Genomic DNA, 109,422 nt, shown 5'->3' with positions numbered 1-109,422 from the left:
CCTTCCGGGAACGTCTCAGCGATTTTGAGGCCGTCAGCACCGGCAGTTTCAGTCGCGCAAGTGGGTAAATCAAGGACAGGTCGCAGGACCCCTGTAGGCCGGGTCAGGCGCAGCCGCCACCCGACAACATCCCAGGTATCGAGTCTGATATCTTGTCCGGCGGCGCTGCGCTTGCCGGGCGTGGGTTATATGGGCTCAGGAGAGGATCCTGTAGGCCGGATAAGCGTAGCGCCATCCGGCATAAGACGGGTATGGCGCCTGAGGTGTCCTCCCCGGCAGCGCTGTGCTTGCCGGGCCTGAGAGAGAGATTCTGCGGAGCGTTACGCTACAAATGTACCCGCGGCTCTCAAACAAAAAGGCCGGTTAGCATCGCTAACCGGCCTTTTTTATCGGCGTCTGCGCGTCACGTTAGTCGTGACGCGGATACTCCGGCGTGTTGATCCAGGCGTGGTCATCTTCCCAGGTGAACAGCCATTTCCGGTCCGGCCCGGCCATGACGTTCAGATAGTAGCTGTCGTAACCGGCAATCGCCGCCACCGGATGGTAACCGCGCGGCACCATCACCACGTCGTGGTTATAGGGCGCCATGCAGGCGTCCAGGCTGCGGTCGTCGGTGTAGACCCGCTGGAAGGCAAAGCCCTGCGGCGGATCGAAGCGGTGATAGTAGGTCTCTTCCAGCTGCGTTTCTTTGCCCGGCTGGGCGGTATCGTGCTTATGCGACGGCCACGAGCTGGTGGCCCCTTCGTCGGTGTAGACTTCCACCACCAGCAGGCAATCCGCCTCGGCGCTGTCCGGCAGAATATTATGCACCCGACGCTGGTTGCGCCCTTTCCCACGATGCTCGACGCCGACGTCTTCCGGCCGAATAAGGCGTGCCGGGAAGCTGCCTTTGCCCGGCGCGCTACACACCGCCAGCTCCAGATCGGAATCGGCGGTCACCTCGACCCGATCCTGCGGCGGCACGTACACCGACCACGGCGGGGTGCGTTCAAACGGCGACATCCGTTTACCGAGATTCGGGAAATCGGCCTGCTGCGTTTTCACCGACGCCAGGCCGGCGACCAGCACCAGGCACAGCTCGCGGTCGCCGCTCTCCAGCGTCACGGTCTGCCCTTTTTTCAACATCCAGACATCAAAGCCGATATAGCGCCAACCGGCGCTTTGCGGCGTAATATGCTGGATCTGTCCCTCTTTTCGCGATTTAGCCAGTAACGACATGGCGCTCTCCTTCGCCGATTAACCTAACGTCGGCATGCTGAATTCAGATACGGTCTGCTGCCCTGCCGGCCAGCGTACGGTGGCGGTCTTCATGCGCGTGTAGAAGCGCACGCCGTCCGGCCCGTGAACGTTCAGCGCCCCGAACACTGAGCGCTTCCAGCCGCCGAAGCTGTGGAACGCCATCGGCACCGGGACCGGCACGTTCACCCCGACCATCCCCGCCTGCACGTCGTGGACGAATTCACGCGCGGTGTGGCCGTTGCTGGTGAAGACGGCGCTGCCGTTGCCAAACTCGTGGCTGTTGACCAGTTCGAGGGCGCTGTCATAGTCCGCCGCGCGCACAATCCCCAGCACCGGGCCAAAGATCTCTTCGCGCCAGATGGTCATCTCCGGGGTGACGTGATCGAACAGGGTGCCGCCGACATAATAGCCCGCGTCGTAACCCGGCACGCGCAGTTTGCGGCCATCGACCACCAGTTTTGCCCCTTCGCTTTCGCCTTTATCAATATAGCCGAGGACTTTTTTCTGGTGAGTATCAGAAACCACCGGCCCCATCTCGTTCTCTTCCTGGCCGCGCATACAGCCCGGGCCCACTTTCAGCGCCTCCACCAACGGCTTCAGGCGGGCGATCAGTTTGTCGGCGGTTTCATCTCCCACCGCGACCACCACCGGCAGCGCCATGCAGCGCTCGCCTGCGGAACCGAAGGCGCCGCCCATAATGGCGTTAACGGTGGCGTCGAGATCGGCATCCGGCATCACAATCGCGTGGTTTTTGGCGGCGCCAAAGGCCTGCACGCGCTTGCCGTGGGCGCTGGCGGTCTTATAGATATACTCCGCCACGCCGGAGGAGCCAACGAAGCTCACTGCCGCAATGCGCGGGTCAGTGTACAGCTGCTCGGCATCTTCATTGCTGCAGTGCACGACGTTAAACACGCCGTCCGGCAGACCGGCCTCTTTCAGCAGCTCTGCCAGACGCACGGCGGCCGTCGGCGCCAGCGCCGGCGGCTTGAGGACGAAGCTGTTGCCGCAGGCCAGCGCCAGCGGGAACATCCACATCGGCACCATCGCCGGGAAGTTGAACGGGGTGATCCCGGCCACCACGCCCAGCGGCTGCATCAGCGAATAGCTGTCGACGCCGGTGCCGACGTCAGAAGAGTATTCACCTTTAATCAGGTGCGGGATCCCGCAGGCGAATTCGACCACTTCCATGCCGCGGGTCAGCTCGCCCAGCGCATCCGACCACACTTTGCCGTGCTCGCTGACGATGATCCCCGCCAGCTCTTCCACGTGCTGCTCCAGCAGCATTTTGAAGTTAAACAGCACGCGGGCGCGGCGCAGCGGCGTGGTACGGGACCAGCTGTCAAACGCATCGCGAGCAACCTGAATCGCCTCAGAGACTTCCTGCGCGGTCGATACCGTGACTTCGCGCACCGCTTTTCCCGTCGCCGGATCGTACACCGGCATCGTTTCGTTGCTGCTGCTGATAACGGTTTTCCCGCCAATAAAGTTTCCTGTGATCGTCATGTTCTCGCCTCATAGTGAAGAGGGCCAGCGCACACCGGCCCGTCGCTGATTCTGCTGTGCTATAACCGTAGTAAAATGAAATTTATATTTCAACATTGTTGTGAAATGAAATTTCATTTTGGTGATAACAGTCGCATTTTGCGCTCACGCATCGCTTACACGCTTCCCCCATCGAGCCGCGCCGCCTCGTGATGCCAGGCTCCCCGTCCCGGTCGCTCCCGCCGCGGCGGCCGGGAATATTTTGCGAGGCAGCTCAAACAATCATCATTTTCATTCTTGCTTATTTTGGAATAAACGTTTTGACTGTTAGCCAATTGAACGAACCTAACCCTCTTCCGTCAGGAGTGTCCTATGGCCATCGCAATGCAACGTTTTTGTATTAACCGCAAAATCGCGCCAGCGCTCAGCATTGAAGCGTTTTTCCGTCTGGTGAACCGTCTGGGCCTGAATAAAGTCGAGCTGCGCAACGATTTACCCAGCGGGAAGGTGACCGACGATTTAAGCCATCAGCAGGTGCGCGAGCTGGCGGCGCGTTATCACATCGAGATCCTGACGATTAATGCGGTCTATCCCTTTAACCGCCGTAGCGAAGAGGTGCGGCAGCTGACCGAGTCGCTGCTGAAAGAGGCTCAGGCCATCGGCGCCAAATCGCTGGTGCTCTGCCCGCTCAACGACGGCAGCGAGATACCGGCCAGCGACACCCTGGGCGCCCTGCGCGATCTGGCCCCGCTGTTCGCCTTCTACGGCATCCACGGCCTGGTGGAGCCGCTGGGCTTCCCGCAAAGCTCGCTGCGATCGGCGCACCAGGCGCAGACGCTGATCCATGACGCGCGCGTGCCGTTTAAGCTGCTGATCGACACCTTCCATCACCATCTCTACCCGCAGGCGGCGGACGAGTTCAGCCAGGTGGAAGTGGCGGACATCGGGCTGGTCCACCTTTCCGGAGTGGACGATACCCGTCCGCGCGAGCAGCTCACCGATGCCGAGCGCATCATGCTGACGCCGCAGGATCGTCTCGGCACCTGCGAGCAGGTTAAGGCCCTGGAAGCCCGCGGCTATCAGGGGATATACGCTTTTGAACCCTTCGCTCCCGAGCTGGCGCAGTGGAGCGAAGCGGATATTGAGCGCGAAATTGAGCAGAGCATCTCGCTTATCCAACGCCACTGCGCCTGAGGCCTCTCGCGACAGCGTGCGCGGCGCGTGACGATTTCCCCAACGCCGGACGACGAGGTTGCCTATAATCGTCGCAGGATAAATGGAGGAATCGATCATGAGCTCACCCCTGTTGATTGCGCGCACGCTGGATAACGCGCTCTATTTGCTGCCCGCCATGGCCAACCGCCATGGGCTGATCACCGGTGCGACCGGCACCGGTAAAACCGTCACCCTGCAAAAGCTGGCTGAGTCGTTTTCGGAGATTGGCGTGCCGGTATTTATGGCGGACGTCAAGGGCGACCTGACCGGCATTGCCGCCGCGGGGCAGAGCTCAGAGAAACTGCAGGCGCGGCTGGAGAAGATCGGCGTCAGCGACTGGGAGCCGCACGCCAACCCGGTGGTGCTCTGGGATATCTTTGGCGAAAAGGGCCACCCGGTGCGGGCGACGGTCTCCGATCTTGGCCCCCTGCTGCTGGCGCGCCTGCTCAATCTCAATGAGGTGCAGAGCGGCGTGCTGAACATTATTTTCCGCATCGCGGACGACCGCGGCCTGCTGCTGCTCGACTTCAAAGACCTCCGCGCCATCACCCAGTTTATCGGCGACAACGCCAAATCTTTCCAGAATCAGTACGGCAATATCAGCAGCGCCTCGGTAGGCGCCATCCAGCGCGGGCTGTTGACCCTGGAGCAACAGGGCGCCGGGCACTTCTTCGGCGAGCCGATGCTGGATATTGCCGACTGGATGCGCGTCGATGCCAGTGGCAAAGGGGTGATCAATATCCTCAGCGCTGAAAAGCTCTACCAGATGCCGAAGCTCTACGCCGCCAGCCTGCTGTGGATGCTCTCCGAGCTGTACGAGCGCCTACCGGAGGCGGGCGATCTCGACAAGCCCAAACTGGTGTTCTTCTTCGATGAGGCGCATCTGCTGTTCAACGATGCGCCGCAGGTGCTGCTGGATAAAATCGAACAGGTGATCCGTCTTATCCGCTCCAAGGGCGTCGGCGTCTATTTTGTCTCGCAGAACCCGGCGGATATTCCCGACGCTGTGCTCGGCCAGTTGGGCAACCGTGTGCAGCACGCGCTGCGCGCCTTTACGCCGAAGGATCAGAAAGCGGTGAAAACCGCCGCCCAGACCATGCGCGCCAACCCGGCCTTCAGTACCGAACAGGCGATCCAGGAGCTGGGCACCGGCGAGGCGCTGATCTCCTTCCTCGATGAGAAAGGCAGTCCGTCGGTGGTCGAGCGGGCGATGGTTATCGCCCCCTGCTCGCGGATGGGGCCGGTCAGCGATGACGAGCGCAATGGCCTGCTGAATCACTCGCCGCTGTACGGCAAGTATGAAGAGGAGGTGGACCGCGAGTCGGCCTTCGAGATGCTGCAGCAAGGGGTGCAGGTCACTACCGAGCAGCAGTCGGCTCCGCCGGCGAAGGGTCAGCAGAGCGGAGAAGACGACGGGCTGCTCGGCGGCCTGAAAGATATCCTGTTCGGCAGCACCGGCCCGCGCGGCGGCAAACGCGACGGTATCGTGCAGACCGCGGCGAAAAGCGCAGTTCGCCAGGTCACCAATCAGATCGTCCGCGGCATGCTGGGCAGCCTGCTGGGCGGACGCAAGCGCTAAAAAAAAGCCCCCTCATCAATGAGGGGGCTTAGGTTTCAGGCTTACCCGCTAGGCCTTACGCATCATCAGCCAGAGGCTTATCAGGAAGAAGCTGGCGCTTGGCAACAGCGCGCCGATGATCGGCGGTATGCCGTACACCAGGGTCAGCGGGCCGAAAATCTGATCCAGCACGTAGAAGATAAAGCCGAAGCTAATCCCCGTCACTACCCGGACGCCCATCGGCACGCTACGCAGCGGGCCAAAGATAAACGACAGCGCCATCAGCATCATCACCGCCACCGACAGCGGCTGGAAGATTTTGCTCCACATATTGAGCTGGTAGCGTCCCGGATCCTGACCGCTGGATTTCAGGTATTTCACATAGTTGTGCAGCCCGCTGATCGACAGCGCATCCGGATCCAGGGCCACCACGCCGAGCTTGTCCGGCGTCAGGTTGGTTTTCCAGGTACCGCTCACCATCTGCGACCCGGTCACCTGCTTCGGATCGGTCAGATCGGATTCATCCACCTGCGACAGGCGCCACACTTTATTCTCGCTATCGAATTTTGCCGAGGCGGCATAGCGCACCGACTGTAAACGACGCTCCGGGTTGAAAGCATAAATGCTGACGCCCCCCAGCTCATCGTTACCTTTCACCCGTTCGATATAGACAAAGTTATGGCCATCTTTCGCCCACAGCCCCTGCTGGGTGGAAAGTAGCGAACCGCCGTACATCTGCTGGGCGCGGTAGTTGCGCGCCATCTGTTCGCCCTGCGGCGCCACCCACTCGCCGATCGCCATGGTCAGCAGCACCAGCGGGATAGCGGTTTTCATCACCGCCAGCGCCACCTGCAGCCGGGTGAAACCGGACGCCTGCATCACCACCAGCTCGCTGCGCTGGGCCAGCATCCCCAGCCCCAGCAGCGCGCCAAGCAGCGCCGCCATTGGGAAGAAGATCTGGATGTCTTTCGGCACGCTGAGGATGGTATAGAGGCCGGCGCCCAGCGCGTCGTAACTGCCCTGCCCGGACTTTTTCAGCTGATCGACAAACTTGATAATGCCGGAGAGCGACACCAGCATGAACAGCGTCATCATGATGGTGTTGAAAATCGTCTTACCGATATAACGGTCAAGTACGCCAAACGCCTGCATCAGGCCGCTCCTTTATTAAAACGGGCGCGGAAGCGGCGCATCGGCACCGTGTCCCACAGGTTTAACAGCACCGCCAGCGCAAAATAGAGCAGGTTGATCGCCCACATCCAGATAGCCGGGTCCATTTTGCCTTTGCCGCCGTTCGACTTAATCGAGGTCTGCAGCAGGAAGAACACCAGGTAGAGCAGCATCGCCGGCAGCATCGACAGCACGCGGCCCTGGCGCGGGTTCACCACGCTGAGAGGCACCACCATCAGCGCCATAATGAAGACCGTCGCCACCAGCGTGAAGCGCCAGTGCAGTTCGGCACGCGCGCGGTCGGTGTGGGTCTGCCACAGAGTGCGCATATCCATCTGTTCGGTGTCGTCCGGATCGGAGGTCACCGCCTGGTGGCCGATAATGGCCTGATAGTTATTGAAATCGGTAATGCGGAAATCGCGCAGCATCGCGGTGCCTTCAAAGCGGGTGCCCTTGTTGAGGGTCACCACCTGCGAACCGTCTTTCTGCTGCGACAGCTCGCCGGAATCCGCCACCACCACGGAAGGTCGCGCGTTGCCTTTCGGACGCAGCTGGGCAAGGAAGACGTCATGGAAGCGGTTGCCGTTGACGCTCTCGATAAACATCACCGCGTTACCATCGCTGGCCTGCTGGAACTGGCCCTGGGCCAGAGCGGCCATGCCGGGGTTGGCTTTGGCTTCCGCCAGCACTTCATCCTGATGGCGCGACGACCACGGCCCCGCCCACATCACGTTGACCGCCGCCACCGCGCCGGTGAACAGCGCGAGGATCATCGCCGCCTTGATCAGCACGGCTTTACTCAGGCCGCAGGCGTGCATCACCGTAATTTCGCTTTCGGTGTACAGCTTGCCGAGGGTCATCAGCAGGCCAAGGAACAGACTTAACGGCAGGATAAGCTGCGCCATCTCCGGGATGCCGAGCCCCAACAGCGAGAGCACCAGATTGGTTGGGATATCGCCATCCACCGCAGCGCCGAGGATCCTGACTAATTTCTGACAAAAGAAAATCAGTAACAGGATGAATAGGATCGCCAACTGGCTTTTCAGCGTCTCACGAACCAGATATCTTATGATTATCACTATAAATACGCCCGTAAAAACCCGTTTTAGTGCAGGAAAATTGCTTGTTTCATGGCTTAAACGTCATTTATTCTCTTTGGTCGTCGAAAACGTCGCTAAGATTAAATGACTCATCGGTTCTGCATGTCAGGATCTTTTCTGACGAACCCAGGCCTTAATAACGTTAAGATTAACACGAAGTCACCGCAACAGCGGATATGAGTTACGAAAGCTTGCAATTATATACTCAATGGATTTCGAGTTGTAAGAAGGCAGCAGGGCTGTGGCCCCTGGCGCGCACAATGTGCCACGTCAGGGTAAGCAGGCGCAGCCGGCGCATCTGCAACTTGAAAGGCGACGAGTATAGCCGTAGCCACCACTGTTGTCTTTAAGATTCAGGAGCATAGTGCATGGAGTTCAGTGTAAAAAGCGGTAGCCCGGAGAAGCAGCGGAGCGCCTGTATCGTGGTCGGCGTCTTTGAACCACGTCGCCTCTCCCCCATCGCCGAACAACTCGATAAAATCAGCGACGGCTACATCAGCGCCCTGCTGCGTCGCGGCGAGCTGGAAGGCAAACCTGGCCAGACGTTATTGCTGCACCATGTGCCAAACATTCTGTCTGAGCGCATTCTGCTGATTGGCTGCGGCAAAGAGCGCGAACTGGATGAGCGTCAGTACAAGCAGGTCATCCAGAAAACCATCAATACCCTGAATGATACCGGTTCAATGGAGGCGGTCTGCTTCCTGACCGAGCTGCACGTCAAGGGCCGTAACAACTACTGGAAAGTTCGCCAGGCCGTTGAAACCGCCAAAGAGACGCTGTACAGCTTCGACCAGCTGAAGACCAACAAAAGCGAGCCGCGTCGCCCGCTGCGTAAAATGGTCTTTAACGTGCCGACCCGTCGCGAGCTGACCAGCGGCGAACGCGCCATTCAGCACGGGCTGGCGATCGCCGCCGGCATCAAAGCGGCGAAAGATCTCGGCAACATGCCGCCGAACATCTGTAACGCCGCCTATCTGGCCTCCCAGGCACGCCAGCTGGCCGATACCTATAGCAAAAACGTTATCACCCGCGTGATCGGCGAACAGCAGATGCGCGAGCTGGGAATGAACGCCTACCTCGCCGTCGGCAACGGTTCGCAGAACGAGTCGCTGATGTCGGTCATCGAGTATAAAGGCAACCCGTCGGAAGACGCGCGCCCTATCGTGCTGGTCGGTAAAGGCCTGACCTTCGACTCCGGCGGCATCTCCATCAAGCCGGCTGAAGGCATGGACGAGATGAAGTACGACATGTGCGGCGCCGCGGCGGTGTACGGGGTGATGCGGATGGTTGCTGAGCTGCAGCTGCCGCTGAACGTGATCGGCGTGCTGGCGGGCTGTGAAAACATGCCTGGCGGTCGCGCGTATCGCCCGGGCGATGTTCTGACCACCATGTCCGGCCAGACGGTGGAAGTGCTGAACACCGACGCCGAAGGCCGTCTGGTGCTGTGCGATGTGCTGACCTACGTTGAGCGCTTCGAGCCGGAAGCGGTTATCGATGTGGCGACGCTTACCGGCGCCTGCGTGATTGCCCTCGGCCATCACATCACCGGCCTGATGTCGAACCATAACCCGCTGGCCCATGAGCTGATCGGCGCCTCTGAACTGGCGGGCGACCGCGCATGGCGTCTGCCGCTGGCCGATGAGTTCCAGGACCAGCTGGAATCCAACTTTGCCGATATGGCGAATATCGGCGGCCGTCCTGGCGGCGCGATCACCGCCGGCTGCTTCCTGTCGCGCTTCACCCGCAAGTACAACTGGGCGCACCTCGACATCGCCGGCACCGCCTGGCGTTCCGGCAAAGCCAAAGGCGCCACCGGTCGTCCGGTCGCTCTGCTGTCGCAGTTCCTGCTCAATCGCGCGGGTTTTAACGGCGAAGAGTGATGTGACATGCCGGGTGGCGGCGATGCCTTACCCGGCCTACAAACGGCAGCACACTGTAGGCCCGGTAAGCGTAGCGCCACCGGGCAACATGCTTTAATTCAGCACAAGAAGCCCCATATATGAAGAATGCAACGTTCTACCTTCTGGACAACGAAGACACCGTCGACGGCCTGAGCGCCGTCGAGCAGCTGGTGTGTGACATTGCCGCAGAACGTTGGCGCAACGGCAAGCGCGTCCTGATCGCCTGTGAAGATGAGCAGCAGGCGATTCGTCTCGATGAGGCGCTGTGGTCGCGGCCGCCGGAGAGCTTTGTGCCGCACAATCTGGCGGGCGAAGGCCCGCGAGGCGGCGCGCCGGTGGAGATTGCCTGGCCGCAAAAGCGCAACAGCAGCCCGCGGGATATTCTGATCAGCCTGCGGCTTAACTTTGCAGATTTTGCCACCGCTTTCACAGAAGTGATAGACTTTGTCCCTTACGAAGAAAATCTGAAACAACTGGCGCGCGAACGCTATAAGGCGTACCGCATGGCTGGTTTCAACCTGAACACGGCAACCTGGAAATAATGGAAAAGACATACAACCCACAAGATATCGAACAGCCGCTTTACGAGCACTGGGAAAAGCAGGGCTATTTCAAACCGAATGGTGATGAAAGCCAGGAGAGCTTCTGCATCATGATCCCGCCGCCGAACGTCACCGGCAGTTTGCATATGGGTCATGCCTTCCAGCAAACCATCATGGATACCATGATTCGCTACCAGCGCATGCAGGGCAAAAACACCCTGTGGCAGGCGGGGACCGACCACGCGGGTATCGCTACCCAGATGGTGGTTGAGCGTAAGATTGCCGCTGAAGAAGGGAAAACCCGCCACGACTACGGCCGCGACGCCTTCATCGACAAAATCTGGCAGTGGAAAGCGGAATCCGGCGGCACCATTACCCGTCAGATGCGCCGTCTCGGCAACTCCGTGGATTGGGAGCGCGAGCGCTTCACCATGGACGAGGGGCTTTCCAATGCCGTGAAAGAAGTCTTTGTTCGCCTGTACAAAGAAGATCTGATCTACCGCGGTAAACGCCTGGTTAACTGGGACCCGAAACTGCGCACCGCCATTTCCGACCTCGAAGTGGAAAACCGCGAATCGAAAGGTTCGATGTGGCACATCCGCTACCCGCTGGCCGATGGCGCGAAAACCGCTGACGGTAAAGACTACCTGGTGGTCGCCACTACCCGTCCGGAAACCCTGCTGGGCGATACCGGCGTGGCCGTTAACCCGGAAGATCCGCGCTACAAAGATCTGATTGGCAAATTCGTGGTGCTGCCGCTGGTAAACCGCCGCATCCCGATCGTGGGCGACGAACACGCCGACATGGAGAAAGGCACCGGCTGCGTGAAGATCACCCCGGCGCACGACTTTAACGACTACGAAGTGGGTCGTCGTCACCAGCTGCCGATGATCAACATCCTGACCTTTGACGGCGACATCCGCGAAAGCGCGGAAGTGTACGACACCAAAGGCAATGAATCTGACGTCTACTCCAGCGAGATCCCGGCGGAGTTCCAGAAACTGGAACGCTTCGCGGCGCGTAAAGCCGTCGTTGCGGCGGTTGACGCCCTCGGCCTGCTGGAAGAGATCAAACCGCACGACCTGACCGTCCCTTACGGCGACCGCGGCGGCGTGGTTATCGAACCGATGCTGACCGACCAGTGGTACGTGCGCGCGGACGTGCTGGCCAAGCCGGCGGTGGAAGCCGTTGAAAACGGCGACATCCAGTTCGTGCCGAAGCAGTACGAAAACATGTACTTCTCCTGGATGCGCGATATTCAGGACTGGTGTATCTCCCGTCAGCTGTGGTGGGGTCACCGCATTCCGGCATGGTATGACAACGACGGCAACGTCTACGTGGGCCGTAGCGAAGACGAAGTGCGTCAGGAAAACAACCTGAGCGCCGACGTTGCGCTGCGTCAGGACGAAGACGTTCTCGATACCTGGTTCTCCTCCGCGCTGTGGACCTTCTCCACCCTCGGCTGGCCGGAAAACACCGACGCCCTGCGTCAGTTCCACCCAACCAGCGTGATGGTGTCCGGCTTCGACATCATCTTCTTCTGGATCGCCCGCATGATCATGATGACCATGCACTTCATCAAAGATGAAAACGGTAAACCGCAGGTTCCGTTTAAGACCGTCTACATGACCGGTCTGATCCGCGATGACGAAGGCCAGAAGATGTCCAAATCCAAGGGTAACGTTATCGACCCGCTGGATATGGTTGACGGCATCACCCTGCCGGAGCTGCTGGAGAAACGTACCGGCAACATGATGCAGCCGCAGCTGGCCGAGAAAATCCGTAAGCGCACCGAGAAACAGTTCCCGAACGGCATCGAGCCGCACGGCACCGACGCCCTGCGCTTTACCCTGGCGGCGCTGGCCTCTACCGGCCGCGACATCAACTGGGATATGAAGCGTCTGGAAGGTTACCGTAACTTCTGTAACAAGCTGTGGAACGCCAGCCGCTTTGTGCTGATGAACACTGAAGATCAGGATTGCGGCTTCAACGGCGGCGAGATGGTGCTCTCCCTGGCCGACCGCTGGATCCTTGCGGAATTCAACCACACCGTCAAAGCGTATCGCGAAGCGCTGGATAACTTCCGCTTCGATATCGCCGCCGGCATCCTGTATGAGTTCACCTGGAACCAGTTCTGCGACTGGTACCTGGAACTGACCAAGCCGGTCATGAACGGCGGCAGCGAAGCGGAGCTGCGCGGCACTCGCCATACGCTGGTGACTGTGCTGGAAGGTCTGCTGCGCCTGGCGCATCCGATCATTCCGTTCATCACCGAGACCATCTGGCAGCGCGTGAAGGTCATCTGCGGGATCACCGCCGACACCATCATGCTGCAGCCGTTCCCGCAGTACGATGCCTCTCAGGTGGACGACGCGGCGCTGGCCGACACCGAATGGCTGAAGCAGGCGATCGTCGCCGTGCGTAACATCCGTGCGGAAATGAACATCGCTCCGGGCAAACCGCTGGAACTGCTGCTGCGCGGCTGCAGCAAAGAGGCCGAGCGTCGCGTGAACGACAACCGCAGCTTCCTGCTGAATCTGGCGCGTCTGGAAAGCATTACCGTGCTGCCTGCCGAGGATAAAGGTCCGGTCTCGGTGACCAAGATCGTCGACGGCGCCGAGCTGCTGATCCCGATGGCGGGCCTCATCAACAAAGAAGATGAGCTGGCGCGTCTGGCGAAAGAAGTGGCGAAAATCGAAGGCGAGATTGGCCGCATCGAAAGCAAGCTGGCCAACGAAGGCTTTGTCGCCCGCGCGCCGGAAGCGGTGATCGCCAAAGAGCGCGAGAAGCTGGAAGGCTACGCGGAAGCGAAAGCGAAGCTGATTGAACAGCAGGCGGTGATCGCCGCGCTGTAACCCTCCCGCCCCTTGCCACCCGGCAAGGGGCGTTTTTATGAAACATCCTCGCTTGCGCTCTCCCCTGCCGCGATGTTATTAACATCATCATTCGTCTTTTTTGGGTAATGAGTCATTGTATGAATACGAGCGTCCCCGCGGCGACGTTGCTGCGTCGCATTACGGCGGCAGACAATCCCGCCATCGCCAGGGTCATCCGTCAGGTCTCCGCTGAATACGGCCTGACCGCCGATAAAGGCTATACGGTCGCCGACCCGAATCTCGATGAGCTGTATGAGCTGTACAGCCAGCCGGGCTCCGCCTACTGGGTGGTGGAGAAAGAGGGAGAAGTGGTTGGCGGCGGCGGCGTCGCGCCGCTCGCCTGCAGCGAGCCGGATATCTGCGAGCTGCAGAAAATGTATTTTATGACCAGCGCCCGCGGCCAGGGGCTGGCGAAGAAGCTGGCGCTGTTGGCGCTGGACTACGCCCGCGAGCAGGGCTTTAAACGCTGCTATCTGGAAACCACCGCCTTCCTGACGGAGGCGATCGGCTTATATGAGCATCTTGGCTTCGAACATATTGACGGTCCGCTGGGCTGCACCGGCCACGTGGACTGCGAAGTGCGGATGTTGAAAACGCTGTAGCGCCTCGATATCGCAGGCGTCCCCGGTAGCGCTACGCTTACCGGGGCTACAGTTCGGTAGCCCGGCTAAGCGCAGCGCTACCGGGGTATGTCCCGGATGGCACTGCTGGCACCTTACCCGTGCTTGCGGTGCCGTTTTTTTGTCGGGTGGCGGCTAACGCCTTACCCGACCTACGGCCCGTACCATTGCGAGCTGAAACTCTCAACGCTATCTCTCTCCCCATGACTACTGAAACTGCCGGTGTTAGTGGCTACCGGGGCTACAGGGGCCGAATAGCGTGGGCTACGCCGCCGCCGGCACGCCGCTGTGAAAGCGGAACTCGGCCTCCGGACGGAGGATCAGCGCCGCTTCCGCCTCGCCGAGCTGGCGTACCCGCTCGCTGATATCTTCTCCGGCAATCTTCTGCGCCAGATCCAGGTAGTCCTGATAGTGACGCGCTTCCGAGCGCAGCAGCGACAGATAGAACTTCTGCAGATCGTCGTCCAGCCACGGCGCCAGCGCCGCAAAGCGCTCGCAGGAGCGGGCCTCGATATAGGCGCCGCAGATGAGCTTATCGATCAGCATCACCGGCTCATGTGAGCGTACCTCCCGTCGCATGCCGCGGGCATAGTTGCTGGCGGTGATTTTGACATAGGGGATATCGCGCGCCAGCATCATCTCCCGCACTTGCCAGAAGTGATGCAGCTCCTCTTTAATCAGCAAAATCATGCTGTCCAGCAGCTGACGGCCCCATGGGTCGTCGGTCTGCGGCATGGCGCTTTTGTTGATCCGCTTATGCAGAGCGACAAAATCCGGCTCCGGCCCCCGGCGGTAGGTGAAGTCTTCATACGGCTTCAGGCAGTCCAGAAGCTCATCGGCGTCGGCTTTATCCGCGACGTAGCGACGCACCAGCAGCATGGCGTTCTGCGCCGCTTTCAGTTCGCACACCATATGGTCGGTCAGCAGCAGCGGCAGGTTTTCCGGCTTGCGGGCTTCGTCAATCCACGCCTGCGGCGTCGGGCAGTGCAGGAAGTTGATAATCGGGGAGAGTATCTGCGGGTAATCCATGGAAGTTCCTTGCTATACGGCGGCTGGCGCCGCCGTATCCATCTACAACATCTGCGACTTAGTGACGAACGCCATCGTCGTCTTCATCGACAAAATCTTCGTCATCATCGCCGTCTTCTTCGCCGTTGGGGTCCTCATAGTAGGTGCCCCAACCGTCATACTCGACGTCAAATTTTTCTGCCAGCGTCATCAGCTGTTCCACCTGGGCATCGATCAGTTCTGCGTTCAGGGCGCATTCGCTCAGAATATCGCAGCAGATGACCACTTCACCCTCTTCCACTTCCAGCTCTTCGGGCTCGGTTACTTCGTAGCCCAGCTTAAAGGCTTCCACCGCCACTTTCTCCAGGGTTTCGAAATCGTCTGCAGAGAGGTGATGCTCAATCGTGTACAGTGCGTCCGGATCGCTGCCATCCTCCAGCAGCTCTTCGATAATCAGACGCGTCTCTTCACGCTGTTCTTCCAGGTGTTCCGGGTTTGCCATGGCTCGTTCCTCATAATGTGCGGCAGTTATCCCTATTGTCACATACCGCCGTCATTGCCTCCACTTCTCAGTGAAAGATTTCGATCACAGACTTGCAAATGAATATTCATACATATAAATTGAATTTTAATTCAATTAGTGGCCTATGCCAGGTGAGGGAACCATGTCTGCGTTTTACCAGAAGCATTTTTTAAAGTTACTCGATTTTACGCCTGCAGAAATCACCGCCCTGCTCGAGCTGGCGGCAAAGCTGAAAGCCGATAAGAAAAACGGTATCGAAGTCCAGAAACTGGCAGGGAAAAACATCGCGCTCATCTTCGAAAAAGACTCAACCCGTACACGATGCTCTTTCGAAGTTGCCGCATACGATCAGGGCGCCCGCGTGACCTACCTGGGGCCCAGCGGCAGCCAGATTGGCCATAAAGAGTCGATCAAGGACACCGCCCGTGTGCTCGGACGGATGTACGACGGCATTCAGTATCGCGGCCACGGCCAGGAAGTGGTGGAGACCCTGGCGCAATATGCCGGCGTGCCGGTATGGAACGGCCTCACCAACGAGTACCACCCTACCCAGCTGCTGGCGGACCTGCTGACCATGAAAGAGCACCTGCCGGGCAAAGCCTTTAACCAGATGACGCTGGTCTACGCCGGCGACGCGCGCAACAACATGGGCAATTCGATGCTGGAAGCCGCCGCGTTGACCGGTCTGGATCTGCGCCTGGTGGCGCCATCGGCCTGCTGGCCGGAGGCCGCGCTGGTGGAAACCTGTACCGCGTTGGCGAAACAGCAGGGCGGCAACATCACCCTGACGGAAGATATCGCCGCGGGGGTGAAAGGCGCCGATTTTATCTATACCGACGTCTGGGTCTCAATGGGCGAGGCGAAGGAAAAATGGGCCGAACGTATCGCCCTGCTGCGCGACTATCAGGTTAACAGCGCGATGCTGGCGCTGACCGGCAATCCGCAGGTCAAGTTCCTCCACTGCCTGCCGGCGTTCCATGACGACCAGACCACTCTGGGCAAACAGATGGCGGCCGATTACGGCCTGCACGGCGGCATGGAAGTGACTGACGAGGTGTTTGAGTCGGCGGCAAGCGTGGTCTTTGACCAGGCGGAAAACCGGATGCACACCATCAAAGCGGTGATGGTGGCGACGCTGAGCAAATAGTCCTTCGCTCGCCGTCAAATCCCGGATCGCTCGGCGCGTATCCGGGATACCGCCCGTCAGGGCGCTGCGTTACGCCATCAGCATCTTCACCACCGCTTTGCGCACCTTCGCCGGCGCGCCCACGGCGCACAGCGGTTTATGCACTTCCCCGGGATAAAACACCACAAAGTCCCCTTCGTTAAGGATCACCGTTTGCTCCTGCGTCCCCTCCGCCAGGAAAGCGATGTCTTTCTCCGCCAGCCAGTCGGTCTGCGGCTCTCCTGCCGGCAAGGTGCTGAAGGTCATCCCCTCGCTGCCGCGGAGCACAATCTGGATATCGAGATAGCGGGTATGATATTCCGCACGGCGTGCGGCCTGCGGCTCGGTGGTGTCTTCGGAAATCAGATAAAACAGGTTGTCGCCGTCGATATCGTGTTTACCCAGCGGCGTCGCCTCGCTGACATGGGCGATAACGTGTTCGATAGCCTCGCGCAGCGCGGCCGGCAGCCACGGCTGCAGATGGTGGATATTGCCAATAATCATCGCTTACCTCAAATATAAAACAACATTTCATTTTTGCGTTTTATACCCCCATCGCCGCTGCCATACCAGTACAGTTTCATGGTTCTTTGCGCTGGCGCACTTTTCTGCAGGCAAACGATTACCTGATTGTGAATGAATCGCTTGATCGTCATAACGGTCTGCGTATAATGCCAGTCGTTTTGCCGGGAGGAAGCATGGCCAATTGCGTACGACATTCTGTCTTAGCGCGTCTCAATGCAGACGCTGGCCTGCCGTTTTTCTTTCCGTTGCTCATTGGATTCCCGAAGCCCCTTATTTAAGGGGCTTTTTTTTGCCCAGGCGTCAGGAGATAAGCATGGCTAACCCGCTATATCAAAAACATATCATTTCCATAAACGATCTCAGCCGCGAAGACCTCGAACTGGTGCTGGCGACGGCGGCAAAGCTGAAAGCCAATCCACAACCCGAGCTGCTGAAGCATAAGGTTATCGCCAGCTGTTTCTTTGAAGCCTCGACCCGCACCCGCCTCTCTTTTGAAACCTCGATGCACCGCCTGGGGGCCAGCGTGGTCGGCTTTTCCGACAGCGCCAACACTTCGCTGGGCAAAAAAGGGGAAACGCTGGCGGATACCATCTCCGTCATCAGCACCTACGTTGATGCCATCGTGATGCGTCATCCGCAGGAGGGCGCGGCCCGTCTGGCGACCGAATTCTCCGGCGGCGTGCCGGTACTGAACGCCGGCGACGGCGCTAACCAGCACCCGACCCAAACCCTGCTCGACCTGTTCACCATTCAGGAGACCCAGGGCCGCCTCGAAAACCTCAACGTGGCGATGGTCGGCGATCTGAAGTATGGCCGTACCGTCCACTCCCTGACCCAGGCGCTGGCCAAGTTCAGCGGCAACCGCTTCTACTTCATCGCCCCGGACGCGCTGGCCATGCCGCAATACATCCTCGATATGCTGGATGAAAAAGGTATCGCCTGGAGCCTGCATAGCGCCATCGACGACGTAATGGCGGAAGTGGATATTCTGTACATGACCCGCGTGCAGAAAGAACGTCTGGATCCGTCGGAATATGCCAACGTCAAAGCGCAGTTCGTCCTGCGCGCCGCCGACCTTGAAGGGGCGCGCGCTAACATGAAGGTGCTGCACCCGCTGCCGCGCATTGACGAAATCACCACCGATGTCGATAAAACGCCGCACGCCTGGTACTTCCAGCAGGCCGGTAACGGCATCTTCGCCCGCCAGGCGTTACTGGCACTGGTACTGAATAGCGAGCTGGCTCTGTAAGGGGGAAATGAGAGATGACACACGACAATAAACTGCAGGTAGAAGCGATCAAACGCGGCACCGTGATCGACCACATCCCGGCGCAGGTCGGCTTTAAGCTGCTCACCCTGTTCAAACTGACCGAAACCGACCAGCGCATCACCATCGGCCTGAACCTGCCCTCCGGCGAGATGGGCCGCAAAGACTTGATTAAAATCGAGAACACCTTCCTGACCGACGAGCAGGTTAACCAGCTGTCGTTATACGCCCCGCAGGCGACGGTAAACCGCATTGATGATTACGAAGTGGTGGGCAAATCCCGCCCAAGCCTGCCGGATCGTATCGACAGCGTGCTGGTCTGCCCGAACAGCAACTGTATCAGCCACGCCGAACCGGTTTCTTCCAGTTTTGCAGTGAAAAAGCGCGCTGATGACATCGCACTCAAATGTAAATACTGCGAAAAAGAGTTTTCTCATTATGTGGTGCTGGCCAACTAAATGCGGTTGGTATTGGTGGTAGGCCTCCCTATAATGGCTACCACCCTACGCTTCGTCCTTCAGGCGGCGTCTGCGCCGGCGATACAGCGCTTATCGCCTGGCGGCAACCTGAATGATTTTGCGTAACATTACTCAGTTCATCTGGAGATAACATGAGCAAAACTATTGCGACGGAAAATGCACCAGCAGCGATTGGCCCATACGTTCAGGGCGTTGACCTCGGCAGCATGATCATCACCTCTGGCCAAATCCCGGTCGACCCGAAAACCGGCAGCGTTCCGGAAGACGTGTCCGCACAGGCGCGCCAGTCGCTGAACAACGTGAAAGCGATCGTTGAAGCCGCTGGCCTCACCGTCGGCGATATCGTCAAGACCACCGTTTTCGTCAAAGACCTCAACGATTTCGCTACCGTTAACGCCACTTACGAAGCGTTCTTCACCGAGCACAACGCCACCTTCCCGGCGCGCTCCTGCGTTGAAGTGGCGCGTCTGCCGAAAGATGTGAAGATCGAGATCGAAGCCATCGCCGTGCGTCGCTGATCGCTAACCTCGGCATGAAAAAAGGCAGCCCGCAGGCTGCCTTTTTTACGTGGGTCATCCGTAAACCTTCCCCTCATTGCCAGCCGTAGCGGCGGCTGTAGAAGCCTTTGACGGTTTGGGTCAGCACCATATAGCCCGCCAGGATCGCCACCAGCCACGGGAAGTAGCTCAGCGGCAGAGCCTGCAGCTGCAGATAGCCCGCCAGCGGCGAGAACGGCAGCGCGATCCCCACCGCCATCACCACCAGGGTCATGGCGAACAGCGGCCAGGCGGCGCGGCTCTGGACGAACGGAATGCGCCGGGTGCGGATCATGTGCACAATCAGCGTTTGCGACAGCAGCCCCTCGATAAACCAGCCGGACTGGAACAGGGTCTGCATCTCCACGGTATTGGCGTGGAACACCCACCACATCAGGCCGAAGGTGAGGATATCGAAAATCGAGCTGATCGGGCCGAAGAAGACCATAAAGCGCCCGAGATCGGCCGGGTTCCAGCGCTGCGGTTTGCGGATCTGTTCATCATCGACGTTATCGAACGGGATCGCCACCTGGGAGACATCGTACAGCAGGTTTTGAATCAACAGGTGCAGCGGCAGCATCGGCAGAAACGGCAGGAAGGCGCTGGCCACCAGCACGCTGAAGACGTTGCCGAAGTTGGAGCTGGCGGTCATTTTGATGTACTTAAGCATGTTGGCGAAGGTGCGGCGTCCTTCGATCACCCCCTCCTCCAGTACCATCAGGCTCTTCTCCAGCAGAATGATATCCGCCGCCTCGCGGGCAATATCCACCGCGCCGTCGACCGAGATGCCGATGTCCGCCGCGCGCAGCGCCGGGGCGTCGTTGATGCCGTCGCCCATAAAGCCCACCACGTGGCCTTCGCGTTTCAGCAGCGTCACGATACGCTCCTTATGCAGCGGCGCCAGGCGGGCGAAGAGCGTGGTGCGTTTCGCCAGCGCCGCCAGCTCGTCGTCGCTCATCGCTTCAATCTGGCTGCCAATCACCACTTCGCCGGCATCCAGCCCCACTTCATGGCACACCTTGGCCGCCACCAGCTCGCTGTCGCCGGTGAGGATCTTCACCGTGATGCCGCTGGCTTTTAACGCTTTCAGCGCCGGAGCGGTGGTCTCTTTCGGCGGATCGAGGAAAGCGATGTAGCCTTCCAGGATCAGGTCCGACTCATCGGCGCGCTGGTAGTCGCCTTCGCGGGCCGGCAGATATTTGGTCGCCACCGCCACCACCCGCAGCCCCTGCCGGTTGAGGGTGTCGGTCACCCGGCGAATGCGGCGCAGCATGGTGTCGTCAAGCGGCACGATATCGCCGTTGTAGCGCACCTGGGTTGAGACGTTGAGGATCTCCTGCAGCGCCCCTTTGCAGATCAGCTGATGCGCGTCGTCCTGCTCTTTGACCACCACCGACATGCGGCGGCGTTCGAAGTCGAAGGGGATCTCATCTACCTTCTGCCAGCGCGCCGCCAGCCCGCGGGCGGCTTCCAGCTCAACGCCCTCCAGCACCGCGGTGTCGAGCAGGTTTTTCAGGCCGGTCTGGTAGTGGCTGTTGAGCCAGGCGGCATGCAGTACCCGCTCGCTGACCTTGCCGGAGACGTCGGTATGGTTCTCCAGCACGATTTTATCCTGGGTCAGGGTGCCGGTTTTATCGGTGCAGAGGATGTCCATCGCGCCAAAATTCTGAATGGCGTCGAGGTGCTTCACGATAACCTTTTGCTTCGACAGCTTCACCGCCCCGCGCGCCAGCGTCGAGGTGACGATCATCGGCAGCATCTCCGGCGTCAGGCCAACCGCCACCGACAGCGCGAACAGCGCCGCCTCCCACCAGTCGCCTTTGGTGTAGCCATTGATCAGCAGCACCACCGGGGCCATCACCAGCATAAAGCGGATCAGCAACATGCTCACCCGACTGATGCCTTTCTGGAAGGCGTTCGGCTCGCTCTCCTGCTCGCTGACGCGGCCGGCCAGTTGACCAAACCAGGTGTGGCCGCCGGTGGCGAAAACGATGGCCTGCGCCGAGCCGCTCACCACGTTGGTGCCCATAAAGCACAGGGTGTCGCACTCCAGCGGGTTCTGCTGCAGCGGATCGCGGCTGCGGGCCACTTTCTCCACCGGCAGCGATTCGCCGGTCAGCGAGGCCTGGGCGACGAACAGATCCCGCGCCTGCAGGATACGCAGGTCGGCCGGGATCATGTCTCCCGCCGATAGCCTGATGATGTCGCCCGGCACCAGCTGGTCGATAGGCAGTTCCAGCCAGCGGCTCTCCCCCTGCTCGTTGACCACCCGCAGCACGGTGGCGGTATTGCTCACCATCGCCTTCAGCGCATCCGCCGCTTTGGTCGAGCGCGCCTCCTGGATGAAGTTGAGCAGCGTCGAGATCCCCACCATCAGGGCGATAACCCCGGCGGCGAACAGATCCTCGGTGGAATAGGAGACGATGCCGAGCACCGTCAACAGCAGATTGAACGGGTTGCGGTAGCAGGTCCACAGATGCACCCACCACGGCGAGGGCTTCTGCGCCGGGATCTGGTTGTCACCGTGTTTGAGGATTTTCGCCGCCACTTCGCCTTCATTGAGCCCTTCAGGGTGGCTGTCAAAGGCGCGCCAGATCTCCTGGTCGTCCATCGCCGCCACGTCCAGGCACTGTTTGCCCAGCGACTCAGGAATGGGGCCGCTCGCCAGATGGCGGGCGTCCGGCAGCGGATCGCGCTGGACTAAACGGCGTGGCAGATGGCGGCTAAGCTGTGCGAACAGCTGCCGGGTATAATTTTTCAGCATAAACAGTCCCTCCGCGCTCGCCAAAGCGAACGCAGCGTTGCCGACGGGCGTAGCAAAATCTACCTGTCAGGCATGTTATTTTTATGGCAGGGACATCAAGGACGTCACTGCTTTACGCTTTCCGGTAAAGCAGTGTTAAACAGGCTTACCGGAAAGAAAGGTTGCTCCATCGAGGATGAGGAGTGGGATCGGGGTCCATAACTATCTCCGGTAAGTGAATATAAACGGCGCGGATTATAGCGCCCTCGTTAAGGATTGTGTGGCAATAATGGCGATGATAAACCCGCGCAACTAAACCGAACGTAAACCAGACTTTGCTCATTGCGGTTTGGTTGAGTAGCATTATGCTCACTTCTACCCCCTGACGAGAATTCCGCATGCAGAACCGGCTGACCATCAAAGATATCGCGCGCTTAAGCGGCGTAGGGAAATCAACGGTATCCCGCGTCCTCAACAACGAGAGCGGGGTCAGCGAACGGACCCGCGAGCGCGTCGAAGCGGTGATGCAGCAGCACGGTTTCTCGCCCTCCCGCTCCGCCCGCGCCATGCGCGGCCAGAGCGATAAAGTGGTGGCGATTATCGTCACCCGTCTCGATTCGCTGTCGGAAAACCTCGCCGTGCAGACCATGCTGCCCGCCTTTTATGAGCAGGGTTACGACCCGATTATGATGGAGAGTCAGTTCTCCCCGGGGCTGGTGGAGGAGCATCTCGGCATGCTCGCCCGGCGTAATATTGACGGCGTGGTACTGTTCGGTTTTACCGGCATCGACGAGGCGATGCTCGCCCCCTGGCGCGACACCCTGGTGCTGATGGCCCGCGACGCCCCCGGCTTCGCCTCGGTGTGCTATGACGACGAGGGGGCCATCACGCTGCTGATGCAGCGGCTCTACGAACGCGGACATCGCCACATCAGCTTCCTTGGCGTACCGCACAGCGACGTCACCACCGGCGAACGCCGCCATCTCGCCTACCTCGCCTTCTGTAAAAAGCATCGTCTGACGCCCACCGCCGCCCTGCCGGGGCTGGGCATGAAGCAGGGGTATGACACCGTCGCCAGCGTGTTGACGGCCGAGACCAGCGCCCTGGTCTGCGCCACCGATACCCTCGCCCTCGGCGCCAGTAAGTACCTCCAGCAGCAGGGCCGCGATGCGCTGCAGCTCGCCAGCGTCGGCAGCACGCCGCTGATGAAGTTTCTCCACCCGGAAATATTGACCGTCGATCCGGGCTATGCCGAGTCCGGACGCCGGGCCGCCCGGCAGTTGATCGAGCAGATCGCCGGCAGCGTCGATCCCCGCCAGATCGTAATTCCCGCCGCCCTGAATTAATCTCGTTCGGGCGATTTATGTGATCGTCGCCGGGTTTCGGGAACGTTCCCATTTTGCAAATCAAGCGGAACGGTTAGGATGCCCTCAAGGTAAAAACGGCATCTCTCCCCCTCTGTTTTTGAGGCTTCATCATGAGCAAAGTAAACCAGCAGGACATCGATAAACTGATCGAACTGGTGGGCGGGCGCGGCAATATCGCCACCGTCAGCCACTGTATTACCCGTTTGCGCTTTGTGCTGAACGACCCGGCCATCGCCAGACCAAAAGAGATTGAGCAGCTGCGCATGGTGAAGGGATGCTTCACTAACGCCGGCCAGTTCCAGGTGGTCATCGGCACCGAGGTGGGCGATTACTACAAAGCCCTGCTGGCGACCACCGGCCAGACCTCCGCCGATAAAGAGCAGGTCAAACAGGCCGCGCGGCAAAATATGAAGTGGCATGAACAGCTGATCTCGCACTTCGCCGAGATCTTCTTCCCACTGTTGCCGGCGCTGATCAGCGGCGGTCTGATCCTCGGTTTCCGCAACGTCATCGGCGACTTACCCATGAGCAACGGCCAGACGCTGGCCCAGATGCACCCGTCGCTGAAAACCATCTATGACTTCCTGTGGCTGATTGGCGAGGCGATCTTCTTCTATCTGCCGGTGGGGATCTGCTGGTCGGCGGTGAAGAAGATGGGCGGTACGCCGATCCTCGGGATCGTCCTTGGCGTGACCCTGGTGTCCCCGCAGCTGATGAATGCCTATCTCCTCGGCCAGCAGGTGCCGGAGGCGTGGAACTTCGGCCTGTTTACCATTGCTAAAGTCGGCTACCAGGCGCAGGTGATCCCGGCCCTGCTGGCAGGCCTGACCTTAGGCTTTATCGAGACGCGCCTCAAGCGCATTGTGCCGGACTACCTCTACCTGGTCATTGTCCCGGTCTGCTCGCTGATCCTGGCGGTATTCCTCGCGCACGCCATTATCGGTCCGTTCGGCCGCCTGATCGGCGACGGCGTGGCCTTCGCGGTGCGCCATCTGTTAACCGGCAGCTTCGCGCCGATCGGCGCCGCGCTGTTTGGCTTCCTCTACGCGCCGCTGGTGATAACCGGCGTCCACCAGACCACCCTCGCCATCGATATGCAGATGATCCAGAGCATGGGCGGTACCCCGGTGTGGCCGCTGATTGCGCTGTCCAACATTGCCCAGGCGTCGGCGGTGGTCGGCATCATCATCGCCAGCCGCAAGCAGAATGAACGTGAAATATCGGTGCCGGCGGCGATCTCCGCCTATCTCGGGGTCACCGAGCCGGCAATGTACGGTATCAACCTGAAGTACCGCTTCCCGATGCTGTGCGCAATGATCGGCTCCGGCCTCGCCGGCCTGCTGTGCGGCCTGAACGGCGTGCTGGCGAACGGCATCGGCGTCGGCGGCCTGCCGGGGATCCTCTCCATCCAGCCTACCTACTGGCAGGTGTACGCCATGGCGATGGCCATCGCGGTGGTGGTGCCGATTATCCTCACCACCGTGGTGTATCAGCGCAAGTACCGTCAGGGCACCTTGCAGATTGTCTAACTTCTTCTTTCGGGGCGCCTTTGGCGCCCCTCGTTGCAGCAGGAAAGTACTATGAATCAACTCCCCCACTGGTGGCAAAACGGCGTTATTTATCAAATCTATCCGAAGAGTTTTCAGGATACCACCGGCAGCGGTACCGGCGACCTGCGCGGCGTCACCTCCCGCCTCGACTATCTGCAAAAGCTTGGGGTAGACGCCATCTGGCTGACGCCGTTCTACGTCTCTCCGCAGGTGGATAACGGCTACGACGTGGCGAACTACACCGCCATCGATCCCTCCTACGGCACGATGGCCGACTTTGACGCCCTGGTGGCGGAGGCGAAGGCCCGCGGGATCCGCATCGTGCTGGATATGGTGCTGAACCATACCTCGACCGAACACGAATGGTTCCGTCAGTCGCTGAATAAGGAAAGCCCCTACCGTCAGTTCTATATCTGGCGCGATGGCGAACCGGACGCCCTGCCGAACAACTGGCGCTCCAAGTTTGGCGGCAACGCCTGGCAGTGGCACGCCGACAGCGGGCAGTATTATCTGCACCTGTTCGCCATTGAGCAGGCGGATCTCAACTGGGAGAATCCGGCGGTGCGCGCCGAGCTGAAAAAGGTCTGCGAATTCTGGGCTGACCGCGGCGTCGACGGTCTGCGCCTCGACGTGGTCAACCTGATCTCAAAAGACCAGACCTTTCCCTGCGATCTGGACGGGGATGGCCGCCGCTTCTATACCGACGGCCCGCGGGTGCATGAGTTCCTGCAGGAGATGAGCCGCGATGTCTTCACCCCGCGTCATCTGATGACCGTCGGCGAGATGTCTTCCACCTCGCTGGAACACTGCCAGCAGTACGCCGCGCTGGACGGCCGCGAGCTGTCGATGACCTTTAACTTCCACCATTTAAAAGTCGATTATCCCGGCGGAGAGAAGTGGACCCTCGCCCGCCCGGACTATGTGGCGCTGAAGGCGCTGTTCCGCCACTGGCAGCAGGGGATGCACAACCGGGCATGGAACGCGCTGTTCTGGTGTAACCACGATCAGCCGCGCATCGTCTCGCGCTTTGGCGACGAAGGCGCGTACCGGGTGCCGGCGGCGAAGATGCTGGCGATGGTGCTGCACGGCATGCAGGGCACGCCCTATATTTACCAGGGCGAAGAGATCGGCATGACCAATCCGCACTTCAACAGCATCAGCGATTACCGTGACGTCGAAAGCCACAACATGTTTATCGAACGTGCGGCGCAGGGGCAAAGCCCGGACGAACTGCTGGCGATCCTTGCCAGCAAGTCGCGCGACAACAGCCGCACGCCGATGCCGTGGCACGCCGGCGAGAACGGTGGCTTCAGCGACGGTGAGCCGTGGATCGGCCTTGGCGATAACTACCGGGAGATCAACGTCGAGGCGGCGCTGGCGGACCCCGATTCGGTGTTTTATGCCTATCAGCAGCTGATTACGCTGCGTAAAACCCTGCCGCTGCTGACCTGGGGCGATTATCAGGATCTCCTGCCTGACCATCCGTCGCTGTGGTGTTATCGCCGTCAGTGGCAGGGACAAACGCTGGTGGTCGCCGCCAACCTGAGCCGCGACCTGCAGACCTGGCAGCCAGAGGAGGCACCAGGCGACTGGAAGATGATTATCAGCAACTATGCCGAGACCACGCCCCGCCCGACCGGGCTGACGCTGCGGCCGTTCGAAGCGGTATGGTGGCTGCAGGCGTAAGGTATCCCCTGCCCTCCCGAGATGAGGATGTCATGCCTGGCGCCGGTGGCGAACGCCAGGCATTTTTGCTTATTTTCCAGCCAGATAAATTTACATTTATCGCCAGCGCCCATCATCCGTACTCTCACCTTTTTACCTTGTTCTGGGTCAATAAAATCGCAAACATCTTTGATGCAAATCACTACATATAGAACTTAAAATGCGTCCCGGCCCTACATGTTGTATTAATCGTCTATTATGTCACCATATCTTATCGATGTCTGGCGGTGATGAGATGTGGATAAAACGGGCCGGATCTGAAGGCAAACAGCACGAGCCGTAGCGCGCAGCGCCTTCGGGATAACCTCCGCCTCTGTGGATAACCTGTTCTATATATGGAGTGATCATGACACCGCATGTGATGAAACGTGATGGCTGTAAAGTGCCGTTCAAGTCAGAGCGCATTCAGGAAGCAATTCTGCGTGCAGCTAAAGCAGCGGGAGTCGATGACGCAGAATATTGCGCCACCGTCGCAGAAGTCGTTAGCCAACAAATGCAGGGCCGCGCCCAGGTCGACATCAATGAGATCCAGACCGCGGTGGAAAACCAGCTGATGTCCGGCCCCTATAAGCAGCTGGCGCGCGCCTATATTGAGTATCGCCATGACCGCGATAGCCAGCGTGAGAAGCGCGGCCGCCTCAATCAGGAGATCCGCGGTCTCGTCGAGCAGACCAACTCCGCGCTGCTCAACGAAAACGCCAACAAGGACAGTAAAGTCATCCCGACCCAGCGCGACCTGCTGGCCGGTATCGTCGCCAAGCACTACGCCCGGCAGCACCTGCTGCCTCACGATGTGGTGATGGCCCACGAACGCGGCATGATCCACTATCATGACCTCGATTACTCGCCCTTCTTCCCGATGTTTAACTGCATGCTGATCGACCTGAAAGGCATGCTGACCCAGGGCTTTAAGATGGGCAACGCGGAGATCGAGCCGCCGAAGTCTATCTCTACCGCCACCGCGGTGACAGCGCAGATCATCGCCCAGGTCGCCAGCCATATTTACGGCGGCACCACCATTAACCGCATCGATGAAGTGCTGGCGCCGTTCGTCAGCGAAAGCTTTAACAAGCATCGCAAAATCGCCGAAGAGTGGCAGATCCCGGATGCCGAAGGCTATGCCCGCGCCCGTACCGAAAAAGAGTGCTACGACGCCTTCCAGTCGCTGGAGTATGAGGTTAACACGCTGCATACCGCCAACGGCCAGACGCCGTTCGTCACCTTCGGGTTCGGCCTCGGCACCAGCTGGGAATCGCGGTTGATCCAGCAGTCGATTCTGCGTAACCGCATTGCCGGCCTCGGTAAAAACCGTAAGACCGCGGTGTTCCCGAAACTGGTGTTCGCGATCCGTGACGGCCTGAACCATAAGTTCGGCGATCCGAACTACGACATCAAACAGCTGGCGCTGGAGTGCGCCAGCAAGCGCATGTACCCGGATATCCTCAACTACGACCAGGTGGTGAAAGTTACCGGGTCGTTTAAAACGCCGATGGGCTGCCGCAGCTTCCTCGGGGTGTGGGAAAACGAGAACGGCGAGCAGGTGCACGATGGGCGCAATAACCTCGGCGTTATCAGCCTCAACCTGCCGCGCATCGCCCTGGAAGCGAAAGGCGACGAAGCCGCTTTCTGGGCGCTGCTGGACGAGCGCCTGCAGCTGGCGCGCAAAGCGCTGATGACCCGTATTGCCCGCCTGGAAGGGGTAAAAGCGCGCGTGGCGCCGATCCTCTATATGGAAGGGGCCTGCGGCGTGCGACTGAAAGCCAACGACGACGTCTCCGAGATTTTCAAAAACGGCCGGGCGTCGATTTCGCTGGGCTATATCGGTATCCATGAAACTATCAATGCGCTGTACGGCAACCAGCATATGTACGACAGCGAGGCGCTGCGCGAGAAGGGTGTGGCCATCGTCCAGCGCCTGCGCGACGCCGTCGATTTGTGGAAGGAAGAGACCGGCTACGGCTTTAGCCTGTACAGCACGCCGAGCGAAAACCTGTGCGATCGCTTCTGCCGTCTCGATACCGCCGAGTTTGGCGTGGTGGAAGGGGTAACCGACAAAGGTTACTACACCAACAGCTTCCACCTCGACGTGGAGAAGAAGGTCAACCCGTACGATAAGATCGATTTTGAAGCGCCGTATCCGCCGCTGGCCAACGGGGGCTTCATTTGCTACGGCGAATACCCGAACATCCAGCACAACCTGAAGGCGCTGGAGGACGTGTGGGATTACAGCTATCAGCATGTGCCGTATTACGGAACCAATACGCCGATCGATGAGTGCTACGAATGTGGTTTCACCGGCGAGTTCGAGTGCACCAGCAAGGGTTTTACCTGCCCGAAATGCGGTAACCACGACGCCTCCCGCGTTTCCGTTACCCGCCGGGTGTGCGGCTACCTCGGTAGCCCGGACGCGCGTCCGTTCAACGCCGGCAAGCAGGAAGAAGTGAAGCGCCGCGTGAAGCACCTGGGCAATGGGCAGATCGGTTAAAGAACAATGCGCTTTTCCCGGATAGCGGCGCGCAGCGCCTTATCCGGGCTACCACTGCCTGGTGAGTCGTAGCCCGGCCGAGCGCAGCGACGCCGGGAAATGGCCGCACTCCTCCGTTTTCGCAAAGCAAATAACGTCAGAGCAAGGCGGCAAACGAAGGGATCCCAGACAGCCAGGTGGGTTTCCTCAAATCAGTTGGCGTTGTAGCAAGGCGGCAAACGAGTAAGTCCCGGGGAGCTTACTGGAGTAAGTGACCCGGGCGAGCGAGCGCAGCCAACGCCGCTGCAGCGGCAAATGAGAAGAGGAAACAATGAATTATCATCAATACTACCCCGTCGACATCGTCAACGGCCCCGGCACTCGCTGCACCCTGTTTGTCTCCGGCTGCGTCCATGAGTGCCCGGGCTGCTACAACAAAAGCACCTGGAGGGTGAATTCCGGCATGCCCTTCACGACCGAGATGGCCGACCGCATCATTGCCGACCTCAACGATACCCGCATCAAGCGCCAGGGGATTTCACTCTCCGGCGGCGATCCGCTGCATCCGCAAAACATCGCGGAGATCTTAAAGCTGGTTCAGCGCGTGCGCGCCGAATGCCCCGGCAAAGATATCTGGGTCTGGACCGGCTATAAGCTGGAAGAGCTGAATGAGGCGCAGATGCAGGTGGTGAACCTGATCAACGTGCTGGTCGACGGTAAGTTTGTGCAGGATTTAAAAGACCCGGCGCTGATCTGGCGCGGCAGCAGCAACCAGGTCGTGCATCATTTGCGATAGCGTTTAGAGCCGTTTATTCGCCTGATGATAAACGGCCGCTTTCTCTCTTTTGCCAATGGCAATAACGTAAACCACCACCACCCTATCTCGTACTTGATACACCAGCCGATAACCTGACGCCTTAAGCTTGATTTTGTAGCAATCCGGCAAATCGCTCAGCCTGGCCGACTCAATTCGCGGATTCTGCACAATCTGCTGGAGCTTATTTTTGAACTGTTTTTTGACCGTCTCGCCAAGCTGCCATTCGCGCCAGGCTCGTGGGTCAAACTCCAGTTCATAGGTCATCCAGACTCACCTTAACCCCCGGCCGTGGGTTTTCCAGCCGCTCGCGAACGGTGCGTAACAACGCCGCTTCGCCATCGCTGATGGTCATACTTTTCACCGGCATGCGGCCATTTTCCGCAATGTATTGAAACAGCAGGCGTACCGCCTCCGTTGGCGTCATATCGAGTTTCTCCAGCACGGCATAAGCCTCTTTTTTGAGTTTATCATCCAGCCGAACGTTGAGCGTGGCCATTATGCCTCCAGAAAGGGATATTTTGTAATGCATTATAGCATTACATTTGAATTACACTCGAATCTGGAAAACGCCTCTCAAAACCGGCTGACGCACTCCATCGCCACCGTTTTAAACTCATCGAAGCTGCGGGTCGCGGCGAGGCGGCTCATGGCGCGCTCGCGCAGGAAAGTCACGAAAATATCGTAGATCGCCATCGCCTCTTCATACTCGCGCTTGCTGATGGCGAGCAGGAAGATGATATGGGCGGTTTCATCACCCCAGGCGATGCCCTGCGGGGCAATGACGGTATAGACCACCGTCTTTTTCGCCAGTAGCCCCAGGGAGTGCGGCAGCGCAATGCCATCGCCGAGCATGGTGCTGACGATCGCTTCACGCTCCACCACCGAAGCATGAAACTCGGCGTCAACAAAGCCTTCCTCCAGCAGCTGCTGGCACAGCTCGGCGAACAGCGTTTGCTGATCCATCGGCGTATCGACCACCCGGAAGTGGGCGGCATCGAAGTACTTATTCAGCATCCATGGACGGGTACGGTCCACCAGCACCAGCTTGCCGATCTGATCCAGTTGATAGTCAGTGGGGAACGGCGCGATGGTCACTACCGGCTTGTCTTTTTCGCTGATCCGCACCGTGGAGATAACAAAATCCGCCTCGATCGCGTCCCGCTGTTCGTACTCGCGCTGGGAAATAGTGGCGGCGATCTCCAGCTGCGGATATTTGCGCTGCAGGATCGCCTCAATCATCCGCACCATCGCATTGCTGGTATCGCACACCAGCAGCACCTGCGGCTGACGCTGGTAGCCGATGTTGTAGTGGCGCTCCAGCCCGACGCCGATATGCAGCACCAGAAAGCCGATTTCGTTTTCGCTGATGGTGTATGGAGTATATTTGCCCCAGCTGGAGACCGCGGCGAGGGTCATATCCCAGGCCATCGGGTAGTGCTGTTTGATGTTATCCAGCAGCGGATTGGGGATCATGATCTGGTAGCGTACGCGGGTGATCATGGTCTTTATGTGGGTCAGCAGATCGGCGTGCAGCTGGGCATCGTCCAGCAGATTGTAGTTATACTGGCTGTTGATGTAGCGCAGGATGTAGTTGACCAGCGCTTCGTCATCGTCGGCGCTGATGGTTTCCGGGTCCACGTCCTGTACCTGACGGGCGGCGATATGCACGCACAGCCACTCTTCTTCCGCGGGCGATAAAGGTTTACCGGCCAGCCGCTGCAGTTCGCCCGCCAGATCGCGCGCGGCATCACGGACGTTCTGCGCCACATCTTCAGCACTGAAATCCGCCAGCGGGTAGCCTTCGCTGACGCGACGCACCACCACCGCCCCGTACAGGCAGATAAAGCGCTCGCCGACGTCGGTGAGGCGAATATGGTGCCGGGTGAGCGTCTCCTGCAGCACGGGCTCCAGCAGCGCTGGCACCTCCGCGGCAAAGGCCTCGGCGCCGATCGGCGGCGCGATACCGCCCTGCTGGGCCAGCTCCCACAGCAGGTCGGTGAGGCAGGCGCGAACCGATACCTCGCTGCCAAACAGCTTCATACCGTGGCGCGGGCGGGTTTCAAGGGTGAGCTGATAGCGCTGGAAGCGCTCGCGCACCTCGACCATATCGTTCTGCAGCGTGGCGCGGCTGACGAACCACTCATCCGCCAGGTCTTCCAGCTTGATGGAGAACGCCGATGTCAGAAAACGCACCAGCAGAAACGTGATGCGATCCTGGGCGGTACGCGGGACATGCTGCGCCTTCGGCGACGTCTCCTCCAGTGTCTGAAAGCTCGCCGGGTTATCAATTTTCAGCTGATAACCACTGCCGCGGTTAAGGATAAACTGCGCGCCATACTGCGCCAGTAGCGCATTCAGGGCGGTAATATCGGCGCGCACGGTACGGGTGGAAACCGACAGGCGTTGCGCCAGCTCATCCTGCGGCAGCGTTTCATTCCGCAGCAGGGTGAAGAGTTGCGCTAAGCGTTGGTTGGGAAATCGCATGTCAGTTCCTTGTGGTTACGGCTCAGGGTTGGGCGGATATCACCATCTGCGATGGGCTGCCGACCGGCGTGTAGTCTGAGACAAAGGTCAATTTGCCATCCTTCGGCGCCACGCTGAAGCGGGTAATATTATCGCTACGCTGGTTCATGACGTACAGCCACTGCCCCTGAGTATCCAGGGTCAGCGTGCGGGGGTAATCTCCGCGCGTCCAGATATCCTCCTGGTGGCTCAGGCGGCCATCGGCCTGCACCGTAAAGTGGGCGATGCTGTTATGCAGACGGTTGGCGACGTATAGCTGTTTGCCGTCGTTGCTCAGCGCCAGACCGGCGGCAAAGCTGGTGCCCTTATACTCTTTCGGCAGCGCGGAGACGGTTTTGCCTTCGCGCAGCAGACCGCTTTGCTGCTCCAGATGATAGAAGGTCAGCGTCGACGCTTCTTCGTTAATCAGCCACAGGCCGTCGCCCTTTGGCGTAAAGACGAAGTGGCGCGGGCCGGCGCCCGGCGACGAAGCGGCGATAAATGGCGGATCGTTCGGCGTCAGCTTGCCGCTGGCGCTATCCAGCCGGTACTGATAGATCCGATCCAGCCCCAGATCGGTAGAGTAAACGTATTTTCCGCTGGGATCGGCGGCGATCATATGGGCGTGCGGGCCATTGTGATCGCTGATGGCGAAACTGCCCTCGACGGCCGCCGCCGGGCGTTCGGCCCCTGCCGGGCCTTCATCCTGATGCCTGTCCACCGCCTCACCCAGGCTACCATCTTCTTTGACCGGTAGCACGGCGATGCTGCCGCTGACGTAGTTGGCCACCAGCAGCTGTTTACCGTTTGGCGTCAGGGAGAGATAAACCGGCCCGGCGCCGCCGGAGGCGACCTGATTGAGTGCGGTCAGCTCACCGTTCTTCTCAATGCGCCACGCCTGCACCACGCCTTTCTCCACCTCGCTGGCGGCATATAGCGTTTTGCCATCGCGCGAGACGGTCAGCTGCGCGACATTCGCCAGCGAGCTCACCAGCGCCTTGTCCCGCAGCGCGCCGGTGTGGCCATCAACGGTAAAGCGGTACAGACCTTCGCCATTGGGATTATAGGTGCCAATCCAGGCGTAGTGGGTTTGCGCGGCGGCGCCGGCGGCAAGCAAAGACAGTGAAGCAACAAGCAGGTGACGAGCGGTTGGCATGGTAACTCCTTGATGGTTCGGTGGGATCAGTTGCCCCTCATCCTTTGATGGGTGAGGGGCAAGGGCACTACTTCACTAACTGTTTGGTCATCTCCAGCAGCTGGCGAACATCGGCCGGGCGGGTGTTGCCGCTGGCCTTATCGATAATCGAGCTGTAGATATGCGGGATGATTTTGCTTACCCCGGCATCAAGGGCGATTTTCAGGATCTCGCTGTAGTTTTCCAGATCGATACCGCCGGTCGGCTCCAGCCAGAAATCGTGCGCGGCGCAGGCTTTGGCCACTGCTTCGAACTCGTCGCGGTGCTTCAGGCCGCCCATCGGGAAGTATTTGATGGAGCTGCCGCCCATATCTTTTAACAGCGCGATGGCGGTTTCCAGCGGCACAATCCCATCCGCCGCGCCGCTGCTCAGCGGGCCGGTGGAGATCTTCACCATCCCCGGGGTGCCGGTGGGCGAAACCAGGCCGTTGACCACCGTCTCGTTCTGCCCGAGCAGCGCGCGGCTGGTGGCCACGCCGGTGAAGACCTGGTTGACGTGCTGCGGCTGCACCTGGCGAGAAATCTCGCTCACCATCGCCGACTGATTCGGATCCCCCGCGCCCAGCCCGACGGAGAGGGCGTTATCAATCAGCTTCGCGTAGTCGCGCATATCGGCCACCGCGCTGGCGACGTCCGGGTAATTTTTGGAGAGCACGCCGACCAGGACATGACCTTCCGCCGCGTCGTAGATTTCCCGAGCGTTGTCTTTGCTGCCCGCCAGGACGTTCAGGCACACGCGGTCACGGTAAAAGTTTGGGGTCAGTTTCATGCTTGTTTCTCCTTGTGCAGAACTTCCGCGATGCGACGGGCGACCACCGCCAGCTGCTGTGCGTTAACGCTGCGGACATCGGCTTCGATAATGCCTTCATTCGCTTTATAGCCGCGGAAGTAGATGGCGTATTCGCCTTGCTTCAGCGCGTTAACCAGATCGCCGGTCTTCACGCCGGTCACCGCTTCGTCGAATTTGATTTCGGCGCGGGCGATATCGCGGCCGGCGCTGTCCCATACCACACGGGCAGTGACGCCGTTGAGGGTGTTGAGCTGTTCGATAAACGGCGTCATCTTCGTCACCATCTCCTCACCGCTCTCTTTGCTCGCCGTCAGGTAGTGTTCAATGGCGCAGGTCAGGCCGAGGATCCCCTCTTTACCCACTTTCATCGCCCGGCCAATGCCCATCGACTGGCGTTTAACCCACTCAACGTACTGCGTTTTGCCGATCACCAGCCCGCTGGTCGGCCCTTCAATCGCTTTCGCGCCGCTGTAGATAACCAGGTCGGCGCCCATGCGGTAGTAGCCCTGCAGATCTTCCTCCGCCGCCGCGTCGACGATCAGCGGTAAATGATGCTGACGCGCTACTTCCGCGGCCTGCGCGACGTTGAGCATGCTTTTCTGCACGCAGTGGTGGGATTTGATGTAGAGGATCGCCGCGGTGCGCGGGGTGATCGCCGCCGCCAGCTGTTCGGCAGAGCATTCGTTGGCGTAGCCCGCTTCCACCAGCTTACCGCCGCCCAGCGCCACCATGGTGCCGACCGGCGCGCCGAAGTTGACGTTGTGGCCCTTCGGCAGGACGATTTCGTTATTCTCTATCGGCGTAACGTGCAGGTTCTCCAGCAGCCAGTCGCTGTCTTTCACCAGCACCGCCGCCACCGACTGGGCAATCCCTGCCGACGCGCAGGAGACCACGGTCGCCCCTTCCACGTCCAGCAGCCTGGCGATGTACTCGCCGGTCTTATTCACCAGGTCTTTCATTTCAAAGTACTGGTTCATACCGGCCATCGCGGCTTCCACCACTTCCGGGCGCGGCGTGGAGACGCCCAGCGCCGTCATCCGGCCGGAAGTGTTAATTACTTGTTTTAAACGGTATTTTTCAAAAATCGAAGGCATGTTCCGCGCTCCCTTGTTCGGTCAGATAGCCTTTGCCCGCGCGGATCGCGGCCAGCGGCACCAGAATGTTGTCTGCCTGGAGGCTCTCTTTTTCGGCATCCACCAGCAGCGTTGGCTGGCGCTCCAGGCGAAATAGCGTTAGATCGGCGTCGAAACCCACTTCCAGACGCCCTTTACGCGACAGGCGCAGCCCCTCGGCGGCGCTGACGGTCACGCAGTCAATCACCTGCGGCAGGGTCATGCCGATAGCGAGGAATTTCGACATCACCAGCGCCAGCGAACGTACCGGGCCGTCGATGCGGTTGCGGCAGTAAATATCCGAGCTGATGGTGTGCGGCAGAATGCCCAGCGCAATCGCCCGGCGCGCCACTTCAAAGCTGAAGCTGGCGGTACCGTGGCCGACGTCAAGGCGCACGCCGCGGTGCAGGGCGCGGGTAATCGAACTGCGCAGTTCGCCGGCAGGATTCAGAATGCGGTTCGGCTTGCCGTTATAGCAGTGGGTAATGATGTCGCCGCGACTCAACAGCTCGGCAATTTCATCGAGGTTCGGCGGATTATTGCCGATGTGTACCATCAGCGGCAGATCGCCGTTTTCCTGCTGCATAGTCTTGGCGCGCGCCAGCGGCGTAATGCCGTTTTCCCCCACCACGCTGCTGCTCATCCGCGCCTTCAGGCCGACGATAAAGTCGGGATGGCGCTGCACCGCCTGCTTCACCGCCTCGGCGTCGATATTGGCCAAATTGGCCAGTTCGTTCTGGGCAATCAGCCCGACGCGGGAGATATTGAGCAGGGCATAGACTTCCGTCACCGCTTTGCGGGTTAACTGGTAGAAGTCGTCCACATCGTCGGCGCCGGTGCTGCCAGCATCAATCACGGTGGTGACGCCGGTGGCGATGCCAACGCTGTCCGGCTCATCGTGATATATCGGCGAATTTGGGTAGCAGTGAACGTGGGAGTCAATCCAGCCGGCGCTGACGTAGCTGTTGCCCTGCAGATCGATGGTTTTACGGGAGGGCGCGCTAATCTCGCCCAGCGCCGCGATTTTCCCGTCCTGAATGGCGATATCAGTCAGGGTATCGTCGACGAGGCGCGCGCGGCGCAGGAGTAAATCAAACATAGCTATCTCCTGATGAAAGAGTGAATCTGTTGCCGGATGGCGGCGTACCGCCTTATCCGGCCTACACATCGCGCTGACCTGTAGGCCCGATAAGCGCAGCGCCATCGAGCGATTAGCTAATCGCCACCGGGAAGATCGAGCCGAGGATCATCGCGCCGAGGATGGCGCCGCCGGTGATCGGTTTCTGCCAGATGTAGAACAGCAGTGCGCCAACCAGCGAGCCGATCCCGATAGGAATCGAGGCGGTCATTGCGCTGAGGATAATCAACGGCCCCAGGAAGCGGCCGGAGGCGTTACCTGCGCCCATCATCACGTCGGCGCCGTAGGTGGAGTCGCTCTGGTTGATGGTGAACTTACGCGCCAGAATGATGAAGTAGCCCACCGCCAGGCCGAGGATCAGGCCGGTTGCCAGCGAGGCGGCGAAGTTCGCCACCGGGAAGACAAAGCCCGCGCCGAGCAGCAGCGCCGGGACGCCAAGACCGATCCCGGTCTGAATAGCGCCGCCGATATCGAGGATCCCCACCAGCGACCCTTCGATGATGCGGGCGAACAGGAAGCTGGCGCCAAACGCCGCCACCGCGCCGTAAACGCCGGTATCAATCCCCGACTTCAGCATCGCCACGAAGGCGACTTCGTTAAAGGCGCCGATGCCGTACAGGTAATACATGTGGGTCCCGGCGAAGACGCCGGAGGAGAGCAGGCCAACGAAGATCGGGAACGACCAGTCGGCATACCAAAAACCTTTATTCTGTTCCATTATCAGGCTCCCGTTATTTGCCGCTGAGTGAGTTGTGGATCATGTCCAGCCAGTTCGGCACGGTCAGATGGAAGGATTCGATCATCTTCATGTCGAAGCCGCGGAAGAAGCCGCTGAGGACGAACAGGGCGACAATGGCCACCATCATCACTTTGGTGACCCGGTTCCAGCCGCTCTCTTCAACGCCTTTGCCGATCAGAATACCCAGCACCAGCCCCGGTACGGCGTTGCCCATAATCAGCTGCGCTGCGCCGCCGAAGATGGTCGCCCAGAAGCCTGATTTTTTACCGGCGTCGATCGCCGCCAGCCAGAAGATCACCGGCATCACGGTGTTCACCAGCAGGTTTGCCGCCGGTACCAGTACCTTAACCGCGGTCACCTGCAGCGCTTCCGGTACGGACGAGGCGGTAAGGTTGAGGAAGGCGACGACAATCATGCCGATGATGCCGCAGGAGATGGCCATTTTTTTCGGATCGTGCAGCGTTTCGCCGACGTTACGATTTTTCAGCATCAGCGCCGCCGCGCCCCAGTTGGGGATAATGCGGTGGTCAACATCCTGGGTGAAGGAGCCTGCTGCAACGGAAGAGGCCCAGGCGTTAAAGAAGAAACCGAGGCCAAAGGAGAAGTGGGAAGCCGGATCGCCCTCACAGGAGTTCAGCTCGCCCAGGGTTCGAAACGCCCCCATCCCCTGGGTGGTAGGGGCATGAAACATGCGTGCCGCTCCGGCGCCCACGCCGACGCCGACCAGGCCGCCGATGATAAGCGATTTTATTAAAATTATCAGGAACATAGTCAGACCCTTTGCTAACAATCAGGTTTGCGTGACGAAATCCACTTTATCGAGATCGATGGCGGTCACGTTGACGGTGACGTCCAGCTCCACGCTGTAGGTCCGTCGTTCACGGCGCAAAAAGAAAAACAGGAAGGCCTCTTTTCGTACCGCTTCGCGCGCATGAACAACCGTCACGTCCTGTGGCTCAATACGCAGCAGAATGTGCGATGAGGTTTTCATCACCGCAGCCTGCACATGGTTCAGGGCATCGGCGAAGGCCCGTGATTTGCTTTCGCCTTTGCCGGCAACCCTCACCGTGGTGGTGAATTGCTCTTTCATACTTATGCGCCGTATTTCTTTTTCCAGGCTTCTACCAGGCGCTCACCCAGCTCTTCTTTATCCATAAAGCCGAAGCCCAGCACGTTGCAGCCTTCGTTGATGGCGGTGACGCCCTCTTCAACAGAACGCATGCCGTATTTCGCTTTGTAGCCGTATTTGGTCTGGGCGGTGATGGCGCCGGCGCCGCCGCTGCCGCAGAAGGAGATGCCGAAGGTGGCGTTTTCCGCTTTCATCATGTCGCCAAGCTTCATGTCGGCAGCAACGCCAGGGACGACCACTGCGCGTGCGCCGGCTTTCTCTGCGCCTGCGGCGACCTTTTGGCCTTTACCCAGACGGTCGCCAATAACTACGGTGATTTGTTCCATGTTTTGCTCCTTACAGGTTTTCTTTTGCGACTTCGAAGTGGACGGAGAGCAGCCAGGCCTCTTCATCGGGCAGGTTGCCGAACTGCGCGACCACTTCGCGGGCCAACGTCATTGAATCTGGTGAAATCTCTTCGAACAGGCTGGCATCCACTTCCGGCAGCGGTTCGCCGCTGATTGACCGGTGGGCCATCGCCCGCACGTGGGAAGTCAGCATTTGCTCCTGAACGTCGTTAGGGACGATGCCGTGACGGCTTAACAGGGCAAAAACCTGCTGCAGCATCTTGTCAGCCAGGCGTTCGGTCTGCGCTGCCTGCTCCCCTACGTCGTGTATTACCGCTCCGTTATTCACTTCTGATACCCCGCTGATGTCTCTGGGAATCAAAGTAGCGCCGGGAGATGGGAGTTTGTAGCGAGTTGTTTTCCACTTCGAAGTGGAAAGGGAGACGGCAGGCGTGATCGACACCACATATTCACTGGAAAAATGAAAAAACAGCAATTATGGCGTGAGACGTATCACAACAATGCGCGCGAATGAGCCGCCCGCGGCTGCGGAAAGGCCGGAAAAAGAAAAGGGAAAAATGTGATACAGGTAGGTTTTCAGGCAGGAGACATCGGCTGATGCCTCCCGAAAAGAACAGTTAGCGGTACTTCTTATGGTAGGTGTTGCGGGTGGTTTTAAACTCCTCCGCGGCGGCCTGCGCCTCTTTCACCTTGCCTTCATTCGCCAGCTTCAGCGCGCCGTCGATCTGGCCGATCAGAATATCCAGACCGTGACGGTAATCTTTCATCTCAGCGCTGTCGGCCGCTTTGCCTTCCAGCTTCGGCGGGGTCTCTTTCTGGGCATCAACCGCGGCGGTACGCATCTTATTCAGCGCCGCTTTCAGCTCGCCGGCGTCGGAGGTTTTCTGTACCACTTGCAGGTTTTCTGCCAGAGTGTCCATGTCTTCGCCCAGGTCGGCGAAGGCCGACGCTGAACCGAGCGCAAAAGCAGAGACAGCCAGCATCGCTAACAGTTTTTTACGCATTGCTCACTTCCTTTTTATTATTTAAGCAAACAGGTGTTATTGTCCGGCGATTTTCATCTCCGGCAGCAGCACAGAACCACACTGAATGTTGCTGCGCGTTTCAATATCATCGCCAATGGTCACGATATTACGCCACATTTCTTTCAGATTTCCTGCAATGGTGATCTCACTGACAGGATATTGAATTTCGCCATTTTCTACCCAGAAGCCGGATGCGCCGCGTGAGTAGTCTCCGGTGACGCCACTGACACCCTGCCCCATCAGTTCGGTAACCACAAGACCGGTGCCCATCTCTTTAAGCATCTTTGCAAAACTCAGGCCGCGGCCGTTAATGCGCCAGTTATGGATGCCCCCGGCGTGGCCGGTGCTTTTCATCCCCAGCTTGCGGGCGGAGTAGTTGGTCAGCAGCCACTGGGTCAGTACGCCATCTTTGACGATATCGCGACGCTCGGTGCGCACGCCTTCGCTGTCGAAAGGCGTGGAGGCCAGCCCTTTCAGCAGGTGCGGATGCTCTTCAATGGTCAGCCACTCCGGCAAAATTTGTTTGCCCAGCGAATCGAGCAGGAAGGTGGATTTGCGGTATACCGAACCACCGGCAATCGCTCCGACCAGGTGGCCAAACAGCCCGGTCGCCACTTCGTTGGCGAAAATCACCGGCGCCTTCATGGTCGACAGCTTACGCGGCGCCAGGCGCGACAGGGTGCGGCGGGCGCACTCTTCCCCGACCCATTCCGGGGATTGCAGATCCTCGATTGCCCGGCCAATGGTGTAGGCGTAGTCGCGTTCCATATCGCCGTCATCTTCCGCAATGACGCAGCTGGAGAGCGAATGGCGAGTCGAGCAGTAGCTTTGCAGCATGCCATGGCTGTTGCCGAACACTTTGATGCCATAGTGGCTGTTAAAGCTGCCGCCTTCGGTGTTGGTGATGCGTTTATCGGCCTTCAGCGCCGCTTGCTCCGCGCGGGCGGCCAGTTCAATGGCGTCGTCCGGGGAGACCTCCGCCGGGTGGAACAGGTCCAGATCCGGAGCGTCAAAGGCCAGCAGCTCTTTATCGGCCACACCGGCAAACGGGTCCGGGGAGGTATAGCGTGCGATATCCAACGCCGCCTGCACGGTACGGGCGATGGCGTCCGGGCTGAGATCGGTGGAAGAGGCGCTGCCCTTGCGGTTCTGGTGGTAAACCGTGATGCCTAACGCCCCATCGCTATTGAATTCTACATTCTCCACTTCGCCATAGCGGGTGCTGACGCCGATGCCTGTCGTTTTGCTGACGGAGACTTCTGCGCCATCGGATTTACCTGCCGCCAGTTCCAGCGCCGTGGTCACGGCCTCTTCCAGCGTCTTACGTTGCTGGGCAACTTGAGAGATCACTTTCATTGCTAATGCCATAATGTAAGAAGGAGTTAACTGAAGTCTAACAGAGAACCGTTTTTCAGTGCGCGCCTTAACTGGTAACATTAGCCTCTTTTTTTAAGGAGCCTGAGATGACAAAGCAGCCCGAAGACTGGCTCGACGACGTTCCCGGTGATGATATCGAGGATGAAGACGATGAAATTATCTGGGTCAGTAAGAGTGAAATTAAGCGCGACGCGGAAGAACTGAAGCGTCTTGGCGCTGAACTCGTTGACCTGGGGAAAAACGCGCTGGATAAAATTCCGCTGGATACTGACCTGCGCGACGCCATCGAACTCGCCCAGCGAATCAAAAAAGAGGGTCGCCGCCGCCAGCTGCAGCTTATCGGTAAGATGCTGCGCAATCGCGATGTCGATCCGATTCGTCAGGCGCTGGATAAGCTAAAAAACCGCCACAACCAGCAGGTTGCGCTGTTCCACAAGCTGGAGCAGATTCGTGACCGACTGATTGACGACGGGGATGACGCCGTAGCTGAAGTGCTGAACCTGTGGCCAGATGCTGACCGTCAGCAGCTGCGTTCCCTGATCCGCAATGCGAAGAAAGAGAAAGAAGGCAACAAACCGCCGAAATCCGCGCGCCTGATCTTCCAGTATCTGCGCGAACTGGCGGAAAACGAAGGCTAATTCCCGCCGCTTTTGCCGCACAAGTCACCCGGATGGCGGCGCGCTGCGCCTTATCCGGGCTACTCCGCTGTTTCCGGCGTTGTGCCGGATGGCGGCTACGCCTTATCCGGCCTACGAAAGGCTGCTTAACCTGATTTATCAAACGCTTGCTCAACACCGTAGGCCCGCGCAAGCGCAGCGCCGCCGGGCAAACTGTATCCGGCGCCGTTTCCGGCGTTGTACCGGATGGCGGCTACGCCTTATCCGGCCTACCTTCCCCATCTTCAACGCCAACATCGCGCCAGCAGGGGGTTCCCGCTGCATCTCCTGAGTCCCCCTAATCCGCGCAACGATACTTTTGTTTATTGCTTCACCACGGCTGAATCGTTAAAGCTAAAAGCAATGTAGATCACATCTTGTAGTGATAATTAATCATGCCTTAGCACAATAATACGACACTTATCGCATTTAACATCTTCAAAACGGCCACTTTCTCACCAGGTGAGGCGCTTCACATTTTAATCACCCCCATGCCGGTAGATTTCACACGTCAATGACACAATCGATTCAGCAAAAAGGGAATAAAAATGAAAAAGACATTGGTTCTGACGGCTATCGCTCTGCTGGTTTCTGGCTCCGCCGCGGCAAAAACATGGGTGCTGACGAGTGCTGAAGAGGGCATGGATAAAGGAAACTGGCAGATCAGCAGCGATCAGCTGAAGGTGAAAGACCATACGTTCAGCATTGAGCAGAAAGTCCTGCACGGCGGCAAGCAGGAAGGCAGCAAAATCCTCACCATTCGCAGTAAAGACGGCCTGACTATCACCCTCAGCCCGACGCGGGGCATGAACTTGCTGCGAGTGGAAGGCTTCGGCAGCCGGATGGGCTGGGATTCGCCGGTCAAAGAGGTTGTTAACCCGGCGTTTATCAACCTGGAGAGCCGCAACGGACTCGGCTGGCTGGAAGGGTTCAACGAGATGATGGTCCGCTGCGGCTATGAGTGGACCGGCCATCCGGTCACCGCGGACGGGCAAATTTATACCCTGCACGGCAAAGCCGGCAACACGCCGGCCTCCCTGGTGGAGGTTGAGGTGGCCGACAGCGCGCCGTATGAAATTCGCGTCCGCGGGCTGGTGAAAGAGAGCACCTTCAAAAAAGCCGATCTGCAGACCATGACCGAGCTGCGCTATATCCCGGGCAGCAACAGCTTCAGCCTGCACGATGTCTTAACCAATCACGCCGACTATCCGCATGATTACCAGATCATCTACCACAGCAACTTCGGCACCCCGATCCTGGAAGAAGGCGCGCGTTTCCTCGCCCCGATGTCCAGCATCAGCCCGTTCAATGATTACGCCAAGAGCGGATTAAAAACCTGGCAAACCTATCAGGGGCCGACCAAAGACTTTGACGAGATGGTGTTTAATATTCAGCCGCTGGCCGATGAAAATCACCAGACGCTGGCCGCCGTGGTCAACAAAGCGGGCGATAAAGGAGCCTCCATTCAGTTCGACACCCGCCAGCTGCCGGTCCTGACACTGTGGAAAAACACCGACACCGTCAAACAGGGCTATGTCACCGGTATCGAGCCGGGGACCAGCTACGCCTATCCGGTGACCATTGAACGCGAGCAAAAACGCGTGAAGCAGCTGCAGCCGGGCGCCAGCGCGCAGTTTGATCTGACCTACACCCTGCTGCACGACAGCGCTCAGGTGGCCGCCGTTGAGCAGAAAATCGCGCAGATTCAGGGCGACAATAAAGTCGCGGAGAACGAGACGCCGATCGCCAAAGAGTAAGGTTGTAACCAGTCAATTCCCGGAGCGGGGCGACGCCCCGTTCCGGGCTACTCCCGCCCCATCACCTCGTGCCCGAGATCCCGGGCAAACTGCTGGTACTGTCGCTCATCGATTGGCTGCGGGTAGCTCAGCACCAGCAGCTCATGATCCACGATGCCCTGATGATAGGTGGGATGACGATGCGCCCAGGGGTTAGCGTGAAATCCCATCGACTGATAAAAGCGCAGTCGTTTATGGGCGATCTCGCTGGTGAGCGGATCGATTTCCAGAATAGTCAGCGGGGCGCGCGTCAGGATCTGCGCCAGCAGCTGTTTACCATAGCCACGGGAGCGCAGCGTATCGTCGATCGCCAGATGTTCGACATAACCGTAGCCGGCAAACAGCCAGCAGCCGCTGAGGCCGATAAATACGTTCTCATCGAACCACGCCTCCAGCGCGTAGTGCGGGTGGCTCAGCGCCTGAAGTTTGGCCTCGCTTTCGCGCTGCTCGTGCCACGGAAAGGCGCGTGCGTAGAGCGCGTCCAGCATGGCGAAATGGGGCGAGTCGGTAGTTAGTACGCTTTCGCAGGTCAGCATCACACCCTCCCTGTTGGTAAAAACAAAACTGCCCTCACGCGGAGGGCAGTGACCGGAGGCGCTCGGGCTTACTCTGCCGCGGCCGCTTTTTGCGCCAGCTTATCCAGCAGCTTTTGATGAATGCCGCCGAAGCCGCCGTTGCTCATCACCAGGATATGGTCGCCAGGATGGGCGGTTTTGACCACCATCTCCGCCAGGGTATCGACGTCGGCGCTCCAGTGGGCCGGCTGGACGCAGGCTTCCGCCACTTCCGCTACCTGCCATGGAATATGCTGCGGCTGCAGGAGGAACACTTCATCGGCGCGGCCAAGGGACGGCGCCAGATCGTCCTTGCAGACGCCCATTTTCATGGTATTAGAGCGCGGCTCCAGCACGGCGAGAATGCGCGCGGTGCCGCCCACTTTGCCGCGCAGCGCCTGCAGCGTGGCGAGGATCGCCGTCGGATGATGAGCGAAATCGTCATACACGGTGACGCCGTTGGCTTCGCCGCGCAGCTCCAGACGACGGCGGGCGTTGATAAAGCTGCCCAGCGCGTTCGCGGCATCCGCCGGCAGTACCCCGACGTGACGCGCCGCGGCAATGGCCATCAGGCCGTTATGCATATTATGTTCGCCGACCAGCGCCCACTTCACCTCGCCGACCTTTTCACCGTCGAACAGCACTTCCCACTGCGAGGCGTCGGCGTTCAGCTTCTTCGCCTGCCAGTGGCCCTGCTCGCCCACCAGCTCCTGCTCGCTCCAGCAGCCCATCGCCATCACCTGCTTCAGGTTGATGTCGTTCTCCGGCAGGATAATTTTGCCTTTGCCCGGCACGATGCGCACCAGATGGTGGAACTGCTTCTGAATCGCCTTCAGGTCGTCAAAGATATCCGCGTGGTCGAACTCAAGGTTGTTAAGGATCAGCGTCCGCGGGCAGTAGTGAACAAATTTGGAGCGCTTGTCGAAGAAGGCGCAGTCGTATTCATCCGCTTCAATGACGAAGAACGGGCTGTCGCCCAGGCGCGCAGAGACGTCGAAATTGCCCGGAACGCCGCCAATAACGAAGCCCGGCTGGTAACCGCAGGCTTCAAGGATCCAGGTCGCCATGCCGGCGGTGGTGGTTTTGCCGTGGGTCCCGGCGACGGCCAGCACCCAGCGATCGCGCAGCACGAAGTCGTGCAGCCACTGCGGGCCGGACATATAGGGAATATTGTTTTCCAGCACCGCTTCAACGCACGGGTTGCCGCGAGTCATGGCGTTACCGATGATCACCAGGTCCGGCCGGGGCTCCAGCTGGCTGGGGTCATAGCCCTGAATTAAATCAATCCCCTGGTTTTCCAGCAGGGTGCTCATCGGCGGATAGACGTTAGCATCCGACCCCGTTACCTCATGACCGAGGGAGCGCGCCAGCATGGCCAGGCCCCCCATAAACGTGCCACAGATTCCTAAAATATGAATGCGCATTCGTCATTTCCTTCTCTTATCCGGGGCACATTTTACCCATATCCCGGGCCCTGGCGAAATGCATTTCAGGCGAATCTGTATTTTGCTGGCGCGATTCACCAGTGCGCACTTTTTTGATTCTTTGTTAAGATTGTTGCGTTCGTTTTACTCAACATAAAAATGCAGGGAACGAGTTATGAAAACGTTAGGTGAGTTTATTGTTGAAAAGCAGCACGAGTTCTCCCACGCCACCGGTGAGCTGACTGCTTTGTTGTCAGCAATAAAGCTGGGCGCCAAGATCATCCACCGCGATATCAACAAGGCCGGTCTGGTCGATATCCTGGGTGCCAGCGGTGCTGAAAACGTTCAGGGCGAGGTTCAGCAAAAACTCGATCTGTTCGCTAATGAAAAATTAAAAGCCGCACTGCGAGCACGCGATATTGTTGCCGGGATCGCCTCTGAAGAAGAAGATGAGATTGTCGTCTTCGAAGGGTGTGAACACGCCAAATACGTGGTGCTGATGGACCCTCTGGATGGCTCCTCTAACATCGACGTTAACGTCTCTGTCGGTACGATCTTCTCTATCTATCGCCGCGTGACGCCTGTTGGCACGCCGGTGACAGAAGAAGATTTCCTGCAGCCGGGAAACAAGCAGGTGGCAGCGGGCTATGTGGTCTATGGCTCTTCGACAATGCTGGTGTATACCACCGGCTGCGGCGTCCACGCCTTCACCTATGACCCGTCCCTCGGCGTCTTCTGTCTGTGCCAGGAGCGCATGCGCTTCCCGGAGAAGGGCAATACCTACTCCATTAACGAAGGCAACTACATCAAATTCCCGCAGGGCGTGAAGAAGTACATTAAGTACTGCCAGGAAGAAGACAAAGCGACGCAGCGTCCTTATACCTCACGCTATATCGGCTCTCTGGTGGCGGACTTCCACCGCAACCTGCTGAAAGGCGGCATCTACCTCTATCCAAGCACCGCCAGCCACCCGGATGGTAAGCTGCGCCTGCTGTATGAATGCAACCCGATGGCCTTCCTTGCCGAACAGGCGGGCGGTAAGGCCAGCGATGGTAAAGAGCGTATTCTGGATATTGTTCCGGAAAGCCTGCACCAGCGCCGCTCCTTCTTCGTCGGCAACAACCACATGGTGGAAGACGTCGAGAACTTTATTAAGTCGTTCCCGGACGCCTAAACGCCCTGCCCGCTCCTCCCGCGCCTGCGGGAGGAGCCTCTCGCTTAGCGACTCCCCGCCCCGCTCACCCGCGTCACCGCCGCATTCTGCCGGTTTTCCCACAGCACGGTCAGCCCACGCTGCAGCGCGATAAAGATAAACAGCAAAATGCCGATGGCGATTTTCGTCCACCATGAGCTGAGGGTGCCGTCGAAGTTGATGTAGGTCTGAATCAGCCCCTGGATCGCCACCCCGAACAGGGTTCCCAGCACGGTGCCAACGCCGCCGCTGAGCAGCGTGCCGCCGATCACCACCGAGGCAATGGCGTCCAGCTCCACGCCGACGCCCGCCAGCGCATAGCCCGCCTGGGTATAAATGGAAAAGACGATCCCGGCCAGCGTCGCCAGCCCGGTGGAGAGCATATAGATACGGATTGTGGCGCTGCGGGTGGAAATCCCCATCAGATTCGCCGACGTCGCGTTGCCGCCGATGGCATACACCTGATTGCCGAAGCGGGTGCGGTGGGCGACAAAAATACCGGCCACCACCACCAGCAGCATCAGCAGCCCCATGGCGCTGAGGCGTCCGCCGCCGGGAATGGTCCATGCCAGCCCGGACAGGGTGTCATACACCGGGTGGTTAATCGGAATCGACTCCTCTGATACCAGATAGCTCACGCCGCGCAGGAAGAACATGCCGGCGAGGGTGATGATAAAGGCCGGGATCTTCAGGGCGTCAATCAGCAGCCCCATAAACGCGCCGAAGGCGCAGCCCATCACCAGCACCAGCGGAAACGCCACCAGCGGTGATATTCCCCAAAAGCCAATCGCTTTGGCGAGAAAGACGCCGGTAAAGGCGATCACCGACCCGACAGACAGATCGATCCCGCCGGAGAGGATCACGAAGGTCATGCCCACGGCGATGATCCCGAGGAAGGCGTTATCCGTCAGGATATTGCAGATCACCCGCGTCGAGGCAAAGCCGGGGAATTGCGTCAGGCAGTAGAGATAGCCCAGCACAAACACCGCGAGGGTGATCATCAACGGTAAATTACGTTTTATCATGGCCGCGTACCCCTTTCAGTAAACCGATAAAGCGCGGCGACTGGACAATCAGTACGCACAGCACCACCACCGCTTTCACCACCTGGTTGAGCTCCGGCGGGAAGCCGGAGAGCAAAATCCCGGTGTTCATGCCCTGGATAATCAGCGCCCCCACCACCGACAGCAGCAGGTTGAATCGCCCGCCCATCAGCGAAGCGCCGCCGATGACCACCGCCAGAATGGCGTCCAGCTCCAGCCATAGCCCGGCGTTATTGGCATCCGCGCCGCGAATGTCCGCCGCCACGATGATCCCGGCGATCGCCGCGCAGACGCCGCTCAGGACATAGGCCAGCATCACCACGATGCGGGTATTAACGCCGGCGTTTTTCGCCGCGCGGATATTGATCCCCACCGCTTCGATAAACATGCCCAGCGCCGTTTTACGGGTAAACAGCCAGAACAGCAGCAGCGTAGCAGCGGCGACGATCACTGGCGTCGGAAACAGCAGAAACGATCCGCTGCCAAGCCACGCCAGCGCAGGGGAATCAAAGGTGACGATCTGCCCGGCGGTGATCAACTGCGCTACCCCGCGTCCGGCCACCATCAGGATCAACGTCGCCACAAAGGGCTGGATCTTAAGGACCGCCACGAGGATGCCGTTCCACAGCCCGGCCAGCGCGCCCGCCGCCAGCGAGGCCAGCAGCACCACCGCCAGGCTGTGTCCGGCGACGGTCATCGAGGCGGCCGTCGCGCCGGCAATCGCCATCACCGCCCCCACCGACAGGTCGATGCCGCCGGTGGCGATCACCAGCGTCATGCCGATGGCCAGCAGCGCCACCGGAGCGGCGCGGTTGAGAATATCGATTGGGCTGCCAAACAGGCGGCCATCCTGGAGCACTACCTGATAAAAATGGGGCGCCACCAGGCTGTCGACCAGCAGAACCAGCAGCAGAGCAATGATCTGCGGGGTGCCCTTCGGCCAGGTGAAGCGTCGCTTCTCCGGGCCGGTTTGCGAAAGAGATCGAGGCATCATGAGTTACTCCTTATGCCGCAATAGCGTTCATGATCGCCGGTACAGAGAGCTCGGCGAGCGGGATCTCGGCCACCTGCCGGCGATCGCGCATGATAATGACCCGATCGGCGTAACCCACCAGCTCCTCCAGTTCAGAGGAGATGACCAGCAGCGCCAGACCATCGGCGCAGAGGGTTTCAATCAGGCGAATAATTTCCGCGTGGGCGCCGACGTCAATGCCGCGGGTCGGTTCATCGAGGATCAGGAACTGCGGTTTGGTCAGCAGCCAGCGGGAAAGTAATACCTTCTGCTGGTTGCCGCCGGAGAGAAACTCGATCGGCTGCTCCGCGCTGGGGGTACGGATCCCCAGCTGGCGAATAAAGCGCTCGGCGATCTCGTTCTGTTCACGCCGGGGTATCGGCCGCAGCCAGCCGCGCTGCGCCTGCAGGGCAAGGACGATATTTTCCCGCACCGAAGCGGCGGCGATAATGCCGTCGGTTTTGCGATCCTCCGGACAGAAGCCGATCCCGAGGCAGGAGGCCTGATGCGGAGAGCGCAGGGTTTGCGGTTTGCCTTTGATCCATGCCTTCCCGCTGTCCGCCGTTTTAATGCCGAAGATCACCTCGGCGGTTTCAGTGCGTCCGGAACCCAACAGGCCGGCGAGGCCGACAATTTCGCCCGGACGGACCTGCAGGTCGAACGGGGCGATGGTGCCTTTCTTGCCGTAGCCTTCGAACGCCGCCACCGGCTTATCGCTCAGCAGGGTTCGGCCCGCCCGCTGCAGGGCGTTGTGGTCCAGTTCGCGGCCCAGCATCATTTTCACCAGCTCAATCTGCGGCAGCTCGCGGGTTTCGCGGCAGCCGACGAAGCTGCCGTTGCGCAGCACGGTAATGCGGTCGCTGACCGCATAGACCTGGTCGAGAAAATGGGTGACGAAGATCAGGCTGACGCCGTTATCCCTGAGCTGGCGCATCAGGGTAAACAGCATCTCCACCTCCTGAGTATCGAGGCTGGCGGTGGGCTCGTCGAGGATCAGCACCTTGGCCGACAGGTCGATAGCCCGACAGATAGCAACGATCTGCTGCATCGCTACTGAAAAGCGGTTCAGCGGCTCGCGCACATCGAGGGAAAAGCCATAGGAGGCCATCAGCGCCGTCGCCCTGGCCTCCATCTCTTTACGCCGCAGCAGGCCAAACCGCCGCGGCTCACGGCCGATAAACAGGTTGTCCGCCACCGACATATTCGGCAGCAGGTTCACTTCCTGATAAACGGTGCCGATCCCCAGCTGCTGGGCATGGGCGGTATTTTTCGGGGAAATGGCCTGGCCTTCCAGCCAGATGGTGCCGCGATCGGCATGGTAAACGCCGGTAAGCGCTTTGATCAGCGTCGATTTTCCGGCGCCGTTTTCGCCCAACAGGGCCATGATTTCGCCGCGCCGCAGGCTAAAGTTGACGTTATCCAGCGCCTTAACGCCGGGGAAGAATTTACTGAGTCCTTCGGTGCGAAGGATCTCCTGGTGTGCCTCGGCGCTCATAATCGATATCACCTTCAAATGATGTCAGGTTGCCCCGGTTCGCGCTCTGCTTGCCGGGGTTACTGGAACGCTGCCTGTTACCCTCTCCGCTTGCGGAGAGGGCCGGGATGAGGGGCTAGCCACTCAGTAGCCCATATTTTTCTTCTTCTCTAACTCTTCTTTCGCCGTATCCGGCAGATACAGCGTCGATTTGGTAATGGTCAGCTTCTCCGGCAGGGTGCCGTCTTTTTTGTATTTCTCCAGCGCATCAAACGCCGGGCCGGCCATATTCGGCGTCAGCTCGACGCTGGCGTTGGCTTCGCCGGCGATCATCGCTTTATAGATATCCGGCACGCCGTCGATGGAGCCGGTCAGAATATCTTTGCCCGGCTTCAGACCGGCTTCTTTAATGGCCTGGATGGCGCCGATGGCCATATCGTCGTTATGAGCGAATACCATGCAGATGTTTTTGCCGTTATTCTCCGCCTTGATAAAGCTCTCCATGACCTCTTTCCCTTTGCTGCGGGTGAAGTCGCCGGACTGAGAGCGGATAATTTTGATATTCGACGCTTTGGCGATAGCGTCGGCGAAGCCTTTCTTACGGTCGATGGCCACGCTGGCCCCGACGGTGCCCTGCAGTTCAACGACGTTACACGGCTTACCGTCGACGGTTTTCACCAGCCAGTCGCCAATCAGCTGGCCTTCCAGCACGTTGTTGGCGGTCACGGTGGTCATGTAGAGATCTTTATCTTTCACATCAATGGAACGGTCGAGGAGGAAGACCGGTATCTTGGCCTCTTTCGCCTCTTTCAGCACCGGCTCCCAGCCGGTGGCCACCACCGGCGCAATGAAGATCGCGTCAACCCCCTGGGCGATAAAGGAGCGCACCGCTTTGATCTGGTTTTCCTGTTTTTGCTGACCATCAGCGATCTTCAGCGTAATACCGCGCTTGGCGGCTTCCTCTTTCGCGACGCTGGTTTCCGCCGCACGCCAGCCGGATTCAGAACCGACCTGCGAAAAACCTACGGTTAGCGGGGCAGCTATCGCCATAGACGACATAGCTGCGGAAACTGCTGTGACAAGAAGTAAGCGCTTCCACATAAGGGTATCCTCGTAGGGTTATTGTTGGTTAAAGTCTCACCTGCGGACAAACTATAGACAATCGGTGATGTAACTGAATGCGTTACATCACACTTCAAAAAAGTAAATGAGATGTTAATTACAGCCCAATAGCCCAGCGGAGAGCGGATAAGGCTTCGCGGGGAGCGCGGCAGCGGCGGTTTGTGACGTTTTTTTAAGCAGTTTGATAAATCAATCACATGCAATGAAAACGGTTACATAAATTTATTCATGATGTGGCTATGTTTATGGATTTTCATGTCATTATGGCGTGCAAAATTCAGAGCACTCCGCGGCGAGATCGGGAAAAAGAAGCGAAGACATTCGATGTGAGTTGGCTATAATACCGAGCACTTGTTTGCCATACATTTTAAAGGAAACAGACATGAGCTTACTCAACGTACCTGCGGGCAAAGATCTGCCGGAAGACATCTACGTCGTGATCGAGATCCCGGCGAACGCAGACCCTATCAAATACGAAGTCGACAAAGAGAGCGGTGCACTGTTCGTTGACCGTTTCATGTCCACAGCGATGTTCTATCCGTGCAACTACGGCTACATCAACCACACCCTCTCCCTGGACGGCGACCCGGTTGACGTGCTGGTCCCGACTCCGTACCCGCTGCAGCCGGGCTCCGTGATCCGCTGCCGTCCGGTTGGCGTTCTGAAGATGACCGACGAATCCGGTGAAGACGCGAAACTGGTTGCCGTACCGCACACCAAGCTGAGCAAAGAATACGATCACATCAATGATGTGAACGACCTGCCGGAACTGCTGAAAGCCCAGATCACTCACTTCTTTGAGCACTACAAAGATCTGGAAAAAGGCAAGTGGGTTAAAGTCGACGGTTGGGACAACGCGGAAGCGGCGAAAGCCGAAATCGTTGCCTCTTTCGAGCGCGCTAAGCAGAAGTAATTCTGTCTCAGGCAGGGTCATCCCCTGCCTGATTGCGGCACGGATTGCCGCGATAACACCATGGAGGGTGTCCCGTGAAAAGCGTTCGCTATTTCACTCTTAACTTTTCTGGCTTCACGACCGCCGTCTCTGAAAAACAGGGGTATCTGCGCCTTATCGCCGGCGAGCATGTCTTTTATACCGATAAACGCTATTTTAACGACCCCGCACTTTTTGACCGTCTGAAGATCAATCAGCTCCTGCATCTTGGCGCCCGCCGCCTGGACAACGGCAGTTACTGGATCCACTGGCTCAGCGATGGCGAAACGCTCCTTGAGCCCAGTCAACGCGTAAAGCGCTGGGCCCGCCCGCTGCTGTTTATCAGCCTGCTGACGCTCATCGTCACCCTTATCCCGCTCCTGGTGAGCGCCTCGGAATGGGGTAGGTTCGGCTGCGGCATTATCGCGATACTGGCCTTCATCGCGCTGTTAACCGGGCTCTACGAGCGACTGTTCCACCCGGCGCTAAAACGGCACCCCGCCATGCGCGATCTGCTGGCGAAGATGGCAATGGCTCGCCGCCGCGACGTCTCCTTTTGCCAGCCGCTACCCGCCACGACGCAAGCCCTCCGCCAGTCGGCAATGCCTTTTACGCAAGCCCTGCCGGAACGCTATGCCACTCAGGCAGACATCATCACCGACACCCACTTTAAGAAGTGGTATGCAGGCAATCCAACCCGCGAATATCACGGCCTCGGGATACAATGCGGTTCCCTGCCGCTGGCCTTCTGGTGGCAGGCAGGCTGCGCTAATTTCGCGCTGCATCCGGTGTTTTACCGTCGTCAGCCGCCGTTTCTTGCCACCGGCGATCGCATCCTCGCCGTATACGAGCGCGACAGCCGGGCGATCCATGCGCTATACAATGCCAGCGACGGCGCGGCTTATATAAAAAACCATCCGCTCTATCCTGGACGCCGACAGCTGTCGCTGCTCTATTACCTGTTTTACGGCCTCGCGCTGGTGATGTATCTGTTATTTCTCGGGGTAGAACTCGTCAGCGCCCTTCAGTCAGGCCGGCGCGTCTGGTGGCAGGTTCAGGATTCACTGGACATGCTGTCCTTATTGTTACTCTGTTTTGGCGGGGTACTGGCGGTGCTGGAGCTGATAGGCCCAACGGCCTGGTTATTGTCACACCGGGTGGCTGACTGGCTGAAGCTGCGATCGGCGATGCGGCGTTACCTGCGGGGGGCTGCCCCTCCTACCACGCTAGAGGAGGTCATGTAATGTTCAGCACCCCAACACGACGATTAGTATTCCTCGCGCTGACGACGCTGGCTTCCACAGCGTGGCTGGCGAAGGATTATCTTCCGCTCTGGTAAGAGGTAGGCGCAGAAAAAAACAACGCCACCCGAAGGTGGCGCTGTCATGGTTAATACTGGTCGCGATCCAACCAGTTGCCGTTCGCTATCAACGTACAACCCTCAACGGAACGTTGATAGACATACATCCATGCGCTGCCGTAAGGCGTCTGAATCAGGTGGCGCGCATACTCGCCCCCCTTGGTGCGGAGCGCATCCAGTTCGGCCAGCGTCGATGCATCAATACGATAAACTTCACCATGTACTGTGCCTTCGCCGGGCACCGCGCCTGGATAGTGGCCCAGGCTGTACAGCTGATAATCGTCGACACTATGAGCGCCCAGCCACTGGGCGTTGGTCATCCAGTGGCTGTTGCCTTGTTTGCGTCGTAAACTGCCGTAAACAAATATTCGCATTGCTAAAACTCAAACTGATAGAGCAAATCGAGCGCCTGGTCGATGCCAGACACCGCTTCCACATATAGCTTAGGCATCAGGCGATAACGTAAAGTCAGCGTCGCCAGGGAATCGAAGATACCGACCCCGTATTTTACCTGCAGACCCGGCAGTACATAGCCGCTGACCACCACCTGGGAAGAGTCGCCTACCCCTTCGGTGTCCAACGCCAAATTGCTTACGCCAAACGTCTCGCCGATTTTACCCACAACCTGACCACTTTGTGCAACCCCCATACCAATAAGCATTGAGGTCATCGCGGCGCTATCGCTCTGTCCGCTGCTCAAACCCTGGCCGCGCAGCAGATAAGACAGCGCTTCCTGCTGGGACATAACCGGGTCAGAGAAGATCTCCGCTTTCGGCTGATCGGCGGAGCCGGTGACGCGAACGCCGGCGATCACGTCGTCTTCGGTGGCATCCGGGTTACGAATTGCTTCGATATTCAGTAATGGCTGATCCGGCGGACCGGAGAACAGCAGTTCCCCTTTGCGCACAATCAAATCCTGGCCATAGGCGTGGAAGCGGCCGTCCGGAATATTGATCTGCCCGTTGAGTCCCAGCCCCTGCTTGTCCTGCGCCACTTTCAGATCGCCGGTCAGACGCGCTTTCAGACCGAAGGCTTCCAGACGAACGTTGTTGCCGACGTGGATCGTCAGGTTGCTGTTGATCGGGATCCCGGCGCTCTGCTGATTAATCGGCTTGAGGTTTTTGTCGAGCATCACTTCATCAGAAGACACGCCAACCGCGCTCTCCGGCACCTCATTGACCACGATCCGCGCCCAGGGCACATCCACCTTGCCATCGAGGTTGAACAGGCTTGGCGTGGCGGTAAACACCACGTCCGGCGATACATCGAGACGGACCATTGGCGGCACCGTGATCCGCACCCGGCTGCCTTTCGCCGCAATTTGCGCCCGCCAGTTATCGATCTGCGTCCAGTCGGCGTTGCCGCTGAGGGCGATTTGCCCCTGACGGGTGTTCACCGTCCCCTGCAGGGTCGAGCGCGTGCCGTTGAAGTTCATCGCCAGCTGGCTCGGCTGCATATCAAACGGCATAAAGTTGCCGTCGATATCCACCCCGCTTAACTGCATCTGGCCGAACAGCTGCGGACTTTTCACGTTGCCGCCCAGGCGCAGACGGGCGTTGAGCCTTCCCTCCGCCTTTTCACCGCGGGCGAAAATCGGGTTGATCATCGCCAGCGAGAAGTTGCTGATATTGACGTTGCCGCCGAGGTTACGCCGCCCCTGCGGGTCGGTGACCTGCACCTGCCCATCCAGCTGGCCATTGTTGGTCAGGCGGATAAGCCAGCCCAGCTCCGCGCGATTGTTGTGCAGATCGGCGCTGAGGTTCAGCGTATCGAACGCCACCGGCAGCGGGGCGTCATTGACCACCTGGGTCACTTTGACGTTGCGCCCGCTGAGGGTCACTTTACCCTGCGGCAGCCCCTCTTTGGTGGTGTCCCAGCTGACATCGGCATTACCGGTAAAGACGCCGCTGGCCTGGGTCGCCTCCGGCATAAACGGCTTGAGCATCGCCAGGTCGAAGCGGTTGAGATTCACCCGCGCCCTCCCGCTGGCGCCTGCGTCAATGGTCTCAGGCACGCAGAGCTCGGCGTTCGGGTTGGTCCAGCAGTGTGGCCCGATGCTGATTTTCTGCTCCTGGTTGCGATAGTCCAGCGCGATACTGCGCGTCAGCGCCACCGGCCCCACCGGCGTCTGGAAGCGGGTATCGCTTAGCGCGCCTCTCCAGCGCTCGGCCTGACGATCGAAGCTGCCCGCCAGCGCCAGCTGGCCGGAAACCGGATCGCCTTGCACCCGCAGCCGCAGCTCATGCTGCTTCTCAGTGCCTTTGGCATTGAGCTGCACCAGGCTGATATTCACCCCCGGCTGGCTGATGCGATCCACCCGTACGTCCAGGTTGCCGCCAATCTGATCGGTGGATTTCACATCCCCTTTGACGTTGACCTGGGCGATGGTCAGCTCCTGCCAGCGCAGCGCCCGGGCGGTGATGTCCGCCAGCAGCTGCGGCGCATCGACAGTGCCGCGCACTTTCACCAGCCCCTTCGCCGTCCCGCCGAGCCCCGGCAGCGCATTATCCAGGTGCGGCGCATCGATGGTGGCGTCGAGATTCAGATCCTTCACCCCCAGCTCGCCTTTGATATCGGCGCTGTTCGGGCCTAACGCCAGATGCAGCCCCGGGATTTTCCACTGCAGATAGCTGTTGCCCTGCAGCGAGCCCGAAACATCCACCTTGTTCTGTTTCACGTTGCCGGTAATTTTCAGCTCCGGCACCGACATCTGCCAGCTGCCGCCGTACAGGCTGCCCTGGGTCTTGATCCTGCCATTGAGCTTCGATGGCCAGTCCGGCACCTCTTTGGCGGTGTTGATGCCGTCGAGGGTCAGCTCGCCGCGCCAGCTGATCGCCTGCTGCCAGTCGAGGAGCGCCTTCAGCTCGGTTTTCCCTTCCAGGGCATTGACCGTCAGCTTGTCGAGATTGATCTGCCGCTCATTGCCTTTGGCGTTGAGGGCGATTTTCGCCGGCGGCAGCGACTGGCCTTTCACCGCGGTGGAGAAGGCCAGCGCGTAGTCGGTCATTTTGCCGCTGAACTTCAGCTGGACGTCGTCGGCCTGGAACTGCTTCTCGCCGCTGAACGGCCAGGCGAGCTGCTTGCTCTTCAGCTCCATATTGAGCGGCAGCCCGGCCTCCGCCAGCTGCGCGTCCGCCCGCAGCGTGGCCGCGACCGGCCCGCTTAAGTCCACTCCGACCTTAAGCGTTTTACGTATCTCGCCGCCCACCTTCAGCTGCACCTTCTCCCCTTTCATCGGGTCGACGTTCAGCGTTCCGGCGAGGGTGATGTCTACCGGCCAGTTATCCTGTAGCTGGGCGCTGCCCGAAGCGCTGACCTTGCCCTGATCGGAGTCGATGTCGAGGGCGTCGAGCTTCATCTGCCCGTCGATACTGCTGACTTTCAGCAGCAGGTTGTACACGGTGATATCGGTATCGCCGGTGAGGCGCAGCTGCTCGCCGCGGAACGCCTGAATATTGAGGTTAAGCGGCAGATGGACATCGGTCATCGCCGGCAGCACCGGCTGCGAGAAGAGGTCGGTCATCGTCTCGCCGAGCGGTTTCTCCTGCGGCCGCGGGTTGTCGATTTTCGGCTCGACCACCTGCTCCTGCGCCACTTTCGCCACCTTCGGCAGAGCGATCAGCAGCCCCTGCAGCGAGGTCGGCGTCAGGGTCAGGTTTTTCTCCTGCCAGTTCAGGCCGGTGGAAAAATCGCGCACGGAGACCGCGGTATCGTCGATTTTGACGTTGACGTTATGCAGCGCGACGCGGCTGAGGGCGATCGGATAAGGGGTGGAGAGATTCAGCGGCCCGCTGTCCTCTTCCTCGACCGGCGCAGAGGGCGGCATCTTCTTCGTATCGACGGCGACGTAAATATCGCGCAGCGAGATGTCATTTACGCACAGACTGCTGTCCCACAGACAGCGCAGCCTGACGCTGAGATGAAACTGGCCGGCGGTCACCGCCACGCCGGGCTGCTCATAGCGGACATTATCGAGGGTTAAATCACGCCAGCCGCCGGTCACTTTGCCGATTTCCAGCCCCGGCACCCAGCGATCCGCCGCTTTGAACACCAGATGCAAGCCGGTGGTGGTGCCCACCAGGAACCCGACGGTGCCCAGCAGGAGAACCAACACGATTAATACGCCGAGGCTTATCTTCTTCCATAAACTCATAATTCAGGCCCCAGACCGATGTAAAACTGTAAACCATGCTCTTCTTTGTCGCCGATTGGCCGGGCGATATCCAGCTTGATCGGCCCCACCGGCGACTGCCAGCGCACGCCTACCCCGGCGCCGGTTTTGAAATCACTCTCGCGAATATCGCTGACCGCTTCGCCGCTATCGACAAACACGGCGCCCCACCACTTGCCACTGACGTTGTACTGATATTCCAGCGAGCCGGTGGCCAGCTTCGAGGCCCCGATCAGCTTGCCGTCATCGTCCTTCGGCGAGATGGATTTGTATTTATAGCCGCGAATACTGCGATCGCCCCCGGCGAAAAAACGCAGGTCCGGCGGCACCTTGTCAAAGTTGTCCGCTTCGATCCAGCCCAGGTTGCCACGCACCACAAAGCGGTGGCGGTCATAGAGGGTACGGATCCAGACGTCCTGAGCCTGCATCACGATAAAGTTGATGTCCGAGCCCCACATGGTGTTGGAGTAGTCCACCGAGTAGCGCTGCGAATCGCCCCAGGTAGGCATCAGGCCGCCGCGGGAGCGAGTGCGGTTCACCGAGACCCCCGGGTAAATCAGCATGGTGGTGTTGGTGACGTTCGCCTGGGTAAAGTGGTCCAGGCTCCAGCGCAGGTTAATCGCCCGCTGCCAGCCGCTCGACATCTCCCAGAAACGCGAGACCCCCAGGGTGGTGGAGTCGGCCTGGGTGTCATTGAGATCGGTACGCTTAAAGCCGCCCTGCATCAGATAGTACTGCTCGAGCGGGCTCTTGAGCAGCGGGACTTTATAGGTGAAGTCAAACTGCTGCTCCGGGGCGGAGAGGCTGACGCTGGAGGTCAGGCTGTGGCCATAGGAGTTCATCCACGGTTTTTTCCACGTGGCTTTCACCCGCGGACCGACGTCTGTGGAGTACCCTACCCCGGTTTCCACGGTGTTCTCTTTGCGTGGCGAGACAACGCCCTGCAGAGGCAGCACCTTGGTTTTCCGTGACTTAGCAAAATCAGGCGCCACCACCACCGAACTGAACCACCCGGTCGCCGCCAGGCGGCGGTTTAGCTCGGCCAGGTCCTGCGAGGTGTAGTAGTCGCCCTCTTTAAACGGCACGAGGTTTTGCAGGTATTCATCGCGAATTTGCGATCCGGAGAAGGTGACGTGGCCAAAGCGATAGCGTTCGCCGCTGTCGTAATCGATATCCCAGAACGCCTGATGGCGGTCGAGGGAGACCCCCAGCTGGCTTTTATTGAACTCGCTGTCAAAGTAGCCTTTGCGCAGGGCGACGCGGGTCAACGAGCTCTTGAAACCGTCGTAATCGCCGTGGTTGAGCACCGTCCCAATGGCCGGGCGGGTTTTCAACAGCGCCAGGTAATCGCTGTCGGTGCGGGCGCCGCCGCGCAGAATCACCTCGGTTCCGCCAATGCGCACCGGCTCACCCGGGGTCACTTTGGCGATCAGCACCTGACGGCCCCTTTTCGGCGGCGGACGCAGATCAAATTCAATCGTCGGCTCGTAATACCCCAGCGCTTTCAGACCTTCGCGAATGGCGTCATCGACGCGCGCGCGAAAGCGACGATCCGGCGTGACCTCATCACTCTGGATGGTGGAAAGCTGGGCGCGAACGTTTTTCTCCAGCTCTCCGGATAATCCCTCAACCTGCAAACGCACATTCGCTGCGCTGGCGACCCCGCTGACCAGCAAAAGGCTGGTGACACATAACTGGCGGATTTTTAGCACATTTTCTCCTGAATATCCCTGTTTCCCCCTACAGGAAACACTGGCGCCGCTCCACGGCTTAACAAAACCCTAACAACTTAGGGTTGAAAAAGTGGCAATAACCCAAATAATTCTTATGTATTAATCTAGACGTATTACGCGTATTTATTGTGTTAAAAGACACGCTTCGTTACAACCTTAACGACGATTTCTGTATTGAGAGGCCCACCGTGAGTCTATTTGATAAAACGCATCTTGTCGCCCAGGCGGATGCGCTGCCTGGACGCAATACCCCGATGCCAGTGGCGACGCTCCACGCAGTTAACGGCCACTCGATGACCAACGTCCCGGCGGGGATGGAAGTGGCACTGTTCGCCATGGGCTGCTTCTGGGGAGTTGAACGTCTGTTCTGGCAATTGCCGGGGGTTTACAGCACCGCCGCCGGCTACACTGGCGGCTATACGCCCAATCCGACCTATCGCGAAGTGTGCAGCGGCCAGACCGGTCACGCGGAAGCGGTGCGCGTGGTCTACGATCCGCAGGTCATCAGCTATGAGCAGTTATTGCAGGTGTTCTGGGAAAATCACGACCCCGCGCAGGGCATGCGACAGGGTAACGACCTCGGCACCCAGTACCGTTCGGCGATCTATCCGTTGACGCCGGAACAGACGGAAGCGGCAAAGGCCAGCCTCGCGCGCTTCCAGGCGGCGATGAACGACGCGCACGATACCCGTCACATCACCACCGAGATCGCCACCGCCAAACCGTTCTACTATGCCGAGGACGATCACCAGCAGTATCTGTATAAGAACCCGCATGGCTATTGCGGCATTGGCGGCATTGGCGTCTGCCTGCCGCCTCAGGCGTAATTCTGATTTCCGCCTCAACAGCGAGGCGGTTAATGAACGCTCTGGCGGCTTTACATTCCCTTACGCTATACTACCCAGTGTGACAGCCGGTCCAGCGCCTTCGGACCGGTTTTTTATGTATTCCACATTTAAGTTATCAACTTCCCTTCCGAGGATCTGACCTCAACGGTCAGAAAAGATATGTTAAACAGTATTTTAGTAATACTCTGTCTGATAGCCGTCAGTGCGTTTTTTTCGATATCGGAAATCTCACTGGCCGCCTCACGTAAAATCAAACTGAAACTGCTGGCCGATGAAGGCAACGTCAACGCACAGCGGGTGCTGAAGATGCAGGAGAACCCGGGCACCTTCTTTACCGTCGTGCAGATTGGCCTCAACGCCGTCGCCATTCTTGGCGGTATTGTGGGCGACGCGGCTTTCTCACCGGCGTTTCATAGCCTGCTCAGCGGGTATTTGTCACCGGAGCTCTCCGAGCAACTGAGCTTCATCATCTCTTTTACCCTGGTCACCAGCTTGTTCATCCTGTTTGCTGACCTGACTCCGAAACGCATCGGTATGATTGCGCCCGAAACTGTGGCCCTGCGCATCATCAACCCGATGCGCTTCTGCCTGTTAGTCTTCCGCCCGCTGGTGTGGTTGTTTAACGGCATGGCCAACATGATCTTCCGCATCTTTAAACTGCCGATGGTGCGGAAAGACGATATCACCTCCGACGATATCTATGCCGTGGTCGAAGCCGGCGCGCTGGCCGGGGTGCTGCGCAAGCAGGAGCATGAGCTGATTGAGAACGTGTTCGAGCTGGAGTCCCGCACCGTTCCTTCCTCCATGACCCCGCGTGAAAGCGTCATTTGGTTTGATTTGCATGAAGACGAGCAGAGCCTGAAGAATAAAGTGGCCGAACACCCGCACTCGAAGTTCCTCGTCTGTAATGAAGATATCGACCACATTATCGGCTACGTCGATTCAAAAGATCTGCTGAACCGCGTGCTGGCGAACCAGAGCCTGGTGCTGACCGGCGGCGTGCAGATCCGCAACACGTTGATCGTCCCGGATACCCTGACCCTGTCCGAAGCGCTGGAAAGCTTCAAAACCGCCGGGGAAGACTTTGCGGTGATCATGAATGAATATGCGCTGGTGGTCGGGATCATCACCCTTAACGACGTGATGACAACTCTGATGGGCGACCTCGTCGGCCAGGGGCTGGAAGAGCAGATCGTCGCCCGCGATGAAAACTCGTGGCTAATCGATGGCGGTACACCGATTGATGACGTGATGCGCGTGCTGGATATCGACGAGTTTCCGCAGTCCGGGAACTACGAGACCATCGGCGGCTTTATGATGTTTATGCTGCGTAAAATCCCCAAACGCACCGACGCGGTGAAGTTCTCCGGCTATAAGTTCGAGGTCGTGGATATCGATAACTACCGTATCGACCAGTTGCTGGTGACCCGCATCGATAACAAGCCCACGGTGCTGGTGCCCAAGCAGGCGGAAGCGGCGGAAAGCCAGAACGCCTGAGCGTAATCCTTTCTCTCTCTTAAGGGCGGATGATCATCCGCCCTTTTTATTGCCCGAATGTGAAGCGGCTCACGCCCCACTGCCGATAGCAGATTATTACTGCTCGATAGCGAAACGTTTATGACTCCCCCGTGCGCAAAAAGGTAACGTTGCTCGCGTCTACACGATCATATTCCTGAATAAAGGAAGCGAGGGTTACCATGATAACGTCGAATAAAAATTACTTTATCAGCTGTCTGTTTTTCCTGTTTTTCTTTATAGGCTGGGGATGCTGCTACCCCTATTTATCACTGTGGTTAACGGAAACCATCGGTATTAACTACACGGACGTCGGTCTGGTTTATTCTTTCACTGCCATTGTGGCCGTCTGCGTTCAGCCATTATTCGGTTTTATATCGGATAAGCTGGTGTATCGTAAGAATCTGATGTGGATGCTGGCGATCATTATCACCTTATTCGCTCCATACTGGATCTATGTCTTCGCGCCTCTGTTAAAAATAAATGTGTTCCTCGGCGCGCTGGCTGGCGGCCTCTATATTGGCATGGCCTACGGCGCAGGCTGCGGTATTTGCGAAGCCTACATCGATAAGGTCAGCCGCGCCTCCGGCTTCGAATTTGGTCGGGCGCGGATGTTCGGCGGCATCGGCGCCGCGATCGGCACCTTTGCGGCAGGAAAGCTCTACGGCATCGATCAGAACATGATTTTCTGGCTGGCCAGCGCAGCAGGCGTCTGCCTGCTGGTGATTGTCTGGAAAATGCAGATCAGCACCCATCAAAAGCAGGGGCTGCTGTCCGGCAAAACGTCGCCGGTTACCCTCCGCGATGCCGTCTCGTTGTTAAAAATTAAAAAATTCTGGTTCTTCGCCCTCTATGTCATTGGCGTCGGGGCGGTCTATGAAACCTATGACCAGCAGTTCGCTATCTACTACAGCCATTTCTTTGAGAGTAAAGCCCGGGGTGCAGAAGTCTTCGGTTATTTAACCACGGGTCAGATTTTCCTTGATGCCATCGTGATGTTCTTTGCACCATGGTTTGTGAATAAAATCGGCCCGAAAAATGCGCTGTTATACTGCGGGCTGATTATGAGCTTGCGCATTATCGGTTCCGCGTGGGCTATTGGCCCGGTATCCATCAGCCTGATTAAACTACTCCATGGATTTGAAAGCTCGGTGTTACTCGTCGCGGCGCTTAAATATATTACCGCTAACTTTAACCCCCTGCTTTCCGCGACGGTTTACTTAATTGGCTTCCAGTTTTCAAAAAGCTTTAGCTCTATTTTTCTCTCCACCGGCATCGGCCATATGTACCAGAGCATGGGCTTTACCAGCAGCTATATCGTGCTCGGTAGTATCGCCCTGTGCTTCACGCTCATTTCGTTTATCACGCTGGATAAAGCACGCGTGTTCTCTTCACAACCTGTGCCCGCGAATTAATGTCAGGAGGTAGTCTGCATGTCTCAGTTATTTTATGGCGTGGCGTATTACGATGAATATATGCCGGAAGATCGGCTGGCCAGCGATATCGCCTTAATGCGCGAAACCGGCATTAACGTGGTGCGTATCGCCGAGTCCACATGGAGTACACTGGAGCCCGAAGAGGGCCAGTACAATTTCTACCATATCGACCGGGTGCTCGAGGCGATGCATGAGGCCGGCATTGCGGTCATCGTCGGGACGCCCACCTACGCGGTCCCGGCCTGGCTGGCGGCGAAACATCCCGATATTCTGGTCACCACCGTCGCGGGGCAGCAAAAATATGGTCCGCGGCAGATCATGGATATCGTCAACCCGACCTTTCGCCGCTATGCCGAAAAAATTATCCGCACGCTGATGGCCCATGTGCAACACCATCCGGCGATTATCGGCTGGCAACTGGATAACGAAACCAAGCATTACGACAATATTGGCCGCTTTATGCAGGAGGGCTTCGTGCGCAGCCTGCAGGAGAAATATCCAGACCTCCGACAACTGAATCACGATTTCGGTCTGGATTACTGGAGCAACCGCATTGACCGCTGGCAGGATTTTCCGCCGGTGGAAAACACCATCAACGCCAGCCTCGCCTGCGCCTTCTCCCGCTATCAGCGCCAGCAGGTCACCGAGTATCTGGCCTGGCAGGCGGAGATTGTGCGCGAGTACGCCCAACCGCACCAGTTCGTCACCCACAACTTCGATTTTGAATGGCGCGGTTACTCTTACGGCGTGCAGCCGCGGGTCGACCATTTTGCGGCGGCGCAGGCGCTGGATATCGCCGGCGTCGATATCTATCACCCGAGCCAGGCACACCTGACCGGGCGGGAAATCGCCTTTGGCGGCGCCATCACCCGCTCGCTTAAGCCGGGCCAGAACTACTTCGTGCTGGAAACCCAGGCGCAGGGCTTCGCCCAGTGGACTCCCTACCCGGGCCAGCTGCGCCTGCAGGCGTTCAGCCATATCGCCTCCGGCGCCGCCATGGTCTCCTACTGGCACTGGCATTCGATTCATAACGCCTTCGAAACCTACTGGAAGGGGCTGCTCAGCCACGACTTCTCGCGTAACCCGACCTGGCAGGAGGCCACCACTATCGGGGCTGACTTTGCCCGCCTGTCGCCGCAGCTGGCGGAGCTGAAGGCCGAAAACGACGTTGCGCTGCTGATAAGCAATGAGGCAATGGACGCCCTCAATCACTTCCGTCCTGGCGATGCCGAGGGCAACATTTATAACGATATCTTTCGCCGCTTCCACGATGCGCTGTATGACCACAATATCAGCCTCGACATCATCCACGATGTAAACGAGGAAACCTCGCGCTACCGAGTGCTGATCGTTCCCGGCCTGTACGCTGCCGATGATGGCCTGCTGGCGCGTATCAATCACTATATCGCCGAGGGCGGCAGAGCGCTTATCGGCTTTAAATCGGGCTTTAGCGATGAAAACGTCAAGGTACGCCGCAGCGCGCAGCCTGGGATCCTGCGGCAGAGCTGCGGCGTCAGCTACAGCCAGTTCACCCTGCCGGAAGGGACGACGGTAAGCTCTTGCTGTGCAGAGATTGATTGCCGCAATGACAATCAGGCTGAGCTGTGGATGGAATTGCTGACGCCCGATGATGGGACCCGCACCTTGCTGCGCTATCAGCATCCGGCATGGGGCGAATACGCCGCCGCCACCGAAGCGGATTATGGCCGGGGACGAGCGATGTATGTTGGCTTCCTGCCGCAGAAGGGATTGATTAGCCAGCTGTTTGATGTACTAACCGCCGATATCGCATTGCGCTCGCGCACTTCCGCCTATCGCTTCCCATTAGTGGTCAAAAAAATGCGTAATCGCGCCGGGAAAACCATCCACTTCCTGTTCAATTACTCCGGCGAGACGCTGGAATTTGTCAGCGAGACCGCGGGTAGCGCGCTGCTGAACGGGGAGACAGTATACGTCGGCCAGCCGTTGCGCCTCAGGGCCTGGGAATTTACTATCATCGAAAGCTAACGACGCGGCGGCGCTCAGGTGGGAGAGAGAATGGAACTGGATATCAATGAGCTACTCAATTTCTCTCCATTGATGAAGACCTTTACCTTCAATGCCTGGGTCGTCGCAGGCTTCACGCCGATTACCCGCGGCTCCACGCTGGACTACTACATTAACCGCCCGCAGGGGATGAAAGGTTACATCATTAATCTGACCCTGCGCGGCCAGGCGCGGGCGAAGGCGGGCGATGGCTTCCTTCTGTGCCGGGAAAACGATCTGCTGCTGTTTCCTCCCGGGGTGCCCCATCACTACGGCAGGGACGAGCACAGCGAGTATTGGGACCATCTGTGGATCTACTTTATCCCCCGCCCCTACTGGATAGACTGGCTAAAGTGGGACCAAACTACTCACGGTATCGGCAAAACAACCATTAACGATCCCGAACAGCTCCAGCAGCTGCGCGATCTGTTCTACGAAGTGATACGCCATCACTCGGCATCCGCGCCGCTGTCGGAAGCGCTGGCGATGAACGCCCTGGAAAGATTGATCCTTCACTGTTTTCAGCGACAGCCCATCAGCAACCGTCACGCCCACGACCCACGGATTAACGCCGTCTGCGACTACCTCAACGCCCATATTGCGCAGGAGGTAAAAATCGAGACCCTGGCGGCGATGGTATTTATCTCCCCTTCACGTCTGGCGCACCTTTTCAAAAATGAACTGGGGCAAACGGTTTATGCATGGCGGGAAACGCAACGCATCAACCGCGCCAGGTGGCTTATTCAGAGCACCTCGCTCCCGCTTAACAAAATTGCTTTATCGGTAGGCTACAGCGATCCGGTCTATTTCACCCGCTTGTTTCGTAAACATAACGGTATTCCACCGGGCGAATATCGCAAACGCTATGCGGAAATGAAGGGCTAAAAACATCAACGGCTCCCATCGGGAGCCGTCTTTTACCTACTACGTACTGCTACGTTTCAGGTTATGCCATCTCAGTTTGCAGACGCAACACCTGACGATTGACTTCGGACATCACTGACAGATGCAGCTTGTCCTTGACCTTCGGGATAAGGATTTTGCCCTTATCAAATTCAAATGCGCCAACGTCCTTGATGTACAACCGTCCACGAAACAGGATCTTCACGTACTTCGCCACTTGCAGCGGATTGTAGCGTTGGAAAATTTTCATTCTTCTCTCCTGCCAGGGTTACGCTCCTGTGGTGCCACAGTTAGCCCACGTATCGGGAGCGCAAATTTTAATGCCCTAAAACTATAGTCCAGAATCTCAGAGGGACCCAGTATGTATAAGTTTATTTACCCTTTGATGACAATAATTCAGAATTTTCGTTTCAGACATACGATGAAGTAAGTATAAGTCGCCGTTTTTCGACTAATTTGTGCGTCAACACGCAAACTGGCATCCTCATTGCGGGTAATCACCACCAATCGCACTTATGATTAAACGAGACCAAGTGGTCGGATCACCTGCACAAAAAATGATTAAGGAAACCGTATGACCCTACGTAGCATACTGGCCGCCTCGTTACTCCTCGTGCCGCTGCTGGCCTCAGCGCATAACTTTGTCGATGGCCAGCGCGTGGCGCCGGTCGGCGTCGCGGATCGGGGCGAATTAATTCTGGATAATGATAAGTTTAGCTATAAAAACTGGAATAGCTCGCAGCTGGCGGGAAAAGTGCGCGTCGTCCAGCACATCGCCGGACGCTCGTCAGCAAAAGAGAAAAATGCCAATCTGATCGAGGCGATTAAAGCGGCGGGCTTCCCGCACGATCGCTATCAGACCACCACCATCGTCAATACCGACGATGCCATCCCGGGCACCGGTATGTTTGTGCGCAACAGTATCGAAAGCAATAAAAAGCTCTTCCCATGGTCGCAATTTATCGTCGACAGCAATGGATTGGTGCGAAAAGCCTGGCAGCTGGACGAGAAGAGCTCGGCGATTGTGGTGCTGGATAAGAGCGGGCGCATCCAGTGGGCCAAAGACGGCGCGCTCACTCAGCAAGAGGTGCAGCAGGTGATCGACCTGCTGCATAAATTGCTTAATAAATAGAGACCCGGAAGCCGGGATTGAGGAAGGATTCACGCGGCGTGTAGTCGAGGGTTTTGCCCTGCCAGTCGTGAACATGCGCCCCGGCGGCGACCGCGACGGCATGGCCGGCGGCGGTGTCCCAGGTGCTGGTCGGCCCGAAGCGCGGATAGAGCTGGGCCTGGCCTTCCGCCACCAGGCAGAACTTCAGCGAGGAGCCGATGGAAGTGGTCTGGTGCTCGCCCAGCTGCTCAAGGTACTCCTGCAGCTCCGGATCGTTGCCATGGGAGCGGCTGATCACCACCAGCGGTGGACGGGCATCGCGGACCTGGATCTGCTTGCGCACGCCGCACTCTTCTTTCCAGGCTTTGCCTTTTTCCGCGCTGTACATCACCTTCATCACCGGCGCATAGACCACGCCCAGCGTCGGCTTGCCGTTTTCAATCAGCGCGATATTAACGGTGAACTCGCCGTTACGCTTAATAAATTCTTTGGTGCCGTCCAACGGGTCGACCAGCCAGTAGCGCTGCCAGTGCTGGCGCACTTCCCAGGCCGGCGGGTCCTCTTCCGACAGAATGGGAATGGTGGCATCCAGCGCCTGCAGGCCGCTGACAATGACTTTATGCGCCGCGATATCCGCCGCCGTGACCGGAGAATCATCTTTCTTGCTGGCGACGTTGATCGGCTGGTTTCCATCGTAAACTTCCATGATGGCATCGCCCGCGTTCCGTGCAAGCTGACATACTTGTTCTAACATTCTCCACCTCGTCTGGTTACAGTGGCGTTAACTTGTTGTTTTATTTATATCGCATCACCGCAAGTTCCGCTATCTGTGATAACGATGGCGGTTTCTCTGCCCGCTTTTCTGGCAAGATTCACATTTCTGTAAGCAACAGAATATAAATACATTTTCTTCTGTGCTATCGCTCATAAAAAAGGACGCCTCTGATGATTAAGTTTAGCGCAACGCTCCTGGCCACGCTGATCGCCGCCAGCGTCAACGCCGCAACGGTCGACCTGCGGATCATGGAAACCACCGATCTGCACAGCAATATGATGGACTTTGACTATTACAAAGATGCCGCCACGGAGAAATTCGGCCTGGTGCGTACCGCCACCCTGATTGAACAGGCGCGGGCAGAAGCGAAAAACAGCGTACTGGTGGATAACGGGGATGTCATCCAGGGGAGCCCGCTGGGCGACTACATGGCCGCCAAGGGACTGAAAGAGGGCGATGTTCATCCGGTGTATAAGGCGATGAATACCCTGAATTATGCCGTCGGCAACCTGGGCAACCATGAATTCAACTACGGCCTCGACTTCCTGCACAAGGCGCTAGCCGGGGCGAAATTCCCCTACGTGAACGCCAATATCATCGATGCCAAAACCGGCAAACCGCTGTTCACCCCGTACCTGATCAAGGATACCCCGGTTCAGGACAGCGCAGGTCAATCCCACACCCTGCGCATCGGCTATATCGGCTTTGTGCCGCCGCAGATCATGACCTGGGATAAAGCCAATCTTAGCGGCAAAGTGACGGTCAACGACATTACCGAAACCGCGCGCAAATATATCCCGGAGATGCGGGCGAAAGGGGCTGATGTGGTGGTAGTGGTCGCTCACTCCGGCCTCTCCGCCGACCCGTATCAGGCGATGGCCGAGAACTCAGTCTACTACTTAAGCCAGGTGCCCGGCGTTGACGCCATCATGTTCGGCCACACCCACGCGGTATTCCCAGGCAAAGACTTCGCCAACATTAAAGGCGCGGATATCGCCAGAGGGACGCTGAACGGCGTACCGGCGGTGATGCCGGGAATGTGGGGCGATCATCTCGGGGTGGTCGATCTGGTGCTGAACAACGACAGCGGCAAATGGCAGGTGACTCAGAGTAAAGCGGAAGCACGGCCAATCTACGACGCGGTGGCGAAGAAATCGCTGGCGGACGAAGACGGTAAGCTGGTGGCGGTGCTGAAAGCCGATCACGACGCTACTCGCGAGTTCGTCAGTAAGCCGATCGGCAAGTCCGCCGACAACATGTACAGCTATCTGGCGCTGGTGCAGGACGACCCGACGGTGCAGGTAGTCAACATGGCGCAGAAAGCCTACGTTGAACACTACATTCAGGGCGACCCGGATCTGGCGAAACTACCGGTACTCTCCGCTGCCGCGCCGTTTAAAGTCGGCGGGCGTAAAAACGATCCGGCGAGCTTCGTGGAAGTGGAAAAAGGCCAGCTTACCTTCCGCAACGCCGCCGACCTCTATCTCTACCCGAACACCCTGGTGGTGATGAAGGTCAACGGGAAGGAGGTCAAGGAGTGGCTGGAGTGCTCTGCCGGGCAGTTTAACCAGATTGACCCGACCAGCAGCAAGCCGCAGTCGCTGATCAACTGGGACGGCTTCCGCACCTATAATTTCGACGTGATTGACGGGGTGAACTACCAGATCGACGTCACTCAGCCGGCCCGCTACGACGGCGAATGTCAGATGATCCATCCGCAGGCAGAGCGTATTAAGCACCTGACCTTCAACGGCAAACCGGTCGATCCGCAGGCCACTTTCCTGGTCGCCACCAATAACTATCGCGCGTACGGCGGTAAATTCGCTGGCACCGGCGAAAGCCATATCGCCTTCGCCTCACCGGATGAAAACCGTTCAGTGCTGGCGGCATGGATTGGCGCGCAATCGAAGAAGGATGGCGCGATCCATCCGGCGGCGGATAACAACTGGCGTCTGGCGCCGATCCACAGTAAGACGCCGCTGGATATTCGTTTTGAGACCTCGCCTGGCGACAAAGCCGCGGCGTTTATCAAAGAGAAAGCCCAATATCCGATGCGCCAGGTGACCACCGATGATATCGGCTTCGCCATTTATCAGCTGGATTTGAGTCAGTAATCCCTGTTCCCCGGTGGCGCTGCGCTTACCGGGGCTACAAACCGGAGCTGACGGGGAGCCCGGATAAGGCGCCAGCCGCTATCCGGGAACATCTCCCCGGTGGCGCTGCGCTTACCGGGGCTACAAACCGGAGCTGAAGGATAGCCTGGATAAGGCGCCAGTCGCTATCCGGGAACATCTCCCCGGTGGCGCTGCGCTTACCGGGGCTACAGGGAGTAATACATTTTCACTCCTCGTGGCTAGCCAGCACCGCCGGCAGATTAACCTCGATCCAGTCCGCCAGGGCCGCCACCTTCTCGCTCACCTGCAGGCCGAGCGGCGTCAGGCTATATTCAACGTGCGGCGGCACCACCGGATAAGAGACGCGGTCGATAAAACCATCCTGCTCCAGGGCCTGCAGCGACTGCGCCAGCATCTTTTCGCTGACCCCGCCCATTTTGCGCCGCAGATCGCTGAAGCGATGGGTTCCTTCGCGCAGCGCCACCAGAATCAACACGCCCCAGCGGCTGGTGACATGTTTAAGCACATCGCGCGACGGGCACTGTTCCGCAAACAAATTGCCATTGCGCAGTTTCTCGCTCAGCGTCGGTTCGGCCATTTTCACACTTACCTTTTTGTACGTACTTACTAAAAGTTAGTTAAGGTGTTAGCTTACCACAACTGCCACTAAACACGAAGGAGAAGACTAATGATCGCTCTTACCGGTGCCACCGGCCAGCTTGGCCACTACGTTCTGCAAGACCTGCTTAAAACCGTCCCTGCCGGCCAGATTGTGGCGATTGTCCGCAACCCGGCCAAAGCCCAGACTCTCAGCCAGCAGGGCGTTGTCGTCCGCCAGGCCGACTATAGCGACGAAGCGGCGCTGACCGCCGCGCTGCAGGGCGTGGATAAACTGCTGTTAATCTCCTCCAGCGAAGTCGGCCAGCGCGCCGTACAGCACCGCAACGTCATCAACGCCGCCAAAGCCGCTGGGGTGAAGTTCATCGCCTACACCAGCCTGCTGCACGCCGACACTTCGCCGCTGGGCCTGGCCGCAGAGCATATTGCAACTGAGCAGATGCTGGCCGACTCGGGTATCGCTTACGCCCTGCTGCGTAACGGCTGGTATACTGAAAACTATCTGGCCAGCGCGCCGCCGGCGCTGGAGCACGGCGTGTTTATCGGCGCCGCCGGCGAAGGTAAAATTGCCTCCGCTACCCGCGCAGATTATGCCGCCGCGGCCGCCCGCGTTATCGCCGGTGAAGGCCATGCAGGGAAAGTTTATGAACTGGCGGGTGATAACGCCTGGACGCTGAGCGACCTGGCTGCTGAGCTGAGCAAGCAAAGCGGTAAAAACGTGGTCTACCAAAATCTCAGCGAAGCCGACTTCGCCGCCGCGCTGAAAAGCGTCGGCCTGCCGGCGGGTCTGGCCGATATGCTGGCAGACTCCGACGTCGGCGCCTCGAAAGGCGGGCTGTTTGACGACAGCCGCACCCTGAGTACGTTGATCGGCCGTCCGACCACCTCCCTTGCCGAAAGCGTGAAAGGCATTCTGTAACCGCCCCTCTCAGCTTTTGCGGTTGCGTCCCGGCGGTTCCTCTCTCATATTGAAGAGATTAATCGTCGGGAGGCAGGCATGCAGGGCGTACCACCCCAATTTAGTGATGAAAAAGATCGCGCGCGCTTTCGCCATCTCGAACAGCTGCCCGGGGTAGAGCTTTACCACGCCCATATCTCCCGCTACGCCTTTGAACCCCATACCCACGAAGCTTTCGGCATTGGCGTGATTGAGCAGGGCGCCGAGCGCTTTCGCTACCGCGGCAGTCAGCACATCGCCGCCGCCAACGCCATTGTCACCATGAATCCCGACGAGCTGCACACCGGCGAAGCGGAAACCGCCGACGGCTGGCGCTACCGGATGATTTATCTGGAGCCCGACCGTCTGGAAGCCATCACCGGGGTGCGCGACTGGTGGTTCAGCGAGGTGGTTCGCGAGGATCCCCTGCGGTCCCGGCGGATTGGCCAGCTGATTTACGGTCTGTGGCACAGCGAAGATGCGCTGGCCCAGCAGGGAATGCTGCTCGACCTCATCGACGCCTTCCGCCCTCTGGCCCACCATGCCTCGGCGCAGGGTGAGGCCGGGCATCGCTTCGACCGCGTGCGCGACTACCTGCATGATAACTATATGCGCCCCATCACCCTCGACGAGCTGGCGCAGGTGGCGGCGCTGAGCCCGTACCACTTTCAGCGCCAGTTTAAAGCCCACTATCACGTAACGCCCCATCAGATGCTGATGGCCATCCGCCTGTGGCGCGCCAAAGCGTTTCTCACCCACGGCATGCCCGCCGCCGAAGTGGCGATAGCCGTCGGCCTCACCGACCAGTCTCACCTGACCCGCACCTTCACCCAGCGTTACGGCATTACGCCGGTACGCTATCAGAAGCAGGTCGCCAGGCGCTGATGCGCAATCTCATACAATATTCCCGCCCGGCCTCCTTCTACACTGCAGACAACCGTGATGACAATGGATGCAATGATGATTAGTGGTGTGTTGTACGCCCTGCTGGCGGGGCTGATGTGGGGTTTAATTTTCGTCGGGCCTTTGCTGGTGCCAGAGTATCCGGCGATGCTGCAGTCGATGGGACGCTATCTGGCCCTGGGTCTGATCGCCCTGCCGCTGGCATGGCTCGGGCGCGCGCGTTTGCGCCAGCTGAGCCGGAACGACTGGTGGACCGCGCTGGGTCTGACGATGATGGGAAATCTTATCTATTACGTCTGCCTGGCCAGCGCCATTCAGCGTACCGGGGCGCCGGTCTCCACCATGATTATCGGCACGCTGCCGGTGGTATTGCCGGTCTTCGCCAATCTGCTTTACAGCCAGCGCGACGGAAAGCTGCCATGGCGGCGCTTGTTTCCGGCGCTGGTCTGCATCGCCGTCGGCCTGATCTGCGTTAACGTCGCGGAACTGCGCCAGGGGCTGCCTGATTTTAGCCCGTGGCGCTACGGCTCCGGCATTGCGCTGGCGCTGGGGTCGGTGGTCTGCTGGGCCTGGTATGCCCTGCGCAACGCCCGCTGGCTTCGGGAGAACCCGCATCAACCGCCGATGATGTGGGCTACCGCTCAGGCGCTGGTGACGCTTCCGGTTTCGCTGGCCGGCTATCTCGCCGCCTGCGCCTGGCTGCACGGTCAGCAGGCCGGGTTCCCCCTGCCCTTCGGCCCGCGCCCGGCGGTGTTTATTACGCTGATGCTGGCCATCGCGGTGCTCTGCTCATGGGTCGGCGCGCTGTGCTGGAATATTGCCAGTCAACGATTACCGACGGTGATCCTCGGGCCGCTTATCGTTTTCGAAACCCTGGCCGGGCTTCTGTATACCTTTCTGTTGCGGCAAAGTTTACCGCCGCTGCTGACCCTGAGCGGTATCCTGCTGCTGGTGCTCGGCGTGGTCTCCGCCGTCCGCGCCAGGCCGGAAAAACCAACGTTGCAACCGCTGACGAACGAAAAAAAGTAGCCGGGCCCTATTAAGGGGTATTCCCTCGCCAAAAAGATGTATTTAAAATACATCTTATATTCCTGATGACGAGGTAACTGCTATGGCTTTCCGTGACCAACCTTTAGGCGAGCTGGCGCTGACCATCCCGCGCGCCTCCGCCCTGTTCCGTCAATACGATATGGATTACTGCTGCGGCGGCAAACAGACGCTGGCGCGCGCCGCATCGCGCAAAGCGCTGGATGTCGCGGTGATTGAGGCCGAGCTGGAGAAACTGGCCGGGGAGCCTATCACCCGCGACTGGCGCGCGGCGCCTCTGGCGGAGATCATCGACCATATCATCGTTCGCTATCATGACCGGCACCGCGAACAGCTGCCGGAGCTGATCCTGCAAGCCACCAAGGTTGAACGGGTCCACGCCGATAAACCGAATGTGCCGAAAGGGCTGACGAAGTACCTGACCATGCTGCAGCAGGAGCTCTCCAGCCACATGATGAAAGAGGAGCAGATCCTGTTTCCGATGATCAAACAGGGGATGGGCGCCCAGGCCGGGGGCCCGATCGGCGTAATGGAAAGCGAGCATGATGAAGCGGGCGAACTACTCGAGGTAATCAAACATATCACCCATAACGTGACGCCGCCGCCGGAAGCCTGCACCACCTGGAAGGCAATGTATAACGGTATCAACGAGATGATCGACGATCTGATGGAGCATATCAGTCTGGAAAATAACGTGCTGTTCCCGCGTGCGCTCGCCGGTAAGTAAAGAAAAAGGCGCCCGCAGGCGCCCTCGACATTGTCCGTCTTATTTGGCCACGTTGAGTGGCCTTTTTTATGACGATCCGTTGCAAGCAACGTTAAAATTTTCGTTTATTTCGCCAGACGTTTTTTGCCGGCAAGCAGCCAGCCCGCACCCAGCAGAACAAACCACAGCGGGGTGACCATCAGCGCTTCACGGGTATCATCTTCGAGGGTCAACAGCACCAGTACGAAGACGAAGAAGGCCATGCACACCCAGCACATTAATTTGCCCAGCGGCATCTTATACTTGGACTTCTCGTGCAGCTGCGGACGCTTTTTACGATAGACCAGGTAAGAGCAAAGGATAATCGTCCAGACGAACATGAACAGGATCGCCGACACCGTGGTGATCATGGTGAACGCGGCGATCACGCTCGGGTTGACCATCAGCATCACCACACCGCCCAGCAGGCACATGCAGGAGAAGGTTAAGCCCTTCGCCGGCACCGCACGCTTCGACAGTTTGGCGAACATCTTCGGCGCCTGACCATCCTGCGCCAGACCGAACAGCATACGGCTGGTGGAGAAGACGCCGCTGTTGGCTGAGGAGGCTGCGGAAGTCAGCACCACGAAGTTAATCAGGCTCGCCGCCGCCGGCAGACCGACCAGCACGAACAGCTCAACGAACGGGCTCTTGCTCGGCACCACGGAGCTCCACGGCGTCACCGACATAATCACAATCAATGCGAAGACGTAGAACATAATGATACGCAGCGGGATGGAGTTAATCGCCCGCGGCAGGGATTTTTCCGGGTCTTTGGTTTCAGCCGCAGTGGTACCGACCAGCTCAATCCCCACGAAGGCGAATACCGCAATCTGGAAGCCGGCGAAGAAGCCGCTCAGCCCTTTAGGGAACCAGCCGCCGTCATTCCACAGATGCGCGAAAGAGGCTTCGACGCCGGTCGGCGATTTAAAATGCATCATGACCATCACCAGGCCGACCACGATCAGCGCCACGATGGCGACGATTTTGATCATCGCGAACCAGAACTCCATTTCGCCAAACATTTTGACGGTGGCAAGGTTCAGGCCCAGCAGCAGCAGGATCACCGCCAGAGACGCGACCCAGTCGGAGAGTCCGGGAAACCAGAACTGCGCGTAGGCGGTGATCGCCACCACGTCCGCCATCCCCGTCACCACCCAGCAGAACCAATAGGTCCAGCCGGTAAAGTAGCCCGCCCAGGGGCCCAGCAGATCGGCCGCGAAGTCGCTGAAGGATTTATATTCGAGGTTCGACAGCAGTAATTCGCCCATGGCTCGCATAACGAAAAACAGCATAAAACCGATAATCATATAAACAAAAATAATGGATGGCCCGGCAAGGCTGATGGTTTTGCCAGAACCCATAAATAATCCTGTGCCGATCGCCCCGCCAATTGCAATCAGCTGAATATGTCGGTTTGTGAGATTTCGCCGTAGCGATTGTTCAGTCGGCTCCTGCTCGATAGCAGCGACTTTAACCTGATCTACCATGTGATTTCTTCCTGTTGTACCTGTCTGTGTTGTTCAGGCTCTGATGGCCTGTCGTCTGTCATTAACCCCAGCAAGGGCTAGTCGATATTAGGTAAGAATCGGAGGGATGAATACTATGATTTAGATATAATGTTAATTTTATGTTTGAAGTGAGTGTTATATCACTCATCTAACGCGAAATAGCTCACAAAAATACACCCATATGCGATGAATGCAAAACATAATTCCAATTAATTTTTAACTTAAGGATTTTACGCTATTTTTGTGGCTTCCCCCGCCGCTGGGGAAGAGGAAGCCTCTGCTGTTTAGATAATATCCAGCAGTTCAACTTCGAAGATCAGGGTGCTGAACGGAGGGATCGACGCGCCAGCGCCGCGCTCGCCGTAGGCCAGGTTGTGCGGGATGGTCAGTTCCCATTTGGAACCTACCGGCATCAGGGTCAGCGCTTCAATCCAGCCGCCGATTACGCCGGTCACCGGGAACTCTGCCGGTTCGCCGCGGGCGACGGAGCTGTCGAAGACGGTGCCGTCGATCAGTTTGCCGGTGTAGTGCACGCGTACGCGGTCGGTACGGGCCGGGATCGGGCCTTCGCCCTGGGTCAGGACGCGGAACTGCAGGCCGGACTCGGTGCTGTTCACACCCTCTTTCTCGCGGTTTTCATCAAGGTACTTCTGGCCGTCAGCGGCCATCGCCTGGAAACGCTCGCGACGCACGGCGTCGGCGCGCTCGTGGATTTCACGCAGCGCACGGTGGACGGCTTCTACCGGCACCTGCGGCTGGTTACCTTCCAGCGCATCGGCGATACCCGCCACCAACGCTTCCGGCAGCAGCCCCTGCAGGCCGGATTCGCTCAGCTGTTGTCCAACCTGCAAGCCGATACCGTAACTTGCCTGCGCTTCGATAGTGTCAAAAGTTGGGGTTGCCATCTTTGTTCCTTTTTTGGGTGATAAACATCAAGAGAAAAGCGTCCGGAAGCATAACAGCCATAGCGAAATGGGTAAAACTTTGTCGGCGGATGATGACAAATCTCAGCGAAAAAGAAACAATAGGCGGCATCAGGTTAACTTCACTTTGTTCCGGTCATCAGGACGTTAGCCATCTATACTCATATGCAGGATAAAAATATGCGGAGCAGGAGGAAAGCCATGCCCGGGCGCTTTGAACTGACATCTACCCTGGCGAAAATCTGGCACGCCCCGGATCATTTTCGCCTCCTGGACCCACTGCCCCCGATGCACCGCCGGGGAATTATCGCTGGCTTCCTGTTGGTTATCATCGGCATTCTGCTTCCCTCTGACGATAGCCAAAACCCGGCGACCACCAGCCGTGAAGCAAACCTGAATCTGCAGTCGCAGTCCCAGCCGCAAGCTGGCGGCAATCAGGCTGTTCCCCTGCCGCCGATCACCAATACGCCTACCGTGAGCGATGCCGACCAGATGGCACCGGTCGCCCCGGAGCCGATTCAGGATGAGCAACCGGACCAGGCGCAAACGCAGCAGCCCGCCGCCTCCCAGCCCTATCAATCTTCATCGCAGCAGTCCGCGCCGGGCATTGAGCAACAGTGGCGAACCTATCGCATCGAGTCGGGCAAAACCCTGGCCCAGCTGTTCCGCGATCATGGGCTGCCGGCCACCGACGTCTACGCCATGGCGCAGGTTGAAGGCGCAGGTAAACCATTAAGCACGTTGCAGAGCGGACAGACGGTGCAGATTCGGCAGAACGCCAACGGCGTGGTCACCGGGCTCACTATTGATACCGGCAATGGTCAGCAGGTGCTGTTTACCCGCCAGTCGAATGGCAGTTTTGTGCGTGCGCGCTAGCAGAGAAGACGACAGCGAGCGTTACGCCGCCGCAAAATGAAGGGCTCTGGAAAGCAAAACGCCGGCACAATGCCGGCGGTTTGTTGTTACCAGAACGTCAGATGCCGATTACTCAGCAACCACGTTGATGATAACTTTAGCGAATACTTCGCTGTGAACCTGGAAGTCCACTTCGTGCTCGCCAACGTTACGCAGAACGCCGTTCGGCAGGCGAACTTCGCTCTTAGCAACTTTAACGCCTGCTGCAGTGACAGCGTCAGCGATGTCGCGAGTACCGATGGAACCGAACAGTTTACCTTCGTCGCCAGCTTTAGACGCGATGGTTACGGATTCCAGGGCGTTGATCTGCGCAGCACGAGCTTCAGCAGCTGCCAGAACGTCAGCCAGTTTGGCTTCCAGTTCAGCGCGACGCGCTTCGAAGAATTCAACGTTTTTCTTGGTAGCAGGAACAGCTTTACCCTGCGGGACCAGGAAGTTACGAGCATAGCCCGCTTTAACGTTAACCTGATCACCCAGGCTACCCAGGTTTGCTACTTTATCAAGCAGAATAACTTGCATTACCTTATCCTCTCAAAGTCGTATTAATGGACCGTGACCGATTACTGATGACGATCAGTGTACGGCAGCAGGGACAGGTAGCGAGCGCGTTTGATAGCGCGTGCCAGCTGACGCTGATATTTTGCACGGGTACCGGTGATACGGCTCGGGACAATCTTACCGCTTTCGGTGATGTAGTTTTTCAGCGTAGCGATATCTTTATAGTCGATCTCTTGAACGCCTTCCGCGGTGAAACGGCAGAACTTGCGACGACGGAAATAACGTGCCATATGGCTAGTCTCCAGAATCTATCAATTCAATCTGCTCGGCATGCAGAACCATTTTGCTCAAGCCGTTCTTTGCCTTATGGCAAGAGATGAACCCTCGAACGGTTACTGCGCTACCGACCGTTATACTGTGAGTAATGGCCTGGTTCTCGTGACCGCTAATAATAACGGGCATCTGACACCATGCCTGCCGGTGAAAACCGGCTTCCTCCTGCACTGAACGATGCTCAAGCACGAACTGGCAGTGAGGAATTCCTGACGGGCTGACCTTACGAAGTGGAGTCCTGCAAATAATGCCGGACAGCTCCAGACGGTTGGTCATCAGGATTACTCTTCAGAATCCCCAGCTTCAGAATCATCTGCGGTTTCGTTGGCGAAATCTTCGCGACGCTCACGGCGCTCGTCTTTCGCTTTAACCATCGGAGATGCTTCGGTAACAGCGTGCTTAGTACGCATTACCATGCTGCGGATAACGGCGTCGTTGAAGCGGAAGTTAGTTTCCAGCTCATCGATCGCTTCCTGCGGCGCTTCAACGTTCATCAGAACGTAGTGAGCTTTGTGCAGTTTGTTGATCGGATAAGCCAGCTGACGGCGGCCCCAGTCTTCCAGACGGTGGATCGTACCTGCTGCTGCAGTGATTGCACCAGTGTAACGTTCGATCATGCCCGGAACCTGTTCGCTCTGGTCAGGATGGACCATAAAAACGATTTCGTAATGACGCATCGAATTGCTCCTTACGGATTATTCAGCCTCCTGTCTGGGTCAGCCGCGGCCCATGGAGGCAAGGAACGTGTTAAAGGGCGGCTGAAAAATTGACGCGTCATTCTAATGGCGGCCCCCCAGGAACACAAGCGCATTTGCACAAATAATTCGCACTATGCGTCAAGTTGCGCTAAGTGGGTGATTTAAAATTAACCAGCAAAGGAAGCGGCATTTTTTTGAACAACTGCATCAGAAAAGGTCGCCATGCGACGAACGCGCAGCGATTACACTTATATCAAAGCCCAACGACCACAGGAGAGCCCCCGAGTCAGCGTCAGGACTGTCAGTCAGGAGCGTAGTATATGAAACTGAAAATCATCGCCATGATGGCTGCGCTTTTCTTCAGCGCCAACGCGCTGGCAGCTATCCAAATCACCGAACGACAGGCCCGCAACATGGACGACGTGCAGAGCCTCGGCGTTATCTATATCAATCATAATATGGCCACTGAGCACGAGGCTGAACAGGCCCTTAGCCAGCTGAGCGATGCGCAGGGGGCGAAATACTTCCAGCCCATCCTGATGCATGAACCAGAAACCAACGGCCCGCTTCGCGCCAGCGCGGTGATATACCGCTAACGCCGGGCCCATTCTTCGCCTCTCCTCGCGAGGGGCGAAGCGAAACCCTCACCTAAACGCAATTGAGAATTATTTTATAAATCGACTTATCAGCGTCATTGCAACCTGATTTAATCATCAGTCTGTTTTTTGATAATCAGGAGTAATGGATGGTTCCGCGTTTCGCCACCTTAGGCCGCATCCCCAAAGGCGTTTGGGTGCTCGGCGGCGTCAGCCTGCTGATGGATGTGTCGTCCGAGATGATCCACAGTCTCTTACCGCTGTTTATGGCCACCACCCTCGGCGCCAGCGTGATCATTATCGGTCTTATCGAGGGGCTGGCGGAAGCCACCGCCCTGATCCTGAAAGTCTTCTCCGGCGCGATCAGCGACTACGTCGGCAAGCGCAAAGGGCTGGCGCTGCTGGGCTACGGCCTGGGCGCGCTCAGCAAGCCGCTGTTTGCCATCGCCCCGACCGCCGGCGTGGTGTTTAGCGCCCGCATGATAGACCGCGTAGGCAAAGGCATTCGCGGCGCGCCGCGAGACGCGCTGGTCGCCGACGTCACCCCACCGGAGATCCGCGGCGCTGCCTACGGGCTGCGTCAGGCGCTGGATACCATTGGCGCCTTTCTCGGCCCGCTGCTGGCTGTGCTGCTGATGTTTCTCTGGGCCAACGATTTTCACGCCATATTCTGGGTGGCGGTTATTCCCGCCGTGCTCTCCATTCTCCTGCTGGGTTTTGGTCTGCAGGAGCCAAAATCCGCCATCGGTCATAAACGCAGTAATCCGCTGAAGCGCGAAAATCTGCAAAAGCTCTCCGCCGCCTACTGGTGGGTGGTCGCCATCGGTAGCATCTTCACCCTTGCCCGCTTCAGCGAAGCCTTTCTGGTGCTGCGCGCCCAGCAGATGGAGATCCCGCTGTTTACTATTCCGCTGGTGATGGTGGCGATGAACCTCGTCTACAGCGTTACGGCCTACCCGTTCGGCAAGCTCTCTGACAGCATGAGCCACAGCAAACTGCTGCAGTGGGGACTGCTGGTGCTGATCCTCGCCGATATCGTGCTGGCCCTCAGCGGCCACTGGAGCACGCTGCTGGTCGGGGTCGCGCTATGGGGAATTCACATGGGGATGACCCAAGGGCTGTTGGCGGCGATGGTCGCCCATACGGCGCCGCCGGAGCTACGCGGCACGGCGTTCGGTATGTTCAACCTGATGAGCGGCCTGGCGCTGTTGCTGGCCAGTACCTGCGCCGGAGTGCTGTGGGAAACCTTCGGCGCCGCTTCGACGTTTTACGCTGGCGCGATAATTTGCGTGGTCACGCTCATCGGCATGCGCGCTATGCCCTCAGCTTATCGTCAGGGCTAAAAAACAGCTCCGGGGCCAGACCAGTTGTTTCACCGTGACGGTGAAAGCCCCGGAGCGCGTCGTTTACTTCTGCCCGTAGTAGGCGTTCGGCCCGTGTTTACGCAGAAAATGTTTTTCCATCAGCCAGCTATCAATCGGCTGCAGCTGCGGATTAATGCCGCGGGCAATCCACGCCATGCGCGCCACCTCTTCCATCACTACCGCGTTGTGCACCGCCTCGTGGGCGTCTTTCCCCCAGGAGAACGGCCCGTGCTGATAGACGACGATCCCCGGCGTATGCAACGGGTTTGCCTCGCCCAGCGTTTCGATAATCACCTTCCCGGTGTTCAGCTCGTAGGCCTCATCCACCTCCTGCGCGCTAAGCGCCCGGGTGCAAGGGATATCGCCGAAGAAATAGTCCGCATGAGTGGTGCCGAGCGCCGGGATCGCCAGCCCCGCCTGCGCCCAGGCGGTAGCGTGCGTCGAGTGGGTATGCACCACCCCGCCAAGGCCGGGATAACGGCGATAGAGCGCCAGATGGGTAGCGGTATCAGAGGAGGGACGCCAGCGTCCTTCCACCACGTTGCCCTGCAGATCGACCACCGTCATGTCATCGACGGCCATGGCGTCGTAGGTCACGCCGCTGGGTTTGATCGCCACCAGCCCGCGCTGCCGGTCAATCGCGCTGACATTGCCCCAGGTGAAGGTCACCAGGCCGTAGCGCGGCAGATCCATATTGGCCTCGAACACCTGCTGTTTCAGTTGTTGCATTACGCCGCCTCCATCAGCCCGGCGCGGGCCATCCGCGCTTTCACCCAGTCGCGCGCCTTCGCCACTTCCGCTAGCGGATCCGCGCTGCTTTCACTCCACATCTCAATCAGATACGGGCCGCAGTAGCCGGTCTGTTTGAGGGTTGCGAAGCAGCGTTCAAAATCGACGACCCCTTCTCCGAACGGCACGTTTTTAAAGACGCCGGGCCGGGTATCTTTGACGTGCACCGCCACGATGTGCCCCATGCCGGCCTGCAGCTCCATCTGGACGTCGTTATCCCACGCCGACAGATTGCCGATATCGGGATAAAGCTGGAACCACGGATTATTCAGGTAATGGGCGTAGCCCAGCGCTTTGCTGATCGAGTTCATCAACGGGTAGTCCATAATCTCCATCGCCAGGGTTACCTGGGCCCGGCTGGCCATCTCGACGCTCTCTTTCAGGCCATCGCGAAAGCGGCGCCGCGTCTCATCGTTCGCCTGCTGGTAATAGACGTCGTAACCTGCCAGCTGGATCACCCGGATCCCGACATCCTGCGCCAGCTGGATGGCTTTGCGCATGATTTCCAGCCCCTGAAGACGCACCGCGTCATCTTCGCTGCCCAGTGGAAAACGGCGATGGGCGCTCAGGCACATCGATGGCACCCTGACGCCGGTTTCGGCCACCGCCTTGACCAGCGCCAGACGCTGCTCCGGGCTCCAGTCCAGCCGCGCAAGGCGAGCGTCCGTTTCATCGAGGGACATTTCCACAAAATCAAAGCCCAGCGCTTTCGCCAGCTTTAGCCGCTCCAGCCAGCACTCCCCGGCGGGGAGCGCTTTTTCATAGATGCCGAGCGGAATTTGTTTCGCCAACATAGCCGCTCCTTAACCCCACAGCTGGGCGATAGAGCGTTTAAACTGGCGCGCCGCTTCCACCGGCGAAGCGGCATCGCGGATGCTGCGCCCGGCAATAAAGACGTGGATGGGGATGCCAGCGAACAGCGGCAGGTCCTCCAGCGCCAGGCCGCCGGTGACGGTCACTTTGAAGCCCATATCGGACAGACGCTTAATTGCGCTGATATCCGCCTCGCTCCACGCCACGCCCGCCGCCTGCGCGTCGCGGCTGCGGTGATAGACCACCTGCTGGATGCCCGCCTCGCACCATGCCTGCGCCTGCTCCCAGGTCCAGAAGCCGGTTAGCTCGATCTGAACGTCGCCGTTGAACTCTTTGGCGACATCCAGCGCCCCTTTGGCGGTATTGATATCGGCGCAGCAGATCACCGTGACCCAGTCGGCGTTGGCTTCAAAGCACATCCGCGACAGAATCTTGCCGGCGTCGGCGATTTTGGCGTCCGCCAGCACAATTTTATGCGGGTACAGCGCTTTCAGATCGCGCACCGCACGCACCCCTTCCCCGACGCAAAGGATGGTGCCGACTTCAATGATATCCACCTCTTCGGCGATCAGGCGGGTGGTCTCGTAGGCGCTGGCCAGCGTTTGGTTGTCCAGTGCGACCTGTAACATAGGTAATGACATGATAGTGTTCCTTTTAAACAGCCGCCGCGGTGGCGTTTTTAATTAAATCCAGCACTTCCTGCTCGCTGCGACAGGCGCGTAAACGGTCGAAATTGGCTTCATCATCAAACAGGTTAACGATCTGCATAATCCCCACCTCCTGGTGAGTGGTGGCGTCAACCGCCGCCATAGTGATCAGAATGTCGACCGGGTCGTTATCTTCGTGGTTGAAAATCAGCGGTTTTTTCAGGGTCACCAGCGCAAACCCGGTTTTCCTGACGCCCTCTTCCGGCCGCCCGTGCGGCATCGCCAGCCCGGGGGCGATCACAAAATAGGGGCCATGCTCGGCCACGCCGTCGAGAATGGCCTGGTAATAGCGCGGTTCCACGACGTCGGCGGCCACCAGCAGATCGACGCCGATTTTTACCGCCTCCTGCCAGGTTTCCGCTTCCGCCTGCAGGCGGATGGAGTGGTTCTGCGCCAGCGATTCATGAAGTTTCATGGCCGCTCCTTATTTCACGTCCTGCGGGAAGTGAGCTTTAATCACCTCCAGCAGCTTGGGACCGAAATCCGCTGGCGAAAGCATGTTACGCACGCCCACCACATGTTTATTACCGGAGACGGTAATCTCCCCCGCGATATGGGTTGAAGCGATGATGATATCCGCGCCGTTCAGCTCGCTTTTGTATTCACCTACCGCGCAGCTGTTTACCGTGTGGTCGATGTTGGATTGCGTCAGAAACTGGTCCACCTTCATTTTCATGATCATGGAACTGCCTTGCCCGTTACCACACACAGCCAGAATACGTACGGTCATAATCAGAACTCCTTATTGGGCAGAGGCCTCTGCCAGTTGTTTTTCCGCGTCCTCCTCGGCGCGCAGCGCGCGGCCGGCGAAGAACATATAAGCCAGTGCAATCAGGATGATGACGGCCATAAACGCCAGCCCGACGGAGGCGAAGCCCTGCATCATCGGCGGCGCCAGAATCGACCAGTCCGCCATCCCCATCCAGGCGCTCATGCCGGTGAGTTTCACCGCCCATACGCAACCGAATATTTCAATCATGCCCATCACCAGGCAGATTTTGAGCGCCGCGCGCCAGCCGCCAAAGTGGTTGGCAAAAACGCCAATCGTCGCGTTGGAGAAGAACATAGGGATAAAGCCTGGAATAATCAGAATCGGGGAGCCGACGCCGACCAGAATGCCGACGGCAATCAGCTGACCGATGGTGCCCCACATAAAGCCCCAGACCACCGCATTCGGCGCGAAGCTATAGATAGCGGCGCAGTCGATCGCCAGCACCGCCCCGGGGATCAGACGCAGCGAGATACCGTTGAAGGCTTCGGACAGCTCGGCGACGAACATCCGCACGCCCTGAGTGATGATGAAAATCGCCACCGCGAAGGAGAAACCGGTCTGCAGGATATAGACCGTCCAGTGGGTTTTACCCGCCATCGCCTGCACCACGTCAATGCCGAAAGAGAGCAGGATCGCACCGAAGAAGATAGTCATCACAATCGCGGTGGAAACAATGTTGTCGTGGAAGATGTTCAGCCAGCCAGGCAGCTTGAGGTCTTCGACGCTCTCCTCTTTTTTCCCCAGCCAGGGCGCCACTTTGTAGGCAATCCACGAGGCGAACTGCTGCTGGTGCCCGATAGAAAAACCGCAGCCGTCGGTGACCAGCTGAGTAGGCTTGTACATCATATTGGAGGTAATGCCCCAGTAGAGTGACACCAACACCGCGGTGCAGATGATGGTGGTCCACATGGAGTAGCCGAAAATAAAGAACGAGACCGCGATCAGCCCCGCCTGCTGAAACATGATATGGCCCGTCAGCATGATGGTGCGGATGCCGGTAATCCGGCGCAGCAGGACGTAACCGATATTCAGCGCCAGCGCCAGCAGCACCGCGTAACCCACCCAGCTATACGCCTCGCCCATCCGGTCGATGGTCGCCATCATCGAGGCATAGGTGTCAGAGATGGCGCCGTTAATGCCGTACACCTCTGACATTTTCGCCACCACCGGCTTAAAGGTGCTGGTGAGGATACCGGAGCCGGCTTGTAACAGCATGAAACCGATAATGGTTTTGATGGTGCCTTTGATAATCACGCTGACGCTTTTACGCAGCAGGATATAGCCCAGGCAGGTCACGATACCCAGCAGCAGCGGGGCATTAGTCATCACCTGATTAAAGAAAACGGTAAAGATGTTGTAGAGGATTGCCATAACACACTCCCGATGGTGAAGGCGCTGAACGCGCCTTACGCTCAGCATTTCTCGTTGCTCACTCTAATAATCAAAAATAATCACAACAAGATTAAATTTGATTAAATGTGACGCACACCGCAATAATCCTTTCCTTCATTCAGGTTATTTCCATTCATTTATAATGCAACAAAAATAAACATTTTAAATCATATAGATAAAACAAAAACCAAGGCACGTAAGCTGTGAAAAAGACGGGAGATCATACGTATCAGATCGCAAAAGGGATGGAAAACATGATTGCAATCCTGGAAGCACAGTGACAACATAAATCAAAACCAATCAAATAATGATTACTTTTGAAAATACACGAGGAAGACCGCGATGAGTAAAGTACAGACCATCACCCGTGAATCATGGATCCTGAACACCTTTCCGGAATGGGGTAGCTGGCTGAATGAAGAGATTGAGCAGGAGCAGGTTGCGCCCGGCACCTTCGCCATGTGGTGGCTGGGCTGTACCGGCATCTGGTTGAAATCCGAAGGCGGCGCCAACGTCTGCGTCGATTTCTGGTGCGGCACCGGCAAGCAGAGCCACGGCAATCCATTGATGAAAACCGGCCATCAGATGCAGCGGATGGCAGGGGTGAAGAAGCTCCAGCCCAATCTGCGCACCACCCCGTTCGTGCTCGATCCATTCGCCATTCGCCAGATTGACGCGGTCCTCGCGACACACGATCACAACGATCATATTGACGTCAACGTCGCCGCCGCCGTCATGCAGAACTGCCCGGCCGATGTGCCGTTTATCGGCCCGAAAACCTGCGTCGATATGTGGATCGGCTGGGGCGTGCCGAAAGCGCGCTGTATCGTCATGAAGCCCGGCGATGTCGTGAAGATTAAGGACATTGAGATCCACGCGCTCGACGCGTTCGACCGTACCGCGCTGATCACCCTCCCGGCGGATCAAATAGCCGCCGGCGTGCTGCCGGACGGGATGGACCAGCGCGCGGTCAACTATCTGTTTAAAACACCGGGCGGCAACCTGTACCACAGCGGCGATTCCCACTACTCCAACTATTACGCGAAGCATGGCAACGAGCATCAGATTGACGTCGCCCTCGGCTCGTATGGCGAGAACCCGCGCGGGATCACCGACAAAATGACCAGCGCCGATATCCTGCGCATGGCAGAGTCGCTCAACGCGAAGGTGGTGATCCCGTTCCACCATGATATTTGGTCGAACTTTCAGGCCGATCCGCAGGAGATCCGCGTCCTGTGGGAGATGAAAAAAGATCGTCTGAAGTACGGCTTCAAGCCGTTTATCTGGCAGGTCGGCGGCAAATTTACCTGGCCGCTGGATAAAGACAATTTCGAATATCACTACCCGCGCGGCTTCGACGACTGCTTCACCATCGAGCCAGATCTGCCGTTCAAATCCTTCCTGTAAACCGCCTCCGGCAGGCCCTGCCTGCCGGAAATACCCCGCCTGAGGGTTAGTATTTTCACATGATTTCAAATATCATCTTTGCCGTTCACTTTTAATCGGATTCGCTCATGACGGAAGCGCAAAGGCACCAAATTCTGCTGGATCTGCTCGCCCAAACGGGGTTTGTTACCGTAGAGCAGGTGATGTCGCGGCTCGGGATCTCACCCGCAACGGCCCGACGTGATATCAACAAGCTGGATGAAAGCGGCAAACTGAAAAAGGTACGCAATGGCGCGGAAGCCATTAGCGAGCAGCGCCCCCGCTGGACGCCGATGAATATCCACCAGGCGCAGAATCTGGATGAAAAAGTGCGTATTGCGCGCGCCGCTTCGCAACTGATCGCGCCGGGTGAGAGCATCGTCATCAACTGCGGCTCCACCGCCTTTCTGCTGGGGCGTGAACTGTGCGGCAAACCGGTGCAGATCATCACTAACTATCTGCCGCTGGCCAACTACCTGATCGACCAGGAACACGACAGCGTGATTATCATGGGCGGGCAGTACAACCGCAGCCACGCCATCACCCTCAGCCCCCACGGCAGTGAAAACAGCCTCTATGCCGGGCACTGGATGTTCACCAGCGGCAAAGGGTTAACCGCCGAGGGGTTATACAAAACAGATATGTTGACCGCCATGGCCGAGCAGAAAATGCTCAGCGTGGTCGGCAAGCTGGCGGTGCTGGTCGACAGCAGCAAGATCGGCGAGCGCGCCGGAATGCTATTCAGCCAGGCCGGGCAAATTGACGTGGTGATCACCGGCAAACAGGCCGATGCCGCGATCCTCAAGCAGCTTGAGGACCAGGGCGTCAGCGTGATCCGCGTTTAAAGATGCTGCTGAAAAAAGGCGACCGTCGTGGCCAGCGCCTCCGGGGTGATGCGATGGCGGACGCCTTTCTGCCAGACGCAGGTCAGCCTGGCTGCAAGGTCGCTCTGCCTGAGCGCTTGCTCAAGACGGAAGGTCTCTTCCGGCGGCACCACGTCGTCGGCATCGCCATGCCAGAGCAACAGCGGCCGCCGGGCGAGCGACGCCAGCTGATGGCTGACATCCCATTCGCTGAGGCTGTCGCCATCAAAGCCAGGCGAGGGAAACAGGGTTTGCGACAGCGAACGAAAATAGCCTGATCCCATCAGGCAGGCGACGCTGTTCAGCTCGGGATGGTGCGTCATGATACCCAGGGCCGTCATTCCCCCCATCGACGCCCCCGCCACCGCCAGTCGCTCTCCTTCCAGCCAGCCTTCGGCGATAATCGCCTCGCGCAGCGCGGGAAACTCGCTGAAATTCTGCTGCAGGATCGGCCAGAAGCGCTGCATCCGCCCGGTCTCATCACCGTGATAGCGCGCGCCATGCTCCGGCGCGTCCGGCATAATCACCCGGAAACCCGCCTGGGCCAGCGCCACCGCAAAGTAGCTGTAAACCAGTTTCGACGAGGTAAAGCCATGATAAAAGACGATACAGGGCAGTGGCTTGTCCAGACTCTCCTGCGGGCAGGCATGCAAAATTTCGCCACCGCCGAGGTTGCGCATTTCTAGTGCAATCATTTATCGTCTCCCTTCTCTATTGTGGTTAGGCGGCATGGGAAAATGCATTCACCAGGCAACCCAGTTTGCTACGATTCATAATGTTGAGAACCCGGTTACGCTTTCACAACATTTTCATTCGAAAATCGCGTCAGAGATAACAGTTCGGGAACATTCCCCGGAAATCCTGTTAAGGCTACCACTACACTATCACTATCAGGAAACGAGATATGGTTATGCGCAGGTTGTCTCCGTGGTTACTGGCTATCGTTCTCAGCGGGTGTAGTGCTTTGCAGGGAACGCCGGAAGCCCCGCCGCCCGCCACCGACCATCCGCAGGAGATCCAGCGCAACCAGACGGCTGGCCTGCAGAAAATGGCTACGGTGAGCGTACTGATGTACGGTTCGCCGATGGATGTCGAAGCGGCGCTGAAGGCCAAAGCAGAAGCGGCCAAAGCCGATTACTACGTCATCATCATGATCGATGACACCATGGTACCCGGCCAGTGGTATTCGCAGGCGATCCTCTATCGTCGATGACGAGGCGGTGTCTTTAAATCTGCTTTACATAGCTTTGCGTCCATTCACGTTCTCCTGTGCATAATAACGTTCGGCCAGCCACCTGGCAGGACGTTAGCAACGGACTGCCCTTGGGACTACGTGAAATGGAGCTGACGATGAAACGATCTTTTACCCTATCCAGCCTGCTGTTAACCACTGCGACGGCCAACACGTCCGCGCAGTCAGCCGAATTCGCCAGCGCGGATTGCGTTACCGGCCTGAATGAAATCGGTCTGATCTCCGTCGCTAATCTTTCCGGCAGCCAACAGGATGTGGAGCACGCCATTGCCCGCAAAGCGGACGAGCAAGGCGCCTCCTGGTATCGCATTATTCAGATGTACGAGGAGCAACAGCCGGACAGCTGGCGCGTGCAGGCCATTCTCTACGCCTGAGGCGCCTGGCGCCCCCGCCCCATGGCCCGCAGCAGCAGGTCGTCGAGGGTCGGCGCGTCAAGACGTATGCCGCCGCGCGTGTCGAGCATCATCCGGCACCAGGCTTCGGCCAGCGGCGGCGAAGCGAAACGCAGCATCTGCGCCCCCGCCCCCAGACGATAGACCAGCCGGGCAATCTCTCTGCCCTGCTCTTCGGCGGGTCGTTTCAGCAATTGCTGCAGCTGACGCCATGCGCGGTCGAGATGGCGGTTCTGTCCTTTCACCTCCGCACACTCCGCGGCCAGCAGCTCCATCGCCGCCGGCTGCTTGCTCAGTACCCGCATCACATCGAGGCACATAATATTGCCGGAGCCTTCCCAGATGCTATTGACCGGCATCTCGCGATACAACCGCGGCAACTCACTCTCCTCGCAATAGCCGATCCCTCCCAGGACTTCCATCGCCTCAGCGACAAACGGGATACCGGCCTTGCAGATGGCAAACTTGGCCGCAGGCGTAAACAGACGCGCCCAGGCACTTTCCCGGGCATCATCCCGACGGTCCCAGGCTCGCGCCAGACGAAACAGAAACGCGGTCTGTCCTTCAAGACGGAGCGCCATTTGCCCCAGCAGCTGGCGCATCATCGGCTGATCGACCAGATTTTTACCGAACGCCTGACGCTGTAGCGCATGATACAGCGCTACGGAGAAGGCCCGGCGCATCAGGGCATGGCTGCCCAGCGCGCAGTCAAAGCGGGTGAGACCGCCCATCCTGAGGATCTGCCGCACGCCATCGCCCTCGTCACCCACCAGCCAGCCGCAGGCGTCATAAAACTCCACTTCGCTACTGGCGTTGGAGCGGTTGCCGAGCTTCTCTTTTAAGCGCTCCAGACGCACCCCGTTGCGCTGCCCGTCGGGCAGCAGGCGCGGCACAAAGAAGCACGACAGACCCGCAGGCGCCTGGGCCAGCACCAGGTGCGCATCGCTCTGCGGCACCGAAAAAAACCATTTGTGTCCCACCAGCCGGTAAAACCCTTCCGCTGTTTTCTCCGCGCGGGTGGTATTGCTCAGCACATCGGAGCCCCCTTGCTTCTCGGTCATCCCCATGCCAATCAGCAGACCGCGCTTCTGGTCGCCCGGGGCGAGGTGGGGATCGTAACGGTCGCTCAGCAGCGGCGACAGCCAGTCGCCAAAAGGCGCGGGCAGGGCGCGCTGCAGCAGGGGCGTCGCGGCGAAAGTCATGGTAATCGGGCACAGCGTTCCGGCCTCTACCTGGGCGTGAAGCAGAAAGCGAGCGGCGCGCGCGACAAACGCGCCTTCACGGGCATCCTCCTGCCAGGCGAGATTATGCACCCGGTTCGCGCACAGCCCCTGCATCAGCAGGTGCCAGGCGGGGTGGAAGCGAACGTCGTCCAGTCGGGCGCCGGTGGCGTCATAGCGCAGCAGCTCCGGCGGGTTGCTGTTGGCCAGGCGTCCCAGCTCCAGCGATTCTGCGGTCCCCAGCTGCTGGCCAATGCTGGCGAGCAGATCGCCATCCCAGCCGGCGCCTTCGCGGACCACCGCTTCACGTAGGGCGGTATCGGACAGGAACAGATTGCTGTTATTCAGCGGGGTCGGTTGATTAAAAACGGTGTGGGTTTGCCAGTGCATCGTGTCTCCCTCCATCAATGGCGATAAGCCTAAGTATGGTTATCCGGGGGGATACTCGCCCGCGAGAGCGGTCACAAAAAAGCCATCCCGAAGGATGGCTTTTCAGTTTCGTCAGCGGGTCAGCTTAGCTGCGCTGGCGTACCGCCTCAAACAGGCAGATGCCGGTGGCCACCGAGACGTTCAGCGAGGAGACGCTGCCCGCCATCGGAATGCTGATCAGCTCATCGCAGTGCTCGCGGGTCAGGCGGCGCATGCCTTCGCCTTCCGCGCCCATCACCAGCGCCATCGGCCCGGTCATTTTGCTCTGGAACAGCGTATGGTCGGCTTCACCTGCGGTTCCAACGATCCAGACGTTCTCCTCCTGCAACAGACGCATGGTGCGCGCCAGGTTGGTGACACGGATCAGCGGGACGTTCTCCGCCGCGCCGCAGGCCACTTTCTTCGCCGTCGCATTCAGCTGCGCGGAACGATCTTTTGGCACAATCACCGCGTGCACGCCGGCAGCATCGGCGCTGCGCAGGCAGGCGCCGAGGTTATGCGGATCGGTCACACCGTCAAGGATCAACAGGAACGGCTGATCGAGCTGCGCCAGCAGATCCGGCAGATCATTCTCCTGATACTGACGCCCCGGCTTCACGCGGGCAATGATCCCCTGGTGTACCGCGCCTTCGCTCTTCTCATCGAGAAACTGGCGGTTGGCCAGCTGAATCACCACGCCCTGCGCTTCCAGAGCGTGGATCAGCGGCAGCAGGCGCTTATCCTCACGGCCTTTCAGAATATAAACTTCCTGAAAACGCTCAGGTGCGCGCTCCAGCAGTGCCTGCACCGCATGGATGCCGTAAATCATTTCACTCATTGATGTACTCGTTTTAGGTTCTGTTATCCGCCCTTCACCCCGTCCTGCGTCAGCAGACTTCAGAATGAAGGGTGGTCAATCACTCGGCGCTCTTCTTCTTTGCCGCGCGCTTGGCTTTGGTGGCGGCGGCGATTTTCTGCGTTTTCGCCGACGGTTTTTTCGCTTTCTTCTCGCCTTTCGGCTTCGCTTTCGCCTGGTCTTTTTCTTTGCGGAACGCGCTGTCCGGCTCGAAGTTCACCTGCTTACCGACCTGACGACGACGGCCGCCCGGTTTGCCGGAGGTGCTCTTTTTCGCTTTCTCACGGGCGGTTTTGCCGACATTACGCGGCGCGCGCTCGCTGGAGATTAGGGTAAAGTCGATTTTACGCTCGTCCATGTTGACCGCTTCCACACGGACTTCCACGCGGTCGCCCAGGCGATAAGTCTGCCCGCCGGACTCGCCGATCAGACGCTGCCCCACCTGGTCGAAACGATAGTAGTCGTTATCCAGAGAGGAAACATGCACCAGGCCGTCGATAAACAGATCGTTGAGACGGACGAAGAAGCCAAAGCCGGTCACGCTGGCGATAACCCCGGAGAAGATGTTGCCTACCTGATCCTGCATGAAGTCGCACTTCAGCCAGTCGGAGACTTCGCGCGTCGCTTCATCAGCGCGGCGTTCGGTCATCGAGCAGTGCTCGCCCAGCTGCAGCATCTCTTCCATGCTGTAGTGCCAGCCGCCGGTCTCCGTGCTGTTGCCTTTATGCCCCTGCTCTTTGGCCAGCAGATATTTGATGGCGCGGTGCAGCGACAGATCCGGGTAACGACGGATCGGCGAGGTGAAGTGGGCATAGGACTGCAGCGCGAGGCCAAAGTGGCCGCGGTTTTCCGGATCGTAGACCGCCTGCTTCATCGACCGCAGGAGCATCGTCTGAAGCATCTCCGCATCCGGGCGATCGGCGATGGAGGTCAGCAGTTCGGCGTAATCGCGCGGCTCCGGCTTGTTGCCGCCAGGCAGTTCCAGCCCCAGCTCCGCCAGCACGCTGCGGAACGCGGTAATCGCCTCGGTGCTCGGCTTATCGTGAATACGGAACAGCGCCGGCTCCTGCGCCTTCTCAACGAAGCGCGCGGCGGAGATGTTCGCCAGGATCATGCACTCTTCAATCAGCTTGTGCGCATCGTTCCGCTGGGTCTGTTCGATACGCTCGATACGGCGCTCGGCGTTGAAGATGAATTTAGCTTCTTCACTTTCAAATGAGATACCGCCGCGCTCTTCGCGGGCGCCATCCAGCACCTTGTAGAGGTTATGCAGTTCTTCAATATGCTTCACCAGCGGCGCGTAGTGCTCGCGCAGCTCCTGGTCGCCCTGCAGTATATGCCACACCTTGGTATAGGTCAGGCGAGCATGTGAACTCATCACCGCTTCATAGAATTTATAACCGGTCAGACGGCCTTTTGACGAAATCGTCATCTCGCACACCATGCACAGGCGATCGACCTGCGGGTTCAGCGAGCACAGACCGTTAGACAACACTTCCGGCAGCATCGGTACCACCTGCGACGGGAAGTAGACCGAGGTTCCACGGCTGCGCGCTTCCGCGTCCAGCGGCGTCCCCGGACGCACGTAGTAGCTGACGTCGGCAATGGCTACCCACAGGCGCCAGCCGCCGCCGCGTTTCTTCTCGCAGTACACTGCGTCATCGAAGTCGCGGGCATCTTCACCGTCAATAGTGACCAGCGGCAGGGAGCGCAGATCGACGCGCCCGGCTTTCGCCTCTTCCGGCACCTGCTCTTTCAGGCCGGAAACCTGATTTTCTACCGCCGGCGGCCAGACGTACGGAATTTCATGGGTGCGCAGCGCCATATCGACAGCCATGCCGGTACCCATGTTGTCGCCCAGCACTTCGACGATTTTCCCCACGGCTTTGGTGCGGCGGGTCGGGCGCTGGGTCAGCTCGACCACCACCACGTAGCCCATCCGCGCGCCCATAATCTCTTCCGGCGGGATCAGGATATCGAAGCTGAGGCGACTGTCGTCCGGGACGACGAAACCGACGCCAGCGTCGGTAAAGTAGCGGCCAACAATCTGGCTGGTTTTCGGCACCAGGACGCGGACGATGCGCGCTTCGCGGCGGCCCTTGCGGTCCGCGCCCAGCGGTTGGGCCAGCACCTGGTCGCCATGAATACAGGTTTTCATCTGCTCTGACGACAGGTACAGATCGTCTTTGCGCCCTTCAACACGCAGGAAACCATAGCCATCACGGTGACCAATAACGGTTCCTTTGAGGAGATCAAGGCGCTCCGGCAGCGCATAGCACTGACGGCGGGTGAAGACCAGCTGACCGTCGCGTTCCATCGCGCGCAGGCGGCGGCGCAGCGCTTCGGTTTGCTCTTCGCCCTCGATATTTAACTCGATGGCCAGCTCATCGCGGCTGGCGGGCTTTTCCCGTTTGGTTAAATGTTCGAGGATAAATTCCCGGCTCGGGATTGGGTTCGCGTACTTCTCAGCTTCGCGTTCCTGGAATGGATCTTGTGACATATCGGTTCCTCCGTTGTCATCTCCGGCAGAGTGGCGTCACTCCACCAGCAATAATTTATAAAGCGGTTGATTCTTCTCAACCAAATCAGCCAGCGTATAGTTATCCAGTTCCTTGAGAAAACTCTGCGCGGCTTCAGCTAGTGCCTGTTTCAGACGACAGGCTGGTGTAATGTGGCAAAACTCGCTGCTGCAGTTGACCAGCGATAAGGGTTCCAGGTCGCGTACCACGTCACCGACGCGGATCTGTCCAGCTGGTTTGCCGAGGCGAATGCCCCCGTTCTTCCCCCGCACGGCAGTCACATAGCCCATGCGACTTAACTGATTGATTATTTTAACCATATGATTACGGGAGACGCCATAGACCTCGGTTACTTCCGAGATACTGGTCATCCGTCCTTCCGGCAGCGACGCCATATAAATCAGCGCCCGTAGTCCGTAATCGGTGAAACTCGTTAACTGCACATAAACCTCAGGGAAAAGAAAACAGGGTATGTCGAGCGACATCATTATTATTGATGATAAACCAGCCAGCGCTCAGGCCGCTAATTTATTTAAAATGGGGCGGGCGAACAGCAAAAACAAGGGCGCCTGAACGGCGCCCCTTGCGAGTGATTATGCGTCGAACGGGTCGCGCAGAATCATGGTCTCGGAACGGTCTGGACCAGTAGAGATGATATCAACCGGTACGCCGGTCAGCTCTTCAATACGCTGGATGTAGTTCAGCGCTGCCTGCGGCAGGCCGCTGCGCTCTTTCACGCCGAAGGTGGTTTCAGACCAGCCCGGCATGGTTTCGTAGATAGGCTCGATACCTTCCCAGTTGTCGGCTGCCAGCGGAGTGGTGGTCACTTCGCGGCCATCCGGCATACGGTAGCCGACGCAGATTTTCACTTCTTTCAGGCCGTCGAGGACGTCCAGTTTAGTCAGGCAGAAGCCGGACAGGGAGTTAATCTGCACCGCGCGACGAACCGCGACGGCGTCCAGCCAGCCGGTACGACGACGACGACCGGTGGTGGCGCCGAATTCGTTACCCTGCTTGCAGAGGAACTCGCCGGTCTCATCAAACAGCTCGGTCGGGAACGGACCCGCGCCTACGCGAGTCGAGTAAGCTTTGATGATACCCAGAACGTAATCCACATAACGCGGGCCCAGGCCGGAGCCGGTCGCCACGCCACCCGCGGTGGTGTTGGAAGAGGTTACGTACGGATAAGTACCATGGTCGATATCCAGCAGCGTGCCCTGCGCGCCTTCGAACATCACGAAGTCGCCGCGTTTACGCGCCTGATCCAGCAGGTCGGAAACGTCCACCACCATGCCGGTCAGGATGTCGGCAATCGCCATTACATCGTCCAGCACTTTCTGGTAGTCAACGGCTTCTGCTTTGTAGAAGTTCACCAGCTGGAAGTTGTGATATTCCATCACTTCTTTCAGTTTATCGGCGAAGGTTGCTTTATCGAACAGATCGCCAACGCGCAGACCGCGACGAGCGACTTTATCTTCGTAAGCCGGGCCGATGCCGCGACCGGTGGTGCCGATAGCCTTCGCGCCGCGCGCTTTTTCACGCGCCACGTCCAGCGCCACGTGATAGTCAAGGATAAGCGGGCAGGCTTCAGAGAGCAGCAGACGCTCGCGAACCGGGATACCACGGTCTTCCAGGCCCTTCATCTCTTTCATCAGCGCAGCCGGAGACAGCACGACGCCGTTACCGATGATGCTGGTGACGTTTTCACGCAGAATGCCTGATGGAATAAGATGGAGAACGGTTTTTTCACCGTTGATTACGAGAGTATGGCCGGCGTTGTGACCACCCTGGTAGCGCACAACATATTTAGCCCGTTCTGTCAGGAGATCGACGATCTTCCCTTTACCTTCGTCACCCCATTGGGTGCCCAGTACGACGACGTTGTTACCCATTTTTCAAAATCACCGTTTGCTTAAAAATGGATTCTACCATCGCTTTTTCAGAGTTACAGCACTTTTGCATCCAAAATAAGGCAAATCCGACCACTTTTTGATCAGCCAATCGATTTCCTCAACATGTAGTAGATCACAATCCCGGCTACCACAAGTCCGCCGCCAAAGCGCCGCAATAAATTATCCGGGAGCTGGCTCAGGCTGGCGACCATCTTGCGCCAGGCGCGCGGATAAAGTAGCGGGCCAAGCCCTTCGAGTACTAAAACCAGCGCCAGCGCCAGCCAAATGGTGGAGTTCATCGTCAACCCTAATTGAAAAGTATCATCGCCGCCTTCGCAGGCGTCATCGGCCAGCATAGTGAATGCATTCACTCAATTCACATTGTCCCGTATTTCCTCTTCATTATGAACCGGAAAGGTGAAACAAAATTCATAACCAGTTGTATTGCTGTCTATTTTTTAAATTGCAACTATGCCGTCGCGTACTACAACCCGGTACGTCTACATAATCAGGAAGATTATCATGAGAGAATTAACCGCATTTGAAATCGAAAATGTGAGCGGCGCAGGCTGGTTACAGGATGGCCTGGCCTCCTTAGGTAGTAAGGTCGGCGCCGCCGTATGGACGATGGGCACCGATGCCCTGAGCATCAACCTGCCGCTGCTTGGCACCATTAATCTGGCCGATCTGGCGCCGGACCTGGGCAAAACCCTGGGCGAAAGCGTTGGCTCATCTATCGGCGGCACCATCGAGAGTACGCTGGCGAGCCTGCCGGTGATCGGTGGCCTGCTAAACAAGCTGCTCGGCAACTAATTCACGCCGTCGTAGCATAAAAAAAGGCGCCTGTCTCAGGCGCCTTTTTGCATTAACCACTGTAGGTTACTGTCATCTTCGACTTATTTACGCACCGAATCCGGTGAACGCATATAGCGGAAGAAATCGCTATCCGGGCTCAGGACCATGACATCCTGATTGCTCTGGAAGCTCTTCTCATAGGCGCGCAGGCTACGAATAAAGGAATAGAAGCCAGGATCCTGACTGAACGCGTCGGCAAACAGTTTTGCCGATTCCGCATCGCCTTCACCACGCAGGATACGGCCCTGGCGCTCGGCTTCCGCCAGCGTCTTGGTGACTTCATAGTCCGCGGTCGCGCGCAGTTTTTCCGCCTCTTCCTGACCCTGTGAACGGTGGCGACGAGCAACCGCTTCACGCTCCGCGCGCATACGGTTGTAGATCGCTTCCGACACTTCCGCCGGCAGGTTGATCTGCTTGATACGCACGTCGACGACTTCAATACCCAGCGCCGCCATACTGTTCGGGTTGATCACCTGCACTTTGCCGTTGGTTTCCGCTTCCACGCGCTCTGCCGCTTTGGCAATCGCGTCGTCAGCTGCCGGCGTGCTAACCTCGTCTTCCGTACCGGCCGACCCTGAGTTCAGCGCATCACGCACTTCCAGCGTCAGGCGGCCACGGGAGTCGGTGACGATGTCTTTCACATCCAGACGGCCGATTTCAGAACGCAGACGGTCCGAGAATTTACGCTTCAGCAGCACCTCTGCCTGGGAGACGTCGCCGCCGCCGGTGGCCAGGTAGTAACGGCTGAAGTCGCTGATGCGCCATTTAATATAGGAGTCGACGATCAGGTCTTTCTTCTCTTTGGTGACAAAACGGTCAGCCTGGTTATCCATGGTCTGAATACGCGCATCCAGCATTTTCACCGATTCGATAAACGGGATCTTGAAGTGCAGGCCTGGCGCGTATACCAGCGGCTTGTTTTCGTCGTCGCGCAGAACTTTACCGAAACGCAGCGTGATACCGCGCTCGCCCTCCTTCACGACAAAGACTGACATGTAGAGCACTACCAGCACGATGACAATGATCGCGATAACAGATTTACGCATCGTTATTCCCCCTGACGCTGGTAGTCGTTACGCTGCGCGTTAGCGCGGCGTTGGTCCATAATGCTACCCCCGGTTGAGCTCGAGGTTGATGAGGTGCTGGCGCTGCCAGTGCTGGATGCAGGCGGCAGACGCAGCAGATCGCTGGCGTCACTGCTATCGCTCTTTGCTGCCGGCGCAGCGGCGCCTTTCAGCATCTGGTCCAGCGGCAGAACCATCAGATTGCCGTTTTTGCTGTCATTAACCAGCACTTTACGGGTGTGGCTCAGCACTTTTTCCATGGTTTCGATGTACAGACGCTCGCGGGTAATCTCCGGCGCGGCTTTGTATTCCGGCAGGATCTTAGCAAAGCGAGCCACTTCACCCTGGGCTTCCAGGACGGTCTGGGTCTTATAGGCGCGTGCCTCTTCGAGGATACGCTGCGCCTGACCATTCGCCCGCGGCTGGACTTCGTTGGTATACGCTTCCGCTTCACGAATGTACTGCTGCTCGTTCTCACGCGCGGCAATGGCATCGTCAAACGCGGCCTTCACCTCTTCCGGCGGACGCGCCGTCTGGAAGTTGACGTCCAGCAGAGTGATGCCCATGTTGTACGGGCGAATCGTCTCTTCCAGCTCACGCTGAGTATCGCTACGGATCACGGTACGACCTTCGGTCAGAATGCGATCCATAGTGTATTTACCGATCACCCCGCGCAGCGCGCTGTCGGTAGCCTGACGCAGGCTGTCATCCGCGCTGGTGACGCTAAACAGGTAGCGCTCCGGATCGGTGACGCGGTACTGCACGTTCATCTCAACGCGTACCACGTTTTCGTCAGAGGTCAGCATGACGCCGGACGCCGCCAGTTCGCGTACTGACTCCACGTTCACCGCCTGCACGTTATCGATAAAGGTCGGCTTCCAGTTCAGGCCCGGCTCAACCAGATGGCTGAACTTACCAAAGCGGGTGACCACGCCACGTTCAGCTTCTTTAATGGTATAGAAACCGCTGGCCGCCCAGATAATCACGGCTGCCGCGGCAACGATGCCGACAATACGCCCGCCCATCGGTCCGCGAGGTCCCTGCGCGCTATTGCCGCCGCCCAGTCCGCCCTTGCCGCCGCCGAGCCCGCCAAGTTTTTTACTTAACTTGCGGAAGATATCATCCAGATCCGGCGGCCCCTGCTCGCGACCGCCTTTATTGCCATTTCCCTCAGAGTTGCCGCCAGGTTTGCTGCTCCCCCACGGGTCGCGGTCCTGTCCGTTATTACCGGGCTGATTCCACGCCATGTATATGCTCCATATTTGTTTTTGATATCCCCACAGGGGTCAATATCTTCAGGCAAGCTGCAAGGTCAAACCACATAGTCAACAAGCGTTGGCTCTTGCTTACAGAGGCGCCGCCAGTCAACGATCGGCATGCGCACCTGCAGACTCACGCTGCCGTCATCCTCCATCCACTCTTTTTCTATCGCCTGAAGCTGATAGAAACGGCTTCTCAGTCGCCCTTCTTTCGGCGGTAAGCGCAGCGTATGCTGGGCCACTTCACCGGAAAGGCGCTCCGTTAACGCCTGGAAAAGCAGTGGTACGCCAACCCCGGTCTGAGCGGAAAGCCAGACCCGAATCGGTTTATTTTCATCGTCGCGATCGATGCGCGGTTCAAAATCGTCCAGCATGTCGATTTTGTTCATCACCAGCAGCGCCGGGATCTCATCGGCCTCAATTTCAGCGAGAACCGTATTTACCGCATCAATGTTTTCCTGCACGCGGACATCCGCTGCGTCAATCACATGCAGCAGCAGCGTCGCCTGACGCGTCTCCTGCAACGTCGCTTTAAACGCGGCCACCAGATCGTGCGGCAGGTGGCGAATAAAGCCCACGGTATCGGCCAGCACGGTTTCGCCGACGTCAGGGACGTCAATGCGGCGCAGCGTCGGGTCCAGAGTGGCGAACAGCTGGTTCGCGGCATAGACCTCGGCGGCGGTGATCTGGTTAAAGAGCGTTGATTTTCCGGCGTTGGTGTAGCCCACCAGCGACACGGTTGGAATATCGGCTTTCGCGCGCGACCGCCGCCCCTGCTCACGCTGTTTCTCGACTTTTTCCAGCCGCGACAGGATCTGCATGATGCGGTTACGCAATAAACGACGGTCAGTTTCGAGCTGGGTTTCACCCGGGCCACGCAAACCGATCCCGCCCTTTTGTCTTTCAAGGTGGGTCCAGCCGCGGACAAGGCGGGTCGCCATATGGCGCAGCTGCGCCAGCTCGACCTGCAGTTTCCCTTCATGGGTGCGCGCGCGCTGAGCGAAAATATCTAAAATAAGACCGGTACGATCGATAACCCGGCATTCGCACAGGCGTTCCAGGTTGCGTTCTTGCGCCGGACTCAGGGCATGATCGAAGAGCACGACCGAAGCGCCGGTCGCTTTAACGGCTTCCGCAATTTCGACTGCCTTACCTTCACCAACAAAATACTTCGGGTGCGGTGCTTTACGGCTACCGGTAATCACCTGCATTGCTTCGACACCGGCGGAAGAGGCCAGAGTTTCAAACTCCTGGAGATCTTCCATATCTTTGTCTTGCGAAAAATAGATGTGTACCAGTACCGCCTGCTCACCGGCGTCATAACGGTCAAACAAGCGTAAACCCCTTATAAAATACCAGCGGGGAACGCAGAAAACCTGGCTCCCCGGCGTGGAAAAACAGCACTAGCCTTATTCGGCGTCGTCGCTGTCTTGTTGCGGCGCAGAAGAGCTCTGCGCGCTACCACCGTGGTGATAGTTACTGGAACCGCCGCCAGCATTGTTGCTGTGGTGAGACACCGGGCGAGACGGGACAACAGTAGAAATTGCGTGCTTATAGACCATCTGGCTGACCGTGTTCTTCAACAGGATCACGAACTGATCGAAAGACTCAATTTGCCCTTGCAGCTTGATACCATTCACCAAATAAATAGAAACCGGAACGCGTTCCCGACGCAAAGCGTTCAGGAACGGATCTTGTAAAGATTGCCCCTTAGCCATTCTCTCTTTTCCTTATATGTATGCTTGTTTTGTACTCAGAACCTTACGATTCTCAAAAAAAATTACGCACGATACCGTTTAATTGTACACGTTCAGTTCTGGCTCGCACCAACAACCTGTAATACTTTGTTGAGCGCTTGTTCGGGTTGTTCACTGTCTAACCAGTGCACACCTTCCCAACCGCGCAGCCAGGTGACCTGACGTTTGGCTAACTGTCTCGTGGCGCAAACACCTCGATAAACCATCTCATCATACGGGATCTCGCCATTGAGATATGACCACATCTGGCGGTATCCGACACAACGGATGGAAGGCATATCCGTATGCAAATCTCCGCGGGCAAAAAGCGCCCGTACTTCTGCTTCAAAACCTGAAGCTAACATCTGATGAAAACGCTGTTCTATGCGTTGATGGAGCAGTTCACGGCTCGCCGGGGCGATGGCGAACTGATGCACCTGATATGGCAGAGCGTCTCCTGACGTTTGCGTCAGTTCCGTTAAAGTTTTACCCGAAATGAAAAAAACTTCCAGTGCCCGGGAAAGCCTTTGCGGATCATTTGGATGAATACGCGCAGCCGCTACGGGATCGATCTCCTGTAACTGCTGATGTAACGCGTTCCACCCCTGCTCTGCGGCCTGTTGCTCAATCCGCGCTCTGACCTCTGGGTCAGCGGACGGTAAGGGCGACAATCCTTCCAGCAACGCTTTGAAATACAACATCGTCCCGCCGACTAACAGCGGAATTCGCCCGGCGGCGACAATTTCCGCCATCGCCGCCAGCGCATCGCGGCGAAAATCCGCCGCGGAATAGGCCTCTGCCGGATCCAAAATATCCAGCAGCCGGTGCGGCGCGGCGCTCAGCTCTGCGGCATCCGGTTTGGCGGTGCCAATATCCATTCCCCGATAAATGAGGGCGGAATCAACACTAATCAACTCTACTGGCAAAACTTTACGTAAGGCTATCGCCAGCGCGGTTTTGCCGGAGGCCGTCGGGCCCATTAAAAAAATTGCCTTGGGCAGGCTCGCCTCGGTTACATCATTCATCTTTCAGGGCATTCATCGCCGAATGGAGATCTACAGGTTGTAACAGGCCACCCGGCGGCGTTCTCACCAGCTGCGGGCAAAGACGCTCAACGTCCGCCAGCAGCGCAATCGCCTGCGCCATATTCCATGACGTCTGTTCGCTCGTCAGATTACGCGCCATCCATTGGGCGATATTGCCGACGTCGAATGCGTTTTGCTGCGCCAGGTAGCCTATCAGTTCAGGAATCAAGATTTGTAAATTTTGTTGTCTTAAGGGTAAAGGGACCGCGCGCACCGTCACGTGCAGGGCATCGGTATGCATATCGATCCCCAACTGCGTCAGCGCCGACTGCGCGGCGACCAGCGCCTGCTTTTCCCCTTCCGTCACTTTTAACCGCAGGGGGATCAACAGCGGCTGGGCACAGACGGCCTCTGCTCCCGGGGTCAACTGCGCCTGGCGCAGCCAGCGCTCGGCAACGGTCAACGACAGCAGCGCCAGGCCGCCCTCGCGCTCCAGCAGCGCGCAGTCGCGGCTCACAATCGTCAGCACTCTGCCAAAGCTCTGACTGTGCCCGGCCAGTTCCGCCGCGCCCGGGGTCTGTAACGCGGGCTTTGGCGCCGTCGGCGTGTCGAGCAACTGACGATAAAGCGCCCCTTGCTGCTTCTGGTAACCCGGCTGCGCGTGCGGCCAGCTCGCGCCGCCCGGCCTGCCGCTGGAGGCCGCAGACTCACGCGATGGCGTGATGCTGAAACGGGTTGCCGGTTCACGCGCTTCCGACGGCCGCGCAAACTGGTTGCCGCCCGCCGCGATCCGGTTCTCCGGCATCGCACGGGGCGCCGGCGGGTCGTCTTTTTCCGCCAGCGGCGCGTCAAGTTGCTGCTGCAGCACGCTCAGTACGCCCTGGTAGATAAAGTCATGCACCAGGCGCGACTGATGGAAACGCACCTCATGCTTGGCCGGGTGGACGTTCACATCCACCTGATGGGGATCGATCTCCAGATACAGCACAAACGCCGGCTGCTGATCGGCCCCCAGTTTGTCTTCACAGGCCTGGCGGATAGCGTGGTTGATCAGCCGGTCCCGCATCATCCGCCCGTTAACGTAGCAATACTGAATTTCCGCCAGCGCAGGGGTGGTATGCAGCGGATCGGCGACCCAGCCGCGCAGGGTCAGATCGCCATGCTGCCACTCAATCGCCAGGGCATGTTCAAGAAAGGCGGCGCCACAGATGGTTCCCAGCCGCCGCTCCCGTTGGCCATCCTGAGCGACTGCCCGATACTGGCGCATCACCTTGCCGTTATGGCTGAGGTTGATGGTGACGTCGAAGCGCGCCAGCGCAATGCGGCGGACCACCTCGTCAATGTGGCCGAACTCAGTCTTTTCGGTACGCATAAATTTGCGCCGCGCCGGGGTATTGTAGAACAGATCGAGGACTTCCAGGGTGGTGCCGACCGGGTGCGCCGCCGGCTTCACCGTCACCGCCTGATCGCGGCCTTCGGCATACGCCTGCCAGGCTTCCTGCTGTTCCGCCGTGCGCGAGGTGAGCGTCAGACGCGCCACCGAGCTAATACTGGCCAGCGCTTCGCCGCGAAAGCCGAGGCTGATAATGGCTTCGAGATCGTCGAGCGAGGCGATTTTGCTGGTCGCGTGGCGAGCCAGGGCCAGCGCCAGCTCGTCTTTTTTGATGCCGCAGCCGTTATCGCGAATGCGAATGAGCTTCGCGCCGCCGCGTTCGATATCAATATCAATTCGCGTGGCGCCCGCATCAAGGCTGTTTTCAACCAGCTCTTTCACCACCGACGCGGGCCGTTCCACCACTTCGCCGGCGGCAATCTGGTTGGCGAGCTGCGGCGGCAGAACCTGAATCGGCATCCCCTGCTCCTTAGTTAATCAACATCCCGCCTGGCGCTGCGGCGCTGGCGGTCTGCGCCGCCTCGCCGCGAGGCGCAGACTGCAGCGGATGCTGCATAAAGTAGTTGCGCAGACCGTTGTAAATCGCCTCCGCAATCTGCTCCTGGTAATCATCGCTCCCCAGCAGCCGTTCTTCCCCGTTGTTACTGATAAAGCCTGTTTCCACGAGGATCGACGGAATGTCCGGCGAGCGCAGTACGCCGAGGCTGGCATGCTCCGGACGGCGTTTATGCAGATTGCCAATCCGCTGCAGCTGGCTGAGCACGTTGGTCGCGACATCGTAGCCGACGCGTTGGGAGTGACCGAACTGCAGATCCAACACCGCCTGGCTCAGGTAGGGATCGGCCTGGCTGTTCGCCAGCACATCGCCCGCGCCGCCGAGCAGTTCAGACTGTTTCTCATGCTGTTCCAGCCAGCCGGCCATTTCACTGTTGGCGCGACGGTTAGAGAGCACCCATACCGAGGCGCCGGTGGCGTCGCGGTTTGGCGCGGCGTCAGCATGGATTGAGACGAGGAAGTTGGCATTTTGCTTACGCGCCACATCCGAGCGTCCCATTACCGAAATAAAGTAATCCCCGTCACGGGTCAGCACCGGTTTAAACTGCGGATCGGCGTTCAGCAGCGCCCGCAGCTTGCGCGCGATGGCGATAGTCACGTTCTTCTCTTTGGTGCCATTCGGGCCAATCGCGCCAGGATCCTGGCCGCCGTGCCCGGCATCAATGGCGATAATGACTTTATCATCCGCCGACACCGTGCGGGCCGCCGGACGGGTCACGGTCTGATTGTTGGTCATCGCCGGCTGAGAGGAGGTCATCACCGTCTGCCGTTCATGACCCGACGAGCTGAACGGATTGCGTCCCGCCGTCACCGTCCGGGAAGGCATCACCGGCGACGGGTCGGCCCGTTTCACCACCACAGGAGGTGGCGGCGGCGGCGGCGGCGCGTCGGCGTTGATGGTAAAGACCACCGTGTAATTCGCCCCGTTCTGTTGCTTCACCGCCCGGGTTTTGCCATCTTCCGTCAGATCCACCAACAGACGCAGCGTCTGCGAATCCTGCGGCGTACCGGCACGAATGCTCTTCACCAGGTTGCTGCCGCTAAATTTCAGCGGCAGTCCCTGCAATACGCCGGTCTGTTTGATATCCAGCGCCACCAGTCGTTTGCCCTGGGGGGTAAAAGAGTACTCCGGTTCACCGACAAAGCTAAGAGTAATACGGGCCTGCTGGTCTCCGTTGGAGACCTGGATATCGGATAAACTCGCCGCAGTGGCGTGAAGACTCGACAGCATCAGCGCAGCGGCAAGCCAGGTGGTTATGCGATACTTCATCCCGTCATCCTTCAGGCTAAATGGCTAAACGTGCCAGTAAAGACTCACCCCGTGAGGAGATCGCGGTAATGCGCGCCTCACGCCCTTGTGCCTGGTAATCAAGGTGAATTTCAACGTCCGGGTCAGGCAGGACACCTGCGCCTTGCTGCGGCCATTCCACCAGGCAGATGGCATCGTCGGCAAAATAATCGCGGATCCCCATAAATTCCAGCTCCTCAGGATCCGCCAGGCGGTAGAGATCGAAGTGATACACCATCAGCTTGTCGAGGGTATACGGTTCCACCAGGGTATAAGTTGGGCTTTTGACATTGCCGCGGTGACCGAGCGCCTGTAAAAAGCCGCGGCTAAAGGTGGTTTTTCCCGCGCCTAAGTCACCATAAAGGTAAATCACGGTGGCGCCGGTACAGGCCTGCGCAATACGGTCGCCCAGGGCCAGCGTGGCCTGCTCATCGGGTAAAGGAATCACTCGGTTAATCATGGTCTACGTCAATCACATCCGGGTTAACAACACGCTTGAGCGTGGAAAAGAGATCGGTCGCCAGCATGCCGCGGGTGCCCTCGCGGGCGGCCAGTCGGTCGGCGGCATCGCCATGCGCGACGCACCCGGCACAGGCAGCATCATACGGCGTCAGGTGCTGTCCTAACAATGCGGCGATGATGCCAGTGAGCACATCGCCCATGCCGCCGCTGGCCATCCCGGCATTGCCGGCGTCGATAATGCCCATCGCCCCGCTTTCACTGGCCACCACCGTGCCCGCGCCTTTCAGCACGACCACGCCGCCATACCGTTTTACCAGACGCTGCGCAGAAAGTAAGCGATCGCTTTCAATTTCTGCCACGCTGATATTCAGCAGACGGGCCGCTTCGCCGGGGTGCGGCGTCAGCACGCGATTGTGACGTTTATCGGGATTGAATGCCAGCAGGTTCAGCGCATCGGCGTCCCAGACCATCGGTTTGTTAACCCTTTCCACCATGCGCAGGGCGCTGCGTCCCCACTCGTTCTGCCCCAGACCTGGGCCAATCGCCACCACCTCCGCCCACTCCAGCGCGGCTTTCAGGGTCTGCGGCGTCAGCTCATCCACCATTAATTCCGGCCGGGCGGTGATAATAGGCGCCACGTTCTCCGGGTGAGTAAGTACTCGCACCAGCCCTGCGCCGGCGCGTAAAGCCGCTTCACCGCACATGCGAATCGCGCCTGCCGTGCCGCGATCGCCGCCGACGATCGCCAGCTTGCCGTGATCGCCCTTATGGGAGGTGGCCCGGCGCGGCGGCAGCCAGTCGGCAAGGTGGGCGGCGCAAAACCGCGTCAGGGGGGTACTTTGCCCGGCGAGCCAGCGCTCAAGCCCCAGCGCATGATGGTGGAGCTGCCCGACGACATCCCGCGCCTTGCCGGTCAGCAGCCCCGGTTTGAGCGCGATAAACGTCAGCGTATGGTCGGCCTGAATGACCGCCCCCGGCGTCGCGCCGGTCTGCGCGTTCAGGCCGGAAGGGATATCCAGAGCCAGCACCGGCGCAGGATGGTGGTTCGCCTGGTGAATGAGCACCGCGACGGATTCACGCGGCGCACTGCGCAACCCGGTGCCGAGCAGGCCATCAATAATCAGTGAGATATCGTCTGGCCAGGGGACAGTGGCCGCATGGATCACGCCGCCGGCGTTAAGCCATGCCTCCCGCGCCGCCTGCGCCTCTTCCGGCAGCGGGCTGTCACTCTCTAGCGCCAGCAGCGTCACCCTCCGCCCGGCGGCCTGGGCCAGACGCGCGACGACATATCCGTCACCGCCGTTGTTGCCATGCCCGCAGAGGATCAGCCAGTGCGCGCTGTCAGGAAAAGCGCGGCTGGCCAGTTGGAACGCCGCCTCGCCCGCGCGCTGCATCAGTTCAAACAGCGTCAGTCCCAGGCTGTCCGCCGCCTCTCGTTCGGCCAGGCGCAGCGCCTCCGCAGGCCAAATGTTGTATGGTATACTGTCAGGGTTATTCGTCATTGTATGGTCCATCATGTCACAGCCCCTCGATCTCGTTCAGTTAGCGCAACAAATCAAACAATGGGGCACAGAGCTCGGGTTCCAGCAGGTCGGTATCGCCGATACCGACCTCAGCGCCAGTGAACCCAAACTGCAGGCATGGCTGGATAAACAATACCACGGCGAAATGGAGTGGATGGCCCGTCACGGTATGATGCGCGCCCGCCCCCACGAACTGCTGCCCGGTACGTTACGCGTCATCAGCGTGCGGATGAATTATCTGCCCGCCAACGCCGCCTTTGCCCGCACCCTGAAAGATCCCGCGCTGGGTTACGTCAGCCGTTATGCCCTCGGGCGTGATTATCATAAGCTGCTACGTAATCGCCTGAAAAAACTGGGTGAGAAGATTCAGGAACAGTGTGCTTCGCTCAATTTTAGACCTTTTGTCGATTCCGCGCCTATCCTGGAACGGCCCATTGCAGAAAAAGCGGGCCTTGGCTGGACAGGTAAGCACTCACTTATCTTAAGCCGCGACGCCGGATCATTCTTTTTTCTCGGCGAACTGCTGATTGACCTGCCCCTGCCGGTCGACAGCCCGGTCGCGGAGGAGTGTGGACGCTGTGTCGCCTGCATGACTATCTGCCCCACCGGGGCCATCGTTGAGCCCTATACCGTCGACGCCCGCCGCTGCATCTCCTATCTCACCATCGAACTGGAAGGCGCTATTCCGGAGGAGTTCCGTCCGCTCATCGGCAACCGGATCTATGGCTGCGACGACTGCCAGCTTATCTGCCCGTGGAACCGTTTCTCACAGCTCACCGATGAAGAGGATTTCAGCCCGCGCCAGGCGCTGCATGCCCCGCCGCTGGTGGAGCTGTTCGCCTGGAGCGAAGCGTGGTTTCTGAAGGTGACCGAAGGGTCGGCGATTCGTCGCATTGGTCATCTGCGCTGGCTGCGTAATATCGCCGTCGCGCTGGGCAATGCGCCCTGGGATGAAGCCCATCTTCGCGCACTGGAGAGTCGCCTGGGCGAGCACCCGCTTCTCGACGAGCACATTGATTGGGCGATTGCCCAGCAACTGAAAAAGCGCAGCGTCGACGCCGTCGAAGTACAGCTGCCGAAAAAATTACGTCTGGTCAGGGTGGTAGAGAAAGGCCTGCCGCGCGACGCCTGATTCATTCACAGGCTGTGAATAAAATCTAAAACACATTGAGTTTCAAGGCGCAGACCGAGGTCAAGTGATCGGATTAACATTTCGAAATGAAATTTAATTGTTAAATTTCAATTAGATATAAAGATATTATTTACAAAGCGAAGCATTTACGCCGTCAGAAGCGAAACGACAACCTGTGGATAACTCTGTTTACAGTATTTCTGCAGACCAAACGAAAATCATCCCCGGCGCTGGATTGCACTGTGGATAAATAAGAGATGGAAGAAAATTTGGAGCGGGAAACGAGACTCGAACTCGCGACCCCGACCTTGGCAAGGTCGT

General features: G+C 58.5%; 103 protein-coding genes. 41 read left to right on the top strand and 62 right to left on the bottom strand.

Annotation, left to right across the window (positions count from 1 at the left end; genetic code table 11):
- Positions 1 to 408 precede the first annotated feature (408 nt).
- Positions 409 to 1,218, bottom strand: coding sequence for a 5-deoxy-glucuronate isomerase (iolB, locus tag ABLV76_RS03885; protein ID WP_004206535.1), 810 nt, complete (start codon positions 1,216 to 1,218; stop codon positions 409 to 411).
- Between the two features lie 18 nt (positions 1,219 to 1,236).
- Positions 1,237 to 2,742, bottom strand: coding sequence for a CoA-acylating methylmalonate-semialdehyde dehydrogenase (locus ABLV76_RS03880; protein WP_004146794.1), 1,506 nt, complete (start codon positions 2,740 to 2,742; stop codon positions 1,237 to 1,239).
- A gap of 351 nt (positions 2,743 to 3,093) precedes the next feature.
- On the opposite strand from ABLV76_RS03880, the gene ABLV76_RS03875 reads away from it, so the two are divergent.
- Together ABLV76_RS03875 and ABLV76_RS03870 are read left to right on the top strand one after the other, a co-directional pair.
- The gene (locus ABLV76_RS03875) at positions 3,094 to 3,915 is read left to right on the top strand and encodes a TIM barrel protein (RefSeq protein WP_135731569.1); all 822 of its coding nucleotides are present in this window, start codon (positions 3,094 to 3,096) and stop codon (positions 3,913 to 3,915) included.
- 97 nt (positions 3,916 to 4,012) lie between these two features.
- Positions 4,013 to 5,515, top strand: coding sequence for a helicase HerA-like C-terminal domain-containing protein (locus tag ABLV76_RS03870; protein ID WP_048322798.1), 1,503 nt, complete (start codon positions 4,013 to 4,015; stop codon positions 5,513 to 5,515).
- A gap of 48 nt (positions 5,516 to 5,563) precedes the next feature.
- On the opposite strand, the gene lptG is transcribed toward ABLV76_RS03870, so the two are convergent.
- Positions 5,564 to 6,646 carry an LPS export ABC transporter permease LptG gene (gene lptG / locus ABLV76_RS03865; protein ID WP_002886956.1) on the bottom strand — a complete coding sequence of 361 codons (1,083 nt, stop codon included), beginning with the start codon at positions 6,644 to 6,646 and terminating at the stop codon, positions 5,564 to 5,566.
- A complete protein-coding gene (gene lptF, locus ABLV76_RS03860; RefSeq protein WP_012969078.1) occupies positions 6,646 to 7,743 on the bottom strand; it encodes an LPS export ABC transporter permease LptF in 1,098 nt (365 codons plus the stop codon). Before lptF ends, lptG begins: the two co-directional genes overlap by 1 nt.
- Positions 7,744 to 8,132: 389 nt before the next feature.
- Between lptF and pepA the strand changes: the two genes are divergently transcribed.
- The 4 genes from pepA to ABLV76_RS03840 all read left to right on the top strand — a co-directional run bounded on the left by pepA (position 8,133) and on the right by ABLV76_RS03840 (position 13,685).
- The gene (pepA, locus tag ABLV76_RS03855; protein WP_004206531.1) at positions 8,133 to 9,644 is read left to right on the top strand and encodes a leucyl aminopeptidase; all 1,512 of its coding nucleotides are present in this window, start codon (positions 8,133 to 8,135) and stop codon (positions 9,642 to 9,644) included.
- A 119-nt stretch (positions 9,645 to 9,763) separates the two neighbouring features.
- Positions 9,764 to 10,207 carry a DNA polymerase III subunit chi gene (gene holC / locus ABLV76_RS03850; RefSeq protein ID WP_004206530.1) on the top strand — a complete coding sequence of 148 codons (444 nt, stop codon included), beginning with the start codon at positions 9,764 to 9,766 and terminating at the stop codon, positions 10,205 to 10,207.
- Positions 10,207 to 13,062 carry a valine--tRNA ligase gene (locus ABLV76_RS03845; RefSeq protein WP_017900564.1) on the top strand — a complete coding sequence of 952 codons (2,856 nt, stop codon included), beginning with the start codon at positions 10,207 to 10,209 and terminating at the stop codon, positions 13,060 to 13,062. The genes holC and ABLV76_RS03845 overlap by 1 nt, the downstream gene beginning before the upstream one ends.
- A gap of 119 nt (positions 13,063 to 13,181) precedes the next feature.
- Positions 13,182 to 13,685, top strand: coding sequence for a GNAT family N-acetyltransferase (locus ABLV76_RS03840; protein ID WP_017900565.1), 504 nt, complete (start codon positions 13,182 to 13,184; stop codon positions 13,683 to 13,685).
- Positions 13,686 to 13,967: 282 nt separating this feature from the next.
- Here the strand turns inward: ABLV76_RS03840 and miaE are convergent, their stop codons facing one another.
- Positions 13,968 to 14,732 carry a tRNA isopentenyl-2-thiomethyl-A-37 hydroxylase MiaE gene (miaE, locus tag ABLV76_RS03835; protein ID WP_004206526.1) on the bottom strand — a complete coding sequence of 255 codons (765 nt, stop codon included), beginning with the start codon at positions 14,730 to 14,732 and terminating at the stop codon, positions 13,968 to 13,970.
- Between the two features lie 58 nt (positions 14,733 to 14,790).
- Positions 14,791 to 15,213 carry a ribonuclease E inhibitor RraB gene (gene rraB / locus ABLV76_RS03830; RefSeq protein WP_004206524.1) on the bottom strand — a complete coding sequence of 141 codons (423 nt, stop codon included), beginning with the start codon at positions 15,211 to 15,213 and terminating at the stop codon, positions 14,791 to 14,793.
- 163 nt (positions 15,214 to 15,376) lie between these two features.
- Between rraB and argF the strand changes: the two genes are divergently transcribed.
- Positions 15,377 to 16,381 (top strand): ornithine carbamoyltransferase, encoded by a 1,005-nt coding sequence (gene argF, locus ABLV76_RS03825; RefSeq protein WP_032456908.1) that lies wholly within the window; start codon positions 15,377 to 15,379, stop codon positions 16,379 to 16,381.
- Positions 16,382 to 16,450: 69 nt separating this feature from the next.
- Here the strand turns inward: argF and ABLV76_RS03820 are convergent, their stop codons facing one another.
- Positions 16,451 to 16,903 (bottom strand): YhcH/YjgK/YiaL family protein, encoded by a 453-nt coding sequence (locus tag ABLV76_RS03820; RefSeq protein WP_017900567.1) that lies wholly within the window; start codon positions 16,901 to 16,903, stop codon positions 16,451 to 16,453.
- A 194-nt stretch (positions 16,904 to 17,097) separates the two neighbouring features.
- Here ABLV76_RS03820 and ABLV76_RS03815 point away from each other — a divergent pair, with 194 nt between their 5' ends.
- The 4 genes from ABLV76_RS03815 to ridA all read left to right on the top strand — a co-directional run bounded on the left by ABLV76_RS03815 (position 17,098) and on the right by ridA (position 19,188).
- Positions 17,098 to 17,202, top strand: coding sequence for a pyrBI operon leader peptide (locus ABLV76_RS03815; RefSeq protein WP_002886930.1), 105 nt, complete (start codon positions 17,098 to 17,100; stop codon positions 17,200 to 17,202).
- Positions 17,203 to 17,237: 35 nt separating this feature from the next.
- Positions 17,238 to 18,173: an aspartate carbamoyltransferase gene (gene pyrB / locus ABLV76_RS03810; protein WP_004206522.1), complete on the top strand. Its 936-nt coding sequence runs from the start codon at positions 17,238 to 17,240 to the stop codon at positions 18,171 to 18,173.
- A gap of 14 nt (positions 18,174 to 18,187) precedes the next feature.
- Positions 18,188 to 18,649, top strand: a complete 462-nt coding sequence (pyrI, locus tag ABLV76_RS03805; RefSeq protein WP_002886927.1) for an aspartate carbamoyltransferase regulatory subunit — start codon at positions 18,188 to 18,190, stop codon at positions 18,647 to 18,649.
- A 152-nt stretch (positions 18,650 to 18,801) separates the two neighbouring features.
- Complete coding sequence (gene ridA, locus ABLV76_RS03800) at positions 18,802 to 19,188, top strand: 2-iminobutanoate/2-iminopropanoate deaminase (RefSeq protein WP_002886926.1); 387 nt, start codon at positions 18,802 to 18,804, stop codon at positions 19,186 to 19,188.
- A 73-nt stretch (positions 19,189 to 19,261) separates the two neighbouring features.
- Here ridA and mgtA read toward each other — a convergent pair whose 3' ends face one another.
- Positions 19,262 to 21,970 carry a magnesium-translocating P-type ATPase gene (gene mgtA / locus ABLV76_RS03795; protein ID WP_004206521.1) on the bottom strand — a complete coding sequence of 903 codons (2,709 nt, stop codon included), beginning with the start codon at positions 21,968 to 21,970 and terminating at the stop codon, positions 19,262 to 19,264.
- A gap of 377 nt (positions 21,971 to 22,347) precedes the next feature.
- On the opposite strand from mgtA, the gene treR reads away from it, so the two are divergent.
- The 5 genes from treR (at position 22,348) to nrdG (ending at position 29,851) form a co-directional block, all read left to right on the top strand.
- Complete coding sequence (gene treR, locus ABLV76_RS03790; RefSeq protein WP_004206520.1) at positions 22,348 to 23,295, top strand: trehalose operon repressor TreR; 948 nt, start codon at positions 22,348 to 22,350, stop codon at positions 23,293 to 23,295.
- Between the two features lie 131 nt (positions 23,296 to 23,426).
- Positions 23,427 to 24,845 (top strand): PTS trehalose transporter subunit IIBC, encoded by a 1,419-nt coding sequence (gene treB / locus ABLV76_RS03785; RefSeq protein WP_053810837.1) that lies wholly within the window; start codon positions 23,427 to 23,429, stop codon positions 24,843 to 24,845.
- A gap of 51 nt (positions 24,846 to 24,896) precedes the next feature.
- Positions 24,897 to 26,552 carry an alpha,alpha-phosphotrehalase gene (gene treC, locus ABLV76_RS03780; protein WP_049003742.1) on the top strand — a complete coding sequence of 552 codons (1,656 nt, stop codon included), beginning with the start codon at positions 24,897 to 24,899 and terminating at the stop codon, positions 26,550 to 26,552.
- Positions 26,553 to 26,937: 385 nt separating this feature from the next.
- A complete protein-coding gene (gene nrdD / locus ABLV76_RS03775; RefSeq protein ID WP_348878190.1) occupies positions 26,938 to 29,076 on the top strand; it encodes an anaerobic ribonucleoside-triphosphate reductase in 2,139 nt (712 codons plus the stop codon).
- Between the two features lie 310 nt (positions 29,077 to 29,386).
- Positions 29,387 to 29,851: an anaerobic ribonucleoside-triphosphate reductase-activating protein gene (gene nrdG / locus ABLV76_RS03770; protein ID WP_032456904.1), complete on the top strand. Its 465-nt coding sequence runs from the start codon at positions 29,387 to 29,389 to the stop codon at positions 29,849 to 29,851.
- Positions 29,852 to 29,854: 3 nt separating this feature from the next.
- Here nrdG and ABLV76_RS03765 read toward each other — a convergent pair whose 3' ends face one another.
- The 14 genes from ABLV76_RS03765 to pmbA all read right to left on the bottom strand — a co-directional run bounded on the left by ABLV76_RS03765 (position 29,855) and on the right by pmbA (position 41,217).
- Positions 29,855 to 30,136 carry a type II toxin-antitoxin system RelE/ParE family toxin gene (locus ABLV76_RS03765; protein WP_017900571.1) on the bottom strand — a complete coding sequence of 94 codons (282 nt, stop codon included), beginning with the start codon at positions 30,134 to 30,136 and terminating at the stop codon, positions 29,855 to 29,857.
- A complete protein-coding gene (locus ABLV76_RS03760) occupies positions 30,126 to 30,368 on the bottom strand; it encodes a type II toxin-antitoxin system RelB/DinJ family antitoxin (RefSeq protein ID WP_002886901.1) in 243 nt (80 codons plus the stop codon). Before ABLV76_RS03760 ends, ABLV76_RS03765 begins: the two co-directional genes overlap by 11 nt.
- 77 nt (positions 30,369 to 30,445) lie before the next feature.
- Entirely contained in the window at positions 30,446 to 32,356 is a 1,911-nt protein-coding gene (locus ABLV76_RS03755) for a PRD domain-containing protein (RefSeq protein ID WP_094311854.1), read from the bottom strand.
- A 22-nt stretch (positions 32,357 to 32,378) separates the two neighbouring features.
- Positions 32,379 to 33,530, bottom strand: a complete 1,152-nt coding sequence (locus ABLV76_RS03750; RefSeq protein ID WP_017900573.1) for a lactonase family protein — start codon at positions 33,528 to 33,530, stop codon at positions 32,379 to 32,381.
- A 67-nt stretch (positions 33,531 to 33,597) separates the two neighbouring features.
- The gene (locus tag ABLV76_RS03745) at positions 33,598 to 34,338 is read right to left on the bottom strand and encodes a KDGP aldolase family protein (protein ID WP_004206507.1); all 741 of its coding nucleotides are present in this window, start codon (positions 34,336 to 34,338) and stop codon (positions 33,598 to 33,600) included.
- Positions 34,335 to 35,453 carry a DgaE family pyridoxal phosphate-dependent ammonia lyase gene (locus ABLV76_RS03740; protein WP_203559296.1) on the bottom strand — a complete coding sequence of 373 codons (1,119 nt, stop codon included), beginning with the start codon at positions 35,451 to 35,453 and terminating at the stop codon, positions 34,335 to 34,337. Before ABLV76_RS03740 ends, ABLV76_RS03745 begins: the two co-directional genes overlap by 4 nt.
- Entirely contained in the window at positions 35,437 to 36,570 is a 1,134-nt protein-coding gene (locus ABLV76_RS03735; RefSeq protein WP_004206505.1) for an amidohydrolase/deacetylase family metallohydrolase, read from the bottom strand. The genes ABLV76_RS03740 and ABLV76_RS03735 overlap by 17 nt, the downstream gene beginning before the upstream one ends.
- A 112-nt stretch (positions 36,571 to 36,682) precedes the next feature.
- On the bottom strand, positions 36,683 to 37,327 hold the full coding sequence (locus ABLV76_RS03730; RefSeq protein WP_348878189.1) for a DUF4310 family protein: 645 nt from the start codon (positions 37,325 to 37,327) through the stop codon (positions 36,683 to 36,685).
- Positions 37,328 to 37,340: 13 nt separating this feature from the next.
- Positions 37,341 to 38,117 carry a DUF4311 domain-containing protein gene (locus ABLV76_RS03725; RefSeq protein WP_002886897.1) on the bottom strand — a complete coding sequence of 259 codons (777 nt, stop codon included), beginning with the start codon at positions 38,115 to 38,117 and terminating at the stop codon, positions 37,341 to 37,343.
- Between the two features lie 21 nt (positions 38,118 to 38,138).
- Positions 38,139 to 38,438 carry a DUF4312 family protein gene (locus ABLV76_RS03720; RefSeq protein WP_004206503.1) on the bottom strand — a complete coding sequence of 100 codons (300 nt, stop codon included), beginning with the start codon at positions 38,436 to 38,438 and terminating at the stop codon, positions 38,139 to 38,141.
- A gap of 2 nt (positions 38,439 to 38,440) precedes the next feature.
- Positions 38,441 to 38,803 (bottom strand): SFCGS family glycine-rich protein, encoded by a 363-nt coding sequence (locus tag ABLV76_RS03715; protein ID WP_004206501.1) that lies wholly within the window; start codon positions 38,801 to 38,803, stop codon positions 38,441 to 38,443.
- A 10-nt stretch (positions 38,804 to 38,813) separates the two neighbouring features.
- On the bottom strand, positions 38,814 to 39,152 hold the full coding sequence (locus ABLV76_RS03710; protein ID WP_004206500.1) for a PRD domain-containing protein: 339 nt from the start codon (positions 39,150 to 39,152) through the stop codon (positions 38,814 to 38,816).
- Between the two features lie 289 nt (positions 39,153 to 39,441).
- Positions 39,442 to 39,828, bottom strand: a complete 387-nt coding sequence (cybC, locus tag ABLV76_RS03705; RefSeq protein WP_002886893.1) for a cytochrome b562 — start codon at positions 39,826 to 39,828, stop codon at positions 39,442 to 39,444.
- A gap of 36 nt (positions 39,829 to 39,864) precedes the next feature.
- Positions 39,865 to 41,217 carry a metalloprotease PmbA gene (pmbA, locus tag ABLV76_RS03700; protein WP_017900576.1) on the bottom strand — a complete coding sequence of 451 codons (1,353 nt, stop codon included), beginning with the start codon at positions 41,215 to 41,217 and terminating at the stop codon, positions 39,865 to 39,867.
- A gap of 95 nt (positions 41,218 to 41,312) precedes the next feature.
- Between pmbA and yjgA the strand changes: the two genes are divergently transcribed.
- Both yjgA and ABLV76_RS03690 read left to right on the top strand, forming a co-directional pair.
- Positions 41,313 to 41,864, top strand: a complete 552-nt coding sequence (yjgA, locus tag ABLV76_RS03695) for a ribosome biogenesis factor YjgA (protein ID WP_004206498.1) — start codon at positions 41,313 to 41,315, stop codon at positions 41,862 to 41,864.
- 566 nt (positions 41,865 to 42,430) lie between these two features.
- On the top strand, positions 42,431 to 43,639 hold the full coding sequence (locus tag ABLV76_RS03690; protein WP_048322773.1) for an aldose 1-epimerase family protein: 1,209 nt from the start codon (positions 42,431 to 42,433) through the stop codon (positions 43,637 to 43,639).
- Between the two features lie 47 nt (positions 43,640 to 43,686).
- Here ABLV76_RS03690 and ABLV76_RS03685 read toward each other — a convergent pair whose 3' ends face one another.
- Positions 43,687 to 44,214, bottom strand: coding sequence for a GNAT family N-acetyltransferase (locus ABLV76_RS03685; protein ID WP_049092289.1), 528 nt, complete (start codon positions 44,212 to 44,214; stop codon positions 43,687 to 43,689).
- A 68-nt stretch (positions 44,215 to 44,282) separates the two neighbouring features.
- Complete coding sequence (mpl, locus tag ABLV76_RS03680; RefSeq protein WP_004206494.1) at positions 44,283 to 45,656, bottom strand: UDP-N-acetylmuramate:L-alanyl-gamma-D-glutamyl-meso-diaminopimelate ligase; 1,374 nt, start codon at positions 45,654 to 45,656, stop codon at positions 44,283 to 44,285.
- 175 nt (positions 45,657 to 45,831) lie between these two features.
- Here mpl and fbp point away from each other — a divergent pair, with 175 nt between their 5' ends.
- Positions 45,832 to 46,830, top strand: coding sequence for a class 1 fructose-bisphosphatase (fbp, locus tag ABLV76_RS03675; RefSeq protein ID WP_004206493.1), 999 nt, complete (start codon positions 45,832 to 45,834; stop codon positions 46,828 to 46,830).
- Positions 46,831 to 46,874: 44 nt separating this feature from the next.
- On the opposite strand, the gene yjfF is transcribed toward fbp, so the two are convergent.
- The 4 genes from yjfF to ytfQ form a co-directional block, all read right to left on the bottom strand.
- Positions 46,875 to 47,873 (bottom strand): galactofuranose ABC transporter, permease protein YjfF, encoded by a 999-nt coding sequence (gene yjfF / locus ABLV76_RS03670; RefSeq protein ID WP_002886825.1) that lies wholly within the window; start codon positions 47,871 to 47,873, stop codon positions 46,875 to 46,877.
- On the bottom strand, positions 47,860 to 48,885 hold the full coding sequence (gene ytfT / locus ABLV76_RS03665) for a galactofuranose ABC transporter, ATP-binding protein YtfT (RefSeq protein ID WP_004206491.1): 1,026 nt from the start codon (positions 48,883 to 48,885) through the stop codon (positions 47,860 to 47,862). Before ytfT ends, yjfF begins: the two co-directional genes overlap by 14 nt.
- A 10-nt stretch (positions 48,886 to 48,895) precedes the next feature.
- On the bottom strand, positions 48,896 to 50,398 hold the full coding sequence (gene ytfR, locus ABLV76_RS03660; protein ID WP_008807146.1) for a galactofuranose ABC transporter, ATP-binding protein YtfR: 1,503 nt from the start codon (positions 50,396 to 50,398) through the stop codon (positions 48,896 to 48,898).
- A gap of 123 nt (positions 50,399 to 50,521) precedes the next feature.
- Positions 50,522 to 51,478, bottom strand: coding sequence for a galactofuranose ABC transporter, galactofuranose-binding protein YtfQ (gene ytfQ, locus ABLV76_RS03655; RefSeq protein WP_002886769.1), 957 nt, complete (start codon positions 51,476 to 51,478; stop codon positions 50,522 to 50,524).
- Between the two features lie 403 nt (positions 51,479 to 51,881).
- On the opposite strand from ytfQ, the gene ppa reads away from it, so the two are divergent.
- Positions 51,882 to 52,412, top strand: coding sequence for an inorganic diphosphatase (gene ppa / locus ABLV76_RS03650; RefSeq protein ID WP_002886766.1), 531 nt, complete (start codon positions 51,882 to 51,884; stop codon positions 52,410 to 52,412).
- A 74-nt stretch (positions 52,413 to 52,486) separates the two neighbouring features.
- Complete coding sequence (locus ABLV76_RS03645) at positions 52,487 to 53,674, top strand: hypothetical protein (protein WP_231786871.1); 1,188 nt, start codon at positions 52,487 to 52,489, stop codon at positions 53,672 to 53,674.
- Positions 53,675 to 53,819: 145 nt separating this feature from the next.
- Here the strand turns inward: ABLV76_RS03645 and ABLV76_RS03640 are convergent, their stop codons facing one another.
- The 3 genes from ABLV76_RS03640 to tamA are packed head-to-tail and all read right to left on the bottom strand — an operon-like array spanning position 53,820 to position 59,673.
- Positions 53,820 to 54,164, bottom strand: coding sequence for a gamma-glutamylcyclotransferase (locus ABLV76_RS03640; RefSeq protein ID WP_002886724.1), 345 nt, complete (start codon positions 54,162 to 54,164; stop codon positions 53,820 to 53,822).
- Between the two features lie 2 nt (positions 54,165 to 54,166).
- Positions 54,167 to 57,943, bottom strand: coding sequence for an autotransporter assembly complex protein TamB (gene tamB / locus ABLV76_RS03635; protein WP_048322768.1), 3,777 nt, complete (start codon positions 57,941 to 57,943; stop codon positions 54,167 to 54,169).
- A complete protein-coding gene (gene tamA / locus ABLV76_RS03630) occupies positions 57,940 to 59,673 on the bottom strand; it encodes an autotransporter assembly complex protein TamA (RefSeq protein ID WP_023319583.1) in 1,734 nt (577 codons plus the stop codon). Before tamA ends, tamB begins: the two co-directional genes overlap by 4 nt.
- 209 nt (positions 59,674 to 59,882) lie before the next feature.
- On the opposite strand from tamA, the gene msrA reads away from it, so the two are divergent.
- The 5 genes from msrA (at position 59,883) to araC (ending at position 66,403) form a co-directional block, all read left to right on the top strand.
- The gene (gene msrA, locus ABLV76_RS03625; protein ID WP_032456893.1) at positions 59,883 to 60,521 is read left to right on the top strand and encodes a peptide-methionine (S)-S-oxide reductase MsrA; all 639 of its coding nucleotides are present in this window, start codon (positions 59,883 to 59,885) and stop codon (positions 60,519 to 60,521) included.
- 180 nt (positions 60,522 to 60,701) lie between these two features.
- Complete coding sequence (locus ABLV76_RS03620) at positions 60,702 to 62,039, top strand: hemolysin family protein (RefSeq protein WP_004206485.1); 1,338 nt, start codon at positions 60,702 to 60,704, stop codon at positions 62,037 to 62,039.
- A gap of 200 nt (positions 62,040 to 62,239) precedes the next feature.
- Complete coding sequence (locus tag ABLV76_RS03615; protein ID WP_017900583.1) at positions 62,240 to 63,472, top strand: oligosaccharide MFS transporter; 1,233 nt, start codon at positions 62,240 to 62,242, stop codon at positions 63,470 to 63,472.
- An 18-nt stretch (positions 63,473 to 63,490) separates the two neighbouring features.
- Positions 63,491 to 65,500 (top strand): beta-galactosidase, encoded by a 2,010-nt coding sequence (locus tag ABLV76_RS03610; protein WP_087771120.1) that lies wholly within the window; start codon positions 63,491 to 63,493, stop codon positions 65,498 to 65,500.
- A 30-nt stretch (positions 65,501 to 65,530) separates the two neighbouring features.
- On the top strand, positions 65,531 to 66,403 hold the full coding sequence (gene araC / locus ABLV76_RS03605; RefSeq protein ID WP_004206480.1) for an arabinose operon transcriptional regulator AraC: 873 nt from the start codon (positions 65,531 to 65,533) through the stop codon (positions 66,401 to 66,403).
- A 61-nt stretch (positions 66,404 to 66,464) separates the two neighbouring features.
- Here araC and ABLV76_RS03600 read toward each other — a convergent pair whose 3' ends face one another.
- Entirely contained in the window at positions 66,465 to 66,671 is a 207-nt protein-coding gene (locus ABLV76_RS03600) for a DUF1107 domain-containing protein (RefSeq protein WP_002886707.1), read from the bottom strand.
- Between the two features lie 324 nt (positions 66,672 to 66,995).
- Here ABLV76_RS03600 and ABLV76_RS03595 point away from each other — a divergent pair, with 324 nt between their 5' ends.
- A complete protein-coding gene (locus ABLV76_RS03595) occupies positions 66,996 to 67,553 on the top strand; it encodes a YtfJ family protein (RefSeq protein ID WP_004206478.1) in 558 nt (185 codons plus the stop codon).
- Here the strand turns inward: ABLV76_RS03595 and cysQ are convergent.
- Positions 67,543 to 68,286: a 3'(2'),5'-bisphosphate nucleotidase CysQ gene (gene cysQ, locus ABLV76_RS03590; protein ID WP_017900585.1), complete on the bottom strand. Its 744-nt coding sequence runs from the start codon at positions 68,284 to 68,286 to the stop codon at positions 67,543 to 67,545. The two genes, ABLV76_RS03595 and cysQ, sit on opposite strands and share 11 nt — an antisense overlap.
- Before the next feature lie 191 nt (positions 68,287 to 68,477).
- Here cysQ and cpdB point away from each other — a divergent pair, with 191 nt between their 5' ends.
- A complete protein-coding gene (cpdB, locus tag ABLV76_RS03585; protein ID WP_348878188.1) occupies positions 68,478 to 70,421 on the top strand; it encodes a 2',3'-cyclic-nucleotide 2'-phosphodiesterase in 1,944 nt (647 codons plus the stop codon).
- A gap of 226 nt (positions 70,422 to 70,647) precedes the next feature.
- On the opposite strand, the gene ABLV76_RS03580 is transcribed toward cpdB, so the two are convergent.
- Positions 70,648 to 71,019 carry a helix-turn-helix domain-containing protein gene (locus ABLV76_RS03580; RefSeq protein ID WP_004206475.1) on the bottom strand — a complete coding sequence of 124 codons (372 nt, stop codon included), beginning with the start codon at positions 71,017 to 71,019 and terminating at the stop codon, positions 70,648 to 70,650.
- 90 nt (positions 71,020 to 71,109) lie between these two features.
- On the opposite strand from ABLV76_RS03580, the gene ABLV76_RS03575 reads away from it, so the two are divergent.
- From ABLV76_RS03575 to ytfE, 4 genes are all read left to right on the top strand, one after another.
- Positions 71,110 to 71,958 (top strand): SDR family oxidoreductase, encoded by an 849-nt coding sequence (locus ABLV76_RS03575; RefSeq protein WP_048294053.1) that lies wholly within the window; start codon positions 71,110 to 71,112, stop codon positions 71,956 to 71,958.
- A gap of 78 nt (positions 71,959 to 72,036) precedes the next feature.
- The gene (locus ABLV76_RS03570; protein WP_048294052.1) at positions 72,037 to 72,861 is read left to right on the top strand and encodes an AraC family transcriptional regulator; all 825 of its coding nucleotides are present in this window, start codon (positions 72,037 to 72,039) and stop codon (positions 72,859 to 72,861) included.
- Between the two features lie 75 nt (positions 72,862 to 72,936).
- Positions 72,937 to 73,908 carry a DMT family transporter gene (locus ABLV76_RS03565; RefSeq protein WP_004206472.1) on the top strand — a complete coding sequence of 324 codons (972 nt, stop codon included), beginning with the start codon at positions 72,937 to 72,939 and terminating at the stop codon, positions 73,906 to 73,908.
- Between the two features lie 82 nt (positions 73,909 to 73,990).
- Complete coding sequence (gene ytfE, locus ABLV76_RS03560) at positions 73,991 to 74,653, top strand: iron-sulfur cluster repair protein YtfE (RefSeq protein ID WP_048322753.1); 663 nt, start codon at positions 73,991 to 73,993, stop codon at positions 74,651 to 74,653.
- Positions 74,654 to 74,757: 104 nt separating this feature from the next.
- Here ytfE and cycA read toward each other — a convergent pair whose 3' ends face one another.
- Together cycA and fklB are read right to left on the bottom strand one after the other, a co-directional pair.
- Positions 74,758 to 76,161: a D-serine/D-alanine/glycine transporter gene (gene cycA, locus ABLV76_RS03555; RefSeq protein WP_348878187.1), complete on the bottom strand. Its 1,404-nt coding sequence runs from the start codon at positions 76,159 to 76,161 to the stop codon at positions 74,758 to 74,760.
- 305 nt (positions 76,162 to 76,466) lie between these two features.
- On the bottom strand, positions 76,467 to 77,087 hold the full coding sequence (fklB, locus tag ABLV76_RS03550; protein WP_002886687.1) for an FKBP-type peptidyl-prolyl cis-trans isomerase: 621 nt from the start codon (positions 77,085 to 77,087) through the stop codon (positions 76,467 to 76,469).
- A gap of 219 nt (positions 77,088 to 77,306) precedes the next feature.
- On the opposite strand from fklB, the gene ABLV76_RS03545 reads away from it, so the two are divergent.
- Positions 77,307 to 77,981 (top strand): LysM-like peptidoglycan-binding domain-containing protein, encoded by a 675-nt coding sequence (locus tag ABLV76_RS03545; protein ID WP_023319573.1) that lies wholly within the window; start codon positions 77,307 to 77,309, stop codon positions 77,979 to 77,981.
- Positions 77,982 to 78,089: 108 nt separating this feature from the next.
- Here the strand turns inward: ABLV76_RS03545 and rplI are convergent, their stop codons facing one another.
- Genes rplI through rpsF form a run of 4 tightly spaced genes read right to left on the bottom strand, consistent with a single transcriptional unit; the run spans position 78,090 to position 79,528 of the window.
- Entirely contained in the window at positions 78,090 to 78,539 is a 450-nt protein-coding gene (gene rplI, locus ABLV76_RS03540; RefSeq protein WP_004206464.1) for a 50S ribosomal protein L9, read from the bottom strand.
- A gap of 41 nt (positions 78,540 to 78,580) precedes the next feature.
- Positions 78,581 to 78,808 carry a 30S ribosomal protein S18 gene (gene rpsR / locus ABLV76_RS03535; RefSeq protein WP_000135199.1) on the bottom strand — a complete coding sequence of 76 codons (228 nt, stop codon included), beginning with the start codon at positions 78,806 to 78,808 and terminating at the stop codon, positions 78,581 to 78,583.
- Between the two features lie 4 nt (positions 78,809 to 78,812).
- Positions 78,813 to 79,127 carry a primosomal replication protein N gene (gene priB, locus ABLV76_RS03530; protein WP_002885722.1) on the bottom strand — a complete coding sequence of 105 codons (315 nt, stop codon included), beginning with the start codon at positions 79,125 to 79,127 and terminating at the stop codon, positions 78,813 to 78,815.
- A 5-nt stretch (positions 79,128 to 79,132) separates the two neighbouring features.
- The gene (gene rpsF / locus ABLV76_RS03525) at positions 79,133 to 79,528 is read right to left on the bottom strand and encodes a 30S ribosomal protein S6 (protein ID WP_002885691.1); all 396 of its coding nucleotides are present in this window, start codon (positions 79,526 to 79,528) and stop codon (positions 79,133 to 79,135) included.
- A gap of 341 nt (positions 79,529 to 79,869) precedes the next feature.
- Between rpsF and ABLV76_RS03520 the strand changes: the two genes are divergently transcribed.
- A complete protein-coding gene (locus ABLV76_RS03520) occupies positions 79,870 to 80,145 on the top strand; it encodes a DUF1471 domain-containing protein (protein WP_004206463.1) in 276 nt (91 codons plus the stop codon).
- A gap of 149 nt (positions 80,146 to 80,294) precedes the next feature.
- Entirely contained in the window at positions 80,295 to 81,488 is a 1,194-nt protein-coding gene (locus ABLV76_RS03515) for an MFS transporter (protein WP_032456882.1), read from the top strand.
- A 63-nt stretch (positions 81,489 to 81,551) separates the two neighbouring features.
- On the opposite strand, the gene ABLV76_RS03510 is transcribed toward ABLV76_RS03515, so the two are convergent.
- The 6 genes from ABLV76_RS03510 to ulaA are packed head-to-tail and all read right to left on the bottom strand — an operon-like array spanning position 81,552 to position 85,961.
- The gene (locus tag ABLV76_RS03510; protein ID WP_053810847.1) at positions 81,552 to 82,238 is read right to left on the bottom strand and encodes an L-ribulose-5-phosphate 4-epimerase; all 687 of its coding nucleotides are present in this window, start codon (positions 82,236 to 82,238) and stop codon (positions 81,552 to 81,554) included.
- On the bottom strand, positions 82,238 to 83,092 hold the full coding sequence (locus ABLV76_RS03505; RefSeq protein ID WP_017900591.1) for an L-ribulose-5-phosphate 3-epimerase: 855 nt from the start codon (positions 83,090 to 83,092) through the stop codon (positions 82,238 to 82,240). Before ABLV76_RS03505 ends, ABLV76_RS03510 begins: the two co-directional genes overlap by 1 nt.
- A gap of 9 nt (positions 83,093 to 83,101) precedes the next feature.
- A complete protein-coding gene (gene ulaD, locus ABLV76_RS03500) occupies positions 83,102 to 83,752 on the bottom strand; it encodes a 3-keto-L-gulonate-6-phosphate decarboxylase UlaD (protein WP_017900592.1) in 651 nt (216 codons plus the stop codon).
- A gap of 13 nt (positions 83,753 to 83,765) precedes the next feature.
- Positions 83,766 to 84,233, bottom strand: a complete 468-nt coding sequence (gene ulaC / locus ABLV76_RS03495; protein ID WP_023319570.1) for a PTS ascorbate transporter subunit IIA — start codon at positions 84,231 to 84,233, stop codon at positions 83,766 to 83,768.
- Positions 84,234 to 84,242: 9 nt separating this feature from the next.
- Positions 84,243 to 84,548 (bottom strand): PTS ascorbate transporter subunit IIB, encoded by a 306-nt coding sequence (gene ulaB / locus ABLV76_RS03490; RefSeq protein ID WP_002885682.1) that lies wholly within the window; start codon positions 84,546 to 84,548, stop codon positions 84,243 to 84,245.
- A 12-nt stretch (positions 84,549 to 84,560) separates the two neighbouring features.
- The gene (ulaA, locus tag ABLV76_RS03485; RefSeq protein WP_348878186.1) at positions 84,561 to 85,961 is read right to left on the bottom strand and encodes a PTS ascorbate transporter subunit IIC; all 1,401 of its coding nucleotides are present in this window, start codon (positions 85,959 to 85,961) and stop codon (positions 84,561 to 84,563) included.
- 363 nt (positions 85,962 to 86,324) lie between these two features.
- Here ulaA and ulaG point away from each other — a divergent pair, with 363 nt between their 5' ends.
- Positions 86,325 to 87,389, top strand: coding sequence for an L-ascorbate 6-phosphate lactonase (ulaG, locus tag ABLV76_RS03480; RefSeq protein ID WP_049003758.1), 1,065 nt, complete (start codon positions 86,325 to 86,327; stop codon positions 87,387 to 87,389).
- Between the two features lie 107 nt (positions 87,390 to 87,496).
- The gene (gene ulaR, locus ABLV76_RS03475; RefSeq protein ID WP_004206453.1) at positions 87,497 to 88,252 is read left to right on the top strand and encodes an HTH-type transcriptional regulator UlaR; all 756 of its coding nucleotides are present in this window, start codon (positions 87,497 to 87,499) and stop codon (positions 88,250 to 88,252) included.
- Here ulaR and yjfP read toward each other — a convergent pair.
- Entirely contained in the window at positions 88,249 to 88,965 is a 717-nt protein-coding gene (gene yjfP / locus ABLV76_RS03470) for an esterase (RefSeq protein WP_004206452.1), read from the bottom strand. The genes ulaR and yjfP overlap by 4 nt on opposite strands.
- A gap of 209 nt (positions 88,966 to 89,174) precedes the next feature.
- Between yjfP and bsmA the strand changes: the two genes are divergently transcribed.
- Both bsmA and yjfN read left to right on the top strand, forming a co-directional pair.
- On the top strand, positions 89,175 to 89,483 hold the full coding sequence (gene bsmA, locus ABLV76_RS03465; protein ID WP_004206451.1) for a biofilm peroxide resistance protein BsmA: 309 nt from the start codon (positions 89,175 to 89,177) through the stop codon (positions 89,481 to 89,483).
- A 137-nt stretch (positions 89,484 to 89,620) separates the two neighbouring features.
- Positions 89,621 to 89,896, top strand: coding sequence for a DUF1471 family protease activator YjfN (gene yjfN / locus ABLV76_RS03460; protein WP_004206450.1), 276 nt, complete (start codon positions 89,621 to 89,623; stop codon positions 89,894 to 89,896).
- On the opposite strand, the gene ABLV76_RS03455 is transcribed toward yjfN, so the two are convergent.
- The 6 genes from ABLV76_RS03455 to ABLV76_RS03430 form a co-directional block, all read right to left on the bottom strand.
- A complete protein-coding gene (locus tag ABLV76_RS03455) occupies positions 89,887 to 91,524 on the bottom strand; it encodes an isovaleryl-CoA dehydrogenase (RefSeq protein ID WP_023319565.1) in 1,638 nt (545 codons plus the stop codon). The genes yjfN and ABLV76_RS03455 overlap by 10 nt on opposite strands.
- A 124-nt stretch (positions 91,525 to 91,648) precedes the next feature.
- A complete protein-coding gene (gene rlmB / locus ABLV76_RS03450; protein ID WP_002885669.1) occupies positions 91,649 to 92,380 on the bottom strand; it encodes a 23S rRNA (guanosine(2251)-2'-O)-methyltransferase RlmB in 732 nt (243 codons plus the stop codon).
- Positions 92,381 to 92,459: 79 nt separating this feature from the next.
- A complete protein-coding gene (gene rnr, locus ABLV76_RS03445) occupies positions 92,460 to 94,898 on the bottom strand; it encodes a ribonuclease R (RefSeq protein ID WP_004206447.1) in 2,439 nt (812 codons plus the stop codon).
- A gap of 36 nt (positions 94,899 to 94,934) precedes the next feature.
- The gene (nsrR, locus tag ABLV76_RS03440; RefSeq protein WP_002885667.1) at positions 94,935 to 95,360 is read right to left on the bottom strand and encodes a nitric oxide-sensing transcriptional repressor NsrR; all 426 of its coding nucleotides are present in this window, start codon (positions 95,358 to 95,360) and stop codon (positions 94,935 to 94,937) included.
- A 150-nt stretch (positions 95,361 to 95,510) separates the two neighbouring features.
- The gene (locus tag ABLV76_RS03435) at positions 95,511 to 96,809 is read right to left on the bottom strand and encodes an adenylosuccinate synthase (protein ID WP_004206445.1); all 1,299 of its coding nucleotides are present in this window, start codon (positions 96,807 to 96,809) and stop codon (positions 95,511 to 95,513) included.
- Between the two features lie 101 nt (positions 96,810 to 96,910).
- Positions 96,911 to 97,108 carry a DUF2065 domain-containing protein gene (locus ABLV76_RS03430; RefSeq protein WP_002885664.1) on the bottom strand — a complete coding sequence of 66 codons (198 nt, stop codon included), beginning with the start codon at positions 97,106 to 97,108 and terminating at the stop codon, positions 96,911 to 96,913.
- Positions 97,109 to 97,331: 223 nt separating this feature from the next.
- Between ABLV76_RS03430 and ABLV76_RS03425 the strand changes: the two genes are divergently transcribed.
- A complete protein-coding gene (locus tag ABLV76_RS03425) occupies positions 97,332 to 97,622 on the top strand; it encodes a hypothetical protein (RefSeq protein WP_023291715.1) in 291 nt (96 codons plus the stop codon).
- 83 nt (positions 97,623 to 97,705) lie between these two features.
- Here ABLV76_RS03425 and hflC read toward each other — a convergent pair whose 3' ends face one another.
- From hflC to nnr, 9 genes are all read right to left on the bottom strand, one after another.
- A complete protein-coding gene (gene hflC, locus ABLV76_RS03420) occupies positions 97,706 to 98,710 on the bottom strand; it encodes a protease modulator HflC (protein WP_004192484.1) in 1,005 nt (334 codons plus the stop codon).
- A gap of 2 nt (positions 98,711 to 98,712) precedes the next feature.
- Positions 98,713 to 99,975, bottom strand: a complete 1,263-nt coding sequence (gene hflK, locus ABLV76_RS03415; RefSeq protein WP_004206443.1) for an FtsH protease activity modulator HflK — start codon at positions 99,973 to 99,975, stop codon at positions 98,713 to 98,715.
- Between the two features lie 65 nt (positions 99,976 to 100,040).
- Positions 100,041 to 101,321 (bottom strand): ribosome rescue GTPase HflX, encoded by a 1,281-nt coding sequence (hflX, locus tag ABLV76_RS03410; RefSeq protein WP_004146725.1) that lies wholly within the window; start codon positions 101,319 to 101,321, stop codon positions 100,041 to 100,043.
- 75 nt (positions 101,322 to 101,396) lie between these two features.
- Positions 101,397 to 101,705, bottom strand: a complete 309-nt coding sequence (hfq, locus tag ABLV76_RS03405) for an RNA chaperone Hfq (protein ID WP_043519288.1) — start codon at positions 101,703 to 101,705, stop codon at positions 101,397 to 101,399.
- A gap of 92 nt (positions 101,706 to 101,797) precedes the next feature.
- Positions 101,798 to 102,748, bottom strand: coding sequence for a tRNA (adenosine(37)-N6)-dimethylallyltransferase MiaA (gene miaA / locus ABLV76_RS03400; protein ID WP_004206442.1), 951 nt, complete (start codon positions 102,746 to 102,748; stop codon positions 101,798 to 101,800).
- On the bottom strand, positions 102,741 to 104,600 hold the full coding sequence (gene mutL, locus ABLV76_RS03395) for a DNA mismatch repair endonuclease MutL (RefSeq protein WP_064189880.1): 1,860 nt from the start codon (positions 104,598 to 104,600) through the stop codon (positions 102,741 to 102,743). Before mutL ends, miaA begins: the two co-directional genes overlap by 8 nt.
- 10 nt (positions 104,601 to 104,610) lie before the next feature.
- Positions 104,611 to 105,966: an N-acetylmuramoyl-L-alanine amidase AmiB gene (gene amiB / locus ABLV76_RS03390; protein WP_043519282.1), complete on the bottom strand. Its 1,356-nt coding sequence runs from the start codon at positions 105,964 to 105,966 to the stop codon at positions 104,611 to 104,613.
- Positions 105,967 to 105,982: 16 nt separating this feature from the next.
- The gene (gene tsaE / locus ABLV76_RS03385) at positions 105,983 to 106,444 is read right to left on the bottom strand and encodes a tRNA (adenosine(37)-N6)-threonylcarbamoyltransferase complex ATPase subunit type 1 TsaE (RefSeq protein ID WP_004206439.1); all 462 of its coding nucleotides are present in this window, start codon (positions 106,442 to 106,444) and stop codon (positions 105,983 to 105,985) included.
- On the bottom strand, positions 106,437 to 107,948 hold the full coding sequence (nnr, locus tag ABLV76_RS03380; protein ID WP_348878185.1) for a bifunctional ADP-dependent NAD(P)H-hydrate dehydratase/NAD(P)H-hydrate epimerase: 1,512 nt from the start codon (positions 107,946 to 107,948) through the stop codon (positions 106,437 to 106,439). The genes tsaE and nnr overlap by 8 nt, the downstream gene beginning before the upstream one ends.
- 13 nt (positions 107,949 to 107,961) lie before the next feature.
- Between nnr and queG the strand changes: the two genes are divergently transcribed.
- A complete protein-coding gene (gene queG, locus ABLV76_RS03375; protein ID WP_064151115.1) occupies positions 107,962 to 109,101 on the top strand; it encodes a tRNA epoxyqueuosine(34) reductase QueG in 1,140 nt (379 codons plus the stop codon).
- Positions 109,102 to 109,422 lie beyond the last annotated feature (321 nt).

Source organism: Klebsiella sp. GB_Kp047 (assembly GCF_040065235.1).
In the GTDB taxonomy this organism is placed as follows: domain Bacteria; phylum Pseudomonadota; class Gammaproteobacteria; order Enterobacterales; family Enterobacteriaceae; genus Klebsiella; species Klebsiella quasipneumoniae.
Note: the sequence above shows the minus strand (reverse complement) of the source record. Positions and strands in the feature narration are given on the sequence as shown.

Excerpts from the sequence above, each read along its gene's own strand:
- treR (WP_004206520.1), top strand. The coding sequence starts at position 22,348 with ATGCAGAACCGGCTGACCATCAAAGATATCGCGCGCTTAAGCGGCGTA.
- ABLV76_RS03570 (WP_048294052.1), top strand. The coding sequence starts at position 72,037 with ATGCAGGGCGTACCACCCCAATTTAGTGATGAAAAAGATCGCGCGCGC.
- hflK (WP_004206443.1), bottom strand. The coding sequence starts at position 99,975 with ATGGCGTGGAATCAGCCCGGTAATAACGGACAGGACCGCGACCCGTGG.
- pepA (WP_004206531.1), top strand. The coding sequence starts at position 8,133 with ATGGAGTTCAGTGTAAAAAGCGGTAGCCCGGAGAAGCAGCGGAGCGCC.
- priB (WP_002885722.1), bottom strand. The coding sequence starts at position 79,127 with ATGACCAACCGTCTGGAGCTGTCCGGCATTATTTGCAGGACTCCACTT.
- ytfT (WP_004206491.1), bottom strand. The coding sequence starts at position 48,885 with ATGATGCCTCGATCTCTTTCGCAAACCGGCCCGGAGAAGCGACGCTTC.
- queG (WP_064151115.1), top strand. The coding sequence starts at position 107,962 with ATGTCACAGCCCCTCGATCTCGTTCAGTTAGCGCAACAAATCAAACAA.
- argF (WP_032456908.1), top strand. The coding sequence starts at position 15,377 with ATGTCTGCGTTTTACCAGAAGCATTTTTTAAAGTTACTCGATTTTACG.
- nrdG (WP_032456904.1), top strand. The coding sequence starts at position 29,387 with ATGAATTATCATCAATACTACCCCGTCGACATCGTCAACGGCCCCGGC.
- holC (WP_004206530.1), top strand. The coding sequence starts at position 9,764 with ATGAAGAATGCAACGTTCTACCTTCTGGACAACGAAGACACCGTCGAC.
- tsaE (WP_004206439.1), bottom strand. The coding sequence starts at position 106,444 with ATGATTAACCGAGTGATTCCTTTACCCGATGAGCAGGCCACGCTGGCC.
- hfq (WP_043519288.1), bottom strand. The coding sequence starts at position 101,705 with ATGGCTAAGGGGCAATCTTTACAAGATCCGTTCCTGAACGCTTTGCGT.
- ABLV76_RS03875 (WP_135731569.1), top strand. The coding sequence starts at position 3,094 with ATGGCCATCGCAATGCAACGTTTTTGTATTAACCGCAAAATCGCGCCA.
- yjgA (WP_004206498.1), top strand. The coding sequence starts at position 41,313 with ATGACAAAGCAGCCCGAAGACTGGCTCGACGACGTTCCCGGTGATGAT.
- ytfE (WP_048322753.1), top strand. The coding sequence starts at position 73,991 with ATGGCTTTCCGTGACCAACCTTTAGGCGAGCTGGCGCTGACCATCCCG.
- tamB (WP_048322768.1), bottom strand. The coding sequence starts at position 57,943 with ATGAGTTTATGGAAGAAGATAAGCCTCGGCGTATTAATCGTGTTGGTT.
- nrdD (WP_348878190.1), top strand. The coding sequence starts at position 26,938 with ATGACACCGCATGTGATGAAACGTGATGGCTGTAAAGTGCCGTTCAAG.
- rlmB (WP_002885669.1), bottom strand. The coding sequence starts at position 92,380 with ATGAGTGAAATGATTTACGGCATCCATGCGGTGCAGGCACTGCTGGAG.
- ABLV76_RS03425 (WP_023291715.1), top strand. The coding sequence starts at position 97,332 with ATGAGAGAATTAACCGCATTTGAAATCGAAAATGTGAGCGGCGCAGGC.
- amiB (WP_043519282.1), bottom strand. The coding sequence starts at position 105,966 with ATGAAGTATCGCATAACCACCTGGCTTGCCGCTGCGCTGATGCTGTCG.
- ABLV76_RS03730 (WP_348878189.1), bottom strand. The coding sequence starts at position 37,327 with ATGGAACAGAATAAAGGTTTTTGGTATGCCGACTGGTCGTTCCCGATC.
- ABLV76_RS03740 (WP_203559296.1), bottom strand. The coding sequence starts at position 35,453 with ATGCCTTCGATTTTTGAAAAATACCGTTTAAAACAAGTAATTAACACT.
- pmbA (WP_017900576.1), bottom strand. The coding sequence starts at position 41,217 with ATGGCATTAGCAATGAAAGTGATCTCTCAAGTTGCCCAGCAACGTAAG.
- rpsF (WP_002885691.1), bottom strand. The coding sequence starts at position 79,528 with ATGCGTCATTACGAAATCGTTTTTATGGTCCATCCTGACCAGAGCGAA.
- ABLV76_RS03880 (WP_004146794.1), bottom strand. The coding sequence starts at position 2,742 with ATGACGATCACAGGAAACTTTATTGGCGGGAAAACCGTTATCAGCAGC.
- ulaR (WP_004206453.1), top strand. The coding sequence starts at position 87,497 with ATGACGGAAGCGCAAAGGCACCAAATTCTGCTGGATCTGCTCGCCCAA.
- cycA (WP_348878187.1), bottom strand. The coding sequence starts at position 76,161 with ATGGTAGATCAGGTTAAAGTCGCTGCTATCGAGCAGGAGCCGACTGAA.
- pyrI (WP_002886927.1), top strand. The coding sequence starts at position 18,188 with ATGACACACGACAATAAACTGCAGGTAGAAGCGATCAAACGCGGCACC.
- bsmA (WP_004206451.1), top strand. The coding sequence starts at position 89,175 with ATGGTTATGCGCAGGTTGTCTCCGTGGTTACTGGCTATCGTTCTCAGC.
- fbp (WP_004206493.1), top strand. The coding sequence starts at position 45,832 with ATGAAAACGTTAGGTGAGTTTATTGTTGAAAAGCAGCACGAGTTCTCC.
- yjfN (WP_004206450.1), top strand. The coding sequence starts at position 89,621 with ATGAAACGATCTTTTACCCTATCCAGCCTGCTGTTAACCACTGCGACG.
- ABLV76_RS03620 (WP_004206485.1), top strand. The coding sequence starts at position 60,702 with ATGTTAAACAGTATTTTAGTAATACTCTGTCTGATAGCCGTCAGTGCG.
- treB (WP_053810837.1), top strand. The coding sequence starts at position 23,427 with ATGAGCAAAGTAAACCAGCAGGACATCGATAAACTGATCGAACTGGTG.
- cpdB (WP_348878188.1), top strand. The coding sequence starts at position 68,478 with ATGATTAAGTTTAGCGCAACGCTCCTGGCCACGCTGATCGCCGCCAGC.
- ABLV76_RS03815 (WP_002886930.1), top strand. The coding sequence starts at position 17,098 with ATGGCCAATTGCGTACGACATTCTGTCTTAGCGCGTCTCAATGCAGAC.
- ytfQ (WP_002886769.1), bottom strand. The coding sequence starts at position 51,478 with ATGTGGAAGCGCTTACTTCTTGTCACAGCAGTTTCCGCAGCTATGTCG.
- pyrB (WP_004206522.1), top strand. The coding sequence starts at position 17,238 with ATGGCTAACCCGCTATATCAAAAACATATCATTTCCATAAACGATCTC.
- ABLV76_RS03725 (WP_002886897.1), bottom strand. The coding sequence starts at position 38,117 with ATGTTCCTGATAATTTTAATAAAATCGCTTATCATCGGCGGCCTGGTC.
- nnr (WP_348878185.1), bottom strand. The coding sequence starts at position 107,948 with ATGACGAATAACCCTGACAGTATACCATACAACATTTGGCCTGCGGAG.
- ABLV76_RS03430 (WP_002885664.1), bottom strand. The coding sequence starts at position 97,108 with ATGAACTCCACCATTTGGCTGGCGCTGGCGCTGGTTTTAGTACTCGAA.
- ABLV76_RS03760 (WP_002886901.1), bottom strand. The coding sequence starts at position 30,368 with ATGGCCACGCTCAACGTTCGGCTGGATGATAAACTCAAAAAAGAGGCT.
- iolB (WP_004206535.1), bottom strand. The coding sequence starts at position 1,218 with ATGTCGTTACTGGCTAAATCGCGAAAAGAGGGACAGATCCAGCATATT.
- ABLV76_RS03745 (WP_004206507.1), bottom strand. The coding sequence starts at position 34,338 with ATGAAACTGACCCCAAACTTTTACCGTGACCGCGTGTGCCTGAACGTC.
- ABLV76_RS03610 (WP_087771120.1), top strand. The coding sequence starts at position 63,491 with ATGTCTCAGTTATTTTATGGCGTGGCGTATTACGATGAATATATGCCG.
- ABLV76_RS03870 (WP_048322798.1), top strand. The coding sequence starts at position 4,013 with ATGAGCTCACCCCTGTTGATTGCGCGCACGCTGGATAACGCGCTCTAT.
- mutL (WP_064189880.1), bottom strand. The coding sequence starts at position 104,600 with ATGCCGATTCAGGTTCTGCCGCCGCAGCTCGCCAACCAGATTGCCGCC.
- ABLV76_RS03545 (WP_023319573.1), top strand. The coding sequence starts at position 77,307 with ATGCCCGGGCGCTTTGAACTGACATCTACCCTGGCGAAAATCTGGCAC.
- ABLV76_RS03820 (WP_017900567.1), bottom strand. The coding sequence starts at position 16,903 with ATGATTATTGGCAATATCCACCATCTGCAGCCGTGGCTGCCGGCCGCG.
- araC (WP_004206480.1), top strand. The coding sequence starts at position 65,531 with ATGGAACTGGATATCAATGAGCTACTCAATTTCTCTCCATTGATGAAG.
- cysQ (WP_017900585.1), bottom strand. The coding sequence starts at position 68,286 with ATGTTAGAACAAGTATGTCAGCTTGCACGGAACGCGGGCGATGCCATC.
- ulaA (WP_348878186.1), bottom strand. The coding sequence starts at position 85,961 with ATGGCAATCCTCTACAACATCTTTACCGTTTTCTTTAATCAGGTGATG.
- ulaG (WP_049003758.1), top strand. The coding sequence starts at position 86,325 with ATGAGTAAAGTACAGACCATCACCCGTGAATCATGGATCCTGAACACC.
- rnr (WP_004206447.1), bottom strand. The coding sequence starts at position 94,898 with ATGTCACAAGATCCATTCCAGGAACGCGAAGCTGAGAAGTACGCGAAC.
- ABLV76_RS03690 (WP_048322773.1), top strand. The coding sequence starts at position 42,431 with ATGAAAAAGACATTGGTTCTGACGGCTATCGCTCTGCTGGTTTCTGGC.
- ABLV76_RS03515 (WP_032456882.1), top strand. The coding sequence starts at position 80,295 with ATGGTTCCGCGTTTCGCCACCTTAGGCCGCATCCCCAAAGGCGTTTGG.
- ABLV76_RS03720 (WP_004206503.1), bottom strand. The coding sequence starts at position 38,438 with ATGAAAGAGCAATTCACCACCACGGTGAGGGTTGCCGGCAAAGGCGAA.
- ABLV76_RS03510 (WP_053810847.1), bottom strand. The coding sequence starts at position 82,238 with ATGCAACAACTGAAACAGCAGGTGTTCGAGGCCAATATGGATCTGCCG.
- fklB (WP_002886687.1), bottom strand. The coding sequence starts at position 77,087 with ATGGCAACCCCAACTTTTGACACTATCGAAGCGCAGGCAAGTTACGGT.
- miaE (WP_004206526.1), bottom strand. The coding sequence starts at position 14,732 with ATGGATTACCCGCAGATACTCTCCCCGATTATCAACTTCCTGCACTGC.
- ABLV76_RS03685 (WP_049092289.1), bottom strand. The coding sequence starts at position 44,214 with ATGCTGACCTGCGAAAGCGTACTAACTACCGACTCGCCCCATTTCGCC.
- ppa (WP_002886766.1), top strand. The coding sequence starts at position 51,882 with ATGAGCTTACTCAACGTACCTGCGGGCAAAGATCTGCCGGAAGACATC.
- ABLV76_RS03755 (WP_094311854.1), bottom strand. The coding sequence starts at position 32,356 with ATGCGATTTCCCAACCAACGCTTAGCGCAACTCTTCACCCTGCTGCGG.
- rraB (WP_004206524.1), bottom strand. The coding sequence starts at position 15,213 with ATGGCAAACCCGGAACACCTGGAAGAACAGCGTGAAGAGACGCGTCTG.
- ABLV76_RS03505 (WP_017900591.1), bottom strand. The coding sequence starts at position 83,092 with ATGTTGGCGAAACAAATTCCGCTCGGCATCTATGAAAAAGCGCTCCCC.
- ABLV76_RS03520 (WP_004206463.1), top strand. The coding sequence starts at position 79,870 with ATGAAACTGAAAATCATCGCCATGATGGCTGCGCTTTTCTTCAGCGCC.
- ABLV76_RS03600 (WP_002886707.1), bottom strand. The coding sequence starts at position 66,671 with ATGAAAATTTTCCAACGCTACAATCCGCTGCAAGTGGCGAAGTACGTG.
- ABLV76_RS03565 (WP_004206472.1), top strand. The coding sequence starts at position 72,937 with ATGATTAGTGGTGTGTTGTACGCCCTGCTGGCGGGGCTGATGTGGGGT.
- mpl (WP_004206494.1), bottom strand. The coding sequence starts at position 45,656 with ATGCGCATTCATATTTTAGGAATCTGTGGCACGTTTATGGGGGGCCTG.
- ABLV76_RS03845 (WP_017900564.1), top strand. The coding sequence starts at position 10,207 with ATGGAAAAGACATACAACCCACAAGATATCGAACAGCCGCTTTACGAG.
- ulaD (WP_017900592.1), bottom strand. The coding sequence starts at position 83,752 with ATGTCATTACCTATGTTACAGGTCGCACTGGACAACCAAACGCTGGCC.
- ABLV76_RS03435 (WP_004206445.1), bottom strand. The coding sequence starts at position 96,809 with ATGGGTAACAACGTCGTCGTACTGGGCACCCAATGGGGTGACGAAGGT.
- ABLV76_RS03640 (WP_002886724.1), bottom strand. The coding sequence starts at position 54,164 with ATGCGAATATTTGTTTACGGCAGTTTACGACGCAAACAAGGCAACAGC.
- ABLV76_RS03750 (WP_017900573.1), bottom strand. The coding sequence starts at position 33,530 with ATGCCAACCGCTCGTCACCTGCTTGTTGCTTCACTGTCTTTGCTTGCC.
- ABLV76_RS03765 (WP_017900571.1), bottom strand. The coding sequence starts at position 30,136 with ATGACCTATGAACTGGAGTTTGACCCACGAGCCTGGCGCGAATGGCAG.
- ulaC (WP_023319570.1), bottom strand. The coding sequence starts at position 84,233 with ATGAAACTTCATGAATCGCTGGCGCAGAACCACTCCATCCGCCTGCAG.
- ABLV76_RS03580 (WP_004206475.1), bottom strand. The coding sequence starts at position 71,019 with ATGGCCGAACCGACGCTGAGCGAGAAACTGCGCAATGGCAATTTGTTT.
- yjfP (WP_004206452.1), bottom strand. The coding sequence starts at position 88,965 with ATGATTGCACTAGAAATGCGCAACCTCGGCGGTGGCGAAATTTTGCAT.
- lptG (WP_002886956.1), bottom strand. The coding sequence starts at position 6,646 with ATGCAGGCGTTTGGCGTACTTGACCGTTATATCGGTAAGACGATTTTC.
- yjfF (WP_002886825.1), bottom strand. The coding sequence starts at position 47,873 with ATGATAAAACGTAATTTACCGTTGATGATCACCCTCGCGGTGTTTGTG.
- ABLV76_RS03455 (WP_023319565.1), bottom strand. The coding sequence starts at position 91,524 with ATGCACTGGCAAACCCACACCGTTTTTAATCAACCGACCCCGCTGAAT.
- ABLV76_RS03615 (WP_017900583.1), top strand. The coding sequence starts at position 62,240 with ATGATAACGTCGAATAAAAATTACTTTATCAGCTGTCTGTTTTTCCTG.
- rplI (WP_004206464.1), bottom strand. The coding sequence starts at position 78,539 with ATGCAAGTTATTCTGCTTGATAAAGTAGCAAACCTGGGTAGCCTGGGT.
- mgtA (WP_004206521.1), bottom strand. The coding sequence starts at position 21,970 with ATGCTGAAAAATTATACCCGGCAGCTGTTCGCACAGCTTAGCCGCCAT.
- ytfR (WP_008807146.1), bottom strand. The coding sequence starts at position 50,398 with ATGAGCGCCGAGGCACACCAGGAGATCCTTCGCACCGAAGGACTCAGT.
- ABLV76_RS03840 (WP_017900565.1), top strand. The coding sequence starts at position 13,182 with ATGAATACGAGCGTCCCCGCGGCGACGTTGCTGCGTCGCATTACGGCG.
- treC (WP_049003742.1), top strand. The coding sequence starts at position 24,897 with ATGAATCAACTCCCCCACTGGTGGCAAAACGGCGTTATTTATCAAATC.
- ABLV76_RS03735 (WP_004206505.1), bottom strand. The coding sequence starts at position 36,570 with ATGTTTGATTTACTCCTGCGCCGCGCGCGCCTCGTCGACGATACCCTG.
- ABLV76_RS03595 (WP_004206478.1), top strand. The coding sequence starts at position 66,996 with ATGACCCTACGTAGCATACTGGCCGCCTCGTTACTCCTCGTGCCGCTG.
- cybC (WP_002886893.1), bottom strand. The coding sequence starts at position 39,828 with ATGCGTAAAAAACTGTTAGCGATGCTGGCTGTCTCTGCTTTTGCGCTC.
- ABLV76_RS03575 (WP_048294053.1), top strand. The coding sequence starts at position 71,110 with ATGATCGCTCTTACCGGTGCCACCGGCCAGCTTGGCCACTACGTTCTG.
- ABLV76_RS03715 (WP_004206501.1), bottom strand. The coding sequence starts at position 38,803 with ATGGAACAAATCACCGTAGTTATTGGCGACCGTCTGGGTAAAGGCCAA.
- miaA (WP_004206442.1), bottom strand. The coding sequence starts at position 102,748 with ATGAATGATGTAACCGAGGCGAGCCTGCCCAAGGCAATTTTTTTAATG.
- hflC (WP_004192484.1), bottom strand. The coding sequence starts at position 98,710 with ATGCGTAAATCTGTTATCGCGATCATTGTCATCGTGCTGGTAGTGCTC.
- rpsR (WP_000135199.1), bottom strand. The coding sequence starts at position 78,808 with ATGGCACGTTATTTCCGTCGTCGCAAGTTCTGCCGTTTCACCGCGGAA.
- ulaB (WP_002885682.1), bottom strand. The coding sequence starts at position 84,548 with ATGACCGTACGTATTCTGGCTGTGTGTGGTAACGGGCAAGGCAGTTCC.
- ridA (WP_002886926.1), top strand. The coding sequence starts at position 18,802 with ATGAGCAAAACTATTGCGACGGAAAATGCACCAGCAGCGATTGGCCCA.